The sequence below is a fragment of the Micromonospora sp. SCSIO 07396 genome, assembly GCF_053667945.1.
Genome location: NZ_CM132210.1, coordinates 4,283,696 through 4,399,038, shown reverse-complemented (window position 1 = coordinate 4,399,038; position 115,343 = coordinate 4,283,696). Strand labels below are relative to the sequence as shown.

General features: G+C 72.8%; 88 protein-coding genes, 1 tRNA gene and 1 CRISPR repeat array (2 of these 90 running past the window's edge). Of the genes, 47 read left to right on the top strand and 42 right to left on the bottom strand.

Features of this window, described 5'->3' with window-relative positions; genetic code table 11:
- Window positions 1–569: the 3' portion of a sporulation protein gene (locus ACWCHM_RS18720; RefSeq protein ID WP_454219194.1), read on the top strand. Its footprint begins 412 nt before the window's first position; 569 of the gene's 981 nt are visible here — the last part of the coding sequence; its start codon lies off the left edge, out of view; the stop codon is at window positions 567–569.
- A gap of 110 nt (window positions 570–679) precedes the next feature.
- On the opposite strand, the gene ACWCHM_RS18715 is transcribed toward ACWCHM_RS18720, so the two are convergent.
- Complete coding sequence (locus ACWCHM_RS18715) at window positions 680–964, bottom strand: hypothetical protein (protein ID WP_176739158.1); 285 nt, start codon at window positions 962–964, stop codon at window positions 680–682.
- 421 nt (window positions 965–1,385) lie between these two features.
- On the opposite strand from ACWCHM_RS18715, the gene ACWCHM_RS18710 reads away from it, so the two are divergent.
- On the top strand, window positions 1,386–1,793 hold the full coding sequence (locus tag ACWCHM_RS18710) for a hypothetical protein (RefSeq protein ID WP_204957167.1): 408 nt from the start codon (window positions 1,386–1,388) through the stop codon (window positions 1,791–1,793).
- 67 nt (window positions 1,794–1,860) lie between these two features.
- On the opposite strand, the gene ACWCHM_RS18705 is transcribed toward ACWCHM_RS18710, so the two are convergent.
- Window positions 1,861–4,122 carry a HelD family protein gene (locus ACWCHM_RS18705; protein WP_454223111.1) on the bottom strand — a complete coding sequence of 754 codons (2,262 nt, stop codon included), beginning with the start codon at window positions 4,120–4,122 and terminating at the stop codon, window positions 1,861–1,863.
- A gap of 257 nt (window positions 4,123–4,379) precedes the next feature.
- Window positions 4,380–5,519, bottom strand: coding sequence for a LolA family protein (locus ACWCHM_RS18700; RefSeq protein WP_454219193.1), 1,140 nt, complete (start codon window positions 5,517–5,519; stop codon window positions 4,380–4,382).
- Between the two features lie 95 nt (window positions 5,520–5,614).
- Between ACWCHM_RS18700 and ACWCHM_RS18695 the strand changes: the two genes are divergently transcribed.
- Together ACWCHM_RS18695 and ACWCHM_RS18690 are read left to right on the top strand one after the other, a co-directional pair.
- Window positions 5,615–6,271, top strand: a complete 657-nt coding sequence (locus ACWCHM_RS18695) for a response regulator transcription factor (RefSeq protein ID WP_204957345.1) — start codon at window positions 5,615–5,617, stop codon at window positions 6,269–6,271.
- A gap of 41 nt (window positions 6,272–6,312) precedes the next feature.
- Entirely contained in the window at window positions 6,313–7,842 is a 1,530-nt protein-coding gene (locus tag ACWCHM_RS18690) for a HAMP domain-containing sensor histidine kinase (protein WP_454223109.1), read from the top strand.
- 343 nt (window positions 7,843–8,185) lie between these two features.
- Here ACWCHM_RS18690 and ACWCHM_RS18685 read toward each other — a convergent pair whose 3' ends face one another.
- Together ACWCHM_RS18685 and ACWCHM_RS18680 are read right to left on the bottom strand one after the other, a co-directional pair.
- Entirely contained in the window at window positions 8,186–10,204 is a 2,019-nt protein-coding gene (locus ACWCHM_RS18685) for a tetratricopeptide repeat protein (protein ID WP_454219192.1), read from the bottom strand.
- 57 nt (window positions 10,205–10,261) lie between these two features.
- On the bottom strand, window positions 10,262–10,723 hold the full coding sequence (locus tag ACWCHM_RS18680) for a MarR family winged helix-turn-helix transcriptional regulator (protein ID WP_454223108.1): 462 nt from the start codon (window positions 10,721–10,723) through the stop codon (window positions 10,262–10,264).
- Between the two features lie 50 nt (window positions 10,724–10,773).
- Here ACWCHM_RS18680 and ACWCHM_RS18675 point away from each other — a divergent pair, with 50 nt between their 5' ends.
- Window positions 10,774–11,295 carry a VOC family protein gene (locus tag ACWCHM_RS18675; RefSeq protein ID WP_421488985.1) on the top strand — a complete coding sequence of 174 codons (522 nt, stop codon included), beginning with the start codon at window positions 10,774–10,776 and terminating at the stop codon, window positions 11,293–11,295.
- A gap of 24 nt (window positions 11,296–11,319) precedes the next feature.
- On the top strand, window positions 11,320–12,225 hold the full coding sequence (locus ACWCHM_RS18670; protein WP_454219190.1) for a hypothetical protein: 906 nt from the start codon (window positions 11,320–11,322) through the stop codon (window positions 12,223–12,225).
- Here ACWCHM_RS18670 and ACWCHM_RS18665 read toward each other — a convergent pair.
- From ACWCHM_RS18665 to ACWCHM_RS18650, 4 genes are all read right to left on the bottom strand, one after another.
- Window positions 12,185–12,715: a potassium channel family protein gene (locus ACWCHM_RS18665; RefSeq protein ID WP_454219189.1), complete on the bottom strand. Its 531-nt coding sequence runs from the start codon at window positions 12,713–12,715 to the stop codon at window positions 12,185–12,187. The two genes, ACWCHM_RS18670 and ACWCHM_RS18665, sit on opposite strands and share 41 nt — an antisense overlap.
- Window positions 12,716–12,842: 127 nt before the next feature.
- A complete protein-coding gene (locus ACWCHM_RS18660) occupies window positions 12,843–13,022 on the bottom strand; it encodes a DUF4236 domain-containing protein (protein ID WP_007075522.1) in 180 nt (59 codons plus the stop codon).
- Between the two features lie 116 nt (window positions 13,023–13,138).
- Window positions 13,139–13,594 carry an RrF2 family transcriptional regulator gene (locus ACWCHM_RS18655; protein ID WP_204957347.1) on the bottom strand — a complete coding sequence of 152 codons (456 nt, stop codon included), beginning with the start codon at window positions 13,592–13,594 and terminating at the stop codon, window positions 13,139–13,141.
- A 7-nt stretch (window positions 13,595–13,601) separates the two neighbouring features.
- Complete coding sequence (locus ACWCHM_RS18650; protein WP_454219188.1) at window positions 13,602–14,516, bottom strand: helix-turn-helix transcriptional regulator; 915 nt, start codon at window positions 14,514–14,516, stop codon at window positions 13,602–13,604.
- A gap of 167 nt (window positions 14,517–14,683) precedes the next feature.
- Between ACWCHM_RS18650 and ACWCHM_RS18645 the strand changes: the two genes are divergently transcribed.
- Window positions 14,684–15,460 (top strand): glucose 1-dehydrogenase, encoded by a 777-nt coding sequence (locus tag ACWCHM_RS18645; RefSeq protein ID WP_204957174.1) that lies wholly within the window; start codon window positions 14,684–14,686, stop codon window positions 15,458–15,460.
- A 73-nt stretch (window positions 15,461–15,533) separates the two neighbouring features.
- On the opposite strand, the gene ACWCHM_RS18640 is transcribed toward ACWCHM_RS18645, so the two are convergent.
- On the bottom strand, window positions 15,534–15,965 hold the full coding sequence (locus ACWCHM_RS18640; protein WP_053653619.1) for an SsgA family sporulation/cell division regulator: 432 nt from the start codon (window positions 15,963–15,965) through the stop codon (window positions 15,534–15,536).
- Window positions 15,966–16,258: 293 nt separating this feature from the next.
- On the opposite strand from ACWCHM_RS18640, the gene ACWCHM_RS18635 reads away from it, so the two are divergent.
- Together ACWCHM_RS18635 and ACWCHM_RS18630 are read left to right on the top strand one after the other, a co-directional pair.
- On the top strand, window positions 16,259–16,891 hold the full coding sequence (locus ACWCHM_RS18635) for a TIGR02611 family protein (RefSeq protein ID WP_204957175.1): 633 nt from the start codon (window positions 16,259–16,261) through the stop codon (window positions 16,889–16,891).
- Between the two features lie 56 nt (window positions 16,892–16,947).
- Window positions 16,948–17,019 (top strand) — tRNA-Val (locus tag ACWCHM_RS18630).
- A gap of 59 nt (window positions 17,020–17,078) precedes the next feature.
- Here ACWCHM_RS18630 and ACWCHM_RS18625 read toward each other — a convergent pair.
- The 11 genes from ACWCHM_RS18625 to ACWCHM_RS18575 all read right to left on the bottom strand — a co-directional run bounded on the left by ACWCHM_RS18625 (window position 17,079) and on the right by ACWCHM_RS18575 (window position 24,961).
- A complete protein-coding gene (locus tag ACWCHM_RS18625) occupies window positions 17,079–18,170 on the bottom strand; it encodes a tyrosine-type recombinase/integrase (protein WP_454219187.1) in 1,092 nt (363 codons plus the stop codon).
- The gene (locus tag ACWCHM_RS18620; RefSeq protein WP_454219186.1) at window positions 18,170–18,364 is read right to left on the bottom strand and encodes a helix-turn-helix domain-containing protein; all 195 of its coding nucleotides are present in this window, start codon (window positions 18,362–18,364) and stop codon (window positions 18,170–18,172) included. Before ACWCHM_RS18620 ends, ACWCHM_RS18625 begins: the two co-directional genes overlap by 1 nt.
- 85 nt (window positions 18,365–18,449) lie before the next feature.
- Window positions 18,450–20,180, bottom strand: a complete 1,731-nt coding sequence (locus tag ACWCHM_RS18615; RefSeq protein ID WP_454219185.1) for a replication initiator — start codon at window positions 20,178–20,180, stop codon at window positions 18,450–18,452.
- A gap of 77 nt (window positions 20,181–20,257) precedes the next feature.
- A complete protein-coding gene (locus ACWCHM_RS18610; RefSeq protein ID WP_454219184.1) occupies window positions 20,258–20,692 on the bottom strand; it encodes a hypothetical protein in 435 nt (144 codons plus the stop codon).
- The gene (locus ACWCHM_RS18605; protein WP_454219183.1) at window positions 20,689–21,300 is read right to left on the bottom strand and encodes a hypothetical protein; all 612 of its coding nucleotides are present in this window, start codon (window positions 21,298–21,300) and stop codon (window positions 20,689–20,691) included. Before ACWCHM_RS18605 ends, ACWCHM_RS18610 begins: the two co-directional genes overlap by 4 nt.
- Complete coding sequence (locus tag ACWCHM_RS18600) at window positions 21,285–21,824, bottom strand: hypothetical protein (protein WP_454219181.1); 540 nt, start codon at window positions 21,822–21,824, stop codon at window positions 21,285–21,287. Before ACWCHM_RS18600 ends, ACWCHM_RS18605 begins: the two co-directional genes overlap by 16 nt.
- Window positions 21,825–21,864: 40 nt before the next feature.
- Window positions 21,865–22,146, bottom strand: coding sequence for a hypothetical protein (locus ACWCHM_RS18595; protein WP_454219180.1), 282 nt, complete (start codon window positions 22,144–22,146; stop codon window positions 21,865–21,867).
- Window positions 22,143–22,331 (bottom strand): hypothetical protein, encoded by a 189-nt coding sequence (locus ACWCHM_RS18590; RefSeq protein ID WP_454219178.1) that lies wholly within the window; start codon window positions 22,329–22,331, stop codon window positions 22,143–22,145. The genes ACWCHM_RS18595 and ACWCHM_RS18590 overlap by 4 nt, the downstream gene beginning before the upstream one ends.
- A gap of 25 nt (window positions 22,332–22,356) precedes the next feature.
- On the bottom strand, window positions 22,357–22,665 hold the full coding sequence (locus ACWCHM_RS18585) for a spread protein (protein WP_454219176.1): 309 nt from the start codon (window positions 22,663–22,665) through the stop codon (window positions 22,357–22,359).
- The gene (locus ACWCHM_RS18580) at window positions 22,662–24,341 is read right to left on the bottom strand and encodes an FtsK/SpoIIIE domain-containing protein (protein WP_454219174.1); all 1,680 of its coding nucleotides are present in this window, start codon (window positions 24,339–24,341) and stop codon (window positions 22,662–22,664) included. Before ACWCHM_RS18580 ends, ACWCHM_RS18585 begins: the two co-directional genes overlap by 4 nt.
- A 221-nt stretch (window positions 24,342–24,562) precedes the next feature.
- Window positions 24,563–24,961: a transcriptional regulator gene (locus ACWCHM_RS18575; RefSeq protein ID WP_454219172.1), complete on the bottom strand. Its 399-nt coding sequence runs from the start codon at window positions 24,959–24,961 to the stop codon at window positions 24,563–24,565.
- Between the two features lie 200 nt (window positions 24,962–25,161).
- Here ACWCHM_RS18575 and ACWCHM_RS18570 point away from each other — a divergent pair, with 200 nt between their 5' ends.
- From ACWCHM_RS18570 to ACWCHM_RS18545, 6 genes are all read left to right on the top strand, one after another.
- Window positions 25,162–26,016 carry an AAA family ATPase gene (locus tag ACWCHM_RS18570; RefSeq protein WP_454219170.1) on the top strand — a complete coding sequence of 285 codons (855 nt, stop codon included), beginning with the start codon at window positions 25,162–25,164 and terminating at the stop codon, window positions 26,014–26,016.
- Window positions 26,016–26,567 (top strand): kinase, encoded by a 552-nt coding sequence (locus tag ACWCHM_RS18565; protein WP_454219168.1) that lies wholly within the window; start codon window positions 26,016–26,018, stop codon window positions 26,565–26,567. Before ACWCHM_RS18570 ends, ACWCHM_RS18565 begins: the two co-directional genes overlap by 1 nt.
- A 995-nt stretch (window positions 26,568–27,562) precedes the next feature.
- A CRISPR array of direct repeats spans window positions 27,563–29,298; the repeat unit is 28 nt; unit sequence CTGTTCCCCGCGCATGCGGGGGTGATCC.
- Window positions 29,299–30,344: 1,046 nt separating this feature from the next.
- Window positions 30,345–31,133, top strand: coding sequence for an SCO2525 family SAM-dependent methyltransferase (locus ACWCHM_RS18560; protein ID WP_421488982.1), 789 nt, complete (start codon window positions 30,345–30,347; stop codon window positions 31,131–31,133).
- 221 nt (window positions 31,134–31,354) lie between these two features.
- Window positions 31,355–33,196, top strand: a complete 1,842-nt coding sequence (locus tag ACWCHM_RS18555; protein WP_421488981.1) for an SCO2524 family protein — start codon at window positions 31,355–31,357, stop codon at window positions 33,194–33,196.
- The gene (locus ACWCHM_RS18550; RefSeq protein ID WP_454219166.1) at window positions 33,196–34,125 is read left to right on the top strand and encodes an SCO2523 family variant P-loop protein; all 930 of its coding nucleotides are present in this window, start codon (window positions 33,196–33,198) and stop codon (window positions 34,123–34,125) included. Before ACWCHM_RS18555 ends, ACWCHM_RS18550 begins: the two co-directional genes overlap by 1 nt.
- The gene (locus ACWCHM_RS18545; RefSeq protein WP_454219164.1) at window positions 34,122–35,087 is read left to right on the top strand and encodes an SCO2522 family protein; all 966 of its coding nucleotides are present in this window, start codon (window positions 34,122–34,124) and stop codon (window positions 35,085–35,087) included. Before ACWCHM_RS18550 ends, ACWCHM_RS18545 begins: the two co-directional genes overlap by 4 nt.
- Window positions 35,088–35,091: 4 nt before the next feature.
- Here ACWCHM_RS18545 and ACWCHM_RS18540 read toward each other — a convergent pair whose 3' ends face one another.
- Window positions 35,092–36,051: an SCO2521 family protein gene (locus ACWCHM_RS18540; RefSeq protein WP_204957180.1), complete on the bottom strand. Its 960-nt coding sequence runs from the start codon at window positions 36,049–36,051 to the stop codon at window positions 35,092–35,094.
- Between the two features lie 244 nt (window positions 36,052–36,295).
- On the opposite strand from ACWCHM_RS18540, the gene ACWCHM_RS18535 reads away from it, so the two are divergent.
- The 7 genes from ACWCHM_RS18535 (at window position 36,296) to ACWCHM_RS18505 (ending at window position 51,417) form a co-directional block, all read left to right on the top strand.
- Window positions 36,296–40,501 carry a HEAT repeat domain-containing protein gene (locus tag ACWCHM_RS18535; RefSeq protein WP_421488978.1) on the top strand — a complete coding sequence of 1,402 codons (4,206 nt, stop codon included), beginning with the start codon at window positions 36,296–36,298 and terminating at the stop codon, window positions 40,499–40,501.
- Window positions 40,502–40,563: 62 nt separating this feature from the next.
- The gene (locus ACWCHM_RS18530) at window positions 40,564–42,366 is read left to right on the top strand and encodes a RyR domain-containing protein (protein ID WP_421488977.1); all 1,803 of its coding nucleotides are present in this window, start codon (window positions 40,564–40,566) and stop codon (window positions 42,364–42,366) included.
- On the top strand, window positions 42,356–42,868 hold the full coding sequence (locus ACWCHM_RS18525; protein WP_204957183.1) for a hypothetical protein: 513 nt from the start codon (window positions 42,356–42,358) through the stop codon (window positions 42,866–42,868). The genes ACWCHM_RS18530 and ACWCHM_RS18525 overlap by 11 nt, the downstream gene beginning before the upstream one ends.
- A 50-nt stretch (window positions 42,869–42,918) precedes the next feature.
- On the top strand, window positions 42,919–43,350 hold the full coding sequence (locus ACWCHM_RS18520; protein WP_454219163.1) for a hypothetical protein: 432 nt from the start codon (window positions 42,919–42,921) through the stop codon (window positions 43,348–43,350).
- A 59-nt stretch (window positions 43,351–43,409) separates the two neighbouring features.
- Window positions 43,410–47,093 (top strand): hypothetical protein, encoded by a 3,684-nt coding sequence (locus ACWCHM_RS18515; protein WP_454219162.1) that lies wholly within the window; start codon window positions 43,410–43,412, stop codon window positions 47,091–47,093.
- Between the two features lie 86 nt (window positions 47,094–47,179).
- Window positions 47,180–50,389, top strand: coding sequence for an ATP-binding protein (locus ACWCHM_RS18510; protein ID WP_454219161.1), 3,210 nt, complete (start codon window positions 47,180–47,182; stop codon window positions 50,387–50,389).
- A 128-nt stretch (window positions 50,390–50,517) separates the two neighbouring features.
- A complete protein-coding gene (locus ACWCHM_RS18505; protein WP_454219160.1) occupies window positions 50,518–51,417 on the top strand; it encodes an NAD-dependent epimerase/dehydratase family protein in 900 nt (299 codons plus the stop codon).
- 24 nt (window positions 51,418–51,441) lie between these two features.
- Here ACWCHM_RS18505 and ACWCHM_RS18500 read toward each other — a convergent pair whose 3' ends face one another.
- Window positions 51,442–51,915, bottom strand: coding sequence for a MarR family winged helix-turn-helix transcriptional regulator (locus ACWCHM_RS18500; RefSeq protein ID WP_204957188.1), 474 nt, complete (start codon window positions 51,913–51,915; stop codon window positions 51,442–51,444).
- A 98-nt stretch (window positions 51,916–52,013) separates the two neighbouring features.
- Between ACWCHM_RS18500 and ACWCHM_RS18495 the strand changes: the two genes are divergently transcribed.
- Entirely contained in the window at window positions 52,014–52,859 is an 846-nt protein-coding gene (locus ACWCHM_RS18495) for an alpha/beta fold hydrolase (protein WP_454219158.1), read from the top strand.
- 51 nt (window positions 52,860–52,910) lie between these two features.
- Here the strand turns inward: ACWCHM_RS18495 and ACWCHM_RS18490 are convergent, their stop codons facing one another.
- The 7 genes from ACWCHM_RS18490 to ACWCHM_RS18460 form a co-directional block, all read right to left on the bottom strand.
- The gene (locus ACWCHM_RS18490; protein WP_454219157.1) at window positions 52,911–54,569 is read right to left on the bottom strand and encodes a glycoside hydrolase family 27 protein; all 1,659 of its coding nucleotides are present in this window, start codon (window positions 54,567–54,569) and stop codon (window positions 52,911–52,913) included.
- Window positions 54,570–54,739: 170 nt separating this feature from the next.
- Window positions 54,740–55,180, bottom strand: a complete 441-nt coding sequence (locus ACWCHM_RS18485; RefSeq protein WP_204957191.1) for an Rv0361 family membrane protein — start codon at window positions 55,178–55,180, stop codon at window positions 54,740–54,742.
- 96 nt (window positions 55,181–55,276) lie between these two features.
- Window positions 55,277–57,535, bottom strand: a complete 2,259-nt coding sequence (locus ACWCHM_RS18480; protein WP_454219155.1) for a catalase — start codon at window positions 57,533–57,535, stop codon at window positions 55,277–55,279.
- A gap of 90 nt (window positions 57,536–57,625) precedes the next feature.
- Window positions 57,626–58,072, bottom strand: coding sequence for a hypothetical protein (locus ACWCHM_RS18475; RefSeq protein WP_204957193.1), 447 nt, complete (start codon window positions 58,070–58,072; stop codon window positions 57,626–57,628).
- A 51-nt stretch (window positions 58,073–58,123) separates the two neighbouring features.
- Complete coding sequence (locus tag ACWCHM_RS18470; RefSeq protein WP_281899341.1) at window positions 58,124–58,600, bottom strand: iron chaperone; 477 nt, start codon at window positions 58,598–58,600, stop codon at window positions 58,124–58,126.
- Window positions 58,601–58,823: 223 nt separating this feature from the next.
- Window positions 58,824–59,585: a hypothetical protein gene (locus ACWCHM_RS18465; protein ID WP_454219154.1), complete on the bottom strand. Its 762-nt coding sequence runs from the start codon at window positions 59,583–59,585 to the stop codon at window positions 58,824–58,826.
- Window positions 59,582–60,127: an RNA polymerase sigma factor gene (locus tag ACWCHM_RS18460; RefSeq protein ID WP_454219153.1), complete on the bottom strand. Its 546-nt coding sequence runs from the start codon at window positions 60,125–60,127 to the stop codon at window positions 59,582–59,584. The genes ACWCHM_RS18465 and ACWCHM_RS18460 overlap by 4 nt, the downstream gene beginning before the upstream one ends.
- A gap of 153 nt (window positions 60,128–60,280) precedes the next feature.
- Between ACWCHM_RS18460 and ACWCHM_RS18455 the strand changes: the two genes are divergently transcribed.
- From ACWCHM_RS18455 to ACWCHM_RS18445, 3 genes are all read left to right on the top strand, one after another.
- On the top strand, window positions 60,281–61,564 hold the full coding sequence (locus ACWCHM_RS18455) for a cytochrome P450 (protein ID WP_454219152.1): 1,284 nt from the start codon (window positions 60,281–60,283) through the stop codon (window positions 61,562–61,564).
- A 168-nt stretch (window positions 61,565–61,732) separates the two neighbouring features.
- A complete protein-coding gene (locus tag ACWCHM_RS18450; protein ID WP_204928196.1) occupies window positions 61,733–61,993 on the top strand; it encodes an acyl carrier protein in 261 nt (86 codons plus the stop codon).
- Between the two features lie 70 nt (window positions 61,994–62,063).
- A complete protein-coding gene (locus ACWCHM_RS18445) occupies window positions 62,064–63,299 on the top strand; it encodes a beta-ketoacyl-[acyl-carrier-protein] synthase family protein (protein WP_454219150.1) in 1,236 nt (411 codons plus the stop codon).
- 45 nt (window positions 63,300–63,344) lie between these two features.
- On the opposite strand, the gene ACWCHM_RS18440 is transcribed toward ACWCHM_RS18445, so the two are convergent.
- The 3 genes from ACWCHM_RS18440 to ACWCHM_RS18430 all read right to left on the bottom strand — a co-directional run bounded on the left by ACWCHM_RS18440 (window position 63,345) and on the right by ACWCHM_RS18430 (window position 65,761).
- On the bottom strand, window positions 63,345–64,658 hold the full coding sequence (locus tag ACWCHM_RS18440; protein ID WP_454219148.1) for a glycosyltransferase family 2 protein: 1,314 nt from the start codon (window positions 64,656–64,658) through the stop codon (window positions 63,345–63,347).
- Window positions 64,659–64,702: 44 nt separating this feature from the next.
- Window positions 64,703–64,984, bottom strand: coding sequence for a phosphopantetheine-binding protein (locus tag ACWCHM_RS18435; protein WP_281899330.1), 282 nt, complete (start codon window positions 64,982–64,984; stop codon window positions 64,703–64,705).
- A 72-nt stretch (window positions 64,985–65,056) separates the two neighbouring features.
- The gene (locus ACWCHM_RS18430; protein WP_454219145.1) at window positions 65,057–65,761 is read right to left on the bottom strand and encodes a 4'-phosphopantetheinyl transferase family protein; all 705 of its coding nucleotides are present in this window, start codon (window positions 65,759–65,761) and stop codon (window positions 65,057–65,059) included.
- Between the two features lie 90 nt (window positions 65,762–65,851).
- On the opposite strand from ACWCHM_RS18430, the gene ACWCHM_RS18425 reads away from it, so the two are divergent.
- Window positions 65,852–67,249: a condensation domain-containing protein gene (locus tag ACWCHM_RS18425; protein WP_281899325.1), complete on the top strand. Its 1,398-nt coding sequence runs from the start codon at window positions 65,852–65,854 to the stop codon at window positions 67,247–67,249.
- Window positions 67,250–67,298: 49 nt separating this feature from the next.
- On the opposite strand, the gene ACWCHM_RS18420 is transcribed toward ACWCHM_RS18425, so the two are convergent.
- Together ACWCHM_RS18420 and ACWCHM_RS18415 are read right to left on the bottom strand one after the other, a co-directional pair.
- A complete protein-coding gene (locus ACWCHM_RS18420) occupies window positions 67,299–68,504 on the bottom strand; it encodes a cytochrome P450 (RefSeq protein ID WP_454219143.1) in 1,206 nt (401 codons plus the stop codon).
- Window positions 68,505–68,534: 30 nt separating this feature from the next.
- On the bottom strand, window positions 68,535–69,716 hold the full coding sequence (locus ACWCHM_RS18415) for a nucleotide disphospho-sugar-binding domain-containing protein (protein WP_454219142.1): 1,182 nt from the start codon (window positions 69,714–69,716) through the stop codon (window positions 68,535–68,537).
- A gap of 186 nt (window positions 69,717–69,902) precedes the next feature.
- On the opposite strand from ACWCHM_RS18415, the gene ACWCHM_RS18410 reads away from it, so the two are divergent.
- Window positions 69,903–71,072, top strand: a complete 1,170-nt coding sequence (locus ACWCHM_RS18410) for a cytochrome P450 (protein WP_239484660.1) — start codon at window positions 69,903–69,905, stop codon at window positions 71,070–71,072.
- Window positions 71,073–71,111: 39 nt separating this feature from the next.
- Here ACWCHM_RS18410 and ACWCHM_RS18405 read toward each other — a convergent pair whose 3' ends face one another.
- Entirely contained in the window at window positions 71,112–71,975 is an 864-nt protein-coding gene (locus ACWCHM_RS18405; RefSeq protein ID WP_454219141.1) for a TauD/TfdA dioxygenase family protein, read from the bottom strand.
- 167 nt (window positions 71,976–72,142) lie between these two features.
- Between ACWCHM_RS18405 and ACWCHM_RS18400 the strand changes: the two genes are divergently transcribed.
- The 6 genes from ACWCHM_RS18400 (at window position 72,143) to ACWCHM_RS18375 (ending at window position 79,446) form a co-directional block, all read left to right on the top strand.
- Window positions 72,143–73,168, top strand: coding sequence for a methyltransferase (locus ACWCHM_RS18400; RefSeq protein WP_421488963.1), 1,026 nt, complete (start codon window positions 72,143–72,145; stop codon window positions 73,166–73,168).
- Window positions 73,169–73,399: 231 nt separating this feature from the next.
- Window positions 73,400–74,419, top strand: coding sequence for a polyprenyl synthetase family protein (locus ACWCHM_RS18395; protein ID WP_454219140.1), 1,020 nt, complete (start codon window positions 73,400–73,402; stop codon window positions 74,417–74,419).
- Entirely contained in the window at window positions 74,416–75,453 is a 1,038-nt protein-coding gene (locus tag ACWCHM_RS18390; protein WP_454219139.1) for a UbiA family prenyltransferase, read from the top strand. The genes ACWCHM_RS18395 and ACWCHM_RS18390 overlap by 4 nt, the downstream gene beginning before the upstream one ends.
- On the top strand, window positions 75,450–77,150 hold the full coding sequence (locus ACWCHM_RS18385; protein ID WP_454219138.1) for a prenyltransferase/squalene oxidase repeat-containing protein: 1,701 nt from the start codon (window positions 75,450–75,452) through the stop codon (window positions 77,148–77,150). Before ACWCHM_RS18390 ends, ACWCHM_RS18385 begins: the two co-directional genes overlap by 4 nt.
- Window positions 77,147–78,430, top strand: coding sequence for an FAD-dependent oxidoreductase (locus ACWCHM_RS18380; protein WP_454219136.1), 1,284 nt, complete (start codon window positions 77,147–77,149; stop codon window positions 78,428–78,430). Before ACWCHM_RS18385 ends, ACWCHM_RS18380 begins: the two co-directional genes overlap by 4 nt.
- Window positions 78,427–79,446 carry an aminotransferase class I/II-fold pyridoxal phosphate-dependent enzyme gene (locus ACWCHM_RS18375; RefSeq protein WP_454219135.1) on the top strand — a complete coding sequence of 340 codons (1,020 nt, stop codon included), beginning with the start codon at window positions 78,427–78,429 and terminating at the stop codon, window positions 79,444–79,446. Before ACWCHM_RS18380 ends, ACWCHM_RS18375 begins: the two co-directional genes overlap by 4 nt.
- A gap of 37 nt (window positions 79,447–79,483) precedes the next feature.
- Here ACWCHM_RS18375 and ACWCHM_RS18370 read toward each other — a convergent pair whose 3' ends face one another.
- The 4 genes from ACWCHM_RS18370 to ACWCHM_RS18355 form a co-directional block, all read right to left on the bottom strand.
- The gene (locus tag ACWCHM_RS18370) at window positions 79,484–79,912 is read right to left on the bottom strand and encodes a hypothetical protein (RefSeq protein ID WP_454219134.1); all 429 of its coding nucleotides are present in this window, start codon (window positions 79,910–79,912) and stop codon (window positions 79,484–79,486) included.
- 205 nt (window positions 79,913–80,117) lie between these two features.
- Window positions 80,118–81,338: an AAA family ATPase gene (locus ACWCHM_RS18365; protein ID WP_454219133.1), complete on the bottom strand. Its 1,221-nt coding sequence runs from the start codon at window positions 81,336–81,338 to the stop codon at window positions 80,118–80,120.
- 28 nt (window positions 81,339–81,366) lie between these two features.
- On the bottom strand, window positions 81,367–82,308 hold the full coding sequence (locus ACWCHM_RS18360) for a 2-hydroxy-acid oxidase (protein ID WP_454219132.1): 942 nt from the start codon (window positions 82,306–82,308) through the stop codon (window positions 81,367–81,369).
- A 61-nt stretch (window positions 82,309–82,369) separates the two neighbouring features.
- Window positions 82,370–83,314, bottom strand: a complete 945-nt coding sequence (locus tag ACWCHM_RS18355) for a 3-oxoacyl-[acyl-carrier-protein] synthase III C-terminal domain-containing protein (RefSeq protein ID WP_281899304.1) — start codon at window positions 83,312–83,314, stop codon at window positions 82,370–82,372.
- Window positions 83,315–83,482: 168 nt separating this feature from the next.
- Here ACWCHM_RS18355 and ACWCHM_RS18350 point away from each other — a divergent pair, with 168 nt between their 5' ends.
- The 4 genes from ACWCHM_RS18350 (at window position 83,483) to ACWCHM_RS18335 (ending at window position 88,316) form a co-directional block, all read left to right on the top strand.
- Window positions 83,483–84,664 carry a glycosyltransferase gene (locus ACWCHM_RS18350; RefSeq protein ID WP_421488957.1) on the top strand — a complete coding sequence of 394 codons (1,182 nt, stop codon included), beginning with the start codon at window positions 83,483–83,485 and terminating at the stop codon, window positions 84,662–84,664.
- A 79-nt stretch (window positions 84,665–84,743) separates the two neighbouring features.
- Window positions 84,744–85,724, top strand: a complete 981-nt coding sequence (locus ACWCHM_RS18345; RefSeq protein ID WP_281899300.1) for an ATP-binding cassette domain-containing protein — start codon at window positions 84,744–84,746, stop codon at window positions 85,722–85,724.
- Window positions 85,725–85,749: 25 nt separating this feature from the next.
- Complete coding sequence (locus ACWCHM_RS18340; protein WP_204957214.1) at window positions 85,750–86,514, top strand: ABC transporter permease; 765 nt, start codon at window positions 85,750–85,752, stop codon at window positions 86,512–86,514.
- Window positions 86,515–86,702: 188 nt separating this feature from the next.
- Window positions 86,703–88,316, top strand: a complete 1,614-nt coding sequence (locus ACWCHM_RS18335; RefSeq protein ID WP_454223107.1) for a class I adenylate-forming enzyme family protein — start codon at window positions 86,703–86,705, stop codon at window positions 88,314–88,316.
- Window positions 88,317–88,506: 190 nt separating this feature from the next.
- Here the strand turns inward: ACWCHM_RS18335 and ACWCHM_RS18330 are convergent, their stop codons facing one another.
- Together ACWCHM_RS18330 and ACWCHM_RS18325 are read right to left on the bottom strand one after the other, a co-directional pair.
- The gene (locus tag ACWCHM_RS18330; protein WP_454219131.1) at window positions 88,507–93,972 is read right to left on the bottom strand and encodes an ATP-binding protein; all 5,466 of its coding nucleotides are present in this window, start codon (window positions 93,970–93,972) and stop codon (window positions 88,507–88,509) included.
- Window positions 93,973–94,176: 204 nt separating this feature from the next.
- Window positions 94,177–94,866, bottom strand: a complete 690-nt coding sequence (locus tag ACWCHM_RS18325) for a YoaK family protein (RefSeq protein WP_204957216.1) — start codon at window positions 94,864–94,866, stop codon at window positions 94,177–94,179.
- Window positions 94,867–94,984: 118 nt separating this feature from the next.
- On the opposite strand from ACWCHM_RS18325, the gene ACWCHM_RS18320 reads away from it, so the two are divergent.
- From ACWCHM_RS18320 to ACWCHM_RS18280, 9 genes are all read left to right on the top strand, one after another.
- On the top strand, window positions 94,985–95,176 hold the full coding sequence (locus ACWCHM_RS18320; RefSeq protein ID WP_454219130.1) for a hypothetical protein: 192 nt from the start codon (window positions 94,985–94,987) through the stop codon (window positions 95,174–95,176).
- Window positions 95,173–96,186 carry a cupin-like domain-containing protein gene (locus tag ACWCHM_RS18315; RefSeq protein ID WP_281899294.1) on the top strand — a complete coding sequence of 338 codons (1,014 nt, stop codon included), beginning with the start codon at window positions 95,173–95,175 and terminating at the stop codon, window positions 96,184–96,186. Before ACWCHM_RS18320 ends, ACWCHM_RS18315 begins: the two co-directional genes overlap by 4 nt.
- Before the next feature lie 98 nt (window positions 96,187–96,284).
- Complete coding sequence (locus ACWCHM_RS18310) at window positions 96,285–96,830, top strand: SRPBCC family protein (protein ID WP_204957219.1); 546 nt, start codon at window positions 96,285–96,287, stop codon at window positions 96,828–96,830.
- 243 nt (window positions 96,831–97,073) lie between these two features.
- Entirely contained in the window at window positions 97,074–98,177 is a 1,104-nt protein-coding gene (locus tag ACWCHM_RS18305; protein ID WP_454219129.1) for an NYN domain-containing protein, read from the top strand.
- A 75-nt stretch (window positions 98,178–98,252) separates the two neighbouring features.
- Window positions 98,253–98,471, top strand: a complete 219-nt coding sequence (locus ACWCHM_RS18300) for a hypothetical protein (RefSeq protein WP_088642133.1) — start codon at window positions 98,253–98,255, stop codon at window positions 98,469–98,471.
- 278 nt (window positions 98,472–98,749) lie between these two features.
- The gene (locus tag ACWCHM_RS18295) at window positions 98,750–100,015 is read left to right on the top strand and encodes a family 16 glycosylhydrolase (RefSeq protein WP_454219127.1); all 1,266 of its coding nucleotides are present in this window, start codon (window positions 98,750–98,752) and stop codon (window positions 100,013–100,015) included.
- 364 nt (window positions 100,016–100,379) lie between these two features.
- The gene (locus ACWCHM_RS18290; RefSeq protein ID WP_454223106.1) at window positions 100,380–105,749 is read left to right on the top strand and encodes an SDR family NAD(P)-dependent oxidoreductase; all 5,370 of its coding nucleotides are present in this window, start codon (window positions 100,380–100,382) and stop codon (window positions 105,747–105,749) included.
- Between the two features lie 47 nt (window positions 105,750–105,796).
- Entirely contained in the window at window positions 105,797–114,820 is a 9,024-nt protein-coding gene (locus tag ACWCHM_RS18285) for a type I polyketide synthase (RefSeq protein ID WP_454219125.1), read from the top strand.
- Window positions 114,821–114,857: 37 nt separating this feature from the next.
- Window positions 114,858–115,343 carry the 5' portion of a type I polyketide synthase gene (locus ACWCHM_RS18280; RefSeq protein ID WP_454223105.1) on the top strand. 4,278 nt of this gene lie beyond the right edge of the window, so the window shows 486 of its 4,764 coding nt (coding positions 1–486); it begins with the start codon at window positions 114,858–114,860; its stop codon lies beyond the right edge, outside the window.

Below are 115,343 nucleotides of genomic sequence, written 5' to 3'. Positions count from 1 at the left end.
ACGTGCACCCGCTGCCGGTGCACGAGCACATCCTCGGCGCGTTCCAGCAGCTCGGTTTCCGGTTCAAGCACGCCGACCTGGAGCGGGGCCACATCCGGGGCTCGCAGCAGACGCTGCCGTTCTACCAGGAGATCGAGTTCTTCGCCGCACCCCAGTACGCGCAGGCCATCTCCGAGCTGGAGCTGACCTTCGTGACCAGCCCGCACGGGGTCGAGGTGGTGCTGGAGTGCGACAAGCGGGGTGGCTTCCTCAGCTCCGGGCACGACGTGTTCGGCCGCTACACCGTCTCGCACGCCGACGTCGACCGGGTCGACTGGGTGCGGGTCGTCGACGGCTGGCTGCGCGAGACCACCGCCACGTACGGCAACCTGCGCGCCTCCTCCGGCTTCGGCGCCCCCACCCACGGCTACCCGATGCACGGCCACGGCCACCACGGCCGGGGGCCGGGAATGGGCGGCGTGGTGGCCGGCGCGGCGCTCGGTGTCGCCGGTGGCCTGGTCGCCGGTGAGCTGCTCGACGACGCCTTCGAGGGCGACGACGGTGGCGACTTCGGCGGCGACTTCGAGTGACAGCCGTGCCGGTCCGGCGCGGGCGCTGACCCACAGGCACGACGATGGCCCCCGGGAGGAATCCCGGGAGCCATCGTGCTCAGCAGCTCACGCTGCTGGGATCAGCCGGGTCAGCGACGACCCTTGCGCTCCGCGCCGGAACGCCGCGCCGAACCCGCCTTCGCCAGGCCCCGGCTCACCAGGTAGGCGCCGGTCAGGGCGGTCAGGAACCACCACGCCTGCGTCGGGTTGTTGATGTTCAGGCCGTTCGTCGCGGTGCCGCGCCAGAAGGCGGAGATCACCACGACCGCGACCGCGGCGGCGTAGACCCAGAACTCGGTGGTCAGGAACGACTGCTTGGTCTCCGTACCCGGAGACGGCATCGGTTCCCGGTGCCCGTCGTGCATCGCCGGCATCTGCCGGGTCTGCTCGTTCATCATGGCGTTGCGCTGGACGGTGTCCTGCATCGGCCGGTTCATGGGCCTGGTGGATGCAGCCTGCGTGCTCATCTGGTCCTCCTCAGGATTTGATGAGTACCTGCAACTCCCTCGCCCCGCTACCGCGGTCGGCCACGGCACGGTTCACCTGCTGTGGCGGGGGCACCCTGGGTCTACCCCCCGCCGGTGAGCAGGTAACACCGGCTCCGGCCGGAATTTCGTCGCCCGCCGGGTCCGCGTCGCGGTGCCCCGACCGTGGTACGCGCCGCCCCGACCGTGGTACGCGCCGCCCCCGGCCGGCCAAGGGCTGTGGTGTCCGGCCGGCCAAGGGCGGTGGTGTTTGGTGGTGCGGCCCCCGGGCACGCAGTGGGTTCCGTCGAGACCCTGTGAGGTGAGGAACGTGCGCGACGACGACAGGATGCGGGAGTCCACCCGTCAGGCCGAGGAACGGCTCACCGCCGGGGCGTACGGTCCCGGAGCCCTGGACGAGGTGACGGTGCCCCGGATCGACGTGACCCGGGCCCTTCAGGAGGACGACCCGGACGACGTGGCCCACGTGCCGGTCGACCCGGAGGTGCTGCGCGACGGCGGCCCCACCCGGGGCCAGGGCGCGCTGACCACCACCGGAGGCACGGCCGGTCCGGCCAGCGTCAGGCGGGTGGCCCGGCAACCCGAACGGCACCCGGGCACGGTGGCCCCGACCACCACCGGTGACGCCACCACCGGCGGGCTGAGCACCCCGACCGGCGGCCCGGTCAGCGACCAGTCCGCCAGCGCCGTCGAGATCGGCGACTTCTCCGACGACTGACGTCGGCCGCCGCCGACGCCCCGGCGGCCGGGTCGGAGGGGCCCGCCCCCCCGACCCGGCCGCACGGTCAGCCGGCGGGGCGCAGCACGCCCAGGCGGCGGGTGGCCCGGGTCAACGCGACGTACAGGTCGCTGCGTCCCCGGGGTGACTCGGCCACGATCCCGTCCGGGTCCACCACCAGCACCGAGTCGAACTCCAGCCCCTTGGCCTGGCCGACGGTCAGCAGCACCACCCGGCTCTCCAACTCGGGCTGCTCGCCGACGGCCGCCTCGGGCAACGCGGCCAGCAGCACACCCGCCAACCCGTCGGCCCGCCCGGCCGGCACGATCACCCCGAGCCGTCCCCCGCCGTCGCCGGGACGGCCGTCCGCGTCGCCCCCGGCCAGCTCGGCGGCCTCTGCACGGGCCGCCGCGACCAGTTCCGCGCCGAGCCGGTCCGCCGCGACCGTCCGGTCCCACGGCGGCACGCCGCTGTGGCGTACCGACCGGGGTGGGCGCAGCGCCGGGTCGATGCCGGCGAGCACCTCGGCGGCCACCGCCATGATCTCGGCAGGGGTGCGGTAGCTGACGGTCAGCTCCTCCAGCCGCCAGCGCCGCGCCACGTACGGCTCCAACGCATCGGCCCAGGACGGCGTGCCGGCCAGCGCGCCGGTCTGCGCCACGTCCCCCACGATCGTCATCGACCGGCTCGGGCACCGGCGCATCAGCAGCCGCCAGGCCATCGGCGTCAACTCCTGCGCCTCGTCGACGATGACGTGCCCGAACGCCCACCGCCGGTCGGCGGCGGCCCGCTGTGCGGTGGTCAACCGGTCGGTCTCCTCCTGCCGCTCCAGCAGCCGGTCGGCGTCGATCAGGTCGGTGACGCCGAGGATCTCACCACCGTCGGCCTCGTCCTCCACGTCGATCGAGCGGGAACCCCTGGCGATCTCCAGCACACCCTCGGCGTACTCGCGTTGGAAGGACCTGATGCGTTCCCGCCGGGCGGCGGCGGCCCGCTCGTCCTCGCCGAGCAGCTCCGCGGCCTCGTCCAGCAGCGGCACGTCGGCCGGCGTCCAACCACCGCCGGCCGGACGGTGCAGCAGGGCCCGCTCGTCGTCGGTGAGCATCGGCGCGGCGGTGGCGAGCCGCTGCGGCGAGGCGTACAGGTCGGCGAGCAGCCGTTGCGGGGTGAGCACCGGCCACAGCTCGTCCAGGACGGCGGTGATCTCCGGTTCCTCCCGCAGCTCCCGGCGGATCTCGGCCCGGTCCGCCTCCTCCAGCAGGTTGTCCCCGCCGAGCGGGTCGGCCCCGATCCGTTCGGCGACCTGGTCGGCGAGGGCGTGCACGATCTCGATGTCGAACAGGGCACGGGCCAGGTTGTGCGGGCGGTCGGTACGCCGGACCCGGTCGCGGGCCTGGCGTACCGTCTCCGGGTCCAGCCGGAGCACCTCCCGCTGGGGCAGTTCGATCTCGATCGGCTCGTCCGGCACCCACTGCCGGTCCCGGACGGCGGCGGCGAGCACCTCGGCCAGCACCGCCCGGCCCTTGAGGGCTGCGGTCCCGGCCGGTTCGGCACGCCTGGCGGTGACCCCGGGGAACAGGTCACCGGGGGTGCTGAGCAGCACCCCCGTCTCGGCCAGCGCCGGCAGCACCTGCGAGATGTACCGCAGGAACGTCGCGTTCGGGCCGACCAGCAGCACCCCCCGGGTGGAGAGCTGCTGCCGGTGGGTGTAGAGCAGGTACGCGGCGCGGTGCAGCGCGACCGCCGTCTTGCCGGTGCCGGGACCGCCCTGCACGACCAGCACCCCGGGCAGGTCGGCCCGGATGATCCGGTCCTGCTCGGCCTGGATGGTCTCCACGATGTCCCGCATCCGGCCGGTCCGGCCGGCGCCGAGCGCGGCGAGCAGCGACGCCTCACCTGTCAGTTCCTCGTGGCCGGTGGGGGAGGCGGTCGCGATGTCCAGCACCTCGTCGTTGAGGCCGGTGACCTTCCGCTCCCGGGTGCGCAGGTGCCGCCGCAACCGGATGCCCTGCGGGTTGGCGGCGGTGGCGAGATAGAACGGCCTGGCGGCGGGGGCACGCCAGTCCATCAGCAGCGGGTCGTAGTCGCCGTCGGTGTCGAAGATGCCGATCCGGCCGATGTAGTGCCGGCTGCCGTCGGCCCCGTCCAGGCGGCCGAAGGCCAGCCCCTGCTCGACCGCCGAGAACTGCTCGACCTGGTCGGCGTACATCTGGACGGCGCTGTCGCGTTGGGAGCGGTCCTGCTGGGTGCCGCCGCCACCGGCGCGCAGTTCGTCGGTGAGCCGCCGGCCGGCCTGCTCGCGCATGGCGTCCAGCCGGCCGTAGAGCATCGAGACGTACTCCTGCTCACGGCCGATCTCGTCGTCGTGTTGTCGCAGCTCGTCCGGGTGCGTTGACAAGCCGTCTCCTCGTCGCTTAGAATCATGCACGGAATGGCTCTTCAGCCATTCCTTTTTGCATTTCGGGAACTGTTCAAGATACCGCCTGCGGCGTCCCCCCACCAAGCCTCCGCCGTGCCGGACACGACGAACGGGGGCCCGCGCCGGCGCTAGCCGGCCCGGACCCCCGAGGGTCGTGACGTGCGGGATCAGCCCCGCGCGGCCTGGTACAGCCGCTCCGGCGTCACCAATCCGGCGAGCACCCGCCCGTCGTCGGTGAGCAGCACGCTGAACAGTTTCGCGGAGAACAACCGGCCGCTGCCCCAGTCCCCGCTGACCTTCGGCAACCCGTTGAGCAGGTCGAGGGCCTGCGCCGCGCCGGGGCCGTCGGCCGGGCCCGGCTTCGCCGCGTCACCGGCCGGCGTCCGCGCCAGGTCCGCCGCGCCGGTCCGCGTCACCAGCACGGTGGTCCAGCCCGTCCCCACCGTACGCAGACCCGCGTCCTCGGCCCCCGGGCGCTGCGCGCCCGGCTTGTCGTCCTTGCGGTGCGGGCCGGCCGTGGACCCCGGTCGTCCGGCGGTCTCCTCGGTCACCTTCACCCCGGGCGGCGGGTTGAAGGTGAACTGGTCGGCGTCGGGACGACGGTAGTCGACCTGCGTGAACGCCACCTCGAACGCCGGCTGGTCGGCCCCGTCGGCGAGCACCTCGAACCGCAACGGCACGTGCTCCGTCGCGTCGATGGCGATCCGCACCTGGTGCACCAGGGACGCCTCGTCACGCGGGGTGAGCACCAGCTCGTGCGCGTCCCGCCCGGCGACCGTGGCCGACCGGCCGGTGGTCACCAGCGTGCTCGGGTCGACGGCGGCCAACGCCCGCTCGGCGGCATCCTTCGGGGTGACCGGCAACGCGCCCTCCGCCGCCCGCCCGGTCGACTCCGGCAGCGTCCGGTGCGTCGCCGTGTTGGCCTTGCTGTCCCAGGTCCACACGTCCCGGCCGGAACGGATGACGTCCCGCTCGCCGAGGGTGTCGAGCAACGCGACCCGCTGCCGGTCCGGTCCCGAGTACCAGACCCGTAGGGTGTGCGTGCCGGTGAGCAGCGCGGCGTCCCCGCCGGCCAGCCCGGCCAGCGGCGGCAGCCCGAGGTCGGCCCGCTGCACCACGGTGCCGGAGAGCCCGTCCAGCCGGGCGGTCTGCAGGTCGACGAGGAGCTGGGCGGCGCTGCGCGGCGGCAGGGCCGGCTCGGCGTTCGCGGCGAACGTGCCGATCGCGGCACCCCCACCGACGACGGTGACCGCGGCGGCCAGCGGCACCAGCCACCGCAGGGTGGAACGGTTCTTCAGTACGGACATGAGCGCACCTCCTGCGACCATCCTGCCGGTTCACTGCTGTGAGCCCGCTGAGGACGACGTCGCGGCCCGTCGCGTCGAGGTGGCAGGCTGGAATGATGCGGGTGCTGGTGGTGGAGGACGAGGCCCGGCTGGCGGCGGCGTTGCAGCGTGGCCTCACAGCCGAGGGGTTCGTGGTGGACACGGCCGGCACCGGCCCGGCCGGGTTGGACGCCGCCCGGCACGGCGGATACGACGCGATGATCCTCGACGTGATGCTCCCCGGCCTGTCCGGTTACGAGGTGGTGCGCCGGCTGCGCGCCGACGAGCACTGGCTGCCGGTGCTGATGCTCTCCGCCAAGGATGGCGAGTACGACCAGGCCGACGGGCTCGACTGCGGGGCCGACGACTACCTGACCAAACCCTTCTCGTACGTGGTGCTGGTCGCCCGGCTACGGGCGCTGCTGCGCCGGGGCGCACCGCAGCGGCCCACCGTGCTCGCCGTGGGGGACCTGCGGCTGGACCCGGCCCGCCGCCGGGTCACCCGCGCCGACGCCGAGGTGGTGCTCACCGCCCGGGAGTTCGCGCTGCTGGAGTACCTGATCCGCCGCCCCGGCGAGGTGATCTCCAAGACCGAACTGCTCGACCACGTCTGGGACGCCAGCCTGCGGACCGCCCCGAACGCGGTCGAGGTGTACGTCGGCTACCTGCGCCGCAAGATCGGCCGGGACCGGTTGGAGACCGTCCGGGGCGCCGGCTACCGGCTGATCCCGTGAGCCGGCTGCGCTGGTCGGCGTTGGGCCTGCGGGCCCGGCTGATGGTGCTCGGGGTGGCCGGGCTCTCGGTCGGGCTGGCCCTGGGCGGGGTGGTGCTGCTGGTGGCGCTGGGGTGGACGCTGCAACGCACCGTCGACGAGGAGGCGTTCCGGACCGCCGACGCGGTCGCCCGGCTCGCCGGCGAGGACGCCCTGCCCGACCCGCTGCCGGTGGCCGGTGGGCAGCTACGGGTGCAGGTGGTCGACTCCGCCGGGCGGATCCGGGCCGCCTCCATCGACGCCGACCGGCTGGTGCCGATGGTCCGCCCCGACCAGCTCACCGGCACCGGCCGACAGCGCACGGTGGTGCCCGGCCAACGGCTCGGCTGGGAGGGGCCGGTACGCGTCGTGGCGGTACCCGCCCGGTCGGCGGGGGAGCCGGTGACCGTGCTGGTGGGCCGCTCCACGGCGGACGTCAGGCACGCCACCCAGGCCGCCCGTACGGTGCTGCTGGTCGCCTTCCCGCTGCTGGTGGGGCTGCTCGCGGTGGTCGCCTGGCGGGTGGTCGGGGCCACCCTGCGCCCGGTCGAGGCGCTGCGCAGCGGAGCCGCCGAGATCACCGGGCGGGACGCGGCCGGCCGGCTGCCCGTACCCGCCTCCCAGGACGAGATCCACCGGCTGGCGGTCACCCTCAACGACATGCTCGACCGGTTGGCGGCGGCCCGCGCCCGGCAACGGTCGTTCCTCGCCGACGCGGCACACGAACTGCGCAGCCCGTTGACGAACATGCGTACCGAACTGGAGGTGGCCCAGCGCCTCGGTGACCGCACCGACTGGCCTGCCGTCGCCGCCGACCTGCTCACCGACACCGAACGGCTGGGCCGGCTCGTCGACGACCTGCTCCTGCTCGCCCGACTCGACGAGCAACCGGCACAGCAGGTCGACCACCTCGGCGCGGCGGAGCCGGTGGAACTGGGCGCCCTGCTCACCGAGGTCGCCGCCCGCTGGCCCGGCCCCACCTCCGCCGCGGTTCCTGCTCTGCTGCCGGGTGGCAGCGTCGTCGCTGCGGCGGAACCTGCCGTGCCGCCGCAGGCCGCCCTCGCGGCGGATCCGCCATCGTCGCCGGAGTCCACCGCCGCCGGGGCGGGTTCTGCCGTGTCGCCTGGGGTTACCGCCGTCGGGTCGGAGCCGGCTGTGTCGCCACAGGTCACCGTCGTCACGGCGGCAGGTCCGGTGTGGACCGTCGGCGTCCCCGACGAACTGCGGCGGGTGCTGGGGAACCTGGTCGACAACGCCGTCCGGCATGCCCGTACCCGGGTGGTGCTGGCGGTCGAGCCGACGGTCGACGGGGCGTACCACCTGGTGACGGTGACCGACGACGGGCCGGGAATCCCGGTCGCGGACCGGGAGCGGGTGTTCCGCCGGTTCGCCCGGTTGGACGAAGGACGGGCCCGGGACGCGGGCGGCGCCGGACTCGGCCTGGCCATCGTGCGCGAACTGGTACGCCGGGGCGGTGGCACCGTGGCCCTCGACGACGCCCACCCCGGCCTGACCGTCCGCCTACACCTACCGCTCCTCCCCGACCCTGACTGACCGCCCCCCTCCCTCCACACACCCACGCGCTCGTGGCCCCCCGCCCCACCCGCTCATGTTGATCAAGAGGTTTGCGTCACTCCACGCCGCTCGGGCTGACGCAAACCTCTTGATCATCCGGCTGGGCGGGGTGAAGGGGGCGGTGATCAAGGGGTTTGCGTCACTCCCGCCGTTCCGGTTGACGTAAACCTCTTGATCACCCGGCTGGGCGGGGTGGATGGAGCGTGATCAAGAGGTTTGCGTCAGGAGTTTCGCTGGGGGTGACGTAAACCTCTTGATCAACATGAGCGGGTGGGGCGGGGTGGGGCTGGGCGGGGTGGGGATGTGGGCGGGTGGGGGTGGGTTAGCGGCGGGTGGTGCAGACGCGTTTGGCTCGTGCGACCACGTCGGTGGACCAGACGACGGCGACGGTGAAGCAGTAGTTGGTGGTGCGGTCCAGGCCGTGTACGACGAAATTGTCGGTACCGGGTGGGAGGGTCTGGAAGGGGCGCGGGTCTTGGCCGGCCTGGGCGGCGGAGAGCACCACGGGGCCCTCGCTGCCGGCCGGGTACGTCCAGGTCAGGGTGATGCCGTCGGGTCGGTCGCGTAGCGTCACCCGCCCGGGTGGGGTGCCCGGTGAGGCGGGTGGGCCGGCGTTCGGCGTGGTGGCGGTCGGGGCGGCTTCGGTCGGCGCGGCGGGCGGTGGTGCGTCGGAGCCGCCCACCTGGGACACCCCGGCGATCACCGCGACCGCGCCCAGCAACACCACCGCCACGCCGGCGGCCACCAGCGGTACGGCACCCGGGCGGCGTCGGGGCGGGGCGTGTCGGCGTGGCACCAGCACGGGCAGCAACCGCGACGGGTCCACCGGCGGCTCGGCCGGCGTGACCCGGCGGACCCCGGCCGCCTCCTCGTCCCGGCGGCTCTGCGACAGCGGCGGGGCATAGCGAGCGTCCCGCCAACCGTCGGGTGTGGACCCGTTCGCCCCTGCTGCGGCCTGCTCGGGCGGCCAGTGTCCGCCCTCGTCGATCCGCCCCGCCCCGGCCGGGTAGTCCGCCCCGGCCGGATAGCCCGGCCCACCGGGACGACCGGGCCCGCCGGGATGGCCGGACCCGCCGGGATGGCCGGACCCGCCGGATCGACCGGGCCCGCCGGACTGATCTGGCGCGCTGAAGTGATCGTGCCCCGTTGGGTAGCCGGATTCGGGCGGATAGCCGGGCCCAGGCGAATGTGCCGGTCCGACCGGACGACCCGCGCCGACCGGACGACCCGCGCCGGCCGGAGAGCCCGACTCGGCCGGGTGGCCCGATGCCGGGTAGTCGGAGCCCGGGTAGTCGGAGCCCGGGTGACCTGGGGTCGGGTAGCCGCTGCCGGCCGGGTAACCGGTATCGCCCCGGTAGCCGGCATCGCCCGGACCGTCGCCGGCCCGGTAGCCGGCTCCGCCGGGCTGACCGTCCCAGGGGCCGTATCCGCTGTCGGCGGGATAGCCGGGGCCGGGGCGGGCGGCGTCCGGTGGGTAGCCGGTGTCGTCGGTGGGCATCCGCTGGCCGGGCACCGTCGGCGGGTACGCATCGTCGGGTGACGACGGGCCGGCCGACCAGGGCGGCAGGTCGGGTGGACCCTCGGCGGGCGGTGGGGTACGGGCGGCCGGCACCACCGGCGTGCCGCGCTCGGGGGTGGGCTCCTCGTCGCAGACGTGGTCCGGGTCGGCGGCTGCCCGGGCCAGGGCCGCCACCTGCCGGGCGAGTGGGTCGTCGGCGGCGAGGTGTTGGCGGGCCAGCTCGCGGGCGAGGGCGAGGTTGTCGTGCGCCTCGTCGAACCGGCCGCAGTCGCGTTGCATGGCACCGAGCCGGGCGAGCATCTTGATGCCGCTGGCGTGGCCGTCGCCGTACACCTCGCGGTGCAGTTCCCAGGCGTCCTGGAGACGTTCGCGGGCCTCGGAGCACTGGCCCCGGGCGTACTCCACGGTGGCCAGGTCGGCGTGTGCGGCGAGGACCCGCAGCGACTCGGGACCGTCCCAGGCGGTCAGTTCCAGGATCACCTCGGAATAGAGGCGGGCGGCGCGGGCGTCGCTGCCGACCCGGTGCAGCACCGCCGCCAGGGTGGCCGCCGTGGAGATGGTCCGCTGGTCGGAGATGCCGTACAGCCGGCTCGACGCCGCGTACGCGAAGGCGGCCCAGCCGCGCGCGGAGTGCGGTTCGCCGAGGGTGACCAGCAGTCGGGCCTGGAGCCCGGCGGCCTCGGCCAGCTCGGGGGAGGCGTGGTCGGGGCGGGGGTCCGCGTCGGTCAGCGCGTCGGCCAGCAGCCGCTGGGCGCCGGCCAGGTCGCCGGCGGACACCAGGTGCTGCGCCTGGAGGGTCAGTTCACCGAAGCCGGAAGACACGCCCCATCGTGCTTGGCCGGCAACGGTTAGTACAACCCTTGCCGGTCGGCAACTTGGTCAAGAACCGGTCAGGTGGGCGACCAGCGTCTCGCTGATCCGGCGCAACTGGTCGACCTGGGCGGGGCTGAGCGCGTCGAACAGGTGCCGGCGTACCCCCTCGACGTGGCCGGGCGCGGCGGCGGCGAGGGTCGCGAAGCCGGCGTCGGTGAGCACGGCGACCTGCCCGCGCCGGTCGGTGGGGCAGTCCTCGCGGCGCACCCAGCCGGCCGTCTCCAGCCGGGCCACGGCGTGCGACAGCCGGCTGCGTGAGGATCCGGTGAGGTCGGCCAGGTCGCTCATCCGCAGCTGCCGGTCGGGCACCTCGGAGAGGCGGACCAGGATCTCGTAGTAGGCGTGCGGCATCCCGGCGTCGCGTTGCAGCTCGCGGTCGAGGGTGTCGCTCAGCGCCCGGGAGGCGGTCAGGAAGGCACGCCAGGTCTGCTGCTCGTCGGGGTCCAGCCAGCGGGTCATGACGACCATCATAGCCGAAATAGTTGAACGCTCAACAAAACCGCGCTAGCGTGGTGGACATGGGAATCCACCGCCTCAACCACGCCGTGCTCTACGTCTCCGACCTGCGTCGCAGCATCGACTTCTACCGCGACGTGCTGGGCTTCCGCCCGGTGCCGATGACCCCGGACGGGTTCCGGGGCGCGGCCTTCCTCCAGGCCCCCGACTCGACCAACGACCACGACCTCGGCCTGTTCGAGATCGGCGCGAACGCCGGCCGCTCGCAGGCCGGCCGGGCCACCGTCGGCCTCTACCACCTGGCCTGGGAGCTGGACACCCTCGACGAGCTGGGCGCCACCGCGCAGCGGCTGGCCGCCGCCGACGCCCTGGTCGGCACCTCCGACCACGGCACCACCAAGAGCCTGTACGGCCGCGACCCCGACGGGCTGGAGTTCGAGATCGTCTGGATCGTCCCGGCCGCCCTGCTCGACGAGGACGCCCTCGCCGCCCGCAAGCGGATCGGCCGGCTCGACCTCGACCGCGAACGGGCCCGCTACGGTGGCCAGACCCGGGGCGGGGTGGGGATCTCCGTCCCGGCCTGAACCGCCGTACGGTAGAACGACAGGATGTCGATCGACGCCGTCCCGGGCGGACTCCTCGTCCGTCAGCTCGACCACTGGCTGCCGGGGGCCCTGCACCGCTCCCGGCGGGCCACCCTCGCGCTGGCGTACGCCGGTGACCCCGGCACCGCCGAGGCGGCCCTGCGGGTGGTGGCCGGCTTCGCCGACCGGTTGCGGGGTCGCCGGCTCACCGTGCTGGTGCTCGCCGACGGCGGTCCCGAACTGCCCGCCCGGCTCGGCGTCGTCGAGGCCGGCCTGCCCGGCGACGTGGCCGTGCACGTGGTGCCGGGCGACCCGGCCCGGCTGCCGGTGGTGCTCAAGGCGGCCGGGGCGGCCGGCGCGCCACTGCTCACCCTGGTCGACGGTGCGGCACCGGAGCCGGCGCTGCTGGCCGCCACGGCGACCGGCCGACCGGCCGAGGTGCTGCTGAGCACCACCACCACCGCCACCCTGCGACCGGCCCTGACCGCCGCCGGGTTCCCCCTGGTCACCGAGGTCGAGCTGGTCCCCGCCGACGGGGCACCGGCCCGCCTGGTCGCGTTCGGCACCGGGCTGGACAAGAGCCTGGAGGCGTTCAAGGAGGCACTCTGGGCCACCGGGGCCGACGTCGCCGCAGCCGGTATCCGCTACCGGGACCCGGCCGGTGACCTGCTCGACGTGGGGGCGGACCCGCCGACCGGTCCGCTGCGTGACGCGCTGCTGGCCGAGCTGACCCGCCACGGCCCGCGTACGGTGACCGAGCTGCGTCGGCACACGCTGACCGCGACCGCCTACCGGGCAGGGGACGCCGGGCACGCGCTCGCCGACCTGCTGGACGGTGGCGCGGTCACCCGGGACCCGGAACACGGGCGGCTCGGCGGGGACGTACTGATCAGCGCCGGCCCCGCCCCGGCCGCGCGGTCAACCGTTTGACCACGATGGACGCCCCGGTGGCGATGACGCCGATGCTGAACAGCATCTGCACGCAGACGACCGCCTTGGCGAGCTGCCCCTGGGGGTGCACGTCGCCGTAGCCGATCGTGGTGAGGGTGGCCAGGGCGAAGTAGAGCGCGTCCAGCCGGGTACGCAACCCGGAGAACTGCGCGGGCCCGCTCGCGGCCACCACGTAGTCGGCCGCCGCGAACGCGAGCAGCCCGGCGACCAGGGCCACCACCAGCCGGCTCAACGACCGGACCTCGTCGTCACCGACCGGTTCGCCGACCCCGAGCTGGCGGCTCACCTGGCGGGTGACCAGGACGGTGACCACACCGATCAGCACCAGGGTGCCCGCCGCCCGCAGGGTCAGCCGCACGCCGTTCGGATCAGGCTCCAACGGGATCAGGAAGTAGCTGACCACCAGCAGGCAGCAGGCCGCCAGGGTGTGCCGTCGGATCCGCCGGTAACTCCCGTCGTCGCTGGCCATGCGGCGATTCTGCGCCGAGGCCGTCGCCGGGATCCGGCGAATGCCGAACCTGACCGGAGGCGGGCCCGATGCGCGGACGGCGAACGGGGCACCGGCGGACCGCCGGTGCCCCGTTCGCGGAAGGGCGTCACGCCCGGGACTTGTCCTGCTTCCAGGACAGCGGGCCCGGCAGGTCGACCCGGTGCGCCTTGGCCCGGGAGTTCCACGACCAACGACCGATCTTGATGCTCCACGACGAGAAACCGTTCTCGGTGAAGTTCAGGATGATCGGCCCGTACTTCTTGCGCTTACGGAACATCAGACCCATCGTGGCGCTCCCTTCGCGTTTTCTGTCCTCGCTGCCGTCTCGGCCCCATAAATGCCCGCATCCACGGAAACCGAAACCTGGTCAGGTCCAGGCTGGACGGATCGGCGTACCGACCGTCAGCGCGGCTCCCACGCGTCGGGCAGGGTGGTCAGTTTGCGGACGTGCGTCGGGAGTCGCCCGCTGACCACCTCGGCGAGGGTCACCTCGTCGAGCACCTGCCGGACGGCGGCACGCACGGCCACCCAGAGCCGGGGAAGGTTCTCCGCCGAGCCCTCGTACCTGGTCTCCTCGGGGCGCAGCCCGCGTACCCCGGCCAACGGGCCCTCGACGGCGCGCAGGATCGCCCCGACGGTGACCTCGCGCGGTGGCCGGGCCAGGGTGTAGCCGCCCTCGGCGCCGCGCTGCGCGCGGACCACACCGGCCCGACGCAGGTCGGCCAGGACCGCTTCGAGAAACTTGCGCGGCATGTCCTGCTCGTTGGCGATCGCTTGGGTGGAGAGCAGGGAGGGGTAGGCGGTGGCCAGGCTCAGGGCCGCTCGGACCGCATAGTCGCCGCGCGCGGAGATCTGCACCATGTCATCATGCCCGTCCGTCGGGTTCTGCGGGGTCAGCGGGTCGCCGTGGTCGGACGATACGCGTCGACGGGCGGTCCCGGGCGGCCCGGAACGCCCCCGGGCTCACCCCCACCTCGCGGGTGAAGAACCGGCCGAAGTTCGTCGGTTCGGGGAAGCCGAGCTGCCGACCGATCCGGGCCACCGGCTCGTCGGTGGCGGCGAGCAGCCGCCGGGCCTGGAGCGCGACCCGCTCGTCGACCACCTGCTTGGCGCTGCGGCCGGTCACCGCCAGACAGGCCCGGGTCAGGGTACGCACCGAGCAGCCCAGCCGGGCCGCGTAGTCCTCCACCCGCCTGGTGTACGGGTAACCCGCCTCGACCTCCCGGCAGAACCGGCGGAACGTGGCCGTCTCGGTCCGCTGCGGGTCGGAGTCGTCGGGCGTCCCGCCGGAGTTCCGGGTGTCGGCCAGTAGGGCGAGCCGGATCAGCAGCACCGCGAGCTGGTGCCGGAGCAGGGTGTGCGCGGCCGGATCGTCGCGGTGCCGGCGGTGGTCCACCACCAGTTGGGAGACCACGTTGACGACGGCGTCCTCGTCCGGGCCGGTGAGCTGGTGGTGCTGCGGCACGGCGTTCGTCTCGACGTCCAGGCCGCGCAGCGCGTCGGCGCGCCAGCGGAGAACGACCGCGTCGAGCCGTGCGGTGCAGCGCAGCACCTGGCCGGGGGTGGCCCGCAGCAGGGTGCCGGGGCGGCAGGGCAGCGCCCGGAAGTCCAGCTCGACGAGGCCGTGCCCGTCGGTGACCAGGACGAGCAGATCGTGGTCGAGCAGGACCGGCCGGGGCGCGCCCGGACCTGGGACGAGGTCGCCCAGATCGAGGATGTCGATCTCGGGGCGGGGCAGGCCGGGACGGGTTGCCGGGGTGAGCTGACCGGAAGGGACCATCGTCTTCGACCGTAACCGGGGACGGCTGAGGTCGCATCCCGGCGACGGGACTCTGTCGCGCCTGCGGCGGACGGACGCCTCGGTGGCTACCCCGGTGGGGTTGTCCGGCTGCCGGGACCGGGCTACGTTACCGATCGGTAAGGACCGCGACGTGCGATGGGGTGCCCATGACGGATCTGTTCTCGGTCGACGGCAAGACGGTCCTGGTCACCGGCGGCTCGCGGGGGATCGGCCTGATGATCGCCCGGGGCTTCGTCCGGGCCGGTGCCACGGTGGTCGTCTCGTCGCGCAAGGCCGACGTGTGCGAGGCGGTGGCCAGGGAGCTGTCCGCCGAGGGGCGGTGCGAGGCGATCCCCGCCGACCTTGGCGACGACGCGGGTGCCGACGCTCTCGCCGCCGCCGTCCACGAACGGTACGACCGGCTCGACGTGCTGGTCAACAACGCGGGGGCGACCTGGGGCGCACCGTTGGAGTCGTATCCGGGCAGCGCGTTCGACAAGCTCTGGGCGGTCAACGTGAAGGCGGTGTTCCGGCTCACCACCGCGCTGCTGCCGGCCCTGCGGGCGGCGGCCTCCGACGACGACCCGGCCCGCGTGATCAACATCGGCTCGATCGACGGGCTCCGGGTGCCGGCCATGGAGGTGTACGCGTACTCGGCCACCAAGGCCGCCGTGCACATGCTCACCCGTAATCTCGCCCACCAGCTCGCCGCCGAGCGGATCACGGTCAACGCGATCGCCCCCGGCCCGTTCGAGAGCAAGATGATGGCCTTCGCCCTGGACGACCCCGCGACCCGGGCGGCCATCACGCAGCAGGTGCCGCTCGGCCGGATCGGCCGCCCCGACGACATGGCGGGTGCGGCGATCTTCCTGGCGTCGCGGGCCGGGGCGTACCTGACCGGCGCGGTGATCCCGGTGGACGGGGGCATCACCACGCACGGCTGACCGGCGTACCCGGGCGGTGGACGGCCGGAGCCGCGCGGACTCGGCAGATCCGCGCGGCTCCGGGGCAGACTGGTCAGCGACCGGCGAGCAGCCGGGTCACCGCCGTGTCGACGTCCAGGTGCTCGGCCTCCCGGCCGCGCGGGACGACGACGTAGGTCCGGCGCAGGAAGCGCACCAGCACGCTGCGCGGGACCTCGAACAGGGCGTTGCCGTCGGGCGACGACAGGGCCAGCGCGACGAAGTCGCCGCGCGGGGTGGCCCAGGGCCAGACCCGCACGTCGCCGATGCCCGCCGGCTCGTCGAGGCCGGTAACCAGCAGTTCGCGGGCGAACGACCAGCTCACCGCCTCGCCGCCGGCCGATTCGGCGTGGAACAGGACATGGACCGCATACGGGTCAGCAGGGTCGTAACGCAGGCTGGCACGCACCGGCAAGGCGGTGGCGTCAGGCGCGACGAGCCTTAGCGACGTCTCGACCTCTACGGTCGTCGGTCGGATGACACTCATGGACGTTCTCCCCCCGGCACCGCTGCGGAACGCGCGTGTCCCGCTTTTCCCATACTCAGGCGCTACTGCTGGCTACGCTCCGCCATACGCTGACTTCACCCAGTGGTGGGAAGGGGGTCCGAATCGCCGCGAGAATGTGAGAATTCTTGTAGGATTTCCGGTTCTGCCCAGTCGGGAGCCCGTCCGAAGTCGGGTGGTTCAGTCGTCGACTTACTCCGGTAACGTCCAGTGGTCTGCGCAAGTGACGGGCCGGGACGACACTGGGGGGTGAAATGGCCGCGAAGCGTTCCTCAATGGATGCGGTGAGTAGGGCCGAGTCACCGAAAGTAGGGGCCCGGGCAGCCAAAAGGCGGGGTGACAGGGTGCCGATCAAGCCACCGGACCGAGACGGTCGGACGACCTCCGACGCCGGTCGTGCCGGCCGGGTCACCGGCGCACCCCGCAACTCCCGCGGCCGGGCCCGACCGGCCAACGGACGCGCCCGCGGTGGGGGAGGTCGATCCGGCCGGACCGCCCTCGCCGCCCGTCCCACCGGCTGGCGCTGGCGGGTACGCACCACCCTCGACCTGATCCGGGCCAACCCCACCGGCCGCGTCGCCCTCAAGATATTCATCGCGGTCGCCGGGGCGCTCGTGGTTACCGTCGGCATCGCCCTGATCCCGTTGCCCGGCCCCGGCTGGCTGATCGTCATCGCCGGCCTCGCCATCTGGGCCGTCGAGTTCCACTGGGCCCGCCGGCTGCTCGGCTTCACCCGCCGCCACGTGCACGCCTGGACCCGGTGGGCCGCCACCCGCTCCCTGGCCGTGCGGTTCCTGCTCGGCTCCGTCGGCCTGGTCTTCGTCGCGGTGGTGCTCTGGCTCTCGCTCAAGTACAGCCTCGGCATCGACCTCGTCGCCCAACTGCTGCGTTACCTCGCCACGACCTGACCGGCACCCCGGGTTTTTGGCTCCGCCGCACGATCGGGTAGAGTCAACGGCGCTGAGGGCGATTAGCTCAGTGGGAGAGCGCTTCGTTCACACCGAAGAGGTCGCTGGTTCGATACCAGCATCGCCCACCCTCGATATACAAAGCTCAGGGCCCCTCGATTGAGGGGCCCTGAGTCGTTTCTGTCGATCAATGCTGGCCGGGAGGCAGCGAGAAGGCAGCGAACGAAGCCAGCACCCGGCGGTCACGTTCGCCGGTGGAGTGCGTGTACCGGTTCAGCGTGGTGGATGTCTGCTCGTGTCCCATCACCTTGGCGACGTCGTTGATCGGGACGCCGTCGGAGACGAGCCACGTCGCGTACGAGTGGCGTAGGTCGTGGAACCGCAGCCCGATCGGAAGGCCGGCCCGCTGTAGCGATGGCTTCCACACCCGAGCGCGGAACGTGCCGCGCCGAATGGCCTCCCCGGTCCGAGTGACGAAGATCAGACCATCAGTACCTGGGTCGACCGTGCGGCGATGCTCGGTCAGCGCCTGGACGACGAACGGCGGCAGCGGAACCGTCCGGCGGCCAGCCCGTGACTTCGGATACGGCTTGAGGCTGACGTGCCCGGAGACCTCCTCGGCCACCCGGACGACGCGAACGACGGCGGCGTCCAGGTCGACGGCGTCCCAGCGAAGTCCGGCGCATTCTCCCCATCGGAGTCCGGTGCCGGCGGCGAAGGCGACCAGGGCGCGGTACCGATCGGGCATGGCAGGCAGCAGCTTGCCGAACAGTTCCGGGCGGGAAATGACCTGGTCGTCAGTGTCCAGCCGCCGACGCGGAGGCAGGCGGACACCCTCGCAGGGGTTGAACCCGATGAGCCGGTCACGAACGGCCGTGCGCAGGACACCGGAGGCCAGGCGGTAGCACTCTCGTACCGTGGCGGGGGAGAGCCGTTCCCCGAGGCCGGTAACCCAGCCCTGCACGGCCGAGTGCTCGACCTTCGCCAGCGGAACCGTGCCCCAACGCGGGATGACGTGGTTGCGCATGATCGAGGCGTCGCGGGCGGCGGTGGCCTTCTCGTCGTTTCGGTTGGCAAGCCACTTGTCGGCATACTCGGCGAAGTGGAGCCGGCCGGCGTCGGGCGCGACGTACGTTCCCCGATTCAGCGCGGATTCAACCTCGGCCAGAAAGGCGTTGGCTTCCTTCTTCGTGCGGAAGGTCTTCGACTTCTGCTTGCCAGCCGGATCACGCCAGCAGGCCCGTTGACGGCCAGCGGGAGTCTTACGAACGAAGCCCATCAGGCGCACCCCTCCGAATCCGTGCCGTCAAGCCAGGAGTGGAAACGGTTCTTCGGGATCACCCACCGGCCGCCGAGCTTGCGCGCAGGGATCTCGCCCTCACGCACCAGGGCGTAGGTGCTACCGAGCGACAACGAGAGCAACCGGGACACCTCCCGGACGGTGTAGACAGCACGACTGTCAGAGGCCCGCACCAGACGACCAGACACGGCGGAATCGCCGGCCACCGAGCGCGGGCGGGGAACGAGAGACAAGACGGGTTCCACGGTGTTCCTCCGGTCAGGGCGTGGGGACGGACAGGGGGGCCGCCGAAGGGCAAGCAGCGTCAGCGGCTCTGGCCTTGGCGGCGTTGAGGGCGGCTTTCCATTGGGCGCGTTGGGATAGGGCTTTGAGGAGGCGGTGTTGTAGGGGTGGGATGTCGGGGTCGTCGGGTCGGGCGAGTTCCCAGGCGTAGGCGGGTGGGTCGCCGGGTCCGGCGGTCGGGGCTTCCTCGGCGGGGGTGGTGACGCCGAGGAGGTTGCGGACCCAGGCCCGAGCATCGGCCCGGTGGTCAGCGAGGGTCTTTCCCGACCAGTCGCGGGAGACGAGGATGCGGCGCCCGCCGATGCCGAGGGTTGCTCGCTGGTGGACCTTGCCTTTGCAGCGTCCCGCTTGCAGCCGGCCGTGTGCCTTCTTCGGCTGGACGCCGTAGATGAGCCAGTTCGCGCAGCGTTCGTTGCAGGGGGTGACCCGGAGTTGCTGCCAGAGCCGGTCGTGGTGCTGCCGTTGCCGGTCGGTCGTCGCGGTGTGGCAGTCGGCGGCGGACTTGGTGATGTACTTCGTGATGTAGCCGATGGTGCGGTTGGCGTGGACGGTGCCGGGGGTGACGCCTTCGGCGCGGACCTGCACACCGAAGCGGGCAACGTGAACCGGGGTGGCGTCGGGGTCGGCGTCGACCTGGTCCAGGGCGTCGGTCCAGGACGGCAGCGGCGTGCGGGTGTCGGGGTCGACCCACGCGTTGTGGTCGTTGTCCCAGACGGGCAGCCGGTCGAGGGTGTACACGGGTTCGTCGGCGGGGGGCCACCACACCTGGTGGTAGGTGGCGGCGGCGACCTGCTTGAGCATGGCGCGGGGGATGGTGCCCCGGATGGCGAAGTGCGCGTGCGGGGCGAGTCGGCGTTGGGGTTCGACGCAGCCGGCGTATTGGATGTTCCAGCCGGCGCAGCGGCGCAGGTTTTGCCAGAACCGGTCGAGGAGTCGGGGGAAGTGCACGGCGTCCCAGGCGGCCCGCCGGTAGTCGTAGGTGTCGGGGTCGACGGGGGTGCCGTCGGGTAGGACGCGGCCGTAGCTGTCGAGGGTGAGGGTCAGCCACATCGACGGCCGATGCTCGGTGCCGTCGGGGGCGGTGTAGACGCGGCCGACGGTGCGGGGTTCGACCTTCTTGCGGGGTAGGTCGGGTGCGTCCTGGCGGCGGCGGGTGGAGCGCTTGCGGCGGGGACCGGTGTCGTCTTCGTTGTCGGGTTCGTGGGTGGGGGCTACCTGGCCGCGGAGTCCTTCGGCGGCGATGGCTTCTTCTACCTCACAGATCGCGTCGTCGACGTCGGCAACCTGGTCGTGCTGGGCGGCACGGGAGGCGTCGTCGCGGGCGAACTCCAGATGCGCCCGCAGCAGGATCAGTTCCCGCTGAGCATCGGTGGCCGGTGCGGGTGCGGGGGCGGGTTCGTCGGTACGGTGCCAGCCTTCCCGGATCTGGGTACGCCGCAGCCGCAGGGCGCGTTGCGCGCAGGGCGGGCATTTGTCGTCGCGGGTCGACCCGCAGGGCAGGTCCACCACTTCGGTCTGCCCGGTGTGCAGGTCGGTGCGGCGCAGGGTGACCGGGTGCAGGCACACGCCGTACTCAGCGGCCATTTCCTTGAGGACCTGACGCGACATCGGCAGCGCCATCCGCGCGGCACGGGTGCCGGACGCGGGCGGGGTGTCGGCGGGTACGGGAGTGTCGGGGGCGAGGCCGGGCAGGGTCGGAGCGGTCATCGGGTCACCTCCGGAATTCGGGCCGTGCCGGTGGCCCACCCGGGCGCAGGGGTGGGCCACCGGTGGTGGTTGGTGGGTCAGTGGCCGCAGCCGGGGCAGTGCAGGCCGGGGCAGCAGCGGCCCGACCGGCGCAGCAGCAGGACGAGGACCAGGGCGACGACGGCGGCACCGGCGATGAGCGGGAAGACGGCCCGGATGGCGTGGAGGAGCTGCACGGCGAGATAGCCGACCCCGGCCAGCACGGCGACGCCGGGAACGGTGGCGGCGGCGATGACGTGGCCGCGCCGGAGTCGGCGGATCGGGGCGGGGGCGGGGGTGGTGGTGTCGAGGAACCTGACGGTGACGGCGACCCGGCTACTGCCGGGGATCTGCTGGGGGTGGGTCATGGACAGCAGTCGTCCGGAGTCGCGGACCAGGGCGACGGTCGCGGCGACTTCCGCCGGGGTGCCGACGACGCGACGCACGAGGGCGGCCGGCCGGTTCGGGATGCGGGTGAGGCGGGTGTGGGTCATCGGATCACCTCGGAGGTGAAGACCTGCCCGTTGCGGGGGATCTGGACGACGGACGAGATCAGCGCCGAGCGGACCGGAGCCGGGTCCGGGGCCGGCGGGGTGGGCGGGACGTAGACAGGTGCCGGGGTGACGGGCAGGTCGACCGGGTCCAGGTCGACAACGTCCTCAGCCGGCGGGATCGGTGCCGGTTCCGGGGCGGGGGTGGGGGTGGGGGTGCCGCTGGTGAGGAGGAGTTTGGACAGGGCGAGGAACGCCAGCGCGGGCACCGACGACAGCAGTCGTGAGGAGAAGCTGTCGTTGGCGACGGCGATCTGTGCGGCCAGGGACAGGGCGACGGCGGCGAGGAGGATCGTCAGGGGGTAGACGACGGAGGCGTTCGGGTTGTGGCGTCGGCGTCGGCGGATGACGAGGAGTGCGGCGGCGGGGGTGAGTTCGGAGATGACGGCGTTGGACCAGCCGAACCACTGTCCGGTGCCGGTGGGGGCGTGGTGCATGGTCCAGTCCTTGACGTGGGTGAACGAGGCGGCACCGGCCATGCCCCCGACGGCCAGGAGGATGACGACCAGGGCGACGGCTTCCAGCCGCTCCGGGTTCAGGACGCGGCGCATCGGGTCACCTCTCCGGGGGAAGTGCGCGGGGCGGGGTTCAGTCCACGGGTCAGGTAGTAGGCGGCGAGGTCCGATGTCGTGCCGGGGGCGGGTTCGACGTTGGTGCGGCCTTCGTCGTCGATGACGAGCCAGGCGCAGGGCTCGCAGCGGGGAGCGCCGTCGTGCCAGTGGGTGGCGGGTCGGGGGCAGGCCGGGGTGAGGCAGCGCACCGGCCCGGTGTGCGGCGGGAGTGCGGCGGTCGGGGCAGGGACCGGGGCGGTGTCGGCACGGCCAGCCGCAGGAGCCGGGGTGGTCGGGGTGGTGGGGGTGGGGTGGAGCCAGGCGCGGAGGTTGCGGAGGTAGATCGCGCCGTAGACGAAGCAGGAGACGAGGAAGCCCCACTGTTCGGTGATGAGGGAGTAGGCGAGCCAGAGGGTTTGGCCGGCGAGTCCGACGGCCCAGCCGGTCCAGGAGCGGCGGCCGGCGAGGTAGAGGCCGGTCACGCCGACGGCCATGAGGAGCCAGGACCAGACCTGTGGGTTCATCGGGTGCCTCCTTGCGCGGGTCGGGGTCGGGGATCGGTGGTCACCACAGGGCCTGTTCGCGGTAGCCGTCGGGCAGGGCCATGCCGGGGCGTCGGGCAGGGCGTCGTGCCGGCGGGGTCGGGTCGGCTGGTGGGGTGCGGCGGACGTTGCGGATGTCGGTTTCGACCTCGGTGCCGTCGGGCAGGCGCAGTAGGACGCGGCTGGTGGTGGTCATCCGGGTGACTTCGCAGGCCGGACGCCGGTAGGCGGCGGTGGGGGCGGTCATCAGGGTGGGAACCAGCCACACTTCCTGGCCGGGTTGGTAGGCGTCGGCGGTGTTCATGCCGCCCACCCCCACGCTTCGGCGTCTTCGGCGGCGATCTCGGCGTGCTGCTGGAGCGCGGCGGCGACGAGGCCGTCAAGGATCGGGTCGGGGGCGCAGTAGGGGCAGGTCTGGTCGGGGTCGGTGTGGTGCAGGTCGAGGCAGGTCCGGCGGATCGGCCGGCGGGCCAGGCGACGAGTACGCATCGGGCGCTCCAAGGCGGGTGGAGGGTCAGCGGGTGGTGGGGGTGACGTGGACGCGAATCCACTCCGGCGGTTCACCGGTCGACGCGACCGCTTCGGACAGGCAGCGCCACAGCGCCCACGCCTCCGACGGGGTGAGGTACATGCGGCGGCGTCCGGCACCGACGGCGACGTACAGGTCAGCGTCGGGGGTGACCCGGACGGTGACCGGGACCGAGGTCTTGTCGACATGCGGGGCACGCAGCCGGTAGAAGCGGCGCGGTTCAGGGGTGTCGTCGGGCTGGTCGGCGTAAGGCATCGGGACCGGCGGCGAGTCGGGCACCTCGTGGTGGGTCATCGGGGATCACTCCCGTTCGCGGTGTCGAGGTCCAGGGCGTGAAGCAGCGACGGCGGCAGCAGCGGCGCGGCCTGCTTCGGTGGGGTCGGCCGGTAGGTGCTCCGCCCATTGCCGGTGGTGCGGGTGGGCTTGGGCTGCGGCGGGATCACCACGGGTTCCGGCTGCGTGTCGGCCGGGGCGGGGAACGTGGCGGCCAGGTCGCGGATGGCGTCGTCGGTGAGGAAGGAGAACCGGACCCGGGCGGGTTCGGGCTGACCGTCGAGGAGCACGTACGCGACGCCCTTAGCCGAGAGGGGGATTTGGTCGGCGAGGGCTCCCCGGTCGCGGGCACCGTCACCGAGCAGGAGATCGACGTGACCGCGCTCAGTCAGGCCGAGAGCGATGCGGGTGGGGAAGAAGTCCCGCACGGTCACGATCTCTTTGCGGGGGTCCTGGGTGGCAGCGACGACCAGGACACCGAGGCCGGCACCCTGCGTCAGCAGCAACCCCAGGGCCTGAGTAACGCGGTGGCGGATGTCGCTGTCGGGCAGGAACGCCAGCAACGCGGCCAACTCGTCGATGACGATCACAATCAGCGGCTCATCAACGGTCGGCGTGTGAACCCGAACCTTGCCCCGCAGCACCTGTTGCCGGGCGCGCATCCGGGCGACCGCATCGTCCAGGAGATCGGCCATGCGGGTCCAATCGTCATCGACGTACCGGGAGAACAACGGCCGACCGATGGACAGCTCCATGCCGCCCTTCGGGTCGATCGCCCACACCCGCACCAACCCCGACCGGATACCCGCAGCCAGCGCACGCAGCAGGGACCAGATCACCGAGCCCTTGCCCATCCGCGTCGCCCCGCCGATCAGGACGTGGGTGGCCAGGAGGCGTAGGGAGTAGACGGCGAGGTCTTCCCGCAGACCCATCGGCAGCGCGGCGAAGTCCGGGCGAGCCGGGACGGGCAGCGGCGCGACGATGCGGGTCAGGGGGTCGCGGCGGATGAACACCAACCACACCTGCCGAGGCCGGTCACGGAACCGGACCCGGTCGACCAGGCGCAGCAGCCAGGCCAGCCGCCCGGACCGGTGCGGAGGTGCCTGACGGCGGCCGGTGAACACCCGGCAATGACGGGTACCGAACGAGTAGGCCAGGTCGCGGGCAGCTTTGTGGTAGACCTCCGGGTTCTGGCCCCGAGGCATCCGCACCACCAGCTCATCCGTGGCATACGTGCAGCGCACCGACAGCAGACGGGGAAGCTTCTCCCCACCGTCGTACTTCTTCACCAGGCCACACAGGGACATGACCTCGTGCCACTGACGCCGATACACCCACAGCCGCCGCCAGCAGGACACGCCCCGCAGGACGATCAGGCGGTGGAACGAGTCCCGGCCACGCCACCACCACACACCGCCGGCAACGGCAACGACGATGAGGACCAGGAGGTGAGGCCACAAACCGTGGGAGCGGTAGACGTCGACAGCGACAAGGGCCAGGGCGACGGCAGGCCAGGCCCGCCAATGCCGCACCGACGCCACACCCAGCCGCACGACCAACACGGCGAGACGAGCCAGCAGGAACAGAGCGGTGACGGTCCAGACCAGGGGCCACGGGGCGGTGATCTGGAACCGGCGGAAGTTGACCAGCGGGGCGCGCATCACGCCACCGCCGCACGGGCACGCTGCGCGGTCCACGCCTCAGCGCACACCTTGTGCACCGGCTTACCCGCCGGGCTACGACAGATCGCAGGCTTACCGCAGATGACACACGGAGCGGACTCGCCGGCACCACCGGTGCGCGTCCAGTCCAGGAACATTGGCATGATGAACCTGCCCTTCCAGGCCGAGAGGGTTGGAGGGCAGCGGGGCGGTCAGGCTTCCTACGGCATTCAGACCGCCCCGCGCCACAACTGAGATCAGGCAGCCGCCTTGCGCGTCTCCGCGAGGGTCTTCGGCGCGACCAGCGCGGTCGCCCGGAACGAGTACGCCAGCCGGTTGTTGTTGCCCACGTACGGCGTCACCGTCAGGTTCTCGAACTCCACCGGCTGGAACGGACCCACCGGCGGCACCGGCTGGTGGTCGGCCAGGATCTTGATCGACACCTCACGCGACCGCGACCCCAACTCCGGGTCCATGTCCATCACCCGGCACTGCCACACCCGCTGACCCGTCACCTTGTCCTTCGACGGGGTCCGCTGCCGGGTCGCCTCGTTGAAGTCCTGTGCCTCCGCGATCGAGTCCGGCACGAACACACACCCGTGCGGAAAGACCGCCTCGAACGGGACCGTGAAGCGGGCCCCACCCCTGAGCGCCATGGTGTTCTCCTTCGCTGCTGCGACGTGACCGGCTACCCGGTCGCTGTGATGTAGATAACCTAACAACTGATATGACTCCACGTCAACTGTTAGGTTAGAAGTTCCTGCACAGCGTCACTGACCAGTCAGAATCCCTCTCATCTGTTAGGTGGCTGGTAGCCTGCAAGCGGCACCAGTCGCTCACCAGGCAGGGAGTACCGATGAGCTCTCCCCGGAACCGGGCCGACCGGCCGGAGTCGCTGCATCAGCAGGTCGCACGGAACATCCGCAACGAGGTCGAGGCGGGACGTCTGGTGCACGGCACCGCCCTGCCGTCGACCCGGAAGCTTGCGGAGGAGTGGGGCGTCAGCGTCTTCACGATCACCGAGGCGATGAAGGTGTTGGCCGATGAGGGATTGGTCATCAACGAGTCGCGTTCCAAGCGGGTGGTCCACGCGCCCGACCAGACACGGCGTAGTGAGGTTCGACCCCAGCGCCCGCGCGTCGTCCTGATCGGCGGTTACGCCGGCAGCGGCAAGACCGAGTTGGGGCGCATCCTCGCCCGCGAGACGGGTTGGCCGATGCTCGACAAGGACACGTTGACGCGGCCGGTGGTCGAGGCAGCGCTAGAGACGCTGGGCCAGTCGCCGCATGATCGTGAGTCCGACACCTACCTGAACGCGATCCGTCCTCGTGAGTACGAAGCCCTCCAGGACGCAGCGAACGAGAACGTCCAGTGCGGCAACAGCGTGATCGTGACCGCGCCCTTCATCCGGGAGTTCGGCGACCCCGCCTGGATGGCACGAACCCGGGCGTTCTACGAGGCCGCGAAGGCGGACACGGTCGTGGTCTGGGTGTACTGCGACGCCGACACGATGCTGACGTACGTCCGCCGTCGCGGTGCCGCGCGGGACACCTTCAAGCTTGCCAACTGGGCCGGCTACCTCGACGCCGTCAACCTCGACTTCCGCCCGACCGACGCGCACATCGTGGTGGATAACTGCGCGTCAAGCCGCCCATTGCAGGAGCAAGCGAAGGAACTGGTGAAGGGAATCCTCGCGGACGAGGCGCTGTGATGCACGGCGTGATCCTCTACGGGCCGCCGGCGGCAGGCAAGGACACCGTCACCGCAGCACTGCACGCCCTCGATACCCGGTACTCGCTGTTCCAGCGGCTGAAAGCGGGACCAGGGCGCACGACGGGCTATCGCATGACCAGCGAAGCGACCTTGGATGAGCTGGACCGGAACGGTGATGTCGTCTGGGAGAACGGCCGGTACGGCGCGCGGTACGTCGTTGACCGACCGTCGCTCATCGAAGGACTCTCGACAGGGGTGCCCGTCGTACATCTGGGCCAACGACCTGCTGTCGACGCCGTCACCGCAGCCGTGCCCGACGCCCGGTGGTGCGTGGTCTATCTCTGGTGTCCCCGAGAGGTGGCAGTTCAGCGGATCATCGCCAGGCGCACCGGAGACACCGAGGCCCGCATCCGCGCTTGGGACGGCACCGAGCCGCTAGCCGAGAGCGACCTCACCCTGAACACTGCCGACGTTCCACCACGCGTGGCCGCCGAGCTGATCCACCATCACGTCCTGGTCGACGACCAGTCGACAGTGTTCCGGGACTGACGGCTGATCCTGGCCGTCCTCGAAGAGAGGAGGGCGGGAGAAGCAGGGTGGGACCGGAGGCGCGGGGACAGCGTCAATCGACATCACGGGCGGCAGACCGGTTCGGGCTGACCAGGTCGACGTTCTAGGGCAGCTCACGCCGGACGGATGGACGCGAACGCGGGTCGGGTTGCGCAGTCGTTGCGGGTGGGAGACGCCGGGTGGTTGGTGTCGTCGTGCCCGTCCGGGTTGGCTCGGAGCTTGCGGTGATCTGTTGCCGAATTGGCCTGTACTAGATCAAGCGCGCTCCGCGCGGCGCGGGCCGGGCGCGGTAACCGGCTCCTGCGGAGCCGCCGCCCCGCCCGCCTTCGGCGGCGGGGCGGAAAGTCAGCCGGCCCGAAGCCCACGCCCGCCCCGCGCGTCACCCCCTGGTTCCGTGAAGGGAACCGGTGACGAGTCCCGAAGACCACCGGGACCAGGACGACAACCCCGATCCTCCCGGCGGTCTTCCACCACGTGACGTCTCACCTCGGACCGGTCGCCGGCCGGTCGGACGGAGTTGCCGAACGGAATCCGTCGGGCCGCTCACGAGTCCGGGGTGGGGAAGGGGTGGAGGTGGGAAAGGGTGCGGCGGGGTGGTGGCGGGGTTGGGGTCAGAGATTGTGCCTCCGGCGGGGGCCAGACGACTCCGGGATGGAGTTGCCGAACGTTGCGGTGGGTGGGTGGTGGGGGTGGGATGCCATCCCGCCAGCCACCGACCCAGGCAGAGCCGAGCAGATCAGGGCCAGGGCGACAAGGTCGTTCGTCCGGTAGGGCGCTCCACCTTGTCGCCCTGGCCCTGACCTGCTCCACGGTGTGTGGGTCGGCGGCAGACGGGATGGCATCGGGTGAGGGGTGCGCTGGTGCGGCGAGTCGGCGGTACCGTGTCAGCAGCAGGCGGCAAAGCGGGAAGGATCTTGGGTGGGGAAGTGAACGAAATCGGCGCTGTTGATCTTTAGTGGCCCAGGTCAAGAAGTCTGTTCCCCGCGCATGCGGGGGTGATCCGGGCATTCTGCCCCGCCCTGACGCGCTCAATGCCTGTTCCCCGCGCATGCGGGGGTGATCCCGACCTGATCGCCGCCGAGCAGTGGGCTGCCTTCTGTTCCCCGCGCATGCGGGGGTGATCCCGGGATGTCGTCGTTGTACGGGGAGCCCGTGGCCTGTTCCCCGCGCATGCGGGGGTGATCCCCCGTGCCAGCCCGAGCCCGCCGGTGACCGCCACTGTTCCCCGCGCATGCGGGGGTGATCCCGACTACCTCCTGGTCGAGGTGTGCCCGCCGGCCTGTTCCCCGCGCATGCGGGGGTGATCCGAAGCGGCTACAGCGGCGCGTCGGGGTTATTCCCTGTTCCCCGCGCATGCGGGGGTGATCCTCCCGGTCATCGAATCGGGACCGCTGGAACAGGCTGTTCCCCGCGCATGCGGGGGTGATCCCGGCATGCGGGCCGTCTCCCCGATGTACCCGAGCTGTTCCCCGCGCATGCGGGGGTGATCCCGGCGGCGACGGCTGGGCCTGGACGGGGATGACCTGTTCCCCGCGCATGCGGGGGTGATCCTGGGCGGAGCGCCCACCGGCCGGAATCCGGTGACTGTTCCCCGCGCATGCGGGGGTGATCCCTGGACCGCATCGCCGGGCAGTGGCCGACCACCCTGTTCCCCGCGCATGCGGGGGTGATCCAAGCCGAGGCTCATTCGTGCGGCCACGCTTCAACTGTTCCCCGCGCATGCGGGGGTGATCCCGTTCCCAGGTACGCCTGACTGCCCGGAGTGACCTGTTCCCCGCGCATGCGGGGGTGATCCGTACGGCATCCACGCCCCCCGCGCCGGAATCGTCTGTTCCCCGCGCATGCGGGGGTGATCCCGCCCGCGTCTTCACCGCCTTCACGTTCTCGTCCTGTTCCCCGCGCATGCGGGGGTGATCCCTCGGCCGCGCCGAAGGCGACAACCGGGCCATGCTGTTCCCCGCGCATGCGGGGGTGATCCGTACGTGACCGGCGGCGGGCAGGATGCCCACTACTGTTCCCCGCGCATGCGGGGGTGATCCCGGTGAGCAGCTGTCCGTCTGGCGCGGCCGGCTCTGTTCCCCGCGCATGCGGGGGTGATCCCCCCGGCCGTGACCCAGACAAGCAGCTTGCCGCCTGTTCCCCGCGCATGCGGGGGTGATCCCTCGAACAGCCAGCCGACGTCGGAGGGCTTGCGCTGTTCCCCGCGCATGCGGGGGTGATCCCGTGACCCTGACTCCCGTCAGCGCCACTGCACTCTGTTCCCCGCGCATGCGGGGGTGATCCGCCGCCCAGGTGCAGGCCGCCGCCCTGGCCGACCTGTTCCCCGCGCATGCGGGGGTGATCCCTTTCGGGGCTGGCTGGAACGGCAACGCGGCAACTGTTCCCCGCGCATGCGGGGGTGATCCCAACCATCCGACGTGCCAGGACTGGTCGAGGGCCTGTTCCCCGCGCATGCGGGGGTGATCCTGAGGCGTACCTCAAGCAAGCTGCCCGGTGGGCCTGTTCCCCGCGCATGCGGGGGTGATCCCGGCGGGCACGGGGTGCGGCTGTGGGACTCCACCTGTTCCCCGCGCATGCGGGGGTGATCCCAGCGAAGGGCAGACCACTGTGGCGGACAGCAACTGCTCCCCGCGCATGCGGGGGTGATCCGTTCGAGCCCCAACGGGCGGCGGAGATCACGCCCTGCTCCCCGCCCATGCGGGGGCGATCCGGGAGAGGACATCGTGTCCACTTTGAGCGCCGGGTTGTTCCGCACACGCGGGGGTGACCGAAGCAGCGCAGAGGCAGCAACACGGTCACCAACGGCTGACGGCGAATGACGCTGGCCGATCGTGTTAGCCACCCCAAGAGCACTGGAGAGCAACGAATGACAGGCGATGGTGCACCGTAGCGGCGTTCACACCGAAGAGGTCGCTGGTTCGATACCAGCATCGCCCACTCTCAGTTCCGCAGGTCATAGGCCGCTTCCCGGGTTCGGGAGGTGGCCTTTCTGCTCCCGGGGTGGGATTCCCGCGTTGCTCTACCGCCGGCCGTCGTGGTGGGCCGGCCGGGCGCAACGCGCAGCCCCACCGGGCTCGGACGCAGGCCGGGACCGCGCGGGCGGCACGGTTGCGCGGGATGTTCGGGCGGGACGGGGTGGGTGCGGCATGGTGGGTGCGCGTCCTTTCGATCTGATGACATCAGCGAATCAGGCACATCCCGTCCGGCGTGGTCGATTCGGTGGGCTGGGTGGATCGACCGCGCTTGCCGAATCGGCGGGCTGGTCGATTCGGTGGGCTGGGTGGATCGACCGCGCTCGCTGAATCGGCGGGCTGGTCGATTCGGTGGGCTGGGTGGATCGACCGCGCTCGCCGATTCGACGGACTGGTCGGATCGGCGGGTGTGGCCGGACCGGCGGGTGTGGGCATGCTCGATTCGGTAGGTGTGGCCGCCGCGCTCGGGCTCGGGCGGCCCTGACCGGGGGTGGGATCGCCCGGGTGTGGGCAGTTCCGCCGCCCAGTGCGGCTGGCAGTTGCGGAGGAAACCGCTGTCGGTGCGGTATCCGTGGGGGGCCGTCGTCAGCGATTCGTCAATGTCATCAGATCGAAAGGACGCGTAGGGGTATACCTGTCCGCCGGCCCGGGCCCGCCCGCCGCTGGTCGCAAACCCCGCGACTCTTGCGGGCCGGCAGCACTTTCCGATACACAAAGGGCGGTGCACCGAGCGCGTCCGGGACCTCACCGAAGGTCGTCCGCCGACATCGATGGAGGCGCAATCATGGCGTTGACCCCGGCGGCTGGTGGTGGCGACCCGTCGACGTCGCCGGTTCCGATTCAGGCACTGCGGCCGGCCAATGCCGAGGTCCAGTGGGACGGGTTCGATCCACAGACGTATGTCCGACACAACTACGGGGAACTGCGGGCCGATGATCGGGAATTTCTCCGCCGGACCAGGGACTTCTTCGCCGGAGCGAAGATTTCCGATGCGCGCTGCGTCGATGTGGGGTCGGGGGCGAATCTCTATCCGACGCTGTCGCTCCTGCCGTTCGCCCACACCGTCGATCTGTGTGAATGGTCGACATCGAATGTGTTTTGGCTGCGTCAGCAGGTCGACTCCTACGACCCGATGTGGGATCCGTACTGGCAGGTGTGTGCGGAGCACCCGGCGTACGCTGCGCTGACCGATCCGCGGCGGCGTCTGGCGCGGGTGGCCCGGGTGTCGCGGACCAGCGTGTTCAACCTGCCGACGCACGCCTGGGACGCCGGAACGATGTTCTTCGTGGCGTGTTCCATCTCGGCTCACCGGTCGGAGGCGGAACGGGCGATCGCCCGGTTCCTCGGTGCGCTGCGGCCCGGGTCGCCCTTTGCCCTGGCGGTCATGCTCGGCTCCGCCGGTTACCAGGTCGGTCGGCGGTCGTTTCCGGCCGTGTCACTGGCCCGCTCCGAGGTCGTGGCCGGTATCGCCGCGAGTGCGTACGACCTGGACGTGCACGAGGAACACGCCCGGCCCCCGTTGCGTGACGGCTACGTGAGTATGTTGCTGACCACGGGTCGTACCCGCGGATAGCGACGACACCGGCGTAAGTCGGTGCCTCGACGGTGGCTGCGGGCCTGGTCCACACCCGATCGTCGGCATGCCGACACCCCTGCGACAAAGCGCTTCGGACGGTGCTCGACCGGCCCGCTACCATGACGGTGCACGTCATTGTCGGCCACCGTGGATCTTCGCGCGTACGGCAGCAACAGCGGTGCAGAGTCGGTGACTACAACAACAGACGGCGGTGGATCATGCGGATACAGCCGCGCCAGGAGATCCTCGACATCTGGCGGGCCACGGTGCGCAGTTGTTGGGACAATGGTGAATGGCGCTGGGGCGGCCGGAGCGGTAGCAACTCGATCAGTGACGCGGAACAGTTGCTGACCCTGCTGCTCCCCGCCGCCAAGGTTTCCGAGCTGTCGCTCGACGACCCGAACCGGGTCGACGACGAGGTGATCGAGGCACTCGGATCGCTCGGCGACGCGATCAAGATTCCCCGTCAGCTGGTCGGCGTGATGGTCGACTATTTCCGCCGCTACACCGACGAGGCCGGCACGCCGATCTTCGCCGGTGGCAGCTACCTCACCCCGACGGAGGGTGGCCCGCCGCTCACCGAGGAGCAGCGCTCGCTGGACATCGTCGACTCGTTCGCGGTGTCCGTAACGCTCACGTTGGCGACGATCGGTTTCGTCAAGGTCTACCGCAAGGCCACCCAACGGCGTGATCTCCTCGCCCAGTTGGACGAGTTGGAGGCGATGGCCAACGTGCGGCTGACCGCGGCCATGGTCGGTCTGCTCCGCAGCTTCAGCACCTCCGTCTTCACCTCCTCCGAAGAGTACGGCGAGCGGCTGTGCAAGATGGTCAACCAGGACGACCTGCCGCGCCGGGCAGTCGTGGACGCGCTACGCGAACAGTTGCGGGACACGATGGCCAGCCTGCGCAGCGTGCTGCTCGGGTCGGGTCGGGTGACCGAGGATCTCGACAACAGCGAGATGCTCTTCGAGTGCGGCTGGTCGTGGGGCACCATCGCCGACGCCGAGGAGGTCCCGACCACCGAGCCGATCGGCCGGCAGCGCCCCGGGTCCGCGGAGAACGCCCCCTACCTCTACTTCACGGTCATCGCGATGGACGCCATCGATGACCTGAACTCCGAGCGCACCCGCCTGCTCGGCCTGCTCAACGAGGAACAGCAGCGACTGTCCCGGGCGCTGCAACTGCGGTGGGAGCTGACCCGGACCTACTGGGCGACGGTGGCGACCTTCGGCAACCGGCGACGCTGGCCCATCGAGGACATCCCGTGGCGGACGACCGACGGCGACCGCACCGACTACTACACCCTCCAGACGACCTCGCTCGCGGTGAAGGGCCTGCTCGCCGTGGGGCGCGGCGGCGACGAGGAACTCGGCCGGATCGCCTCGGTGCTGGTGGAGTTGGCGCAGCGGGCGCGGATCACCAGGCGCGCGTCACCCGGCGAGCCGGCGCTGCTGGTGCACGCGCCCGGCAAACAGGTGATCCTCAACGACCGTGACTCGAATGCGATCATGACGTGGAACGTCAACGAGTTCTCCACGGTGCTGCTCCAGCGGGCGATCACCGTCGCCGGCCTGCTGAACAACGCCCGGCGGCGCAGCGAACTGCTCGAACTGGCGGACGAGGTGTGGGACCACCTGCTGCTGCGGCGCATCCCGGACGGTCGGCACCGGGGGTTGTGGGACCATGCGGGCGGCGCGTTCCCGGAATTGGCGCCGATGCCCGAGGCACCCTCCTGGTACCTGACCGAGCGGGCGGTGCACGCAATGGTCAACGCCAGTCAGCTGCTCTCGGAGCGGCCGTTCCCCCGGGCCAGCGGGCTCGTGGCGTACGCCCAGGATCTCGTCGACGAGGCCGAGTACCTGTTCGACCGGGAGCTGATGCGCGGCACGTTCTCCGGTGTGGCGCTGCAACGCAGGATGCGCAGCATCCGGGCCAGCCTGCACCGGGCCCAACTGCTGGTGGACGAGCGTCCGGGCACGGCGGCGGCCCTGGCGAACACGGTGTTGCTGGAGATCAACGATGCCACCACCGGTCAGCAGAAGGGCAGCGAGGGGATCTGATGCTGGTCTTCGTCACGTCCCACAAGGGTGGTACCGGTCGGTCGGTGACCGCGGCGAACATCGCCTACCGCAGCGCCCTGTCCGGCCGGTCGACCTGCTACCTGGATTACGACTTCGGCTCGCCGACGGCGGGGATCACCTTCCAGATCCCGCAGGCCGTCAACGGCGTGGAGGGATCGGGCCCCAGCCGCGGCGGTCTGCACCGGTACCTACGCGGGGAGATCCCGTTGCCCGAGCGGTTGGACGTCTGGGGCACCTCCGAGCGGCCCAGCCTGCGCCAGCGGCCCGTCGGCTCGGGTTCCCTGGTGTTCCTGCCCGGTCAACGCAACGGCAGCGAGTTCAGCTTCACCAGTGACATCGCCAAGCGCTGCGCCGAACTCTTCCTCCGCCTGGAGGAGGAGTTCGACCTGACCCTGGTGGACCTCAGTGCCGGTCGTTCGTACGCCAGTCAGATCGCCCTGGCCGCGACCGCCACCCCCGCCCTGGGCAAGGTGACCGCCCGCTGGTTGGTCTTCCACCGGTGGACTCCGCAACACGTCACGGCGGCGGCGGACCTGGCCTTCGAGGCGGGCGGGATCCTGGCCATGGGCGAGAAGTGCGGCCACGACGCGGAGCGGCTGCGGGAGTCGCTGCGGTTCGTCCGCACCGCATTGATCGACTCCCGCGGGGACGAGGTGGTCCATCTCGACCTCGCCCAACAGGCGTTCCTGCGTAAGTGCGACGACGAGTTGTCGGAGCTGGCCCGACGTAAGGGGGTCGGCCGAACCACCAGGCTCGGCTCGGTGCCGCTGGACCCGCTGTTGCAGTGGCGGGAACAACTCATCTCGGACCACGACGTGCAGACCAAGATTGCGAATGTGAAGACGGTGGACGCCTTCGTGGACCTGGCCGCGAAGCTGTTCGACGAGACCGCGTGGGAAGCCGTGTGAACGACGTGGACGTCAGGTTCCGGGAGGCAGCTGCGGTGGGTCGTACGGAGAGTGTGGCGTACGCGCACCTGTCGGTGGAGTTGGGGCACTTCTACGCCGAGGACTTCGGCGCGGGATGTCAGGAACTGCGGGACAGGTTCGCCCGGATCGCCGAGTGGTCGGCGATGATCCCGGCGCTGGCGAACCGCGGGCTGACGGCGGGCCGCCAGCCCCGGATCAGCACCTGCTTCATGGTGGACGACTACTTCCACCGGTTCGGCACCCCGCGCGAGGTCATCGCGCAGGTGCAGGGCGCGGCGGCGGCGCAGGGGCTGGTGCTCGACTACGTCGCCAGGGAGTCCAGCTTCGCCCGCCACGACGGCGTCGAACTGGCCCGGATGGTCGTCGACAACCTGGTGGTGGAGCCGCCCCGGAACACCACAGGCAGCCGCCCTCCGTTGAGTGAGTCGGGCTGGCTGTCCAACGGCATGCGCTCACCCGGTCACGTCGACGCGCCGGCGATGACGCTGCCCCGGCCGTGGTCCCCGCCGGTGCAGTCAGGCGATCCCCGGCACTCCATCTTCGTCGACGTCGAGCTGTGGTCCGGCGAGTCGAACGCCCGGGTGTGGGCCTGCGCCCTGCTCGCCTCGGTCTGGCAGATGGCCAGGCTGGGCGTGTTGCGCCATCGGGGCGAGACGCTGGTGCAGCCGCACCTGCTCACCGGCGAGCTGCCCGACTCGTGGGACGCGCTACCGGCCGTCGTCCAGTTGAATCCGGCCGCCGCGCCGTTCTGCGCGTACCGCACGCTGACGCTGATGGATACCCAGTACCTGCCTGTGGAGTTGGCGGTGCGGACGATTCTCGGCCAGGTGGCGGTGCCTCCGGCGATCGCGCAGCAGATCATCAGTCGGGCGGGCGGCGAGGGCCTGCGACTGCCCGACGAGCTGGTCGACCGGTTGAGTTACGTGTTCATCGGCGGGTGAGCGGTCAGTGCCTGCTGCACGGCTGGCCGGTCGACATCCGGCCGGCCAGGTCACGTAGCAGGGTCAGGTTGGCCACGGTGATCTGGTCCCGGATCCAGTTGACCGACGAGTTCCACTGCCGGCTGAACCCCGGCACCTGTTCGAGTCGGTCCCAGACGGGTCGTAGCCGGGGGTTCACCCGGGCGCCGGGCAGCCACAGGTGCAGCAGGTGCTCCAGCACCGGCCGCAGCCGCTCGACGTGTTCCTGGCCGGAGGCCGAGCGGGCGACGGCGGCCTCGACGAGGGAGGAGAGCGTGGTCAGCAGCCAGTCGTGCAGCGCGAGGTCCTCGCAGAGGCCGGCCACGGCGTCCGGTACGTCCTGCGGATCCAGCACCAACTCGACCGTACGCAGCGTGGGGGAGTCCACGGTGACCACCGCCGAGACCTCCCGCTCCGGCCGCGGCGAGACCTGCGCGGCCCAGCGCAGCCGGGTACGCGCCGCGCGCAGCGGCGGACGCCGGTCCAGCAGGTCGGACATCTGCACACCGTCGAGCACCCGGCCGGTGATCGCCTCCAGGTTCAACACGTCCGCGTCGTCGCCGCGCAGGAATCCCGCGGTCAGATCCGCAGCGTCCAGTTTGCCCACCGTCTCCACGATGCCCGGGTTGGCCAGGTAGTGCGACCACGGCCGGCGTCGATCGCCGCCCGTAACCCGGATGACCGAGGACGCCTGCACGATCCGGCCGCCGGTGACGATCGCCCGGGTGACCACCGCACCGACCCCGCGTAACTGCCGGCGTCGGGCGCTGGGCAGCCAGCAGTCCACCCCGGTGCGGACGTCGGGCGAGACCGCGTAGAGCGACGGACGGCGGGAGGTCAGCACCGCCTCGCCCTCGACCAGGCGGAGCACCTCGGAACTCTGTTCCTGGGCCAGCGCGGTGCTGTGCTGCAGCAGGTTGGTGTGCACCTCACCGAGTGTGAGCATGACTTCCTCCGCATCACCGCATCCGTCCGCGCCGGCTCGCGGAATGCGTCCCGAAAGGAACTCTCGTGAAAACGAGACCGGCCCGCTCGGATCTGAATCCGTGCTGTCGACATCATAGGCCCGGCTTCCGCGGGAATCCCACGCGCAGCAACGCGCGTCGAGTGTCCGTCGAACATAAGCAGGTGACGACGGCTGGTACTTTCAAAGTAGCGGTCGCCAGTCTCCCTCCTGGAGTTTGCCGTTCATGAAGGTCTACATTTCGGCCACCCAAAAGGACCTGCTGGAATACCGCGTGGCCGTGCACGCCGTGGCCCGTCGGCTGAAGATCGAGGACGTCGCCATGGAGGCGTACGGCGCCGACGTCCAGAAGCCGCTGGAGCGCTGCCTGAACGACGTCCGGGACTGCGACCTCTACCTGGGACTCTTCGCCTGGCGGTACGGATTCCGGCCGCCCGGCCAGACGTCGTCCATCACCGAGTTGGAATACCGAGCCGCGCTCACGGCCGGAAAGCCGTGCCTGGTCTTCCTGCTCGCCGACGACGCGCGCTGGCCGGGTGACATGGTGGACCGGGGCGCCGACGGCGAACGGATCCTCGAACTGCGTCGGGAGCTCAAGGAGCACCACCTGTGTGACTTCTTCTCCAGCGTGGACGACCTGACCGCCAAGGTGATGGCGGCCCTGACCGACGTGCTCAACGGGCGGTCCCAGGTCCGCGGGCCGGCCGACCCGGGCACCCACCTGCCGGAGGAGATGCGGGCCCGCTACTACCGGAACCTGGCGCTGATGTACGAGGCGGTCCCGGTGAACGCGGTGTCACCCCAACCCACCATCGGCTACCTGACCGTCGGGCTGCCGAAGGTGTTCGTGGAGCCCCGCGTGCACGAGGAAGCCCGCCCGGAGATGCCGTTGGCCTGGTGGCGCCCGGCCGGGACCACGCCGGACGGTGACGACGCGGGGCTGCCCGGGGTGGTGAACCCGGAAGAGGTCGAGCGGCTGCGGGAGGAGTACGCGGCCAAGGACGCGCCGTTGCTGTTCGACGTGGTGGGCGATCCCGCCCGACGGATGATCGTGCTGCTCGGCGACCCCGGGTCCGGCAAGTCGGCGGTCGCCCGCTACCTGGCGCTGGTGCTGGCCGGGGTCTGCGCCGAGCCCCGGCTGGCGGCGCTGGACGGCTACCTGCCCGTGCTGATCGAACTGCGGTCGTACGCCACGCACCGGGGCGACGGGCGGTGCGACGGCCTGCTGGACTATGTCGGCCACAGCCAGCAGAAGGGCCTGACCGGACTCGACCAGAAGGCGCTGGAGTCGTACCTGCGCCGGGGTGGCCGGGCGCTGTTCCTGTTCGACGGCCTGGACGAGGTGTTCGACCCGGCCCAGCGGGAGGAGGTGGCCGCGCAGATCGCCACCTTCGCCAACGAGTACCCGGGGGTGCTGACGGTGGTCACCTCACGGGGGGCGGGATACCTGCGGCAGACCTTCGCCAACGCCGGATTCGACCATTTCACGATCGAGGATCTCGACGACGGGCAGATCGCCCGTTTCCTCGACAACTGGTACCGCTACGTGATGGCCAACGGGGCGCAGGCGGAACGGCAGCGGCGGCAGTTGCTCGACGTGGTGCGCAACTCCCGGGCGATCCACGAGATCGCCGGTAACCCGCTGCTGCTGATACTCATGGCCATCGTCGGCCGGGGCCACCCGCTGCCACGCAACCGACGACGGCTGTACGCACACGTCACCGACGTCCTGATCTCCGAGTGGGACGTCACCAAGCAATTGCGGGAGAGCCACGGCGAGGTGCCGGCGTTGAACCTTGATGCAAAGCGTCGGCTGCTGCGGCAGTTGGCATTCCGGATGCAGTTCCGGGAGTCGGGGCTCGCCGGTAACTGTATTGAAACCGATGAACTGGCGCTCATCTTCCGGGACCACCTCGTCACGTTCTACAGTTTCGGTAACGAGCGGGCGCTCGCCATGGCCCACTCGATGATCGACAGATTGCGCCAGCGGAGTTTCATCCTGGAACGGTACGGGCTGCGACTGTTCGGGTTCGTGCACCGCGCGTTCCTGGAGTTCTTCTGTGCCGAGGAGATCGTGGACGGGATCGAGCACGGTCGGGACTCCTGGGGCCCCGACCGGTTGCGTGCGCTGTTCCGCGACCACTGGGCCGATCCGTCCTGGCGGGAGGTGCTGCGGCTGGTGGGCGGCGCACTGCCCGCCCAGAAGGCCAACGACCTGATCGTCCGGCTCGCCACCGAGGGGACCCGACCCTGGCCGCCGCTGAACCTCACCGGCCCGCCCTGGAACCTGGTGCTCGCCGCGCAGTGCGTGGCAGAGGCAGCCCAACCCGCCGACCTGGTCGAGGCGGGCGAGGCCGTGCTGCGCCAGGTCGTGCTGCTGGTCGAACACGGCATCTCCCTCGACGATCCCAATCTGGTCGACCTCACCGAGCAGGAGTTGCTCTCCTCGATCCGGGCGCTGGGGCCGGACTGGCCCGGCCGGGCGACCTTCCTGCACTGGTACCGCCGCCGGGGGATACGCACCAGTTGGCGCACCGGCTCCGCGTTCGCCACCCGGATCGCCGTCGCGCTCTCCACCGCCGACGAACAGCTGGAGGAGTTGCTGCTGCTGGAGCTGGGGCAGGGCACCGAGCGGCACGCCCACCTCACCCTGGTCGCCGGGCTCGCCGAGGCCGCCACCCGGATGGCCCCCACCGGCCGCCGCCGGTGCCGTGACCTCCTGCTCGCCCAGGCCCGGAGCGAGGTTTCCACCGCGGTACGCCAGGCCGCGGCGCGGGCCCTGGTCACCCACTTCGGCGTCGACCCCGACCTGCCGGACGTGCTGCGGGAACTCGTCGACTCCGCCGACGTGGCGGTGCGCACGCTGGCCGTGCAGGCCCTCGGCGGTCGTACCGAACTGTCCACCGACGTCCGCCGGATGGTGGTCCGGGCCACCACCGACCCTGCCGCCACCGTGCGGAGGGCGGCCGTCGGGGTGCTCACCGCGCGCCCGACCGAGCTGCCGGACGCCCCGGGGACGCTGCGGCGACTGCTGGAGACCGACCCCGACCCGGGGGTGGCGCAGCGGGCGCTGGAGGGCCTGCTGGCCCTGCCCGAACAGGCCGGGACCGCCCGCGCCGTCGCGCTAAGTCGGGTGGACGGCGATTCCCCGGACGAGGTACGGCGTTGTCTGCTGACCACCCTGCTGCCGGGGCCACCGGGCCCGGAGAGCACGGAACTGCTGCTGAGGCTGGCCGGCTCGGACAGCTCCGCGCGGCTGCGCACGGCGGCGGTGCGGCTGTTGGCCTCCGGACCCGATCCGCAGGGACGGTGCCGGGCCCGGCTGGTCGACCTGATCACCCAGGACGAGGACGCCTCCGTACGGGCTGCCGCCGTGACCGCGCTGATCGACCGGGACCGTGCCGAGGAGACCGGCTGGACCGTGGTGACGAACGCGGCCCGGGAGGACGACGACGCGACGGTACGCCTCGCGGCGGTGCGTGCCCTGGTCGACGCGTACCCGGACCACCGCACCGGGGAACTGCTTGTGGAACGCGCCCGCCGTGACCCCACGGCCAGCGTCCGGCTCGCCGCCGTCGACCTGCTCACCGGGCGACCGCGGTTCGGTCAGGCCACCCGCGCCCTGCTGGTCGGCCGGGCTCTGGAGGAACGGGACGCGCTGGTCCGGTTGCGGGTCACCCGTAGCCTGGCCAGCCTCGCCGACCTGTCCGACCCGACGGTGCGGGAGTGCCTGGCCGAGCAGGTCAGCAGAGATCCCGATCCGACCGTGCTCCGCGCGGCGGCCGAGGCGCTCGCCCGGCACGACGGCTCCGCCGCCCTGCTGGAGACGCTGTGCCGGCGGGCCCGACGGGACAGCTACGGCGGCATCCGGCTGGCCGCGGTGCAGACGCTGTGCCGGTACGGCAGCGCCGACGTGGTGACCGACGTGCTGCTGGAGTGCATCGACCTGGACACCGACCCGGCCGTGTTCGACGCGGCGGTGGGCTGCCTGACCGGGCAGGGTCCGACGTCCATGGCGGTGACGTTGCGGCTCATGCGTCGGCTGGCCGACGAGGACCCGGCGATCCGCGCCCGGGTCGCCGCCGCGCTCGGCGAACACTTCGGCGTCGACCCCGAGGTGCAGGTGCTGCTCGTCGGTCTGGTCCGCGACGACGCGTCCCTGGAGGTCAGGCGTCGGGCCGTGGAACAGCTGGGGGCGAGTATGGCCGACCGGGCGGAGGTGCCGGACCTGCTGCTGGGTCTGGTGGACGACGACGACTGGGAGATCCGCCGCACCGCGCTGCTCGCGTTGACCAGGCATCACTGGCGGGACCCACGGACCGGTGGGTTGCTCGTGCGGCTCACCCACCGGGGCGAGGACGACAGCACCCGGCGGCTGGCCGGTCAGCTGCTTGCCACACTGCCCGGCACCAGGCCCGACGACTTCCCGTGACCGGCCCCGGACGGGCGCTTCGCGACGGCTTCTGATCGACCGCGTCAAATACCATGGGCCTCATGACGGACCCGGTCGTCGGCTCGCCCCGCCGGGCTGGCTGGTGGCTGCGGGGGCTGTTCGGGGCCGTCGGACTGGCGGCGCTGATTCTCGGTTACATCGGCTTCGGGAGCCTGCTCGCGACCCGGCCGGAGACCGTGCACGACCGGTTCGACGTGCTCTACTACGACCTGCAACTCTTCGTGTTCGGTGCCGAGCCGTTCCAGAACCCGGGCCCCTACCCGTGGCAGTTGCAGGTCGCCCGGTTCGCCGCCCCGTTGTTCACCCTGCTCGCCGTGGCCGAGGCCGGCCGGCTGCTGCTGGCCGCCGAGAGCCGCCGCCTGCGCGCCCGACGGGCCCGTGGCCACGTCCTCGTCTGCGGTGACTCCCGGTTCGCCCACATGCTCGCCGACCGGCTCTTCGCCGACGGAGAGCGGGTGGTCGTGGTGCGGTCCGTGCCGTTCGGCCCGTTGGAGTACCGCCGCCGCCGCTATCTCGGCGTCATCGGTGATCCGACCAGTGCCGAGGTGCTGCGCGGCGCGGGGCTGCCCCGGGCCCACACCATCTACGCCTGCGGTGAGGACGACGACCGCAACCACGCCATCGCCAACACCGCCAGCCGGCTCGTCCGGGACGGACGGCAGCCACCACGGGTCTACGTCCTGGTCAACGACTCCGAGATGTGCCTGTCGCTCCAGGCCCGGCGGCTCGGCGCGGCCGGCTCCAGCCGGCTGCGGCTGGACTACTTCCACGTCGACGACGTCGCCGCCCGCGCGCTGTACCGACACCATCCCCTGACCGGCAGGGCCGACCGGCCCACCCGGCTGCTCGTCGCCGGCACCGGCGGGTTCCGCCGTGCCCTGCTGACCGAGACCGCCCGGCACTGGCGGGCGTGCCGGGCCCAGGCGCCCGCCGGTGTGGTCGTTCCACCCCTGCGGGTGGACCTCGTCGCCCCGGACGCCAGCACCGAACTGGAGGAGGTGACGTCCCGCTACCCGTTCATGGGCACCGTCTGCGAACTGACCGCGTACGACGGAGACCTCGACGGTGTCACGCTCGGCCGGCTCGGCTCCGGCCGCTACGATCGGATCTACGTCTGTTCCCCGGAGGAGATCAGCGGCTTGCAATTCGTGCTGGACTCACCCGGTCTCTGGCAAGGTGTCGAGAGCTGCGTGTTCGTGCCGGTCTACCGGCAGGCGGCGTTGGCGGCGGCCTTCCACGGTGACTCACACCATGACCTGCTCGACGAGGTGCACGGCAAGCTCCGCCTCTATCCGGTGCTGACCCGCGCCTGCGATGCCCGGCTGATCGGCGACGACCTCACCGAGCGGCTGGCCCGCCTGATCCACGAGCGCTACCTCGATGCGCAGCAACGGGCGGGGCTGCGGCTCGGCGACGGCCCGGCGATGGTCGACTGGTCGCTGCTGCCCGAGTCGCTGCGGCGGGCCAACCGGGCCCACGTCCAGGACATCGCCGCGAAGCTGCTGAACCTCGGGTGCGTGGTCGCACCCCGGCGGGGTGGTAGCGGTGACGTCTCCGCCGGGGAGGCCATCGACGACCGGATCGAACTGCTCGCCCGGCTCGAACACGAACGGTGGTGCCGGGAACGGCGGGGGGAGGGCTGGGCGTACGGCGAGCCCCGCGACGACGTCGGGCAGCGGCACCCCTCCCTGCGGCCGTGGGACGAGCTGCCCGCCGAGGTCCAGGAACGCAACCGCGAGGAGATCCGGGCACTGCCCACGGTGCTGTCCGACAGCGGCTTCGAGCTGATCCGGCTGCTGCCCGGGGTGCCCGAGCCGCGGAGAGGACCGGCTGATGTCGACTGATGCCGGGCTGGAACGCGTCGGTGTGACCGGGCACATCCACCTGACCCGTGACACCGAGGTGCTCGTCGCCGACGCGCTCCGGGCCGAGTTGTGCCGGCTCGGCGACCGGCCGGTGCGCGGGGTCACCTGCCTGGCCGGCGGCACGGATCAGATCTTCGCGCGTACCGTCCTGGACCTGGGCGGCACGTACGAGGTGATCCTGCCGGCCCGGGACTACCGGGACGCGGTCATCGCCCCGGGGCAGCGGGCGGGCTTCGACGAGTTGCTCGACCGGGCGGTGACCGTCGTGCACACCGGCCACGACCGGTCGGGCACCGCCGCCTTCGTCGCCGCCAACCGGGAGCTGGTCCGTCGGGTGCAGCGGCTCGTGGCGGTCTGGGACGGCGAGCCGGGTTGTCACGCGGCGTCGACGGACCGGACCGTCGACCGGGCCCGGCGTCGGGGCATCCCGGTCTCGGTCCTCTGGCCCGCCGGTGCCCGTCGGCAGCCGCCCGGGGCGTAGTGAACCGTGGGTTCACTGTCTGTCCAGTGCGGCGACCTACCCTCGCGGGTATGACATCGAAGCGGTTCGAACCACGGCGGCTGCTGGCCTCGGCCGTCGCGGCGGTCGGCGCGGTCGCCCTGGTCGTCGCGCCGACCACACCCGCGGCGGCCTCCACCATCCGCGACGGGTGGGTGCAGCTCTGCCCCTGGGGCAACTACCGGGTGCACCTCGAATACGTCGACCTCTACGGCCGGACCGTGCAGCTGGGCCCCGTCCTGAGCCCGGGTGCCGACTGCTGGTGGGGGCCGATCCCGACGGGTAGCGAGAGCACCCTGATCTGGGTCATCGGCCACTTCAACACCAGCAGCGACACCTTCGAGGTGATCGGCCCCAACCGGAACTACGAGACGTTCTACAACGGCGTCGACGGGATCGGCATCGCCGCCGAGGGCACGACCGCCTCGGGTGGCCGCAAGGACGCGCACTACTACCGGTACTGAGCCCTTACCCGTACCGGGCCACCACCGGTACCGAGCCACCACGGAACTGGGGAGAGTCGATGGTCCGCGCTGCCCGCGTACTGCTGGGGTTGTTGCTCGTCGCGTCGGTGGCGGTGCCTGCGCCGACGGTGGCGCGGGCGGTGGCGGCACCGCCGCCGGCCGGGGCGGCGTCGCTTTCGGCGGGTGTCGCCGGGGACGCGGACCTGACCGCCGGCAACCGGATCGGCGGGGTCGCCGGGCTGCCCGACTGGTCCCGGGTCGGCTATCTCGGCGGCCAGTCGTTGCCGTCGGACGCGGACCTGGCGGGCGGGTCCTGCACGATCGACGCGGCACGGCTGGCCACCGAGTTCGGGGTCCGCGCCGACGACGCGGTGGACGACAGCGTCGGCCTCCAGTCGGCCATCGACCGGATCAAGGCGAACTGTTCGCCGTCGGGCAACCCGCACCGGCTCTCGCTGATCGGGTTGCCGGCCGGGCGGATCGACATCTCCCGGCAGATCTACGTTGACGCGAACTTCCTGGTGCTGCGGGGGCAGGGCGCCGGCAGCGGCGGCACCCGGGTGGTGTTCCGGCCGGACGTCAACACTCGGTACGACACGCTGACCGCCGACGGCAGCCGGTGGAACCAGGACACGATGACCTTCGGTTCGCCGCCGGACACCGGCACCGGGGGGTGGATCTGGCCCGGTCGCGCCCTGTTCAAGGTGCAGACCCGCGAGGTCGCCGACCGGTACGCCGACGAGTGGGCCGCCGCCCCCGCCAACCGCAAGGACCTGTTCGAGGGATCGATCAACCAGCACTGGGCCTCCGGCCAGAAACTGGGTTCCGCGTCGACCGACCCGGGGTTCTCGGCCCGTGCCGGGCAGACCGTGATCCGCCTGGACGCCAAGGCGAAGATGGACGGCTTCCGCGTCGGCGGCTACGTCTGGGTCGGGGTCGCCAACAGCCTGCGCTTCTACGAGCAGCAGGGGCTCGCGCCCGACGATCCCGGCACCCGCGAGAACCTGCACATGCGCCAGCAGATGTTCCGGGCGATCGCCGTGAACACGTCGGCGAAGACCGTCACGCTGGACCGCCCGCTGGAGTACGACGCGCCCGTCGACTCCACCTCGGACGGCTCCGCGCCGATCGCCGGCAACGTCTACACCAGCAAGATCACCCCGCTGCGGGCGGTGGAGGGGGTCGGCTTCGAGAACTTCGCCTTCTCTCAGGAGATGGAGGGGCTGCCGAAGCTGCTCGGCGGCGTCTACCACCCCAGCCCGACCGACGCCGTGCACAACTACGGCAACCTGGCCCCCGAGTACGCCATGCACGGCATCGCGTTCAAGTGGGCCGCGAACAGTTGGGCGCGCGGGCTGGCCGGGTCGATGACCGGCTCGCACCCGATCGTCACCGAGGTCGCCCGCAACCTCCAGATCGAGCACAACACGTTCGACGGGGCGTGGAACAAGGGCAAGGGCGGCAACGGCTACCTGCGCGGCAGCCGGGTGTGGGACTCGCTGTGGGCGTACAACACCAGCCGGAACCTGCGACACTTCACGTTCCAGTGGTCGGCCAGCGGCAATGTGGCGTTCGGCAACGACCTCGACTCCGACCTCAACCTGCACGGCGGTTGGGAACGCTACAACCTGTTCGAGGGCAACACGGTCCGCGTCCCGTACGAGCACCGGTCGGGCAGTTGCACCGCCAACTGCGGCGGCGAGGGCGGCGAACTGGAGGACGGCACCTGGTTCCCGATCTGGTGGGCGGCGGCGGCGAAGGCGATCAAGTGGTCCGGGGCGTCCGGTCCGCAGAACGTCTTCCACCGCAACACCATGATCAAACAGTCCGTCCCGGGTGGCCCCTACCTGCCCTACGAGCCGTACTCCAGCGACGGCGGCGACGCGGAGGCGATCTACCAGTTCGGCTCCGACGCGGCGAACCCGCGCGCGTTCACCCCGCTCAGCCAGGGCGGCGCGCCGATCAAGGACTGGTCCGGCCGGGAGACCGTGAACTACGCCGGCCAGGGTGTCGCGGTACGCACCGGCGAGCGGTGGCCGTCGCTGTTCCTGCGCGACGTCGGCCAGCTCGAACCGCGCGACGGCAACCGGCGGACGGTCGTCACCTGGAACATGCAGGGCGCGGGGTCCAGCGCGGGCGGCAGCTACGAGAACAAGTACGCGACAGTGCTGGGGTTCCTCAGCGCGGGAACGCTGGCGGTGGCCCTCCAGGAGGCCGGGTCGCCGCCCGCCGGCAGCGCGCACGAGATGGCGCGGCACGCCCAGCAGGTGTTCGCCAACAACGGCATCTTCCCCCCGGTGTACGAGTACTACCTGGGCACCCTGCTCGGTGAACCCACCCGGCACCTGTACTGGCTGAACACGGACACCTCGACCCAGGGCCCGAACCGGGTCAACCTCGCCATCGCCACCGCGCAGCGCGCCGACCAGGTCGCCGTGGTCGCCGGGCAGGCGGGCGCCCGGCCGGCGCTCGGCGTACGGATCGGCGAGACGTTCTTCTTCACCGTGCACGGCTGGGCGGGCAACGGCAACGACATGCCGACAACGTTGGCGAACATCCGCACGTACATCCAGAACAACCCCGGCCCGAACGGCACCTACGAGTGGGTCGTGCTCGGCGACTTCAACCGGGAGCCGCAGAACCTGCGCAACGCGCTGCCGGCCAACCAGTTCGCCGTGATGGCCCCGGACGCCCACACCCATCCGACGACGGGCCCGACGAACACCCTGGACTACGCGGTGACCGACTTCGGCAACGGCGCGCCGACGCTCTTCCGGGCGCACACCGAGAACACGATCACCAACTCCGACCACCACCCGGTGACCTACGGCTTCGACCTGCGCGCCGCCGCGGAGGTGCCGCCGCTGTCCACACCGACGATGCCCGGCCGGGCCCTGCTGCGCAACGCCGCCACCACCTCCGTCGCCGACGCCGAACCCAACGGGGGGCCGCTGGTCGTGGATACCGCGTACGACCCGTCGCGGGCGCAACAGTGGCGGCTGGACTGGGACAACGAGGTCTCCGGCTACCTGCGCCTGCAACGGGTACGGGAGGGCAACTCGACCGACGACCGCTACCTGGGGCTGGCCGACGCAGCTCCGGACGCCCGCGCCGCGCTGGGCTGGTCACCGTCGCTGGCCCAGCTGTGGCGGCCGGTGGCCAACGGCGACGGCACCTACACCCTGCTCAACTACCTGACCGGGCAGGCGCTGACGGTGCTGCCGGGCGACTTCGTGCTGGCCGCCCGGGACGCCACCGACTCGCCGTACCAGCGCTGGTTCCTCGCGTCCTCGACGGACCTCGAACTGCGGCGCGACATCCTGCCGGTCGTCGCGCCCGCCGGCACGGCGGCCGAACTGGGGGTGGCCGGCCCGGACGGCGTCGAGGGCCGGCCGGTGCAACTGCTCCCGGCCACCACCGGCAGCCGGGAGTGGCAGCCGGTGCCGGCCGGGCAGCGCGGTGCCGACAGGTGCTTCTACCTGCTGTACGGCGACGAGTACCTGACCTCCACCCCGGACGGGGGCCTGCCGCAACCCGGCGCGCACGTGGTGCTGGACGGCTACGACCCGCACAGCCAGGGGCAGGTCTGGTGCGTGCACCAGGACACCGCCTCGATGACCATCTACAACAACACCGTCGTGCAGGGCCAACTCGTCCAGACCTACCTGACCGACCACGGCCTGCACGCGCACCTGAGCGTGGAGTCCGTGCCGGACACCGGGCGGGAGGGCTGGCGCTGGTGAGGTGACGCGGGGTCGACGACCCCCGCGCCCCGGGGCATGCTGCGCACCGGTCGGCGACGTCCTGCGGCGTAAGCTGAACGGCGTCGATGTCGTCGACGGTCGGGGGTCACCGGGGCGTGGTGGGGCTGTCGTCGGGAGATGGCGTCGAGGGTGGGCACCGGACCCGGCCCCAGGGCGCGCTGCGACTTCAGATCCTCGGCCCGCTGCGCGTGCAGCGGGGCGGCGTCGAGCTGGACCCGGGCCCCCGCCAGCGCGCCTACCTGCTGGTCCTGTTGCTGGCCCGCGCCGGTGAACCGGTCAGCACCACCGAGCTGATCGACCTCGTCTGGGGCGACGACGCGCCCGCGACCGCGGTCAACGTCATCCACAAGTACGTCGGTGCGCTGCGCCGCCTGCTGGAACCCGGGTTGCCACCCCGGGCGGTCGGCTCCTACCTGCACCGGCACGCGACCGGCTACCGCCTCGCCGCCACGGCGGAGCTGCTCGACCTGATGGCGTTCCGGGGGCACGTCGGGACCGCCGCCGCCCACCTCGCCGCAGGCCGGGACACCGACGCCCTCGACGCGTACTCCCGGGCGCTCGCGCTGTGGCGGGGGCCGGCCGGCGACGGCTACCCGCACCGGCCGGGCGCGGTCGCCCTCTTCGCCGCCCTGGACGGGGAGTTCTTCACCGCCGCCGTCGCCGCCGCCGACCTGGCCGTCGCGGCCGGGCAGCCGCACCAGGTGCTCGCCCCCCTGCGGCTGGCGGCGGCGATGACGCCCCTGCACGAGCCGGTGGAGGCGGCGCTGGTCACCGCGTTGGCCGCCGCCGGCCAACAGGCGCAGGCGCTGGCCGTGTTCCGGGCCGTCCGGGCCGACCTCGCCGAGCAGTTGGGGGTGGACCCGGGCCCGGCGCTGAGCCAGGCGTACCACCACGCGCTCGGCCGGACGGCACCGCCGGGCCTTGCCGTGCCGGCCGCACCGCCGGGCCCGACCGGTGACGGCCTGGTCGGCCGGGCCGGCGAACTGGCGGCCCTGCGGGACGCGACCACGGCGGCCTTCGCGGGCGGCACCGCGCTGGTGCTGGTCCAGGGTGAGCCAGGGGTCGGCAAGACCCGGCTGCTGCGGGAGGCCACCGCCGAGGCGGCGCGGCGCGGCGCGCTCGTCGTCTGGGGGCAGTGCCTCGACGGCGGTGGGGCACCCTCGATGTGGCCGTGGGTCCAGGCCATCCGGACCCTGCTCGACGGGATGCCCGACGGACCCGGGGCCGTCCCGGTCGGCCGGGAGCTGGGCAGCCTGCTGGAGCCACGCCAGGACGTCCTCGCCGCGCCGGTGCTGCCCGACAACGGGTTCCCGTTCCGGCTCTTCGAACAGGTCGTCGCGATCGTCGCCGCGGCGTCGGCCCGGCGGCCGACGGTGCTCGCGCTCGACGACCTGCAGTGGGGCGACGACGCGTCCCTGCACCTGATCGGCCACCTGGCGGCCCGGCTGCCCGGCGGCACCACACTGGTCGGCGCGCTGCGCGACCACGCCCCCACCCCGGGCGTCGCGCTGTCCCGGATGCTCGCCGCGGTCAGCCGGCTCCCCGGCCACCAGCGGATCCGCCTGGGCAATCTCACCGAGTCCGAGGTGGCCGAACTCATCCGCCGGGAGACCGGCTCGACACCCACCCCGGAGTCGACCCGGAGCATCCTCGCCCGCACCGCCGGGAACCCGTTCTTCGTCCGGGAACTGTCCCGGCTGCTCACCGACCGGCCCCGCGGGTATGCCGGCGTGCCGGCCACCGTTCGGGACGTGGTCATCGACCGGATGTCCGGGCTGGCCGCCGGCAGCCGCGACCTGCTCCGGACCGCCGCGTTGATCGGCCGGGAGGTGGAACTCGGGCTGCTGGCCCGGGCGGCCGGGCTCGACCTCGACCGCTGCCTGGAACAGCTGGAACCGGTGCAGGCGCTCGGCATGCTCCGCAGCCGCCCGGACGACCCGTTCTCGCTGCGGTTCGCCCACGACCTGGTACGTGAGGCGGTGACCGCGACGACCCGGCCGGCACAGGCGGGACAGCTGCACCTGCGGATCGCGGACGCGCTGGAACAGGGCGGCGCGGACGCCGAGACGGTGGCCGAGCGCCTCGCCCACCACCTGTGGTCCGCCGGCCTGCTCGCCGAACCGGCCCGGACGGCGCAGGCGCTGATCCGCGCGGGCCGGCAGGCGGCGGGCAAGTCGGCGCTCGACGTCGCCGAGCGGTGGCTGCGCTCGGCGGTGCAGGTGGCCCGCGGTGCGGGTCTCGCCGCATGGGAGCTGTCCGCCCTGGCCCAGCTCACCGCCGTTCTCGGCATGCGGTCGATGTACGGCTCCTCGGTGACCGACCTGCTGGAACGGGCCGAGCACCTGGCCCGGGACCTCGGCCGGGAGCGGGAGGCGGCAGGTTTCCTCTACTCCCGCTGGGCCGCCCTGGTCCAGGCGGTCGAACTCGACCGCAGCGCCCCGCTGGCCCGCCGGCTGCTGGAGCGGGGGCGGGAGTCCGCCGACCCGTGGGTGCTCGCCTGTGGCCTGCACGCCTGGGGCCTGCAACAGTGGGACTACGGGGAGATCGGTGAGGCGGTCCGCTGGCTCGACAGGTCCCGGAACATGATCTTCGACGTCCCGCGCCGGGACGAGGACCCGGTGCGGCACGACCTCCAACTGCTGATGGCCGCGATGCTGGCCGAGGTCACCACGCTGCACGGCGCGGTGGCCGACGGCCGGGCCGTGCTCGACGGGCTGGAGGACCTGGCCGGCGACGACCCGTACATGGTCACGGTGTGGGCGTGCGCCGCCACCCGGATAGCGGTGATCGTCGGCGATCCGGTGCTGGCGTTGCGCGCGTCCGGCCGGGGGATCGCCGTCGACCCTGGGTTCTCGTTCGTCTTCCTCGGCACCTACCAGCGGCTGGCCCGCTGCTGGGCGCTGGCGGTGACCGGCCGGGACCCGCTCGGCAACGCGGACCGGGCCCGGCGGCTCATCGCCGCGCACCTGCTCGACCCGCCCCGCTCGGACGTCGCCGCCTGGCACGGTCTCCTCGGCGAGATGCTTCTCGCCGGTGGCGCGGTCGACGCCGCCGCGACCGCGCTCGACCAGGCCGACCACTATCTGGAGTCGTGCGGTCAGCGGCACCCGGAGGGGCTGCTGCTCCTGCTGCGGGCCCGGCTGCTGCGCGCGCGGGGCGAGCCGGTCGAGGTCGTCCGGGCCGCCGCCGAAAAGGCCCGGACGGTGTCGGCGGCGCGGGGCGCGTTCCTGCACACCCGCCGGGCCGAGCGGCTCCTCGCCGAGCTGACGACCTGACCCACCGCCGGTGGTGGCGGGACGTCGGTGCGGCGACCGGCACCGGGCGGCGTCGACCGCCGGCGGGGGAGCGTGGCTTGACAACCGGCCGGGTCCGCAGTGGACGATGAGACGTGAGAATCCTTGTGGTGGGCGGCAGTGGTCTGATCGGCGGGCACGTCGTCGAGGTGCTGCGCGGGCGGGGGCACACGGTGACCACGGTGGCCCGGACGGCCCGGCCCGGTGTCGACCATCTGCTCGACGTCGAGTCCGCCCCGACCGACGACCTGCGGTCGCTGCTCGCCGGGCACGACGGTGTCGTCCTCGCCACCCGGGCCGACGAGCAGCGGGTGCTGCCCCGGCCGATCCATCCGGTGCTGCGCCGCGAACTCGTCGACCCGGTGGTACGCCTGCTCACCGCCGCCCGCGCCGAGGGCCTCACCCGGGCGGTCCTGACCGGGTCTTACTACACCTTCTTCGACCGGCGGCATCCGCAGTGGCGGCTGGCGGACCGGCACGTCTACGTCAGGTGCCGGCGGGAACAGGCCGCCGAGGGCCGGGTCGCCGCCGGCCCGCAGCTCCCGGTCACCGTGCTGGAGTTGCCGTTCGTCTTCGGCCGGGCCGGCGACCGGCTGCCCAACTGGGCCGGTCCGCTCGACCGGTGGGCACGGTCCCGGGTGCCGCTGGCGGTACCCGTCGGCGGCACCGCCGCCGCCTCGGCGCGCAGCGTGGCCGAGGTCGCCGTCGAGGTGCTCGAACAGGCGCGCGGCGCGGACGTCCCGGTCGTCGACGAGAATCTCACCTGGGCGGCCATGATGACCCGGATCGCCGCCGCCGTCGGTCAGCCGCGTCGGGTCGGCCGCCTGCCCGCCCCCGCCGTACGGGCCGCGCTGGGCTGCGGTGGCCTGCTGCACGGTCTCGCGCGCCGGGAGGCGGGCCTCAACCCCACCCACCTCGCCGACCTGCTGCTGGCCGAGCTGTTCATGGAACCCACCACCGGCCGGTCGCTGGATCCGGCGCTGCGGGACACCTTCGCCCCGACCGGCTAGCCGCGCCGCCGGAAGCGAGCCCGTTCACCCGTCCGTCGGCTCGGTGCCGCCGCGCAGTCGGAGCAGCGCCTGCGGGGTGAGGCTGCGGGCGAGGGTTTCCAGGGCGGCGGTGAGCTCGGCGATCCGGGCCGGGTCGTCGGTGCCGAGGGCCGCGGCGAGCGCGCTGTCGACCGAGGCGGCCCTGATCTGGACGACCCGGTCGGAGAGCTGCTGCGCGGTGTGCAGCAGCAGCCGTCGCCGGTCGTCGGGGTCGGGGGTGGCCTCGATGGCGCCGGCCTCGCGCAGGCGGGCGGCGCAGACCGACACCTTGCTCTGCGGGAAGCCCGTCCGGTCGGCGATCTCGCTGACCGAGGTGCCCGGGTGGGCCCGGATGTCGCTCGCGACGATGAGCACGGAGCGGTGCAGCGCCGGGTGGGAGTCGATCCCCTCGGTGGGGATCGCCTCCTCGCCGAGCTTCATGAGGGTGCGCCCGAGGAGGAACAACTCGATGCCGTTCACCGGGTCAGGGTACATCAGAAAAGATTCATCATTTGAGATGCATCTGATATGATGCTTCTTGTCGGCGGGACCCGCCCGCCCGACGCAGGGAGACGCAGATGTCCGTCACCGCCACCCTCCGGACCGGCACGCTCGCCGTTCCCGGCGCCCGGCTCTACCACGAGGTGCGGGGCAGTGGCCCGCTCCTGCTGATCGGCCAGAGCGGGGAGGGCGACGCCCACCGGACCACCGACCTGGTGGAGCAGCTCGCCGACGCGTACACCGTGGTGACCTACGACCGGCGCGGGCTGTCCCGCAGCACGCCCACCGACCCGGAGCGGCCGGTGACCCTGGCCGACCACGCGGACGACGTCCACCATCTCCTGACCAGCCTCACCGACCGGCCGGCCGCGATGCTCGGGTGCAGCCTCGGCGCCTCGATCGGGCTGCGGCTGGCCGTCCGCCACCCCGGTCGGCTGCACACCCTCGTCGCCCACGAGCCGGTTTCACCCCGGCTGCTGCCCACCGCCGAGCGGACCCGCCACGAACGCGAACTGCTCGACGTCCAAAGGCGCTACGCGGCCCGGGGGCTGACCGAGGCGATGCGGGAGATCGCCCGGGTGCTCGGCATCGACCCGACCTGCCAGGAGGCCGAGCCCGACCTCACCCCGCAGCCGCTGACGCCGCAGCGCGTCGCCAACTTCGACACGTTCATCCGCCGGGACTTCACCGCGATCGTCGGCGACGACCTGCGCCCGGAGGACCTGCCCGGCTGCGGCACCCGGATCGTCCCGGCGGTCGGCGTCCGCACCGCGCCGGAGGTCTTCGACCGCCGGTGCGCGGACCGGCTGGCCGAGCTGCTCGGGACCACGCCGGTGGTCTTCCCCGGCGGGCACAACGGCAACACCACCCACCCCCGGGGGTACGCGGCCACGCTGCGCGAGGTCCTCGCCGCGCGGGACTGACCACGCGCCGCGCGCAGGCGGCGCGTCGTCGAGCGGTGCCCGGCCACCGGTTCAGCCGCGACTCCACCGCTGGCTGGTCGCCCCGTTGCAGTCCCAGATCTGGGTACGGGTGCCGTTGGCCGTGCCGTTGCCCACCAGGTCCAGGCACCGGCCCGAGCCGACCGCCGTGACGGTGCCGTCGGCGTTGAAACGCCACTTCTGGTTCGACTGGCCGTTGCAGTCCCAGATGATCACCGACGTGCCGTTGGCGGTGCCGGCGTTGTTGACGTCCAGGCACTTGCTGCCGTAGACCCGCAGTTCCTGGCTGCCGGTCGAGGTCCAGGACTGGTTCGCCTGGCCGTGACAGTCCCAGACGATGGTGGTCGCGCCGTTGGTCTGCGCCGCGCCGTTGACGTCCAGGCACCGGCCGGCGGAGACGCTGCGCACGGCGGACGTCGTGCCAGGTGGCGGCGTGGTCGGCGGAGGTGTCGTCGGTGGGGGAGTGGTCGGGGGCGGCGTGGTGGGCGGGGGAGTGCCGCCGCCGGTCACCAGGAACATCGCCGCGCCGTGCGCCGGCACCGAGGCGCTGAGCGTGCCGCCCGACGTCGAGCTGCTGTGCGCCCAGAGATCCCGCACCGCGTAGGACGAGGCGCTGCCGAGGCCCAGCGCGCTGGCCGTGGTGGTGACCGTGGCCGTGCCGCCACCCCGGTTGAGCAGCACCGTGGCCACCGCTCCGGTGGACATCGGCTTACGCCAGACCTCCAGGTCGCCGCTGTCACTGATCTTGTAACCCTGCCGGCCACCCCAGTCCTGGTTGACCGCGATGACCTCGGTGTTGGTCAGGATGGTCCGGGTGGCCGCCGACATGGAGCGCAGGTCGTTGCCGGCCAGCAGCGGCGCGTTCAGCAGCGCCCAGAGGCTGAAGTGGGCCCGTGACTCGGTGTCGGTGGGGCCGTTGCCGACCTCCAGCATGTCCGGGTCGTTCCACGCACCGGGCCGGGCGTACGAGTCCTTGCCGACCTGCTGGTCGAGGATGCCCATGATGGAGTTCCAGTTGCCGCCGATGTCACCGGTGTTGCGCCAGGAGTTGCCCACCGACGCGCCCCAGGTCCAGACGCTCTCCTGGCCCCAGTTGCACAGGCTGTAGAGGATGTTGCGGCCGGTGGCCGCCAGGGCGTCCCGCATCGCGGTGTAGCGCTGCTGCCCGCTGCGGCCGAGGTGGTCACCGCAGTTGTCGTACTTGAGGTAGTCGACGCCCCAGGACGCCCAGAGGTTGGCGTCGCGCTGCTCGTAGTTGATGCTGGCCGGGTAGCCGGCGCAGGTGGTCGTCCCGGCCGACGAGTAGATGCCCAGCTTGAGGCCCTTGCCGTGGACGTAGTCGGCGAGCGCCTTCATGCCGCTGGGGAACTTCGCCGGGTCGGCGACCAGGTCGCCGCTGGCGTTGCGCTGCTTGGTCGACCAGCAGTCGTCGATGTTGACGTACTCGTAGCCGGCGGCGGCCATGCCGCTTGCGACCAGTGTGTCGGCGGTCTGCCGGATGAGCGTCTCGTTGACGTTGCAGCCGAACGAGTTCCAGTCGTTCCAGCCCATCTGCGGGGTGCGGGCCAAGCCGTTCTCCAGCGCCTGCGCGGGCGGGGCGCTGCCGAGCACCGCCGCGCCGGTGACCACCGCCGTGCCCAGGGTCGCCGCCAGCAGTACGGGGGACAGCAGGGCGACTCGTCGTCGGAACATGCGCACGCTCCTTGCCGGGGTGCAGGCCACGGTTCGTAATACATCGACGTCCGCCAACGTAATTCGTCTGACATGTGACGTCAATATGCGCCAGTCGACCGCACCCGGGGCCGGTCTGCGCCGCCCTCGCCCGGGGCCGCACCGCCCGCCGTCCGCCGTCCGGGGGTCGGTCACCGGACGTCCGGGCTGCACACCTTCCAGTCGCCGTCCTGCCGCTCGACGTTCAACCCCACCGTCCGGGGTGCCTGGTCCGAATAGGTGACCTCGGCGGTCACCCACCGCCGGGTCGGTGTATCGCCCGAACGCTCGACCGTCACGTCGGTGATCCGGAACCCGGTCACCCCGTACCCGCCCGCAGGACGGTCCAGCCAGTCCGCCCGCGACTCGCGGCGTCGGTCGGCCGCACACAACATGTCGTACGCGCCGTTGTCGTCATGTCTGACCACGGCGGACAGGTAGGCGTCGGCGGCGGCGCGGATGCCGGGCTCCTCCCTCGCGTCCTTGCGGGACAGGTAGAAGCCGGCGGTCGGGGTGCCACAGCAGAGCAGCACGCCGACGCCGACGATGACGATGGCGAAACCCCGCCCGGACAGCTCCTTCTCGGCGGCCACCGCACCGACGGTACGGGCCGGCGGCAAGGTGCCCGCCGGCCCCGCCGCGACGGGTGTCCACCGTGCACCACGGCGGACACCCGTCGACAGCTCCCGTCAGGAGATCGAGGCGGGGAACCGGTCCCAGACCCGGTGGGCGGCCAGCAGGGCCTGCGCGCCGGCGAGCACACCGGTCGGCGAGTCACCGGTCACCACGCCCGCCGCGCCGGCCACCCCGGCCAGCTCCAGCACCCGCACGCCCGCGCCCCAGCCACCGATCACCTTGGCGTGCCGCCAGCACTCCTGCACCAGCAGCAGCACCCGGGGGTCGACGACAGTGGCGTCCGCCGCACCCGCCTTGGCGTCCCGGGCCGGCAGCGCGTCCGGTGCCGGAGCGGGGGCCCCGGCCAGCAGCAGCGCGTCCAGCTCGACCGAGCGGCCGGTGGCGAAGGTCCGCTGCACCGTCAGGTCGCCCACCGTGCCGCCGTGCGCGGCGATCACCAGCGGCACCATGCCCGCGGCGAACACCTCACGGCGTACCTGCTCGACGTCGTCGGTACCGGTGTCGGCGTCGACCACGATGCCGACCGTCCGGCCGTCGGCCGGCCAGGTGCGGCCGAGCTGGGACAGCGCCGGGCTGGGCGCGACGTCGGCCAGCGGCACGGTCGGCTCCGGCGTCGGCAGGCCCAGACCGGTGGCCACCTGCGCACAGAGCACCGGGTCGATGTTGGCCAGGCACTGCAGCTGCCGTTCCCGGATCGCCTGGTGGTAGCACTTGCCCAACTCGAAGGTGTACGCCCGGACGATGTGCTCCCGCTCCACCGGCGACATGCTCAGCCAGAACAGCCGGGCCTGGCTGAAGTGGTCGTCGAAGGACGCCGGGTTGGCCCGGACCTTCGGGGCCTCGGCCACGGTCACCGGCACGTCGACGAACGCGTGCTCGGTGTCCCCGGCCGGGAACGGGTTGCCCCCGTCGAGCGAGTTCGGCCGGTACGGCGCGACCCCGGCGTGCACGGCGTGCTGGTGGAACCCGTCGCGGAGCATGTCGTTGACCGGCGCGTGCGGCCGGTTGATCGGGATCTGCGCGAAGTTCGGCCCGCCCAGCCGGGTGAGCTGCGTGTCGACGTACGAGAAGAGCCGGCCCTGCAACAGCGGGTCGTTGGTGACGTCGATGCCCGGTACCAGGTGACCGAGGTGGAAGGCGACCTGCTCGGTCTCGGCGAAGAAGTTCGTCGGCGTCCGGTTGAGCACCAGCTTCCCGACCAGCTGCACCGGCGCCAGCTCCTCCGGCACGATCTTGGTGGGGTCGAGCAGGTCGATGCCGGCGAAGGTCTCCTCCGGGGTGTCCGGGAAGACCTGCAGGCCGAGTTCCCACTCCGGGTACGCGCCGGCCTCGATGGCGTCGTAGAGGTCGCGCCGGTGGAAGTCGGGGTCCATGCCGCTGAGCAGCTGCGCCTCCTCCCACTCCAGCGAGTGCACGCCAAGCTTCGGCTTCCAGTGGAACTTCGCCAGCACCGTCGCCCCGGCGGAGTTGACCAGCCGGAACGTGTGCACCCCGAAGCCCTCCATGGTCCGGTACGAGCGCGGAATGCCCCGGTCGGACATGTTCCACATCGTGTGGTGCTGCGCCTCGGTGTGCAGCGAGACGAAGTCCCAGAAGGTGTCGTGGGCGCTCTGCGCCTGCGGGATCTCCCGGTCCGGGTGCGGCTTGCCGGCGTGGATGATGTCCGGGAACTTGATCGCGTCCTGGATGAAGAAGACCGGCATGTTGTTGCCGACCAGGTCGAAGGTGCCCTCGTCGGTGTAGAACTTGGTGGCGAAGCCCCGGGTGTCGCGCACGGTGTCGGCCGATCCCCGGGACCCCAGGACGGTGGAGAACCGGACGAACACCGGCGTCTCCTTCCCCTTGCTCAGGAAGCCGGCCCGGGTCACCTCCTGCGCGCCGTACCCGGTGAAGACGCCGTGCGCGCCGGCGCCCCGGGCGTGCACCACCCGCTCGGGGATGCGTTCGTGGTCGAAGTGGGTGATCTTCTCGCGGAGGTGGTGGTCCTGGAGCAGCGTCGGGCCGCGCGGGCCGGCCTTCAGGGAGTGGTCGGTGTCGCGCAGCCGGGCACCCTGCGCGGTGGTGAGAAACGCACCCTGCTGGCCGTTGGCGACGGTCGGCGCGCCGGTGGCCGCGCCGGTCGGGGTACGGGTCTCCGGTGCGCCCTGCTCCTTCTTCGGTGGCAGTGGGTCATGCGGGGTGGTGGGTTCGTCGACGGTCGGCGGGGCGCTGCCCGGCGCTCCGGGGACCTCGGGGGTCATCAGCTGGGACACCTTCTCGGCGGCGGCGTCCACCACGTCCTTGACGACCTCGGTCGGTTTGCGGGATTCCATCTGGGCGGCACCTCTTCAGGGAGCGGGGAACGGGTGTTCCTCCCCTACCCGGGCATCCCGCCGCAAAACACGCCGGTCGGTCGTGGTGGCTCAGCGCAGTGCACGAAGGGTGACGGCGGTCACCGCGCCGTACGCCAGGTGCGGCACCAGGTCGGTCAGCCAGTCGGTGGCCGACCAGGTACGGGGGTCGGTCACCCGCAGCACGGTCAGCGGACCGTTGGAACCGATCATGGCCAGGCCGGTCAGCGCCAGGACGGACACGGCGGTGGGCAGCCGACGACCACCCGCCGCCGCGTAGCCGGCCGCTGCGGCCACCGAGGTGGCGTAGCCGAGCAGCGGCCCGAGCCCGGACCTGCGGTTCGCGGCCGTGCGCTGGTCACCGAGGTCGACGTGGGCCAGGTCGGCGAGCCGGCCGGCGCTGTCCTCGGCGGCGCTGCTGGCCGGCCGGGCCCGCAGCGCCATGTCCAGGTAGGTGACGGCGTTGAGGGCGGACGCGCCGGCCGCACCGGCGATCAGGGCTCTGCTGGTGGGCGTCATCCTCCCCGGCTACCCGCCTACGGGACGCTGACACCCACCGGGCGGTGACCGTCAGGAGACCGCCGTGGTCACCAGGTCCCGGACCCGCTTCTCCACCTCCGGGGTCCACGACCGCAGGGCGTACGACACCGGCCACAGGTCACCGTCGTCGAGGTGGGCCGACTCCTGGAAGCCGAGGGTGCAGTACCGGTAGTTGAACTTGCCGGCGTCCTGGAAGAACACGACGATCTTGCCGTCCTCGTTCGCGTACGCGGGCATGCCGTACCAGGTCTTGGGGGAGAGCTGCGGGGCCACCGTGGTGACCGTCAGGTGCACCCGCTCGGCCAGCGTCCGGTCCGCCGGGGCCATCTGGGCGATCCGGTCCAGCACCGCCTGCATGCCGTCGGCCTTCTTGGCGCCCTTGCGCCCCTCGGCCCGCAACTCGGCCGCACGTTCCCGCATGGCGGCCCGCTCCTCGGCGGTGAACCCGCCGCCGGCCTCCCCGCTGGTGTCGCCGTCGGTCGCGGTGGTCGCTTTCTTCGTGGACACGCGGGCTCCCTCGCTGGTCGGACGGGGCGCGGCACGCTGCCGGCCACCTGGGGTAAAGGCTATGACCCCGCCGGACCGACGGCTTCTCGATTCCTGACCGGCCGGGCCGACCCGCCCGGCGGCCGGGTCGCCCACCGGGCCGGGACCGCCCCGAGCGGCCCCGCCGGGCGGCGCTGCGGCGAGGCCCGCCACGCCGTGCGCCGGACCCCGGCGGGGCCGCCGGTCACAGGTCCTCGATCCGGTGCGTGGTGGAGCCGGTGGGACTGTGCACGACCACCGTGATGCTGCCGATCTCACCGCCCTCCGGCCCCGGCCACCACGCGGCCCACCATCCGCCCCCGGTGCTGGTCCGGATGGTCCGGCCGTCGGCGAGGACCAGGTCGACGCCGGTGACCGACGGGCCGACCAGACCCACGGCGTTGGAGTACTGGTCCCGGCCGGAGCCGACCGAACTGCGCGTCTCGAGGTTGACGGTGCCGGCGGCGGGAGGCGGCAGGGGGCCGTCCGCCAACGTCATCGCGGTCGGCTGGCCGTCGTCGACGCTCATGCACTCGATCACGCCCGCGCCACGCTGCTGGATGAGCAGGGTGGCCACCCCCCGGCGCTCGGCCAGGAGCACGTCGGCGGGGCCGACCGGTGCCGTCGGTTCGCTGCCCACCCCGCTCGCGGCGCACCGGCGGGCCTGCGGCATGACCTGCTCGCCGGTGAGCGCGCCGGGCACCGGGGTCCAGGCGGCGAAGGCCCGGTCCATCGGCCCCGGTAGCAGCGCGGGCACGGTGACCGCGCCCACCACCGCGACCGCCCCGGCGGCGACCAGGCCGACCACCCAACGCCTGGTCACCGGGCGGCGTGCCGGCCCGGGACGGACGGCTGCCCGGCCTGCGACGATCCCGTCGACGACTGCGGTGGCCCGGGCCCAGTCGGTCGGGGTCGGCTGCACCCCGCGTGCCGGGTCCAACACGGAGAGGCGCTGAAGATCCGTCATGACTGCTGCTCCTTGAAGACAGTGAGGGCGTGCGGACGGGGGGCGGCCGGTTCCAGCGCGGCCCGCAGGCGTTCCCGGGCCCGGCCCAGCCGCATGGCGAACGTCGACCGGCGGCAGCCCAGCACGGTGGCCGCCTGCTCGGCGGTCAACCCGTCGAACGCCACCAGCGCCAGCACCTCCCGGTCGGCGGGCCGCAGGCTGCGCCAGGCCCGGTCGAGGTCGATCCGGGCGGCGGCGTCGACCATGTCGTCGGCGTACGCCGGGCCGTCCGCCGCCACCAGCCGGATATCCAGGGCCTGCCGGCGCAGCCAGCCCCGGGTGTGGTTCGCCATCGTGCGGCGGGCCACCGCGAACAGCCACGGACGGGCGTCGGTGGGAAGGTCGTCGAAGCGTCGCCAGGCGGTGAGGAAGACGGTCGAGACGACGTCCTCCGCCTCGCTGGGTGGGACCCGCCGCTGGACGAACCGCAGCAGGTCCGGGTACGTCGCGGCGTGCAGGGAGCGGAACCGTTGCTCCCGTACGCCGTCATCAGCACTGCTCATGTGCACCTCTCGGTCGGCCGTTCCACCCCCTACCTGTCCGGCGGCGTCCCCACTGTCACACCCGGTTCGGCACCGAACCAGCCGTGGACAGCCTGCCGTCGATGCGTCTAAGGTCACGGCATCCTCCGCCCGTGCACCCCGACGAGGAGCGCCATGGGTTTCCCGGTATCCCTCGACGAGCTGCTCGGCGACGCGGTCCGACGCGATCCGTACCCGTACTACGCCCGGCTGCACGAGCTGGGGGAGGCGGTCGCCCTCGCCCCGACGGCACCGCACGCCGTGGTGGTCCACGGGTACGCCGCGGCCCAGCGGGTGCTGCGTGATCCGGTCTTCCGGGTGCTCGACGCGCGCTACCTGGACCACGCGGGCGTCCGCTGGCGCGACCACGCGGTGCTGCGGACCCTACAGGCCAGCATGTTCAACGCCCCGGCCGAGGACCACGCCCGGGTGCGTCACCTGTTCGGCCAGGCGCTGACCGCCCGCCGGGTCGCCGCCCTGGAACCGGCGATCGCGCGGATCACCGACGACCTGCTCGACGGGCTCGCCGAGGCGGGCGCGGACGGCCGCCCGGTGGACTTCATGGCGGCGTTCGCCCTGCCGCTGCCCAGCGCCGTCGTCGGCGAGCTGCTCGGGGTGCCGCCCGCCGACCGGGCCTGGTTCCCGTCCCGGGTGCGGGCGTTCGACGCGGTGCTGGAGATCGGGCCGCGCTCGTTCCGGGAGATCCGGGCCGCCAACCGCGCCGCCGAGGAACTGGCCGGGTACTTCACCACGCTGCTCGCCGCCCGCCGGGCCGAACCCCGCGACGACCTCGTCTCGGCGCTGGCCCGGCTGCGCGCCGAACGCCCCGACCAGCTCTCCGAGGCGGAGCTGCTGGCGAACCTGATCGTCACGTACAACGCGGGGTTCCGGACCACCGCCAACCTGTTCGGCAGCGGGCTGACCCTGCTGCTGGCGCGGCCCGCCGCGCTGGCCGCGTTGCGCGCCGACCCGTCCCTCGCCCCGGCGTACGTCGAGGAGATCCTGCGCTACGAGCCGCCTGTGCACTTCGCGGTGCGCTACGCCGCCGAGGACACCGAGGTCGCCGGGATCGACGTCCCCCGTGGGCGGACGGCGCTGGTGCTGACCGGTGCGGCCAACCGGGATCCGCGCCGGTTCCCCGATCCGGACACGTTCGATCCGTCCCGGGCGGACAACCGGCACCTGGCGTTCAGCGCCGGACCGCACTACTGCGTCGGCGCGGCGCTGGGCCGCACGGAGGGGCGGCTCGCGCTGCCCCGGCTGCTCGACCGGTTCCCGGCGCTGGCGCTCGCCGCGACCCCCGACGCGCCACGGCAACTCATGCTGCGGGGGTACGACCAGCTCGCGGTGCGGGTCGTCGCGCCGGCGACCGATCGGCCGGCCGGCACCGCCCGGGTGGACCTTGCGCAACCGGCTTGATTGAGTAAGGTCGATCAAAACGGAGCGGCTGCTCCGGTGACCAGCGCGGCGACGGTCCCACCGACGTCGCACCTGGTCCCGGCCGCGTCCCCGGCCACTGCCACGCCTCCCGCGTCCCACCGGCGGCCGGGTCCGCCGACGCCGACCTCCGGAAAGGAAACCCCGACCATGACCGACGAGATCCGCGCGTTCCTCTTCGCCGCGTTGACCGAGATGAAGTACGACATCGAGGGCGCCGACGACGACACGGTGTTCGGTCCGGCCGGTCTCGACGTCGACTCGCTCGGCCTCGCCGAACTGGCCGTCCGGGTGGAGGACCGGTTCGGGGTGACCTTCGACGACGACGAGGCCGAGGCGCTGGCGATGATGACCGTCGGCGAGTTCTGCCGCACGGTGGCCGCCCGCGTCGAGCCCGCCTCGGCACACTGACCGTGCCCGCCGCGCCGCCCCGGAGGCGGTCCGTGCAGCGTTCGGTGCAGCAGCACGAGAGGGGACGAGCATGCGTGCCGGCGTGACGGTGACCGGGATCGGGCTGGTCAGCCCGGTCGGCAGCACCGCCGCCGAGGTGTTCGACGCGGTCTGCGCGGGCCGGTCCGGCCTGACCCGGCCGCCCGAGGGGCACCCGGTGCACGGCGTCGTCGACGTCGCCGCGTTCAGCCCGGACATCGACCCTGCCAGCGTGCTGCCCGGCCCCGAGTCCCGGGTGGCCGACCGCGCGGTGGTGATGGCGCTGCGGGCGGCCGGTGACGCGGTGGCCGACGCCGGGGTCGAGGTGGGCCGGGACGTCGACCCGTACCGGGTGGCCGTGATCGTCTCCGGCGTCGGTGGCCTGTCGACCCTGGCGAGCCAGGTCCTCGCGCGGGCCGAGCGGGGCCGGTTCGGGGTCAGCCCGTACATGCTGCCCGGCACCCTGCCCAACATGGGCGCGGCGCGGATCGCCATCAGACACGGCATCCGGGGCTACACCTCGTCGATCGGCACCGCCTGCGCGTCCGGGGCCCAGTCGATCGGGGAGGCGCTGCGTATCCTGCGCGCCGACGAGGCCGACCTGGTGCTCTGCGGGTCCAGCGAGGCGCCGCTCTTCCCGACCTTCGCCGACGCGTTCGGCAACGCCCGCGCGCTCGCCCACGGCTGGTCGGACCCGACGGAGGCGAGCCGCCCGTTCGACAGGCGGCGCAACGGCCTCGTCCTCGGCGAGGGGGCCGGGGTGTTCGTCCTGGAACGCACCGCGCACGCGGTGGCGCGCGGTGCCCGGCGGTACGCCGACCCGCTCGGGTGGGGCGCGAACAACGACGCCTACCACCCGACCACCCCCCGCCCCGACGGGTCCGGTGCGGCGCACTGCATGCGCACGGCGCTGCGCGACGCCGGCCTGGGCCCCGACGACGTCGGCTACCTCAACGCCCACGGCACCAGCACCAGGGCCGGTGACGCGGCCGAGGTGGCCGCCCTGCGGGACGTTTTCGGCGCGGCCGGTCCGCCGGTCAGCTCCACCAAGGGGGTCACCGGGCACATGCTCGGCGTCTCCGGGGTGATCGAGGCGGCGATCGGGGTCGAGGCGCTGCGTCGCGGCCTGCTCCCGCCGACCCACAACCTCGACGACCCCGACCCGGGTGACGATCTCGACCACATCCGCAAGCAGCCGCGGGAGGCCGCCGTGACCACGGTGATGTCCAACTCGTTCGGCTTCGGCGGCCACAACGTCAGCCTGCTGTTCGGCCCGCCCGGGGCGTGACCCGCCGCCTCCCGGGACGATTCGGACTGCCGCGTCGGGGCGGTGTCAGCGGACGGTGAGCACCGACGCCCCGTCGTACCGGGCGACGGTGACGGCGAAGTGCTGGTCCAGCATGTCGGTCACGTAGTCGAGGTCGGCCACGAGCGGCACCGGCAGCATCGCCCGCTGGTCGACCGGGGCGTCGGTGCAGACCAGCTCGATCCGGTCGGCCTTGAGCAGCCCCCGGGTCAGGAACGCCGGCAGGTCCTCGGGCAGCAGGAACCGCCACAGGTCGACGTTGACGATCACGTCGAGCGCGCCGGCCTTGAACTGCTGGAGCACCGTGCCGAGCAGGTGCGCGTTGGTCGGCCCGGCCGGCGCGTCGTGGTCGAACGTCTGCGAGTCGGGGCCCAGTTCCAGGGTGGACACCCCGTTGCCGATCACCAACGCGGTGCGGCCGGCCAGTTCCGTGCGCAGCGTGTCGGGCAGCGCCTCCGGCCGTCCCAACCCCGCCCGCCGGTACGCCTCGATGGCCTGGCCGTAGAGCCGGATGCGGCCCAGGTGCCGGCCGAACGTGTTGATCGCGTACAGCACCTCGACGTCGTAGCGCAGGTGCTTGCGCAGCAGGTACTTCATGTTGTCCATCGAGGCGAGCCCGTTGGACGTCTTACGGAAGTGCGGCAGGTGGTACGACGTCGCCTCGACGTCCAGCTCGAACAGGTCGGGCCGGCCCCCGTGCAGGTGGAAGATCCGGTAGAAGAACTCCAGGTCCTCGAACCCCCACTTGACCATCGCCTCGTCGAAGCCGGCCACCCGCAGGAACGACTCCCGGTCGACCGAGGCGTTGTGGGTCAGGCCCAGCACCCAGGGCGCGCTGGGGAAGTCGCGGATGCGCTGCGGGTGGGCGATGTCCTCCAGCCGGGGGTCGCCCCGCTCGGCGTCCAGCAGCGCCGGGTCGACGGGTTCGCCCCGGCGCACCGCGTCCGCTCCGGCCCAGTCGAGGTCGTAGCGTTGGCCGAGCAGGACCCCGGGCCGGCCGCCACGGGCGGCGTGGTGGTCGCGGTGCCGGGCGAGCAGGGTGGGGTGGGCGACCGTGTCGGCGTCCAGGAACAGCAGGACGTCGGCCTGGGCGCGGGCCGCCGCCGCGTTGCGGTTGGCGCTGCGGCCCCGGTTGGTTTCGCTGCGCACGCAGGCGATCCGCAGCCGGTCGGCGTAGCGTTCGACGACCGGGGTCAGCGGGACGGCCGAACCGTCGTCGCCAACGATGACCTCGAACTCCTGCGTCGGGAGGGTCTGCCGGGTCAGTGACGCGACGGTCGTGTCGAGCGCGACGGCGTTGTTGTGGGCGGGGATCACCACGCTCAGGCGGGGCCGGTCCATGGAACTCCTTCGGAAGATACCGGCCGGGCCCCCGTCGCGGGGCGTCAGCGGGGGGTGCAGTGCTGGGTGATGTAGTCGGCCAGGTCGCCGACCGTGGTCATCCGGTCCTCGTCGAGATCCTCGACGTCGATCTGGATCTCCAGCTCGTCCTCGATCTCGAGCAGCAGCTCCAGCGCGAGGGAGGAGCTGAGGCCCAGCTCGTCCATCAGCTGCGTGCCGACGGTGACCGGTGCCTCCGGCCGGAGCATCCGGGTCAGCAGCGCGACCATCGTGTCGACGACCTGCCCACGCAGCTGCGGCGCGGTGGTCGTGTCGGGCTCTGTCACTGGACCCCACGCTCCAACATGGAGCCCATCAGAGCAAACGTGATCGGCGGGTGTCAACGGCTGTCGCGATCTTCAGCCGACCGGTCGCGGAACCGCTCCGGACGGCCCGTCGAGGCCGTGGAACGACGCCGTGTCGTAGGGCCCGTCGCCGGTCAGGGCCACCGCGACCCGGTAGCCGGCCGGGGTCGCGACGTCGGTGACCCGGTGTACGCCAGGAGGGTCGCCGCACGCCACCACGTCGCCCCGGTGCACCGGCAGCGCCAGGTGCGGCCAGAGCCGTTCCCCGGCCGCCTTGACCACCGCCTCCTTGCGGGCCCACAGCCGGGCGAACCGGTCGGCCCGGTCGGCGACGTCCGGCCCCGAGGCGACGTGCCGGGCCTCCCCGGCGGCGAAGAACCGGGCGGCCAGCGCCACCGGGTCCCGTTCCGGCGCAACGTGCTGGATGTCGACCCCCACCGGACGGTCACCGCCCACCGCCACCGCGACCAGCCCGGCGGAGTACGACAGGCTGGTCTGCGGCCCGCCCCGGGGCTCGGTCAACGTCGGCTTGCCGTACCGGCCCCGCCGCCAGGCGAGCCGTCCGGGTGCGACGCCCAGGGCCGCGCCCACCAGCAGCCGCAGCGCCCCGTGTGCCACGGTGAACCGCTCCCGGGCGGTGGCCGGGCCGAGCGCCGCCGCCCGGCGGCGTTCCTCGGCGGTGAGCACCGCGTCGTAGCGGGCCAGCTCGTCCGGGCCGGCCCGGGCCGACAGGATCCAGATCCGGACGGTGTCCCGCATGGGCCGTACCCTAACGCCGGCGTCACCGGCCGGCCGGCGACCCGACCGGCGACGTTGACACGTGCCGATCAACGTTGCTCTGATTGACCGATGTTCGCGCAGACCGCCGAGGCGCAGGTGCTCGTCCCGTTCGCCGGCCCGGGGGCCGGGACCGCGCCGCTGACCTGGGGTCAACTGGCGATCATGCAGGACATGCGGGAGACCGGGTGGACGCACAACGTCAGCGGCGCGCACCCGGTGCCGGCCGGGGTCACCGTGGAGCAGGTCGCGGCGCAGCTCGGTGACCTGATGAGCCGGCACCCGGCGCTGCGGATGCGGCTGGGCACCGACGAGCACGGCGAGCCCTGCCAGGTGGTCGCCGCCGACGGGGAGATCGCCCTGGACGTGCTGGACGTCCCCGACGACGCCGACCCGGCCGACGTGGCGAAGTTCGCCTACGAGTTGGGCCACGCCCGGCTGCTGGCCCCCTACGACCTCTACCGGGACTGGTCGGTGCGGATGGCGGTGATCCGGCACCGGGGGGCGCTGGTGCACCGGGTGCTGACCCTCGACCACCTGGTCGTCGACGGCACGGCGACCGCCCTGGTGATGGCCGACCTCGGACTGGTCGACCTGGCGGCCCGGCGCGTGCCCGACCCGCGTACGGTGCAACTGCTCGACCTCGGCCGGCGCGAGCGCACCCCGCAGCTGCGCCGGGTGAGCGACCGGGCGGTCCGCCACTGGGAGGCGCACCTGCGCGACCTGCCGCCCTCGACCTTCGGCGGGGTCACCAACCCGGCCGGCCGGCATGGCCGGCGGTTCTGGCACGGCCGGTTCAGCTCACCGGCGGCCTACCTGGCGGTGCAGGCCATCGCCCGCCGCACCCGGACGGACACCTCCCGGGTGCTGCTCGCGGTGATCGCCGTGGCGGTGGGCCGGGCTACCGGGGTCAGCCCGCTGACCGCCAAACTCATCGTCGGCAACCGGTTCCGGCCGGGGTTCGCCGAGGCGATCGCCCCGCTGAGCCAGAACGGGGTGCTCACCGTGGACGCCACCGACACCACCGTGGACGAGGTGGTGACCCGGGCCCGCCGCGCCTCCGTCGCCGCCGGCATGTACGCCTACTACGACCCGACGCAGCTCGCCGAGGCCGCCGCCCGGCTCGACGACGAGCGCGGCTACCCGGCCCGGGTGACCCTGCGGATCAACGACCGGCGGGTGGTGACCCGGCAGGCGGCGGACGACGCGGCCCGCGCCGTCGAGGTGACCCCGGAGCAGATCCGCCGCCGGGCGGGCGAGACGTTCCTGGTCTGGGACGGCACCCTCGACCACCTGCCCGAGCAGGCGTTCATCACGGTGGAGGACCAGCCGGACACGATCTTCCTCCAGGTGATCTTCGACCTGGGCTGTTTCACCGAGGCCCAGGCCGAGGCGCTGCTGCGTGGGGTGGAGGAGGTGGCCGTCGAGGCCGCGTTCGACCCGGCGGCACCGACCCGGGTCACCGGCTGACCGGCCGGTCACCGCCCGCCGGGCGACCCGGTGACCGCCGTGGCGACGCTCACCGCTCGACCCGGTCCCAGGTCACCGGCAGCGCCTCCAGGCTGCGTACCACCAGGCCGGGCTTGAACCGCAGCTCCTCCTCGGGTACGGCCAGCCGCAGGCCGGGCAGCCGGCGCAGCAGCGCACCGAGGGCCTCCTGCAACTCCATCCGGGCCAGCGCCGCGCCGAGGCAGTGGTGCGGGCCCGCCCCGAACGCCAGGTGCGGGTTGTCGGTCCGGGTCAGGTCGAGGGTGTCCGCCCCGGCGAACACCGAGCCGTCCCGGTTGGCCGAGGCGATCGCCGGCAGCACCGGGGTACCCGCCGGCAGGCACACCCCGCCCAGTTCCACCTCCTCGGTGGTGACCCGGGGCAGCAGCACTCCGTTGTCGCCGAGCTGGATGAACCGGGACAGCTCCTCCACCGCGCGGGCCACCGCGACCGGGTCGTCACCGCGCAGCCCGGCAAGCTGGTCGGGGTGCCGGGCCAGCACGAGCAGGAACAGGTTGAGCTGGTTGGTGGTGGTCTCGTGGCCGCCGACGAAGATGCCGGCGGTCACCGAGACGAGTTCCCGTTCGGTGAGGTCGTCGTGCTCGTCCCAGGCCTTGATCAGGGCGCTCATCAGGTCGTCGCCCGGCTCGCGGCGCCGTTCGACGATCATCTCGCCGAACGCGTCGAGGGCGGCCTGCGGGGCCGCCGGGTCGGCGTCCCAGTCGCCGACGAGCGCGTCGGACCACTCGCGTACCCGGTCCTGGTCCTGCTCCGCGATGCCGAACAGCTTGCTGATCACGTAGATCGGCAGCGGCGCGGACAGGTGGGGGATCAGGTCCGCCGGCGGGCCCGCCGCCACCAGGTCGTCGATCATCCGGTCGACGAGCGCGGCCACCGTCGGGCGCAGCGCCTCCACCCGGCGGACGGTGAACGCGTGCGACACCGCCCGGCGCATCGTGGTGTGCCGGGGCGGGTCCATCCCGATCAGCGAGTCCTCGGCCAGCGAACCCAGCTCCCGGGTCGGCCGGTCCGGCCCGGCCGCGGCGGCCCGGCTGAACCGCTGGTCGGTGAAGACCCGGCGGACGTCCGCGTGCCGGGTGGCCAGGTAGGCCTTCCCGCCGTCGGGCAGCGCGATCGGCGCCACCGGGCAGGTCTCCCGCAGCCGGGTGTAGTCAGGTGACGGGTGGTAGATCGTCGGAGCCGGAGCGAGCGGGTACGGGATGGGCTCTTGCGTCATCTGCGACTCCTCGGGTGGTCGAACGGTGGGTCAGCTCCGGTGACGTGCGGCGAGGTCCACCAACGCCGGCAGCACCTCGGCGGGGGCGGGCATCGCGTGGACCCGGTCGCGCATCAGCGCGGCGGCAGCCCGCCAGGGGCCGTCGGCGATCAGCTCGCCGACCAGCCCACGCAGCGTGTCGTCGTCGGCCCGGTCGCCGGCGAGCCAGGTGCCGGCCCCGGTGACGGCCAGCCGCTCGGCGTTGAAGTGCTGGTCGCTGACCTGTGGCAGGACGAGTTGCGGCACCCCGAGGCCGAGCGCCGTCATCGTGGTCCCGGCACCGCCCTGCTGCACCAGCGCGGCGCAGGTCGGCAGCACCAGCCGCAGGGCCAGCGGGCTGTCGACCAGCCGGACGTTGCCCGGCAGCGGGCGCAGCGCCGCCTGCTGGGCCGGCTCGACCAGCACGACGACCTCCACGTCCAGCCCGGCCACCGCTCGCACCACCCGGGGGAGGTCCAGCCGGTCGTCCAGCCCGGCCCCGGCCATCATGGTGCCGGCCGTGACGCACACCCGGGGTCGGTCCGCCGGGCCGTGCAGCCAGGTCGGCAGCACGGCCGGGCCGTTGTACGGCACGTACCGGACCGGTCGGGTCGGGCCGGTCGCCGGCACCTGCATCGGCGGCGGCACCGGGTCGAGGGTCAGCGCACCGGCGAGGTCCACGTCGGTGGCGGCCAGCCCGAACCGGCCGGCGAGCGGGCCGAGCACCGGCTCCGGGTCGAGCCGGAGGGTCACCGAGGAGTCCGGTCCCCACAGATGCCGTACCCCGGGCACGCCCAGCGCGGCGGCGGCCACCGCGGCGGCCAGGTTGAACGGCTCCCAGACCAGCAGGTCCGGTCGCCAGGAACGGCCGAAACCGACCAGCTCGTCGAGGAGAGCGTCGGCGAACCGGACCACGCCGCCGTCGGCGGTGATCGCCGGCTCGACCGTGTCGTCCGGCTCGTCCTCGGCCCGGTCCAGGGCGCCCACCGCGCCGATCCGGCCCGCGAACGCCGTGGCGAAGTCGACGTCCGCGCCCAGCGGCACCGCCGCCAACCCGGCCGAGGTGATCGCCGGCACCAGCGCCGGATGGCTGGCCACCCGCACCTCGTGGCCGGCGGCCTGCAGGGCCCAGCCGAGCGGCACCAGGCCGTAGAAATGCGACCGCCAGCCCCACGTCGACAACAGAATCCGCAAAGCCGCAGTCAAGTCCGACCCATCCGCGCGCAGCACCCGGCAGTCCTGGTGCACCGATGCTAGGCGATGGGTTCCGTACCCGGAAGATCGTCGCGGCGACCAATGGATATTGACGGCGGCCGTCCGGATGACCGAGTCTTACCGGTGCCCGATGTGGACCGCCGACCGACAGGTGGGTAGCTCGCCATGACCGTCGTCTCGGAGCTGCGGGACTACCCCTTCGCGCCGTTCACCGGCGACCTGCCCGCCGAACTGCTCGACATGGTCACCGAGCCGGTCGGCCGGGTGCGGCTGCCCGACGGCCGGCCCGCCTGGCTGGTGCTCGGCTACCAGGACTGCTGCACGGTGCTGGCCGACCCCCGGTTCTCCCGGCTGCCGCTCGGCGCGACCGGTACGCCCGATGGCGCGGGCCCCCGGGAGTTGAACATGGACGGTCCGGCGCACGCGGTCGTGCGGCGGGTGGCCAGCCGGGCGTTCACCGCCCGCCGGATCGACACCTTCCGCCCCCGGGTACGCCGGCTGGTCGACGCGCTGATCGACGACCTGCTGGCCGGTCCCCGCCCCGCCGACCTGGTCGCCGCGCTGGTGGCGCCGCTGCCGGTGCACGTGGTCTGCGACGTGCTGGGGGTGCCGGTGGCCGACCGGCCCCGGTTCTACGGCTGGATCGAGGGCCTCAACTCGGTCACCGCGTACGGGTCCGCCGACGCCGCCACCGCGCAGGCGGAGCTGCGGGCGTACCTGGCCGGGCAGTTGGCGGGCAAGCGGGCGGACCCCGGCGACGACCTGCTCTCGGCCTGGGTGCTGGGCCGCGACGCGCACGAACTCGACGACGCGGAACTGGTCGAGCTGGCGATGGGCGTGCTGCTCGGCGGGCTGGAGATCAACTCCACGAGCGCCGGGTTGCGTGCGCTGTTCCAGCACCCCGAGCAGTTGGCGAAGCTGCGGGCCGACCCGGGCAAGCTCTCCTCGGCCACCGACGAGATCCTCCGCTACACCTCGGTGAGCAGCATGTTCCGGGTCCAGGTGGTCCGCGAGGACCTCACCCTGGGCGGGGCGGCGATGCGCGCCGGGGACTGCGTGATGGCGATCCCGTGGGTCGGCAACCGCGACCCGCGCGTCTTCCCCGACCCCGACGTGTTCGACATCGACCGGGTGCCGACCGCACCGCACCTCACCTTCGGCTTCGGGCCGCACTTCTGCCTGGGCACCGCGCTGGGCCGGATGCAGGTGGAGCTGTCCATCGGCGAGCTGCTGCGGCGGCTGCCGGGGCTGGCCCCCGCCGTGCCGCTCGACGAGATCCCCTGGCGGCACGACCGGATGAACGGCGGCATCGCGTCGTTCCCGGTCACCTGGTGAGGACGCCCCGGTCACCGGCCGGTAGCAGCCGCCCGCGCGTCAGTAGCTCTCCACCGCGTTGACCCGGTCCGGCCAGTAACGCTGGCCGGGCGCGGCGACGTAGTGCTCCCACCGGGGCGCGTCGCCGGTCGGATGGTCGCCGAGCACGGTGATCCGCTGCCCGCGCCGCACGCCGGTGTAATCGTTGATCGCGTAGTGCTGGGTGACCCGGTTGTCCCAGATCGCGACGTCACCCACCCGCCAGCGGTACCGGCAGGTGAACTGGGGGCCCTCGGAGAACGCAAACAGGTACTCCAGCAGCGCGTCGCTCTCGTTGCGGCTCAACTGCGGGATGTGCGAGGTGAACAGCCGGTTGACGTACAGCGAGCGGCGGCGGGTCTCGGGGTGCACCCGGACCACCGGGTGTTCGGCCCGGCTGGTGAACTCGGTGCCGATCCGGATGACGTGGATGGCGGTCAACCCGTCGAGCAGGTCCCGCATGGGGGCGGAGAGCGCCTCGTACACCTTGCACTGGTTGGTCCACATGGTGTCGCCGCCGGTCTCGGGCAGCTGCACCAGGTGCAGGATGGAGGCGATCGGCGGGCTCTGGTGGAAGGTCATGTCGGTGTGCCAGACGTCCACCTTGCCGCCGTCCTCGGAGTCGATCAGGACGATCTCCGGGTGCCCCGCCAGCCGGGGCAGGTACGGGTGCAGCTCGACCTCGCCGAAGCGCCGGCCGAAGGCGATGTGCGCCTGCGGCGTCAGCGCGGTCTGCCCGGCCACGAAGACCACCTGGTGGGCGAGCAGCAGCCGGTGCAGGTGGGCGAAGCCCTCGTCGGTCAGGGTGTTCAGGTCGATGCCGTGGACCTCGGCGCCCAGGGCGCCCGCGACGAGCCGTACCTGCGGCACGAGGGACGTGGTCATCGGTGCTTCCTCCGGTCTGGGCGCCCGGGCCCGTCGGCGTATTGTTCCACGCCGGTGAATGGGATCTCCACCGTTGATATTGACGCCGTCGCGCCGTCCCTGGGAGCATTCGGGCCGGCGGAGGCCACGGCCATCGTGGACGCGCGGCGCGACGGGGGGCTGTCCCGGTGACGATCGAGACCTCGACCGATGACGATCCGGCGGCCCGGCTCGGCCGGCTGACCGACCTGGCCACCCCGTTCGCCGTACGCACGGCGGTCACCCTGCGGGTGCCGGAGCGGATCGCGGCCGGCGTGACCGGTCTGGACAAGCTGGCCGCCGCCTGCGACGCCGACCCGGAAGCGCTCGGCCGGCTGCTGCGCTACCTGGTCCACCGGGGTGTGTTCGTGGAGACCGCGCCTGACGTGTTCGCGCTGACCGACGTCGGCGAGCTGCTCTGTGAGCGCGACGGCGGCGGCCACGGCGGCTACCTCGACCTCGACGGTCTCGGGGCGCGGATGGACCTCGCCTACACCGGGCTGCCGCACGCGGTACGCACCGGCGGACCGGGCTACCAGGCGGTGCACGGGCGGGACTTCTGGGCCGACCTCGACGCGCACCCGGCCTACCGGGCCTACTTCGACGCGTTGATGCTCAGCCAGCAGCGGTTCACCGCGCCGCAGGTGGCGGCGCTCTACCCGTGGCGGCGGGTGGGCCACGTGACCGACGTCGCCGGGGGTGCCGGCGGGTTGCTGCGGGAGCTGCTGACGACCCACCCGCACCTGCGGGGCACCCTGGTCGACCGCGACGAGCCGGTGGCCACGGCGACCGCGACGTTCGCCGCGCACGGGCTGACCGACCGGGTCGACGCCGTGGTCGGGGACTTCTTCGCCGAGCTGCCGGCCGGGGCCGACGTGTATGTGGTGTCCCGGGCGTTGACCGACTGGAGCGACAGGCACGCGACGGCGATCCTGCGCCGGTGCGCCGAGGCGGCCGGGCGCACCGGGCGGGTGCTGGTGGTGGAGGTGCTGCCGACCGACCCGTACGTGCCGCACCGCTCGCCGTACGACCTACAGATGCTGGTGCTGGTGGGTGGCCGGGAGCGGGGGGTGCCCGAACACGTGGCACTCGCGGCGGCGGCGGGGTTGAAGCCGGTCGGGACCTACCGCGGGACCGGGGGACTGACCCTGTTGGAGTTCGCTGTGGACGCCTGATCGGCCCGACCGACGATCCGACGTTCGTACCTGTTTTCGCGGTGCCGTGTGACGCACGGTGAGCAGTTCAGCGGATTTCTCTGGCATCGACCGATTTGCCGGTGAATAGGTTTGTGATATTCGTGTTTCTCCATAGCCGGAGCACTTTTCCGAAGGTTGTTCATGGACGGACCGGCAGGTAACGTCTCGCGTGCCGGCTGGGCCGAGCCTTTGCGAAAGGGTCGACACGCTATGACGGTTACTGGTTTCACGCGCTATCCGCCCTTTATCGACGACCTTGCCCGCAGCGAATCGGGACGACTGCTGCACGCGGAACTCGAACGCCGGTGGCCGGAGTCGACCGACCAGTTGGTCGGCATCGCCCGCTACGCCCTCCTGCCGGCGGGCAAGCTGCTCCGTCCGATGATGACGCTGCACGCGGCGGAGGCGGTGGGCGGTTCACCTGCCGACGTCCTGCCGGCCGCGCTGGGGATGGAGTACCTGCACGTCGCGACGCTCGTGCACGACGACATCATCGACGCCGACACGCTGCGCCGGGGCCGGCCCGCGGTGCCCGTCGCCTTCGGCATCCCCAACGCCATCGTGGTGGGTGACCACCTCATCTTCACGGCTTTTCAGTCCATTGTGGAATCCGGGGTGACCGTGCCGGCCGGGCACGTCGCCGCCGCCGTGGCGGCCCTGGCCGAGGCCGGTCGGGACCTGTGCCGGGGGCAGCTGCTCGAAACGCAGCTCGTCGGCGACCTCGACGAGGGCGCCCGCTGCTACCCCGAGATGATCCGGCTCAAGACCGGCGCGCTGTTCCGCGCCGTGTGTCACGTCGGCGCGCTGCTCGGCGGCGCCGAACCGCAGGTCGCCGCCGCACTGGCCCGCTACGGCGAACACCTCGGCATCGCCTTCCAGATCCGCGACGACCTGCTGTCCTACGTGGCCACCCCGGAACAGACAGGAAAGCCGGCCACCAGCGACCTCAACAACGGCCGACCCACCCTGCCGCTGCTGCTCGCCTACGACGCCGCCACCGACGCCGCCCGGGTGGAACTGATGGCGGTGCTGCACCGGCGCGGAGCCGGCCCGGGGGATGTCGAGTGGGTCGCCGACCTGCTCGCCGAGGTCGACGCGGTGCGCAGCGCCCGCCGGCAGATGGCGGGGCACGCCGAGCGGGCACTGGCCGAGCTGGCCGGGCTCACCCCGTCCCCCAGCGCCACCGTGCTCGCCGGTATCGCCCACTGGATGACGAGCGAGACGGCGTGAGCGCGACCGGTTCGGTACGGGCGTTGCGGGCACACGTCGAGACCTGGCGGCCGTACACCCTGTGGTACGTCGGGCTGGTCGGCCTCGCCGGCGCGGCCCTGGCCGACGGGCCGCACCACCCGTGGCTGCTGCTGTCGGCCTGGGCCGCCCCGACCGCCGGCTGGCTCGGCGGCCACTACCTCGGCGACTACTTCGACCGGGAACTCGACGCCGGCAGCAAGCCGCACCGGCCGATCCCGTCCGGTCGGCTGGCCGCCCGTACGGCGCTGTGGTGCGGCTGCGCCTGCTTCGCCGTCCTCGCGCTGCTGGCGGTGCTCGGCGGCTGGGGCACCACCTCGGCGGCGGTGCTCGGCGCGTTCGGCATCGTCGCCTACAGCCGCTGGTTCAAGGCGCGCGGCATCGCCGGCAACCTGGTCCGGGGCGCGCTCGGCGCGATCGCGCTGCTCTACGGCACGCTGACCGTCGGGCTGTCCCCGCAGCAGCCGTCGGCGCTGCCGGTGCTGCTCGCCTCGATTGTCGCGTTCTGGTCGCACGACACGATGTCCAACCTGGTCGGCGCGCTGCGCGACATCGACGGTGACCGGGCCGGCGGCTACCGCACCCTGCCGGTACGCCGGGGCACCCCGTTCGCGGTCCGTACCGTGCTGGCCCTCTACGCCGGCACCGTCGTCGCCGCGCTGGCCGCCGGGCTGCTGGCCGGGCCGGCCCGGCGGGCCGGCTACCTGGCGACGCTCGCCGTCGTCGTGGCGCTGGGGGTCGCCGCCCTGGCCCCGCTCGTCGCGCACCGCGCCGACATGCCGGTGCTGGTGGCGTTGCGGGCGCACGCCGTCCTGGTGGTCGAGCGGGTGGTGCTGGCCTCGGCCCTGGTCGGGCTGGGGCTCGGGATCGGCGTGCAACTGCTGCTGGCGGTGCCGATGGTCGCCCTGACCTGGTGGGCGCAGCGGACGATGCGCGCCGGGCACGAACTCGGCACCGGACGACCCGCGCTGGCGCTGGCCACCCCCCGTCGAGCCGCCATGGAGGACGTGTCATGACCGCTGTGCCCACCGAGGCCCTCGACCGGGCCATCACCCGCGGCGCGGAGGCGCTGCTGCGCCGGCAGCGCCCCGACGGGGTGTTCGGCGACGACCCGCCGGCCTCGGTGCTGGGCACCGCGGGCACCGTGGCCGCCCTGCACGCCGCCGACCCGGTGGGCAGCGCCGACCTCGTCGACGCCGGCACCTCATGGCTGCGCCGGCAGCAGCACGACGACGGCGGCTGGGGCGGCGTGGTGGGGGCCGACAGCGAGGTCGTCGCCACCGCCGTCGCGGTCGCCGCGCTGGCCCTGACCGCACCCGAGGCCAGCGCCGAGGCGATCACCGCCGGCCGCGCCCGGCTGGCCGCGATGGGCGGCGTCGACACGGTCACCGACCCGGCCATCTCACTGCTCTGCCGGCAACTGCTCACCATGGCGGGGATGACCGCCGAGGCGGGCCCGCTGCGCCGGCTGCCGCTGGAGATCGTCCTGTTCGACCGGGTCCGCCGCCAGCGCCTGTCGTTCCGTACCGCGCCGTTCATCGGGCTGGCCCTGATGCAGGCCGATCTGCTGCCGACCGGCCGGCTGCGTCGGGCCACCCTGCGGCGGGCCCGACCGGCGGCGCTGCGGCTGCTGCGCGCGATCTACGACCACGAGGGCCGCACCGGCGCGTTGAGCGAGGACCCGTGGCCGGCCGCCCTGGTGCTGCTCGGCCTGGCCCGCTCCGGCGAAGCCCCGGACATCGCCACCGCCGTGGTGGGCTGGCTGCGCCGCGCGGTACGCCCCGACGGTGCCTGGGACGCGGTGACCAACCTCGACCTGACCCGCTCCGGGTACGCGGTGACCGGGCTGATCGCCGCCGGGTACGCCGCCGACCCCCGGCTGCGCCCCACCCGCGAGTTCTTCCACGCCACCCGCAAGCCGACCGCGTTCACGGTGCTGGACGTGCCGCCGGGCGGGTGGAGCTACTCCAACGTGGGCGGTTGGCCGGTGACGCTGGAGTCCGCCGAGATCCTGTCGGCGCTCGCCGGCTACCCCGACGCCGACACCGACCCGGTGCTGCGCGGCGGCCTGGACTGGCTCGTCGGCCGGCAGGACAGCCGGGGCTCGTGGAGCCTGTGGGTGCGTGACACCAAGCTCGCCAACGACGGCCCCTGCCCCGCCATCACCAGCCAGGCCGTGCACGCCCTGCACGACGCGGGGCACCCCGACGACCACCCGGCGATCGCCGCCGGGGCGGCCTGGCTGCTGACCGCCGCGCGCCCCGACGGCAGCTACGAGAACCTGTGGTACCGCGACCACACCTCCGGCACGGCGGTGGTGGTGGCCGCGCTGTGCCGGGTCGGACACGCCCGGCACGACGTGGTCCGGCGGGCGGTGCGCTGGCTGCGCGACACCCAACTGCCCGACGGGTCGTGGGGGCCGGGCGACGGCACCGCCGGGTCGGTCGAGGAGACCGGCTGGGCGGTTCAGGGGTTGCTGGCCACCGGCGACCCCGGGCACGCCGACGCTGTCGACCGGGGGGTCTCCTGGCTGCTCGCCGCCGCCGGGCCCGACGGCGGCTGGCCGGCCACCCGGGTCTGCAACTACATCCGCCACCACCTGCGCTACCCCAACGCGGTGATCACCCAGGCGGTCGCGCTGCGGGCACTCGGTGAGTACCGGCGTACCGTCGCCGGGCGGGCGGACGTCGCACCCGGCGCGGTCGCCCGATGAACGCCGACGTCGTCGTGGTCGGTGCCGGGGCCGGCGGCCTGGCCGCCGCCCGCGCGCTCGGCGCGCGCGGCCTGCGGGTGCTGGTGCTCGACCGGCAACGCACCCCCGCGTCGATCGCCAAGGGCGAGATCCTGCAACCCGAGACGGTACGCATCCTGGACGGCTGGGGCGTGCTCGACGCCCTGCGGGCCACCGGCGCGTGCCCGGTCGACCAACTGGCCATCCGCGACCCGCAGGGCGGCCCGCTGCTCGCCCTCGACTACGGCACCCTGCCCGGCCGGTACCGGCAGATCCTCTGCGCCGACTACGGCGACCTGCGTGCCGTGCTCGCCGACGGGCTGCCCGCCAGCGTCGAGATCCGGTGGGGGCAGCGGGTCACCGGCCCGCTGCGCGCCGCCGACGGCCGGGTCACCGGGGTCCGGGTCGCCGGCGGCGACGGCGAGCAGGAGATCCGGGCGGCGCTGGTGGTCGCCGCCGACGGGATGTCCTCACCGCTGCGCAAGGCCGTCGGCATCGACGTCGAGCGGCGGGAGTACCCGCACGGCCTGGTCGCCTTCGACGTGCCCGGGGTCCAGGTGGCCGACGAGGTGTCGGCCTACCGCACCGGGCGCGGGCTGTGCCTGGTCTACCCGCTGCCCGGCGGGCGGTGCCGGGTCTACGTGCAGGTGACCCCGGACGAGTTCCGCGGCCGCAGCGCCGCCGACCTGGCCGACTGGTGCGACCGGCTGCTCGCCGAGGTGCCCGCGATCCGGCCGCTGGGGACGGCGCTGCGGGCCCACCTGGACCGGCGGCAACTCCTCGCGGTCTACCGGCTGCGGGCGGCCCGGCTGACCGTGCCGGGGCTCGCCCTCCTCGGCGAGGCCGCCCACGCGGTGCACCCGATGGCGGCGCAGGGTGTCAACAGCTCACTCACCGACGCCGAGACCCTGGCGGCCACCCTCACCGCCGACGGGGGCCGCCCCGACGACGCCGGGGTGGACCGGGCACTGCGGGACTACGACGCCGCGCGCCGGCCCCACCTCGACCACGTCGCCACGGTCAGCCACAGCGCGGCCCGCATGCTCACCAGCGTCTCCGGGCTGCCCCGGCTGCTCGGGGGGCGGATGATGCGGCGTACCGCGGCCAACCCCCGGTTGCTCGCGCTCACCGCCGGCAACCTGTCCGGCACGACCGTCAGGCCGCTGTCCCCGGTCGACCGGATGTACCAGCTCGGGCTGCTCGTCGACCGGCACGCCCACCAACCCGTCCCGCCGGCCCCGCAACGAAGTGAGCGACGATGACCACTGCGACCACCGTCGGCACCCAGCCACCGGCCGACCTGTCGATGAACGAGACGCCGTACCCGCCGCTGCCGAGCATCAGGCGGATCGTCGAGGACGGTGCCGCCGCCCTCCAGCGGTACCCGGACCGGACCGCCGCCGCGCTGCGGGGGGCGCTTGCCGCGCGGCTGGGCGTGGGACCGGAGTCGATCCTCGTCGGGCCCGGTTCGGCCGGGCTGTGCCAGCACCTCGTCCAGGCGCTCGGGCCGCGCCCGGAGGTGGTGCACCCGGCGCTGTCCTTCGAGGGCTACCCGCTGATCATCGGCAATGTCGGGGCCCGGGGCGTACCGGTGCCGATGGACGGCTACCGCCACGACCTGCCGGCGATGGCCGCCGCCGTGACCGACCAGACCCGGTGCGTGCTGCTGTGCAACCCCAACAACCCGACCGGCGCGGTGCTGCACCGCGACGAGATCGAGGCGTTCCTGGCCCGGATCCCGGCCGACGTACCGGTGATCATCGACGAGGCGTACCGGGAGTTCGTCACCGACCCGCAGGTGCCCGACGGGATGGACCTGTTCCGCGCCCACGACAACGTCTGCGTCCTGCGGACCTTCTCCAAGGCGTACGGGCTGGCCGCGCTGCGGGTCGGCTACGCGGTGGTGCCACCCCGGGTGACGCCGCTGGCCGGCATGGTGGGCGCGGTGTTCTTCCCGAACAGCCTGGCCCAGGCGGCGGCGGTGGCGAGCCTCGACGAGGCGGTCACCCCCGAACTGACCCGACGCTGCGCCGAACTGGCGGCGTCGCGTACCCGGCTGATCGACGGTCTGCGTGGCCTCGGCCTCACCGTGGCCCCCAGCGAGGCGAACTTCGTCTGGCTGCCGTTGGGGGAGCGGGCGGTGCCGTTCGCCGAGCAGGCCCGCGACGCCGGCATCCTGGTGATGGCCCTGCCCGGCGCGGGGGTCCGGATCACCGTCGGCACCGACGAGGCGAACGCCCGGCTGTGCGCCTTTGTCCAGAGCACCTGGCCCACGTGACCGCGAGGTCGGAGCGTGGGCTTCGGGAAGACGCTTTCTACAGCTGCTTGACCTTGTCGAGAAACGTCTCCCAACTGGCGCTGCGGGCGAACCAGGGAGGCGTCAGCTGGCCGAGTGCCACGATTCTCTGGGCGATGGCGATGCTGTCGGCCTCCGTGTAGGTCTGGAACGACGGTCGTGCGCCCGGCGGTGTGACCGCCTTCTTGAGCTCTTCCTTCGCGTTGCGGATCCTGCCGACGTCCCGTCCGGCGAACTGGTCCGGTCGACGCCACGTGGGACGGACGGCGTGGACCGCGTCGGGGAACAGGAACCACCAGGTCTCGATCTCCCACGCGGGCACGATCGCGACCACCGGCCAGCGCAGCGACCGGTGGCTGTCCTCGATCTTCGCGATCAGCTTCTGGTGTGCCGGCTCCACTTCGTCGGCATCCTCGTGCATGAGGACCGCGCGGATCGGCGTCCGCACGTCGACGGCCCGCAGCAGAGCCGCGGCCTCGGCAGCCGCTGCGGGGGCACGTTGCGTACCAGCGACATCGGCTTGCGGAGCGGCCTGAGGGCTCCGCGGGGGATGTCCGGGCGCAACGCGGCCACCAGGATCTGAATCGTCCTGCGGTCGTTGTCGTCTTCACCGAGGATCACCACCACCGAGCGGTTATCACCTCGTCTCGCGGTCATTCTGGGCAGCCCCCGAGAGCGCCGGAGAACCACAGCTCACCCAGCCCGAGCTCGCCGTGTAGTTCCTGCTCCATGGCCTTGACAGCTTCGGGAGGAATCGCGGGGATCTTCGACGCGGCGTCCGCGCCCCGCTCACACACGATGAGTTCGTCCGGCGTCAGCCGGTTGACCAGCGGGGGGGAGTGGGTGGCGATCAGGAACTGCGTGCGTCCGGACGCCTCGCGCAACAGCTCTACCAGGCGGTCGAGGATGTGCGGGTGCAACCCGTGGTCTATCTCTTCGATGCAGGTCAGTCGTGGCGGCGACGGGTCGTAGAGCAGCGAGAGCAGCGCGAGGGCGCGGATGGACCCGTAGGAGGCCTCCTGCAGCGTGGTCGCCCCGGACAGGCCTTGCTCCACCAGGGTGAGGACCGTTCCTTCACCGGCACCGCCGATGGCGGTGAACTGAAGACGTTCGAGACCGGGAATGAACGCACGGGCGTCGCGTTGCAGCGCGTCGAACCGATCGGGGTGCCGGTCGGCGAGGAAGGCGAGGAAGGCCGCGAGGTTGCTCGCGTCATCGTGTAGACGCTCACTCGCACGTTCCTGTGATGGTTGCCGCGCGGCGGCGACGTCGACATCGAAGACGCGGAAGCTGGCGAACATGTCAGCCAGGGCCTCGACCTGCTCGCCGCCGTCCTCGGGGCTGAGCTTGGGCAGGGTGGACAGGCCGAGCGAACCTTCCCGCAGGCTGGCGGTGTCCTCACCGCCCTCCGGCTTGTGGAAGGTGATCAGGCCACCCTTGACCGTGATGCGTCGGCCCGGACCGGCTGTCCGCTTGAACGCGAAGCTCTCGGCTCGCCGTAGGTAGTACCGCTCCCTCTCGCTGCGACCCGACTTGAGCTTGTCGGATGAGAACTCCAGCGTGTAAGTGTCGGTCGCCTTCAAGGAACTGTTTCTGGTGACTGCGGCCTCTACCTCGATGCTGATCGTCTGCCGCGCCCCCCGCGCGTCCCGGAAGGCCACCCGATCGAATCCCGCGCGGCGGTCGAGCGCCGGTGCCAGGTCGGCCCGGGTGGCGTCGCCCAGGAACGCGATGACGTCGAGGAAGTTCGACTTGCCCGCGCCGTTGGGGCCGACGAGCACGTTCAGCGCCCCCAGACGCACCTCGACGTCGCGGAGGCTCCGGAAGTTGGTCACCTTCAGCCGGAGTAGGTAGGGGGGACGCCGGACAGCCACGCCCGCAGCGTACCCGGTGGATCTCCGTCTAGGCGGTCGGCGCGGCCCGGGTGATGGCCGCGTCGCCAACCGGGCGGGTGGGGGTGGTCTGCCAGCCGGTCAGGCAGAGGTAGCGCAGGTCGGGGTCGTAGTCGGCGGTCAGCACCGGCCGGGACCGGTCCGGGTCGGCGGCGAGGACGTCGAGCAGGGTCCACCACGGTCCGGTGACCGGCTGCCCCGGCGGGGCGACGGTCACCCCGTCGGTCGGGTGCGTCGGCCAGGCCGCCGCGAGGTCGGCACCGAGCACCAGCCGGGCGTCGGGCCGGCCCGCTGACAGCGCGGCCAGTTCGGACCCGGCCAGCGCGGCGACGTCGCCGGCCGCCACGTCGGCATGCTGGCGGAGCACCGTCATCCGGGCCGGGGCGTGCGCCACGTCGCCGGTGTGCTCCGGCACCGCCCCGGCCCCCGGGGCGGTGCGGCAGAGCATGCCGACCGCCTGCTGCCGGGTCGGGGCGGGCGTCGGCGTGCGGTACGGCAGCACGGCCTGGTCGACGGCGATCACCAGGGCCGTCGTGCCGCCGCCGGAGGAGGCATACGCGTGGGCGAGCCGGAGACCGCTGACGACCGCCGCCGGGCCCTGGTCGCAGACGGCGAAGGAGAGCGGCGTCCCCGGGCAGAGGTGGCTCAGGTAGGTGGCGGTGGCCCGGCCGGGCAGCACGTCGTGCCGGGCGAACGCCAGCACGAGCAGGTCAACCGGTTCCTCTGCCGGCACGAGCGCCCCGATCAGCGCCTCGGCCATCTCCGCGTGGGACCGGCCCGGCGCGTCCTGCCCCGGGCCGTCCGGCAGTTCCAGCCCGTACGGTCGGGCGAGGTCGGCCAGGTAGCGGGCGGACCGGGCCCGCTGGTCCGGGTCGGCCAGCAGCGTGGCCGGCCCGGTGAAGACCCGGCGGGCGGCCCGGATCAGGTGCAGGTCGGTCGACGGGACCGCCATCACGGTGCTCCTTCCTCGGTGTCCGGTTCCTCGACGCCCGGCAGTGGGCGGGGTCGCGGGGTCAGTGCGCGAAGACCATCGCGGCGAAGGTCGCGCCCTCGCCGGCGCCGACCGCCGCGACCAGGTAACGGTCACCGGGGCGCAGCAGGCCGCGGTCGCGGGCGGTCAGGTAGTTGGTGAACGCGTCCGCGCAGAAGACGTGGCCGGTCTCCCGGACGTTGTCCAGCAGCACCCGGTCACGCGGGAACCCGAGCAGCCGGCTGAGCCGCTGCCAGGTCACCACGTTGACGTTGTGGGGCAGGATCAGCCGGATGTCGTCGAGGTCCACCCCGGCGACCGCCAGTGCCCGTCCGATCACCTCGGCCAGCGCCGGCCGGTACTCGCGCTGGAACTGCGCGCCGGACGCGCCCCCGGCGACGTCGAACTCGCCCCGCTGCCGGCAGGCGTAGCCGAGCAGCCGGTCCCGGGGGCCGTCGAGGCTGACCAGGCACGCCGACGCCCCCTCGCTGAACACCGAGGTCTCCGGGATGAACTGGGCGTCCCGGGTGAACGCCTTCTCGGCGGTGAGCACCAGCGCAAGCGGTCCCTCGCCCGGCGGGTGCGGCCCCGGCTCGGCGGCCAGCAGCCGACCGGCCATCTCGACGGCGAGCAGCGCGCTGGCACAGGACTGCTGGGTCAGGGTGAAGGCGACCGCGTGGCCGAGCCCCAGCGCGCGGCACACGTCGTGCAGCGGGTTGACCGGGTACGGCACCACGACGGGGAACGCCCGCCCGTACAGGACGAACCGGACCCGGTGTTCCTGCCCGCGTAGGGCGGTGAGCCCGGTCGCGGCGTCGCGCAGCAGGTCGGTCAGGGACCGGTCGGGATCGCGGCGTACCTGGTCGAGGCCGTGGAACCGGCGGAACAGCCGGACCTGCATCTCGGTCAGCTCCAGCGGGCCGGCCAGGCTCTCGATCGGGACGCGGTGCGGCGGCAGGTGGACCGCGACCGCGTCGAGCGCCGTCATGCCGCCGGTGCCCGGGTCGACCGGGGGTGCCCGGCGACCGGTCCGCGCCCCGCCCGACCGGTGCGCAGCACAGTGGACGGTTGCACCCGGGAACGTTGCTCGTGGACCGCCACGGCGAGAATCCCATCAGCGGCGTCCGTCGCTGTCAACGCGTGCCAGAATATCGACGTGGCCCGCTTCCTGTTCGTCGTCCTGCCGGTGGCGTCGCATCTCAACGCCCCGCTCGCCATCGGTCAGGCGCTCCAGGCCGCCGGGCACGAGGTGGCGTGGTGCGGTCCCCGCAGCGACCTGCGTCCGCTGATCGGCCCCGACGCGACGCTCTACCCGACCGGCAAGCGGTACTTCCGCCTCGACGGTGAGACCGGCATGGCGTCGGTACGCAGCCTCTGGGAGGGCCACGTGCTGCCGGTCAACCGGTTCATCCGGGACACCGTCGACCGGGCGGTCGCCGACCACCGGCCGGACGTCGTCGTCGTCGACCAGTACGCGCTGGCCGGCGCGTTGGCCGCCCACCGGCACTCGGTGCCGTGGGCGACCTTCTGCGTGGGCACGCTGGAGCTCACCCCGCCTGACCTGCCCGGGTTCGCCGACCACGTACGCGCGCAACTGGCCCGGGTCTGGGCGATGACCGACCTGCCCGTGGACGAGTCGATCGACCTGCGGTTCTCGCCGTACCTGGTGATCGGGCTGACCGGGACGGCGCTGACCGGCGCGACGCCACTGCCGGCGCGGTGCGTGCTGACCGGCCCGGCCCTGGGCCACCGCCCCGACGCGCCGGCCTTCGACTGGGACGCCTGGGACCCGGCCCGCCGGCACGTGCTGGTCACCGTCGGGACGATGGCCGAGCACCTGGCCCGGGACTTCTACCAGCGGATGATGGCGGCGACGGCGGCGCTGGCCGACCGGGTGCAGGTGGTGGTGACCGCCTCGCCCGACGTGCTGCCCGACCCGCCCGTGCACGTGCTGGCCGCCCCCCGGGTGCCGGTGCTGGAGCTGATGCCCCGGCTCGACGCGCTGGTGTCGCACGGTGGGCTGGGTACGGTGACCGAGGCGTTGGCGCACGGTGTGCCGGTGGTGGTCGCGCCGATCCGGCACGACCATCCGACGGTGGCCCGTCAGGTGACCGAGGCGGGCGCCGGCATCGAGGTCGGGTTCGCCTCGGCCACCCCGGCGGACCTCACCGCCGCGCTCACCGCCGTGCTCGACGAGCCGGGCTACCGGGCGCAGGCCCGCCGGGTGGGCGAGTCGTTCGCCGCAGCCGGTGGCGCCGCCGCCGCAGCCCGGCACCTCGCCGCCCTGGCCGCGCGGCCCATCGACCATTGTCCTGCGGGTACGGCCACACTAGCCTGACCTGACGCACCCGCACGGGTGTCGCCGTCCACCGTCGACACCCCGGTGGCCCGGCGTCGTCCCCGTCCGAGGAGGCTCGATGATCGAGGCCACCGGCCTGCGCAAGTCCTACCGGGTCGGCCGTGGCCGTAACGCCACCACCGTCGAGGCGGTGCGCGGGGTCGACTTCGCCGTGCAGCGGGGCGAGATCGTCGGGTTCCTCGGCCCCAACGGCGCGGGCAAGTCCACCACCATGCGGATGCTGGCCACCCTCATCCGCCCGGACGGGGGCCGGGCGACGATCGCGGGTGTCGACCTGCTGCGCGCCCCGGCCCAGGTGCGCCGGCAGATCGGCTTCGTGGCCCAGGCCAGCGGCACCTACGACGACTCGACCGCCCGCCGGGATCTGGTGCTCCAGGCCCGGCTGTACGGCTTCGGCAAGGCCGAGGCGCAGCGCCGGGCCGAGGCGGCGATCGGGGCGTTCCAGCTCGACGACTTCGCCGACCGCCGGATCAGGACGTACTCCGGGGGGCAGCGGCGGCGGCTCGACGTGGCGCTCGGGGTGATCCACTCGCCGCAGGTCATCTTCCTCGACGAGCCGACCGCCGGGCTGGACCCGCCGAGCCGGGTACGGATGTGGCAGGAGGTCCGGCGGCTGCGGGCGGAGGGCATGACGGTCTTCCTCACCACCCACTACCTCGACGAGGCCGACACCCTGTGCGACCGGCTGTCCATCATCGACGGTGGTCGGATCGTCGCCGAGGGAACCCCGTCGGATCTCAAGCGGGAGATCTCCGGAGATGTGGTCGCGATCGACCTGACCCGCGCCGACGTGACGGACGGCCCGGTCGACGCCGACCTGCCGATCGCCACGAAACTGCTCACCGAGCAGCCGTACGTGCACTCGTCGGAGGCGGTCGACGGCACCCTGCGGCTCTATGTGGACAGTGCCGCGACGGCGATTCCGCAGATCATGCGCACCCTGCTCGGGCGGGGGATCGAGCCCGGGGCGATCGAGGCCCGTCGGCCCAGCCTCGACGACGTCTTCCTGGCCAAGACCGGCCGCCCGCTTCAGGAGTGACCCGGCCGGTACGAGAGGAGCCGCAGTGAAACTGGTCCGCGACACCTGGCTGATCTTCCAACAGGAGGTCGGCCTGATGGTGCGCAACCCGGTGATGGTGGCGTTCAGCCTGGCCCAGCCGGTCACCTACCTCATCCTGTTCGCCCCGTTCCTCAAGGTGGTGATGGTCGACCGGGGCGCCTCCTCGTACGCCGACGCCTACCGCATCTACGTGCCCGGCCTGTTCGTGGCGATGGGCCTGTTCGGTGGCCTGTTCGCCGGGTACGGGCTGCTCAGCGCGCTGCGCGCCGGCATCATCGACAGGTGCCGGGTGACCCCGGTGAGCCGGACCGGCCTGCTGCTGGGCCGGGCGCTGATGCACGTCTGCCTGAACGTGGTGCAGGCGGTGATCATCACGATCGTGGCGTTGCCGTTCGGGTTGCGGGTGCACCTGGGCAACCTGCTCATCTCATACGCGCTGCTGTCGGTGATGGTGCTGCTGAGCACGTCGATCTCGTACGACATCGCGCTGCTGGTGCGCAACGAGAACAGCCTCGGCGTGCTGGTGAACACCGTCGGCCAGCCGATCTCCCTGCTCGCCGGGGTGCTCATCCCGCTGGTGCTGGCCCCACTGTGGATCCAGCGGGTCGCGTTCTGGAACCCGTTCTCCTGGGCGACCAACGGCATGCGGGCGTTGTTCGACGGGCAGCTCGCCGAACCGGTGGTCTGGCAGGGCGCCCTCATCATGATCGTGCTGGCCGCGGTCAGCCTGGTCTGGTCGTCGCACCTGTTCAACCGCGAGGTCTCCTGAACCCGGCCGGCGTCGACCGGCCCGGTGCGACCAGGATTGATGTTGGCCATTGTCTGCAGGTGATCGGCGCTCTAGCCTGAGCGTGTCCCCGATCGGCCGCTGCGCCGGGGTGCGGCGACCGTGAGCGTGCCAGGTGAGGAGACAACGCGTTGGGTGCCGACAACTTCCGGGCGACGCTCGCGGCCGACATGGAGCTGGGGGCCGGCAACGTGCTGCTCCGGCTCGCCGAGCACGGTGCCGACCCGGACCTGCCCCGGGTGACCTTCGACGTCGACGTGGACGGCATCCCCGCCTGGACGCCGCTGTCGCTGGCCACCCTCACCGAGCGGGTCGCCGCCCGCGCCGACTGGTTCCGGCAGCGCGGCATCGGCCGGCGCGACCCGGTCGCGGTCTATGTGACGTCCGCGCCCGACGTGTTCCTCAACTTCTTCGCCCTCAACCGGCTCGGCGCGATCCCCGCCCTGATGAACGGCAACATGCCTATCGAGTTGGCGGCCGAGTTCATCAGGCGGCTGCGCGGCGTCGGGGTCGTCGTCGACGCCGACCACGCCGCGCTGCGCGAGCACGACCTCGGGGTGCCGATCCTCGGCGACGCCGCCGAGACCGGCACCGGTGACCCCGGCCAGGCCCCGCCGCACTACCGTCACCACCCCGAGGACCCGGTCGCCATCACCCACTCGTCGGGCACCACCCGGGTGCCGGCTGCGATCGTCCACTCGCACCACGGGCTGTTCGCCGCCATCCGGGCCGTGCGGCTCACCGAGTCCCGCCCGTACGGCGAGGTGCGCGAACTGTCCGTCCTACCGGCCGCGCACACCGCCGGCATCATCACCGTCAACCAGGCGCTCTGCAACGGTTACCAGCTGCTGTACCTGTCGGCGCAGGGCGGCCCGTTCGCGCGCAGCGCCGAGACGATCCTGGACGCCATCGAACGCTGGCGGCCGACAGGCGTCTTCGGCTTCGCGGTGACCTGGTCCGAACTGGCCCGGCACGACCTGAGCACCCGCGACCTGAGGTCGGTGCGCAACTGGTTCAACACCGGGGACTGCGCCCACGAGTCGCACATCCGGCGGCTGGTCGCCGTCGGCAGCCACCCGGCGTACACCCGGCAGGGCATGGTCGACGTGCCGGGGTCCAAGTTCGTCGACATGCTCGGCTCCACCGAGATGGGCCACGGCGCATTCCGGATCAGCCACCGCCTCGGCAGCGACCACTACGACCGCTGCGTCGGCAAGCCGTACCCGTTCGCGCAGATCGCCCTGCTCGACGTCACCACCGGCGAGGAGGTCCCCGAGGGGCAGGTGGGGCACGTCGGGCTCAAGTCGCCGACGCTGGCGCTCGGCTACTGGAACGACTCGGTCAACACCTTCCGCACCCGGCTGAACGGCTACTACCTGACCGGTGACCTGATGTACCGCGACCCGGACGGCAACTACCACCACGTCGACCGGGCCAGCGACGCGGTCGACCTGGGCGACGGCAACTGGCTCTACACGGCGCTGTCCGAGGAGCGCATCCTCAAGCACTGCCCCGACGTACGCGACTGCACGGTCATCGCGGTGCGGGAGGACGACGACCGCATCGTCACCGAGGTGCTGCTGCTGCTCGCCGACGACGCCGATCCGGCGCTGGACCGCGCCGACCGGGTCCGCGCCGCGCTCGGCCCGGTGGTCGGCGCGACGCTGCGGCGGGTGGTCACGGTGCCCGACGACGGTGTGGTGATGGGGCCGACGGGCAAGGTCCGCAAGTTCCTGATGCGCCAGCGGCTGCTGGCCGACGCCGGGGCACCCGCCACGCGCTGACGCCTGCACACCGGTGGCTCGTCGGCCGGCTGGCCCGTCCCGACGTCAGGATGCACTGAGAAGCGTTATGCCGCAGCGTCATGTTTATGACGCTGCGGCATAACGCTGTCCACGACAATCACTCCCCGGCCGGTCGGCTCCGGCAGCTAGGGCCGCAGCCGTCGACCGCCGGCAGACCCGCCGGCCGACGTCACCGCAGTCGGGACTCGATCGCCTCGATGATGCGGGGACGCAGCTCGGCGGCCCGGATCACCGCGTCGACCGAGCCGACCTCCACCGCCCGCCCGATGTTGTGCACCCGGTCGAACTCCGCCGCCACCTCGCCGAGCTTCTCCGCGCGGACCGCCGCGCGGGTCTCGTCGAGTTCGGCGGTGAGCGCCGCCCGCTCGGTGCCGGTGGCCGCCGCGACCCGCGACTCCAGGTCGCGCACCCGCAGGTCGGCTGCGGTACGGGCGTTGACGTCGCCGGAGAACACCACCGCCGCTGCCGGGGCGCCGCCGAGCACCGAGGCGAACGAGCCCTCCAGCGCCAGCACCGTCATGTTGGGGTTCAGCGCCTTGGAGAAGACCACGAACGCCCCACCGTGGTAGCGGGAGATCACGCAGAACACGATCGGCCCACGGAAGTTGACGATCGCCCGGCCGATCTCGGCCCCGTACTCCAGTTGCAGCTTGCGCATCGACTCGGGCGAGCCGTCGAAGCCCGACAGGTTGGCCAGCACCACCAGCGGCCGGTTGCCGCTGGCCGCGTTGATCGCCCGCGCGGCCTTCTTGGACGAGCGCGGGAACAGGGTGCCCGCGGTGTAGGTGTCCGGGCCGTCGGTGGGCGGGAAACCCCGCCGGGGCACCGACCGCGACTCGATGCCGAGCAGGCAGACCGGGATGCCGCCCAGGTGCACGTCCTGCACCACCGCGGTCTCCGCGTCGGCCATGCCCGCCCACCGCTCCAGCACCGGGTGGTCCTGGTCGGACAGCGCCCGCATCACCGTACGGATGTCGAACGGCTTCTTGCGGTCCGGGTTGGCGGCGGCGGAGAAGATCTCGCCGACGGTGGTGAAGTCGCTGCCCGCCACGGTGTGCGGGAAAATGGAGACGTCCCGGTCGACGGGGTCGGCGGTGGTCGCCCGGCGCGGGGCGTCCTCCCCGGGCGCGACGTACGTGTGGTCGTAGTACGACATCAGCACGTCCCGGGCGGCCGTCAGGTTCGGCGCCCAGTACTGCGCCTGCCCGTTCGGGCCCATCACCCGGTCGTAGCCGCCGATGCCGAAGTTGTCCTCGGCGGACACCCCACCGGAGAAGTCCAGCGACTGCTTGCCGGTGAGCACCATCGCGGCCTCCGGCGTCATCACCAGGATGCCCCGGGTGTGCATGAGCATCGTCGCCTCGGCGTTCCAGTACGGCTGGGCACCCACGTTGATCCCGGCGACCACGATGTTGATCTCGCCGCCGTCCTGGGTGAACTCGACGATCCGCTTGAGCGCCGCCGCCACCCAGTCCATGTTCTCGGTGCCCGACGTCATCGAGATCCGCGCGCCGGCCGACAGGGCGTACCACTCCAGCGGCACCCGCAGCCGTTCGGCCAGGTCCAGGGCGGCGATCACCCGCCGGCACTCGGCCTCGGAGAGCGCGCCGAGCGACTTGGTCGGGTCGCCCAGCAGCACCACCCGGGTCACCCCCTGCGGGTGCCTCGGCGTCGGCGTGGTGACCACACCCGCGACGATCGCCGCCGTGTTGCGCCCCCGGGGCCGGTCCACCGGCACCAGCGCGTGGTCGTCGTCGAGGTCGTGTTCGACGAACTGGCCGAGCATCCCGGTCAGCTCGTACGGGTAGACCGTGTTGCGGCTGCTGGCCCGCAGCACCTTGAGCCGGTAGTCGTCGAGCGGCTCCACCGGGTCGACAGGCGGCTCACCCATGGTCAGCTCGGCCCCGCCGGTGGCGTCGAACGCGATCCGCACCGCGATCTTGTTCAGTTCGCCGGTGCGGCGGTCGCGCTGGCGCGCGATGAACAGGATCTCCTCCAGCCCCGCGCCGACGGTCGTCGGGCGGACCCGCTCGGCGATCATCTCCATCTCCTCGCGGGTCAGGTCGCTCGGCGGCCAGACGTAGATGACGATCCGGTTGGTGTTGAAGCGGGTCTTGGACGGGCGGCGGGTCTGCGCCCGGCGGATCGAGTCCAGGCAGGTGGCGACGATGTCCTCGGCCGTGGGCAGGGCCACCAGCCGCCCGTCGTGCTCGCGCAGCGCGGTGAGGTCGCGTACCTGGGCGAACGCGACGAGCCGCTCGTCGGACGGGTTCTCCCGCGCGACGGCCTGGAAGAGGTAGACCTCCTCGTCCGACGACGGCAGCCGGGTCAGGTCGAACTTACGCAGCCGCTCCAACTGCATCCGCTGCGCGATGTACGGGTGCAGGCCACGGATCAGCCGCTCCTCGCTCATCCCCGTGCTCGACGGACGGAACGTGAAGTGGTGGTGCATCACCGCGCCGCCGCGCCCCGCGACGGTGGTGGTGAGCCGGCGGACCTGGGCCGGCAGCGGGTGCGCGTTGACGACCTCCAGCAGCGCGGCGGCCATCGCGTCGAAGTCCTCCGGCTGGTTCTCCCAGCCGAGATAGATGTCGGCGTCGACGGCCGAGCCGTCCCCGGCCAGTTCGGCGAGCCCGCGCAGCGCGTCGCCCAGCGCGTCGAAGCGGACTGCGGCGGAGAGCAGGCTGGAGTCGGCCCGTTCGGCCACCACGAACGTGCAGTCCGCCACCCGGCGGGTCCGCACGTCGGCCAGGCCCTTGTTGCCGTAGTACCGCCGGGTCAGCACCTCCAGCATCACCGCGTTGTCCAGGTGGTCCCGCACGAGCCGCTGGCCGAGCACCCGGACCAGGGGTTCGGTGCTGCGGACCATCTCCGCGACCCGCTCGGTACGGTCCGCCGCGTCCGGGTGCGCGTCGAGGTGACGCAGGTGCCGGCGGACCGAGGCGTACAGCCGGGCCCGGTTGCGCAGCAGCAGCGGCTGGGCGAACCAGGCGAAGACCACCCCGCGCGCCAGGTCGGCGACGACCGGGAAACGCACCTGCGTCGCCGCCACCAGCCGCTCCAACGCGAGGCCGGCGGGCTCGCGCAGCACCGCGTCCGGCGGCGGCTCACGCAGCCAGGCGCGCAGCAACGTCGCGATGACCGTCGCGTCGGTGGCCGCCCGCTGCTGGGCCAGGAAGATCCGGAACACGGCGGCTTCGAGGGCGGGGGAGCGGTCCAGCTCGGTGACGCCGTAGTGGCCGAGCGCCTTGGCCAGCTTGGCCTGGAAGTGCGCCGGCAGACCGGCCCGCTCGACGTCGAGGCTCTGCAGGTAGGTGTGGAAGTACTCGCGGGCGCTGGGGACGTGGTTGTCGCCACTGACGTCCTCCCCGGTCAGCCGGTTGCGGCTGAGTTCGGCGAGGTCGGCGAAGACGTCGACGAGATCGATCTCCTCGGCCAGTGGGCGGTGGCCGTCCTCGATGGCGGCCCGCCGTGCGGCGAGGTACTCGTCGAGCACCCGGCCGTCGTCGTGCGGGTCCACGTCGAAGCCCAGCAGCAGCCCACGGAGGTCCTCCTGGCCGCGTCGGGACCGCTCGATCGCCGGGGCCTGGTCGGGCGCGGTGGGCAGGTCCAGGGCGACGGGCGGGGCGGCCTCGGCACCCGCGGCGTCGTCGGCGTCGTCGCCGAGCGGCTCCAGCCGCAGCAGCGCCGCGCCGGCCTCCACCTGGCTGCCGACGGAGACGTCGCACTCCTTGAGGCGGGCCCGGAACGGTGCCCGCAGCACCGTCTCCATCTTCATCGCCTCCAGCACCAGCACCGGCGCGCCCGCCTCGACCTCGGCGCCCACCTCCACCGGGGTGGCGACGACCAGCGCGGGCATCGGCGAGCGGACCACGCCGCCCTCGTCACGGCCGACCCGGTGGGTCACGCCGTCCACCTCGACCAGGTGGATCGCGCCGTGGGTGCCGGTGAGCAGCCGGTACCGGGCGCCGTTGACGGCGATCTGCCCGGTGTGCCGGTCGAACCGGTCCAGCTCGACGTCGGCGGTGTGCACGTCGCCGCCGGCCTCGATGCCGACCCGGAACCGGTGCGCGCCGACCCGGGCCACCCGCATCCGGTAGCCGACGCCGCGCAGCTTGAGGTCCAGCGGCCGGCCGCTGACGTGCTGCACCTGCGGGCGGCCACCGAACGCCGTCGACAGCAGCCGCTGCTGTTCGGCCTGCTCCTGCTCCTCGTACGCCTCGATCGCGGCGGCGGCGAGCGCGACGGCGGAGTGCCGGTGCGACACGAGCCGGCCCTCGGCGCGTACCCGGTCGATCCAGCCGGTGTCGGCGCTGGCATCGATCACCTCGGGCTGGTCGAGCAGGTCGAGCACGAAGCTCTTGTTGGTCGCACCGCCCTCGATGATCACCGTGGTCTCGGCCATCGCCCGGCGCAGCCGGCCGAGCGCCTCGTCCCGGTCCCGCCCGTACGCGATGATCTTCGCGATCATCGAGTCGAAGTCGGCCGGGATGGTGTCGCCCTCGCTGACCCCGGTGTCGACCCGGATGCCGGGACCCGCGGGCAGGTCCAGCCGGGCGATCCGGCCCGGGGCGGGGGCGAAGTCGCGGTCCGGGTCCTCGGCGTTGAGCCGGGCCTCGATGGCGTGCCCACGCTCCACCGGCGGCACGCCGTCGAGCCGGCCGCCCGCCGCGACGTGCAACTGCGCCTTGACCAGGTCGAAGCCGGTGGTCAGCTCGGTGATCGGGTGCTCCACCTGGAGCCGGGTGTTGACCTCCAGGAAGGCGAACAGCCGGTCACCGGGGTGGTAGAGGAACTCGACGGTGGCGGCACCCCGGTAGCCGACCGCGACGGCCAGCCGTTCGGCCGAGGACTTGAGTTCCGCCGTCTGCTCCGGACCGAGCACCGGCGAGGCCGACTCCTCGATGACCTTCTGGTTGCGTCGCTGCACCGAGCAGTCCCGTACGCCGAGCGCCCAGGCGGTGCCCTGACCGTCCGCGATGACCTGTACCTCGACGTGCCGGGCACCGGTGACCAGGCGCTCCAGGAACACGATGCCGCTGCCGAAGGCGCGCGCCGCCTCCTGGCTGGTGCGCTGGTAGGCGTCGGCCAGTTCGGCGTCGCTGGTGACCACGCGGATGCCCCGGCCGCCGCCGCCGGCGGTCGCCTTGAGCATCAGCGGGTAGCCGATCTCGGCGGCGGCGGCGATCGCGGCCTCCAGGGTCTCCACCGCGCCCCGGCTCCACGGCGCGACCGGCACGCCGACCTCCTCGGCGATCAGCTTCGCGCCGATCTTGTCGCCGAGCTTGCGCATCGCGTCCGGGCTGGGCCCGACGAAGGTGATGCCGATCTTCTCGCACAGCTCCGCGAAGGCCGGGTCCTCGGCGACGAAACCCCACCCGACCCACGCCGCGTCGGCCCCGGTCTCGACCAGGGCGTGCTCCAGCCGCTTCAGGTCGAGGTACGGCCGGGAGGACGCCGGACCCAGGTCGTAGGCGATGTCGGCCTCGCGGACGAAGGTCGCGGTGCGATCGACGTCGGTATAGAGGGCTACTGTTTCGATCGGAGTGTCGGTCTGCGCGGCCAGCTCTCGGACCGCGTGAATGAGGCGCATCGCGGCCTCACCCCGGTTGACGATGGCGACACGGCTGAACACCCGACCGACTCCTCCGGTAGATCCACGAGTACGCGCCGCAAGGCATCGACCCCCGACAGCGATCACCCTTCCGCGTGCCGGCCGGTAGCGCCATGTCGTAATCACCGAACCCTGAGCGGTGACCGTTGTAGGAAACCCACAAAAGTTTTTGGTCTTTCCCCGCCCGGACGAGGTTGTTGCGGCACCCGCCGCAGGTCGGCGGGGTCAGGCGTCCGCCGACGCGGTCGCGGCGACCTCGCGGCGGCGGACCACCGCGATCAGTGTCGTGCCGACGGCCAGCAGCGCCCCGGCCACGACCAGCGCCACCGCCCCGTTCACCCGCAACGTCAGCACCGCGGAGACGAACGCGCCCAGGCCCATCGTGGTGATCGCACCGAACCGGCGGAGCCAGGCCGTGCCGGGGCCACCGGCGGCCCGGCTGTCGGCGGAGAGGTTCACCATGGTCATGGTCACCACCACCGTCGAGAGATCCCGGATGCCGATGTGCTTGACCGCCGCCGCCTGCGCACCGAGCACCAGGGCGAGTAGGCCGGTGACGGCCAGCATCACCCCGTGCGCCGGTGGGCCGGTGGCGAGCCAGAAACCGGCCAGGGCGAGGGTCAGCACACTGCCGCCGACCAGGATGGCCAGCCCGGCGGCGGGCAGCGCCGCCGGCCCCGACGCGCCCCGGGTCAGCCGGGCGGCGAGCACCGCGCCGAGCATGAACGTCAGCAACGCCACCAGGTTGTTGAGCACCGGCAGGCCGGACACCCCGGCCAGCCCGAAACCGATGAAGAGCACGTTGCCTGTCATGTTGCCGGTGAAGACCCGGTCCAGGGCGAGATAGCTGACCCCGTCGACCGCCCCGGTCGCCGCGGTCAACACCAGCAGCGGCAGCTCGTAACGCTTTGTCATGGGGCCCTTCCGATGATCGTTTCCGGCCGGGAGTCTACCGATGACCTGCGGGAACGTCCCGGGCGGCCGGGACACCGACCCCTGGTGGCCGGGACGCCGGGGCCCGTTGACTGGCCCCATGACCGAGCTGCCGGACCACTTCCCCGCCCACGTCAAGGGTTCCTACGTCAACTGCGACCAGTACGACCGCGAGGCGCGGCTCACCCCGCCGCCGGAGCACATCCCGGCCCACGTGAAGAACTCGTACCCGACCTGCCAGGAGGCGGTCCGCCCGCCCCGGCTCACCCTCGTGCCGGCGGCCGGGGCATGACCACGGTCGTCCCGTCCCGGCTCGACCCCGCGTGGCGGGAGTGGCTGGTCGAGAACCTCGCCATGGGCGCGTCGGTGCCGCAGGCGCGGGCCGCCGCCGTCGCCGGGTCCGCCGACCCCGACGCCGTCGACGCCGAGCTGCGGGAACTGGCCGACCATCCGTACTTCGCGGTGTGCCGCCGGCTCGCGCTGCGCTACGACTGGCTGGAGTCGGTCCTCGACACGTACCGGACGCTGCGCGACAGCGACGGCGGGCGGACGCTGGAGCACCGTGCGGACCTCGACCCCGGGGAGTTCTTCTCCCGCTACTACTTCGGCAACCGGCCGGTCGTGCTGGACGGCCTGATGGCCGACTGGCCCGCCCTCGGCTGGACGCTGTCCGGCCTGGCGGCGGCCTGCGGCGACGCCGAGGTCGAGGTGATGACCGGCCGGGACGCCAACCCCGACCACGCCTGGCAGTACGACAGGCACCGCACCAGCATGCCGTTCCGCGAGTACCTGGCGCTGCTCGCCTCGGGCCGGCACACCAACGACTACTACATGGTGCCGCGCAACGAGAACTGGTCAGGCGCGCTGCGCCCGCTCGCCGCCGACATCCGTGCCCCGGAGGGGATCGTCGACCCGTCCGGGCTCGGTCACCTGCTGCTCGGGCCGGCCGGCACGGTGACGCCGCTGCACGTGGACAACAGTTCGGTGCTGCTCGGCCAGGTGCTCGGCCGTAAGCACGTCCGGCTGGTCCCGTCGTACGAGCGGCACCTGGTCTATCCGCGCGGCGGCACGTTCAGCGCGGTCGACGCGGCCGACCCGGACCTCACCCGGCACCCCCGGTACGCCGAGGCGACGGTGCTCGACGTCGTGCTGGAACCGGGGCAGCTGCTGTTCGTCCCGGTGGGCTGGTGGCACTGGGTGCAGGCGTTGGAGGTCAGCGCCACGGTCAGCTTCCACCATTTCCGCATTCCGGGGCAGAACCACAAGATGGCCACGCCCCCCGCGGCCGGAGCGGACCGGTGAGCACCCGGCGGCCCTACGGCCCCTCGACGACATGCATTATCGTCGATCGCATTGTGGGGTGATCCGGCGCGCGTCGGATCCGATCGAAGGTGGCGATTTTGCGTTATGCCGATGGGCCGGGCGTGACCTACGAGGTCTACGTCGAGGCAGTTCCGTCCCGGGTCTGGGAACTGGTGACCGACATTCACCTGCCGGCCCGGCTGAGTCCCGAGCTGCAACGGGTCGAGTGGTTCGAGGGTGCCGACGAACTGGTCAAGGGGGCCAGTTTCCTCGGGTACAACAGCCACCCGCGTATCGGGCAGTGGCGCACCGCCTCCTACGTCACCGAACTGGACCAGGAACGGGTCTTCGGGTGGGTCGTCACGGACGTGGACGGCATGTTCGCCGGCCAGGACGGTGCCGGCCGGGCCGACGTGTCGTCGCCGGCGGCCACCTGGCGGTTCGAGCTGGAACCGGAGGGGGCCGGCACCCGGCTGCGGCAGACGGTCCGGGTCGGTCCGGGCCGTTCCGGGCTCAGCCTCGTGATCGACCAGGCCCCCGAGCACGAGGAGCAGATCGTCGAGTCGAGGCTCGGCCAGCTCCGCTCCCACATCGAGTCGGTGCTCGACGGCATCAAGGCCCTGGCCGAGAACCGCACCCCCTGACCCTGCGCCCCGCGCTCCCCGCGCTCCCCCGCGCTCCCCGCCGGCCAGCCCCGGTGATCAAGAGAAATACGTCATGAACCGGCCGCTGGCTGACGTTTACCTCTTGATCGCCGGGGCTTCGGTGGGGTGATCGCCGGCTTCGGCGGGGTGGCTGGGGGGCTTCGGTGGGGTTCGGGGGGGTTTTGGTGGGGTGGTGCGACGTGGCGGGGTGGTGGGGCAGGGGCGCGGGATTAGGGTGTTGCGGTGGATCACGAGGATCGAATCGCGCTCTTTCTCGACTACGAGAACCTTGCCCTGGGCGCCCGGGAACACCACGGCGGGCGGGCGTTCGACTTCCGTCCGATCGCCGACGCCCTCGCCGAGCGGGGGCGGGTGGTCGTCCGTCGGGCGTACGCGGACTGGTCATACTTCGACGAGGACCGTCGGATGCTCACCCGCTCGCACGTCGAGCTGATCGAGATCCCGCAGCGGATGGGGGCGTCCCGCAAGAACGCCGCCGACATCAAGATGGCCGTCGACGCGGTGGAACTGGCCTTTGAGCGCGGCTACATCTCCACCTTCGTCATCTGCACCGGGGACAGCGACTTCACCCCGCTGGTGCACAAGCTGCGCGAACTCAACAAGCGGGTGATCGGGGTCGGGGTGGAGAAGTCCACCTCGGCGCTGCTCCCGCCCGCCTGCGACGAGTTCCTCTACTACGACCGGCTGGAGGGCGTCGACCTCCCACCCGTACGCGGCCGGCGGGGTCGCGCGTCGCGCCCGGCCGAGCCGCAGCAGCCGGAGCCGACGGCGGTGGAGCCGACACCGGAGCAGCCGGAGCAGCCGGATTCGTCGCCGGCCCCCGAGGAGCCGGTACGCGACGCCGAGACGCTCGCCGTGCTGGTCGCCCAGACCGTCGCCGGCCTCCAGGGCAGTTCGGAGGGGGAGGTGACCGCCTCCCGGCTCAAGCGCACCCTGCTGCGCAAGGACCCCACGTTCAGCGAGTCCGACTACGGGTTCCGCACCTTCGGTGAGCTGCTGCGCCACCTCGCCGGGCACAACGTCGTCGAGCTGGCCGAGGGGCCGGCCAAGGGCGACCCGGAGGTGTCCCTGCCCGAGCACGGCGACCAGGAGGTCGCCTTCGCGTTGCTGCGTACGGTGGTGGCGGAGCTGGCCGCGGCCGGTGGCCCGGTGGCGCTGTCCGGGCTCAAGAACCAGCTCCGCCGGGCCCGCCCCGAATTCAGCGAGAAGAAGCTCGGCTACCGCAGTTTCCTCCAGTTCGGTAAGGCCGCCGCCACGGCCGGTGAGGTCACGTTGGCCTGGAGCGCGGAGGCCGACGACTACCTGCTAACGCCCCGGCAGGGATGACCGGGCGGGGCCGGCGGCGGGCCTCGACGAATTCGTGACTCACGTTCCGCGGCCAGTTTGCTATACGGTCGGTGAATGATGGTCGAGGAGCACTGGTGGAACGGTGACCCGAGCCCACGCGGGCGGCGGGACGTCTACATCCGTACCGACGGGGAGGCCTGGGAGGTCCAGGCGCAGATCGGCGGGGCGTCGGGTCGCTCCCGCGTGCAGCAGTGCCCGAGCCGGGCGGCGGCGGTCATCCTGGCCGACGCCTGGCGTGGCAGCAATCCTTCCTGGCGCGGGCTGCACCGCTGAGCGGTCCCGGCGGTCGGCGGGCGGTCCGCACCGCGTCCCGCCCGCCCCGCCTTCCGGCCACCGGTCGGGCTTCGCGCGGGACACCTCCGAGGTCACCGGCGCGCAACGACTCTGATCACGCAGAGTAGTTTTCTTTTCACTGACCGGTCGGCGGGCTCCTGATTGGGGCAAGCTAACTGGAAACATTCTTGACAGAAGTGCCGGATATCGACATCCTTCGTGGAGAGCGCTCTCCCCTGGCGTGCTCCCCGCCCCCGATGTCGCCCAAGGAGCCTCCCGTGCCCGGAGCCCGAGCCGTCCCCCGGCCCCGATCCCTCGCCCGCGCGGCGGTCGCCCTCGTCACCCTCGCCGCCGCCCTCGTCCTGCCCGCCCAGGCCGAGCCCGCCTCGGCCGCCATCGGCGGCATCACCTGGCAGGACGAGTTCAACGCCGCCGCCGGCACCCCCGTCGACCAGAACCGGTGGCGCTTCGACATCGGCGGTGGCGGTTGGGGCAACAACGAACGGCAGTACTACACCAACAGCACCAGCAACGCCGTCCACGACGGACAGGGCAACCTGGTCATCACCGCCCGCAAGGAGAACCCGGCCAACTACCAGTGCCACTACGGCAGGTGCGAGTACACCTCGGCGCGGCTGCTGACCGCCGCCACCTTCACCCAGGCGTACGGCCGGTTCGAGGCCCGGATCAAGATCCCCCGCGGCCAGGGCATCTGGCCGGCGTTCTGGATGCTCGGCAACGACATGGGCAGCGCCGGCTGGCCCGCCGCCGGTGAGATCGACATCATGGAGAACATCGGCCGGGAACCCAACACCGTCTACGGCACCGTGCACGGCCCCGGCTACTCCGGCGGGGGAGGCATCACCGGCAGCCGTACCATCGGCCAGCCGCTGGCCGACACCTTCCACACCTACCGGGTGGACTGGGAGCCGAACCTGATCGTCTGGTACCTCGACGGCGTCGAGTACCACCGCGTCGACCCGTCCCGGCTCGGCGGCAACCGCTGGGTCTACGACCACCCGTTCTTCATGATCCTCAACGTGGCGGTGGGCGGTAACTGGCCCGGCTACCCCGACGGGTCCACCCAGTTCCCCCAGCAGATGCTCGTCGACTACGTCCGGGTCTCCAGCTACGTGCCCGGCGGCGGCAACCCGCAGCCCGGCACCACCCGGCTGCGGGGCACGCAGAGCGGCCGGTGCATCGACATCCCGAGTTCCAACCCGGTGGACGGGGCCAAGCTCCAGATCTGGGACTGCAACACCACCGCCGCCCAGGCGTGGACCTTCGCCACCGACGGCACCGTCCGCGCGATGGGCAAGTGCATGGACCCGGCCTGGGCCGGCACCGCCAACGGCACCGAGGTCAACCTGGTCACCTGCAACGGCAACCCGGCCCAACGGTTCACCCTCAACGGCGCCGGGGACCTGGTCAACCTCAGTGCCAACAGATGCGTCGACGTCCGGGACCAGAACCCCAACAACGGCGGCAAACTGCACCTGTGGGACTGCCTCGGCGTCGCCAGTCAGAAGTGGTCCCGCTTCTGACCACGGCCCGGCGGTAGCACCGCGACGGACGGCCCCCCGGCACACGCCGGGGGGCCGTCCGTCGTTGTGCGACGGTCAGCCGGTCGGCCGCAACCCCAGCCCCCGCCGGGGTGACCCGGCCAGTGACACCCGACGGTCGAGGTAGCGGCGTCGAGGGCTAGGGGGCGCTCTGGGGGCGGTAGGGGGTTAGTGCTGCGCCGGGCCGCCGTAGGGTCATCGCGAACAACCAACAATCCCCGAAGAAGCTCTCTGTTTCGACAATTGCCGCCGCGCTGACCCGTGAGTCGATATTGACCCGGGTCTGCCCGGCTGGGGCTAGTGGCGGGAGACGTAGATGGAGAACGAGGAGAAGCTTCTCGGGTACCTGAAGCGGGCCACCACCGATCTGCGTGAGGCCCGCCGGCAGTTGCGTCAGGCCGAGCGTCGGGAATACGACCCGATCGCGATCGTCGGTATGAGCTGCCGCTTCCCGGGTGGTGTGGACGGTCCGGCCGCCCTGTGGCAGCTTCTGGTCGACGGCACCGACGCGGTCGGCTACTTTCCCGACGACCGGGGCTGGAACGTCGAGGACATCTACGACCCCGACGATTCCAAGACCGGTAAGACGTACGCGAAGACCGGCGGTTTCCTTTCCGACGCCGCGCTATTCGACCCCGAATTCTTCGGCATTTCCCCACGCGAGGCGATCGCGATGGACCCGCAGCAGCGGCTGCTGCTGGAGGCGTCCTGGGAGGCGTTCGAATCGGCCGGCATCGACCCGACCTCGGTCCGTGGCAGCCGTACCGGCGTGTTCGCCGGACTGATGTACCACGACTACTCCAGCCGACTGCCACAGGTGCCCGCCGAGCTGGAGGGTTTCATCGGCAACGGCAACACCGGCAGCATCCTGTCCGGCCGGGTCGCCTACGTGCTGGGCCTGGAGGGCCCCGCCCTCACCGTGGACACCGCCTGCTCGTCGTCGCTGGTCGCGCTGCACCTGGCCATCCAGTCGCTGCGCCGCGAGGAGTGCACCCTGGCACTGGCCGGTGGGGTGACGGTGATGGCCACCCCGGAGACGTTCGTGGACTTCAGCCGCCAGCGGGGACTGGCCGCCGACGGCCGGTGCAAGCCGTTCGCCGCCGCCGCCGACGGCACCGGCTGGGCCGAGGGCGTCGGGATGCTGCTGGTCGAGCGGCTCTCCGATGCCCAGCGGCACGGGCACCGGGTGCTGGCCGTCGTCCGGGGCACCGCGGTCAACCAGGACGGCGCGAGCAGCGGCCTCACCGCCCCCAACGGCCCCTCGCAGCGGCGGGTCATCGCCGACGCCCTCGCCAACGCCCGGCTCACCGCCGACCAGGTCGACGCCGTCGAGGCGCACGGCACCGGCACCCGGCTCGGTGACCCGATCGAGGCGCAGGCGCTGCTCGCCACGTACGGGCGGGACCGGGAACAGCCGCTCTGGCTCGGCTCGGTGAAGTCGAACCTGGGGCACACCCAGGCCGCCGCCGGTGTCGCCGGTGTGATCAAGATGGTGTTGGCGATGCGGCACGGTGTACTGCCCCGCACCCTGCACGTCGACCGGCCCACCCCGCACGTCGACTGGACGGCGGGCGACGTCCGGCTGCTCACCGAGCCGGTCGACTGGCCGGCCACCGGGCGACCCCGACGGGCGGCCGTGTCGTCGTTCGGGCTCAGCGGCACCAACGCGCACGTGGTGCTGGAGCAGGCAGTCGAGGCCGCCGACCCGGACGACATCGCCGCACCGACGCCGGCCGCCGAGCCGCCGGTGCTGCTCTGGCCGCTGTCCGGCCGGTCGGCGGCGGCGCTGGCCGGGCAGGCCGCCCGGCTGCGCGGTTTCCTCACCGACGAGCGTCCGGTGGACGTCGGGTTCTCGTTGGGTGCGGGTCGGGCCGGGTTGGAGTTCCGGGGGGTGGCGGTGGGCCGTGGGGCCGCCGAGCTGTCCGCCGGTCTCGAGGCCCTGGCCGCTGGCGGTGGTGTGTCGGGTCGGGTCACTGCGGGTCGTACGGCGGTGTTGTTCACCGGGCAGGGTGCGCAGCGGGTGGGGATGGGTCGTGAGTTGGCGGCGGCGTTCCCGGTGTTCGCGGCTGCGTTGGACGAGGTGTGTGCGGCGTTCGGGTCGCTGTTGGACGGTGATCTGCGGGAGGTGATGTTCGCCGATCCGGATGGTGTGTTGGATCAGACGGGGTGGACGCAGCCGGCGTTGTTCGCGGTCGAGGTGGCCCTGTTCCGGCTGGCGGAGTCGTGGGGGTTGAAGCCGGACTTTGTCGCCGGTCATTCGATCGGTGAGTTGGCTGCGGCGCATGTGGCCGGGGTGTGGTCGTTGGAGGACGCCTGTCGGGTGGTGGCGGCCCGTGGTGGTCTGATGCAGGCCCTTCCGCAGGGCGGCGCGATGCTGGCCATTGCCGCACCGCTTGCCGAGCTGAACCTCGGTGACATCGACGTCGCGGCCGTGAACGGTCCCCGCGCGGTGGTCGTGTCGGGCACGGAGGAGCAGATCGCGGCGTTGGAGGCTCGTCTTGAGGTGAAGACGCGTCGGTTGCGGGTGTCGCATGCGTTCCATTCGCACCTGATGGACCCGATGCTCGCGCAGTACGGGCAGGTCGTCGACGGGGTGACCGCGAATCCGGCGGGTATCCCGTTGGTGTCGACCGCGACTGGTGATCTCGCCACCGATGCCGAGTTGGGTTCGGTCGGGTATTGGCAGGGTCAGGTGCGGGGGACGGTGCGGTTCGCCGACGCCGTCGCCGCCCTCGCCGCGCGTGGGGTGACCCGGTTCATCGAGATCGGGCCGGACAGTGTGCTCACCGCCATGGTCGCCGACTGCGTCGAGGACGCCACCGCCATCGCGCTCCAGCGCCGCAGGCGTGGGCAGGACGAGAACGCGCCCGACGACGGCCAGGTGCAGGCGTACGCGGTCGGCATGGCCCAGGCGTGGGCCAGCGGGACCGCCCTGGACTGGGCGGCGGTGAACCCGGGCGGCCGGCAGGTCGACCTGCCCACCTACGCCTTCCAGCACCAGCGGTACTGGCTCGACGTGCCGCCCGGCAGCGGCGACACCACCGGACTCGGCCAGCTCCCCGCCGACCACCCGCTGCTCGGCGCGGTCGTCGACCTGCCCGACACCGGTGGCGTGGTGCTCACCGGCCGGCTCTCCCGCAGCACCCAGCCGTGGCTCGCCGACCACGCCGTGTTCGACACCGTCCTCGTCCCCGGCACCGGGCTGGTCGAACTCGCCCTGCGCGCCGGTGACCAGGTCGGCTGCCCGGTCCTCGACGAACTGACCATCAACGCGCCGCTGGTGCTGCCCGCCGACGGTGGCCTGGCCCTGCGGGTCACCGTCGACGCCGCCGACGACAGCGGCGCGCGTACCGTCGGGATCTGGACCCGGGCCGACGACGCGGCCGACGACACCGGCTGGACCCGGCACGCCGAAGGGGTCCTGGTCCGGCAGGCCGGGGCCGACCCGGCCGCCGCCGACCTCACCGAGTGGCCGCCCGCCGGCGCCGAACCCGTCGACCTCGACGGCCTCTACGACCGGCTGCGCGACCACGGCTACGGCTACGGGCCGGTGTTCCAGGGGCTGCGCGCGGTGTGGCGGCGCGGCGACGGCGACGCCGCCGAGGTGTGGGCCGAAGCGGCCCTGCCCGAGGTGGCCGCCGCCGACGCGTCCCGGTTCCTGCTGCACCCGGCGCTGCTCGACGCCGCCCTGCACGCCAACCTGGTCGACGAGGGCGCGGGCGACACCCCGCTGCCGTTCTCCTGGCGCGGCGTCACCCTGCACGCCGCGCACGCCGCCACCCTGCGCATCCGGATCTCCCCGGCCACCGGCGACAAGCTGGCCGTCACCGTCGCCGACGGGCACGGCAACCCGGTCGCCACCATCGACCAGGTGGTGGCCCGGCCGGTCGCCGCCGACGCGCTCGGCGTCGCCGGCAACCGGCACCTGTACGAGGTGGCCTGGCAGCCCGTCCCCACCCCGGCCGCCGCCACCGGCACCTGGACCGCGCTCGACGTCGACGCGGAACTGCCCGAACCCGCCCCCGACACCGTCGTGGTCACCCTCGACCCGTCCGGCACCCCGCCGGCCGCCGTACACGGGGCCACCGAACGCCTGCTGGGGCTGCTGCGCCGCTGGCTCGGCCACCCGGCGTACGCCGACAGCACGCTGGTGCTGCTCACCCGGGACGCGGTCGGGGCCGGTGACACCCCGGTCGACCCCGCCGCGGCGGCCCTGTGGGGGCTGGTCCGGGCGGCCGAGGCCGAACACCCGGGCCGGTTCGTCCTGGTCGACACCGACGACAGCGGCACCGACCACCTGGCGGCGGCCCTGGCCACCGGCGAACCCGAGGTGGCCGTCCGCGACGGCGGGCTGCTGGTACCCCGGCTGACCCGGGTCGGCACCGACGCGCCCGCCGACGGTGCCTGGGCCACCGACCGCACCGTCCTGATCACCGGCGGGCTCGGCGGGCTGGGCAGCCTCGTCGCCCGGCACCTGGTCACCCGGCACGGCGTACGCCGGCTGCTGCTGACCGGGCGCAGCGGCGCGGCCACGCCCGGCGCGGCCGACCTGGTCGCGGACCTCACCGCCGCCGGTGCGGACGTGACCGTCGCCGCCTGCGACGTCGCCGACCGGGACGCGGTCGCCGCCCTGCTCGCCGACCACCCGGTCGGCGCGGTGGTGCACGCCGCCGGCACCGCCGAGAACGCGCTGGTCGACGCCCTCACCCCCGAGCAACTGCACCGGGTGCTGCGGCCCAAGGTGGACGCCGCCTGGCACCTGCACGACCTCACCCGCGACCACGACCTGACCGCCTTCGTGTTGTTCTCCTCGTCGGCGGGCTGGGTGGCCGGGGCCGGGCAGGGCAACTACGCCGCCGCGAACCTCTTCCTCGACGCCCTCGCCCAACGCCGCCGCGCCGACGGGCTGCCCGCCACCTCCCTGGCCTACGGCCTGTGGGCCACCGGCACCGGGATGGGCGGCCACCTCGACGACGCCGACCTGCACCGGATGCGCCGGCTCGGGATGCCCGCGATGAGCACCGACGAGGGGCTGGCGTTGTTCGACGCGGCCGTCGCCGCCGGGCGGGCCACGACCGTACCGGTGCGCCTGGACCTGGACGCGTTGCGGCGACGCACCGACGCGCTGCCCGCCGTGCTGCGCGGCCTGGTCCGTACCCCCGCCCGGCCGACCGCCGCCGGAGCGGGTGCGGCGGCCGACGGTCCGCCGCTGGCGCAGCGCCTCGCCGGCCTCTCCGACGCCGACCGGGACACCCTGCTGCTCGACCTGGTCCGCACGCACGCCGCCGCCGTGCTGGGCTTCCCCGGCCCGGCGTCGGTGGAACCCGGCCGCGCGTTCAAGGACCTCGGCTTCGACTCCCTCGCCGCCGTCGAGTTCCGCAACGTGCTCAGCACCGTCACCGGGCTGCGGCTGCCCGCCACGCTGGTCTTCGACCACCCCGAACCCACCGCCCTGGCCCGCGCGCTCAAGGCCGACCTGGTGGTGCCCGACGCCGACCCGGCCGGTGCGGTGCTCGCCGACCTCGACCGGCTGGAGAAGGCCCTGACCGAGGTGCCCGGCGCGGAACACGCCCGGCTCACCGCCCGGCTGGAGGCGGTGCTGCGCGGCTGGCAGGACCGCACCGGTCGCCCCGACGACGACACCCCGCACGACTACGAGTCCGCCACCGACGAGGAACTGTTCGACGTGCTGGAGAACGAACTCGGCCTCTCCTGACGGCAGCCTCCGACGAACCTCCGGCGCGGGAAAGATTGGTGTGAACGATGGCGAACGACGACAAGCTCCGGACCTTCCTCAAGCGCGCCACCGCCGAACTGCAACAGGCCAACCGGCGGCTGCGTGAGGTGGAGGGCCGGGACCAGGAGCCGATCGCGATCGTCGGCATGGGCTGCCGCTACCCCGGCGGGGTCCGGTCGCCGGAGGACCTGTGGCGGCTCGTCGCCGACGGCACCGACGCCATCTCCGGCTTCCCCACCGACCGGGGCTGGGACGTCGACGGCGTCTACGACCCGGAACCCGGCAAGCCCGGCAAGAGCTACACCCGGCACGGTGGTTTCCTCTACGACGCCGCCGACTTCGACCCCGGGTTCTTCGGGATGAGCCCCCGCGAGGCGGTCGAGACGGACCCGCAGCAGCGCCTGCTGCTGGAGGCGTCCTGGGAGGCGTTCGAGCACGGCGGCATCGACCCGGTCGCCCTCAAGGGCAGCGCCACCGGCGTCTTCGTCGGCGTGATGCACCACGACTACGTCGACAGCACCACCTCCGGCAGCCTCGTCTCCGGCCGGGTCGCCTACAACCTGGGCCTGGAGGGGCCGGCGATCACCGTCGACACCGCCTGCTCGTCGTCGTCGGTGGCGATGCACCTGGCCTGCCAGTCGCTGCGCAAGGAGGAGTGCGGGCTGGCCCTGGCCGGCGGGGTCGCCGTGATGGCCACCCCGCAACTCTTCGTCGAGTTCAGCAGGCAGCGCGCGCTGTCCCCGGACGGCCGGTGCCGGTCCTTCGGCGACGGCGCGGACGGGGCGGCCTGGTCCGAGGGCGTCGGGGTGCTGGTGCTGGAGCGGCTCTCCGACGCGCAGCGCAACGGGCACCGGATCTACGGGCTGATCCGGGGTTCGGCAGTCAACCAGGACGGTGCGAGCAACGGGTTGACCGCGCCGAACGGGCCGGCCCAGCAGCGGGTGATCCGGGCGGCGCTGGCCAACGCCCGGCTCTCCGTCGCCGACGTGGACGTGGTCGAGGCGCACGGCACCGGCACCACCCTCGGTGACCCGATCGAGGCGCAGGCGGTGCTCGCCACCTACGGCCGGGACCGGGAGACGCCACTGTTCCTCGGCTCGATCAAGTCGAACATCGGGCACGCCCAGGCCGCCGCCGGGGTCGCCGGTGTGATCAAGATGGTGATGGCGATGCGGCACGGCACCCTGCCGCGCACGCTGCACGCCGAGACGCCGTCCCGGCAGGTCGACTGGGACGCCGGGGACGTGCGGCTGCTCACCGAACCGGTCGACTGGCCGGCGCTGGACCGGCCGCGCCGGGCGGGCGTGTCGTCGTTCGGCATCAGCGGCACCAACGTGCACCTCATCGTCGAGCAGGCCCCGCCCGTCGAGGCCGGCACGCCGGGGCCGACCCCGCCGGTCGTCCTCTGGCCGGTGTCGGGGCGTTCCCCCGAGGGGATGGCCCGCCAGGCCGCCCGGATCGCCGCCTTCGCCGCCGACTCCGACGAGCGTCCGGTGGACGTCGGGTTCTCGTTGGGTGCGGGTCGGGCCGGGTTGGAGTTCCGGGGGGTGGCGGTGGGCCGTGGGGCCGCCGAGCTGTCCGCCGGTCTCGACGCCCTATCCGCCGGCGGCGGTGTGTCGGGTCGGATCACCACGGGTCGTACGGCGGTGGTGTTCACCGGTCAGGGTGCGCAGCGGGTCGGGATGGGTCGTGACCTGGCGGCGGCGTTCCCGGTGTTCGCGGCTGCTCTGGATGAGGTGTGTGCGGCGTTCGGGCCGCTGCTCGACGGTGACTTGCGGGAGGTGATGTTCACCGACCCCGATGGTGTCCTCGATCAGACCGGGTGGACGCAGCCGGCCCTGTTCGCGGTCGAGGTGGCCCTGTTCCGCCTCGCCGAGTCGTGGGGGTTGAAGCCGGACTTCGTGGCGGGTCACTCGATCGGTGAGTTGGCCGCCGCGCACGTCGCGGGTGTCTGGTCCCTGGAGGACGCGTGCCGGGTCGTCGCGGCGCGGGGTGGTCTGATGCAGGCCCTTCCCGCCGGTGGCGCGATGTTGGCGATCGCCGCGCCGCTTGCCGAGTTGGACCTCGGCGACATCGACGTGGCGGCGGTGAACGGTCCGCGCGCGGTCGTCGTCTCCGGCACCGAGGAGCAGATCGCCGCCCTGGAAGCGTCGCTGGAGGTGAAGACGCGTCGGTTGCGGGTGTCGCACGCGTTCCACTCGCACCTGATGGACCCGATGCTCGCGCAGTACGGGCAGGTCGTCGACGGGGTGACCGCGAACCCGGCGGGCGTCCCGCTGGTGTCCACCGCGACCGGTGACCTCGCCACCGACGAGGAACTCGGCTCGGTCGAATACTGGCAGGGTCAGGTGCGGGGGACCGTCCGGTTCGCCGACGCCGTCGCCGCCCTCGCGGCCCGTGGGGTGACCCGGTTCATCGAGATCGGGCCGGACAGTGTGCTCACCGCCATGGTCGCCGACTGCGTCGACGACGTTGCGGCGATCGCGGTGCAGCGGCGGGACCGGGAGCAGGTCACCGCGTACGCCGCCGGGATGGCGCAGGCGTGGACCACCGGCGTCGACCTCGACTGGACGGCCGTGCAACCGGGGGCGCGGCAGGTCGACCTGCCCGGCTACGCCTTCGCCCGGCAGCGGTACTGGCTGGCCGCCCCCACCGCCGCCCCGGCCACCGTCACCGACGACTGGCGCTACCGGGTCGTGTGGCGGGCCGCCGACCTGCCCACCGGGCCGGAACTCAGCGGCGACTGGTGGCTCGTCACCCCGGAGACGCTCACCGACGACCCCCGGGTCACCGCCCTGGCCGACGCGCTCGCCGCCCGGGGTGCCACCGTCACCCGGCTCACCGGCACCGACCCGCTCACCGGCCGGAGCACCCCGGGTGGGATCGTCTCGCTGCTCGGCCTCGACGACACCCCGGACCCGTACGACGCCGGGCTGTCCGCCGGCGTCACCGGCACCGTACGACTCGTGCACGCCCTCGCCGCCGCCGAGTTCACCGGCCGGCTCTGGTGCCTGACCACCGGCGGCGTCGCCGTCGACAGGTACGAGGACCTGCCGCACGCCGCACAGGCCGGCCTCTGGGGGCTCGGCACGGTGCTCTCCCTCGACTACCCCGGCTGGTGGGGCGGCCTGGTCGACCTGCCCGCCGACTGGACGCCCGACACCCTCGACCGGCTCGTCGACGTGCTCGCCGACGGCGGCGAGGACCAGGTGGCCCTGCGTACCGCCGGGGTGTTGGCCCGGCGGATGGTGCGCTGGCCCGTCGCCGGCAGCCCCGAACGGCGCTACACGCCCACCGGCACGGTGCTGGTCACCGGCGGCACCGGCGGGATCGGCGCGCACCTCACCGAATGGCTCCTCGACCGGGGGGCCGAGCGGGTGGTGCTGGCCAGCCGACGCGGCCCCGCCGCCCCCGGGACCGCCGATCTGGCCGCCCGCCTGCCCGGCGTCGAGGTAGTCGCCTGCGACGTGGCCGACCGGGACGCGGTCGCCGCGCTGCTCGACGGGATCGGCGACGACCTGACCGCCGTCTTCCACGCCGCCGGGGTGCTCTACGACCCGGCCCCGCTCGGCGACACCAGCCTCGACGACTTCGCCGCCGTGTGCCGGGCCAAGGTGCTCGGCGCGACCCACCTCGACGCGCTGCTCGGCGACCGGCCGCTCGACGCGTTCGTGCTGTTCGCCTCCGGCGCGGCCGTCTGGGGCAGCGCCGGGCAGGCCGCCTACGGCACCGGCAACGCCTGGCTCGACGCGCTGGCCCACCAGCGCCGCCGCCGGGGCCTGACCGCCACCTCGGTGGCCTGGGGCACCTGGGGCGGCGGTGGCATGGTCGACGAGCAGGCCACCGAGCAGCTTCTGCGGCAGGGCACCCCGCCGATGGAGCCACGTCTGGCCCTCGGCGCGTTGCAGCAGGTCCTCGACCACGACGAGAGCCACCTCGTGGTCACCGACATCGACTGGGCCCGGTTCACCCCGATCTACACCCTGGCCCGGCCCCGCCCGCTGCTCGCCGCGCTCCCCGACGCCCAACCGGGCCCGACCGCCGTTCCGGCCGCGTCCACCGACACCTCCGTGCTGGCCGGGCTGCCCGAGGCCGAGCGGCTGCCGTACCTGCTGGACACCGTCCGCGCCCAGGTCGCCGCCGTCCTCGGGTACGACGCGACGACCAGCGTGGACGTCCAGCGGCCGTTCCGGGAACTCGGGTTCGACTCGCTGACCGCCGTGGAACTGCGCAACGCCCTCGGCGCGGCCGTCGGGCTGCGGCTGCCGGCGACCATGGTCTACGACCACCCGACCCCCGCCGTGCTGGCCCGCCACCTGTACGACGAACTCGTCGGCACCGCCGCCCCGACCACCGTCACGTCCGGCGTCGGCGGGTCCGACCCCGACGAGCCGATCGCCATCATCGGGATGAGCTGCCGCTACCCCGGCGGCGTCCGGTCCCCGGAGGACCTGTGGCGGCTGGTCGACAGCGGCACCGACGCGATCAGCGCGTTCCCCGTCGACCGGGGCTGGGACTCCGACGCCCTCTTCGACGCCGACCCGGACCAGCCCGGGACCAGCTACGTCCGCTCCGGCGGCTTCGTCTACGAGGCGGGCGCGTTCGACGCCGAGTTCTTCGGCATCTCGCCCCGCGAGGCGATCGCCATGGACCCGCAGCAGCGACTGATGCTGGAGGTCACCTGGGAGGCGGTCGAGCGGGCCGGGATGGACCCGGAGGCGCTGCGCGGCAGCCCCGTCGGGGTGTTCGTCGGCTCCGGCGCCCAGGACTACGGCGACCTGCTCGGCCTCGCCCCTGCCGAGTCGGAGGCGTACCTGAGCACCGGCAGTTCCGCGTCGGTGATCTCCGGCCGGGTGTCGTACGCGTTCGGGTTCGAGGGGCCGTCGATGACCGTCGACACGGCGTGTTCGTCGTCGCTCGTCGCGCTGCACCTCGCCAGCCAGGCGCTGCGGGCCGGTGAGTGCACCACCGCCGTCGCCGGTGGGGTGCTGGTGATGTCGAACCCCACCCCGTTCGTGGCGTTCAGCCGGCAGCGGGGGCTCGCCCCGGACGGCCGGTGCAAGTCGTTCTCCGACGACGCCGACGGCACCGGCTGGGCCGAGGGCGTCGGGGTGCTGATGCTGGAACGGCTCTCCGACGCGCAGCGCAACGGGCACCGCGTCTACGGGCTGATCCGGGGTTCGGCCGTCAACCAGGACGGCGCGTCGAACGGGCTGACCGCGCCGAACGGGCCGGCCCAGCAGCGGGTGATCCGGGCGGCGCTGGCCAACGCCCGGATCACCCCCGACGCGGTCGACGCGGTCGAGGCGCACGGCACCGGCACCACCCTCGGCGACCCGATCGAGGCGCAGGCGCTGCTCGCGACGTACGGCCGGGACCGGGACCGCCCGCTGTGGCTCGGCTCGATCAAGTCCAACATGGGTCACGCCCAGGCCGCCGCCGGCATGGCCGGGGTGATCAAGATGGTGATGGCGATGCGGCACGGGACGCTGCCGCGCACGTTGCACGCCGAAACCCCGTCCCGGCAGGTCGACTGGGCGGCCGGGGACGTGCGGCTGCTCACCGAGCCGGTCGACTGGCCGGCCGGGGACCGCCCGCGCCGGGCCGGGGTGTCGTCGTTCGGTATCAGCGGCACCAACGCCCACGTGATCGTGGAGGAGGCCCCGCCTGCCGAGCCGGCCACGCCGGCCGCGACCCCCGAGCCGCCGGTGGCGCTCTGGCCGCTGTCCGCCCGGTCGGCCGGTGCGCTGGCCGAGCAGGCCGACCGCCTGCGGGACTTCCTCACCGATGAGCGTCCGGTCGACGTCGGGTATTCGCTGGCCGTCGGTCGGGCGGCGCTGGATCACCGGGCGGTGGCCGTCGGTGGCACGGCCGCCGACCTGGCCGCCGGCCTCGAAGCCCTGGCCGCGGGCACCGGCCCGTCGGGTCGGGTCACCGGGGGTCGTACGGCGGTGGTGTTCACCGGGCAGGGTGCGCAGCGGGTGGGGATGGGTCGTGAGTTGGCCGAAGCGTTCCCGGTGTTCGCGGCTGCGTTGGACGAGGTGTGTGCGGCGTTCGGGCCGTTGTTGGATGGTGATCTGCGGGAGGTGATGTTCGCCGATCCGGATGGTGTGTTGGATCAGACGGGGTGGACGCAGCCGGCGTTGTTCGCGGTCGAGGTGGCCCTGTTCCGTCTCGCGGAGTCGTGGGGATTGAAGCCCGATTTCGTGGCCGGTCATTCGATCGGTGAGTTGGCTGCCGCGCATGTGGCCGGGGTGTGGTCGTTGGAGGACGCCTGTCGGGTGGTGGCGGCCCGTGGTGGTCTGATGCAGGCCCTCCCGGCGGGTGGGGCGATGCTGGCGATCGCCGCGCCGCTGGATGAGCTGGACCTGGGCGATGTCGACGTGGCGGCCGTCAACGGCCCCCGGGCGGTGGTGGTGTCGGGCACGGAGGAGCAGATCGCGGCGCTGGAGGCGTCGCTGGAGGTGAAGACGCGTCGGTTGCGGGTGTCGCATGCGTTCCACTCGCACCTGATGGACCCGATGCTCGCGCAGTACGGGCTGGTGGTCGACGGGGTGACCGCGAATGCGGCGACCATTCCGCTGGTGTCGACCGCGACCGGTGACCTGGCCACCGATGCCGAGTTGGGTGGCGTCGGGTACTGGCAGGGGCAGGTGCGGGGCACCGTCCGGTTCGCCGACGCGGTAACCGCTCTCGCCGCACGCGGAGTCACCCGGTTCATCGAGATCGGGCCGGACAGTGTGCTCACCGCCATGATCGCCGACTGCGTGCAGGACGCTGCGGCGATTCCGTTGCAACGCCGCGACCGGGAACAGGTCGAGGCGTACGCCACCGGGATGGCGCAGGCGTGGACCACCGGCGTCGACCTCGACTGGGCGGCGGTCAACCCCGGCGGCCGGACCGTCGACCTGCCCACCTACGCCTTCCAGCACCAGCGGTACTGGATCGAGCCCGAGGCCACCACCGGCACCGGCACCGACGAGGCCGACGGCGGATTCTGGGACGCCGTCGACCGGGGCGACACCGAGGTGCTCGCCGACGGTCTCGGCGTCGCCCCGGGCGTCGTCACCGAGGTGCTGCCCGGCCTCGCCGCCTGGCGGGCCCGGCAACGGGACACCGCCACCGTGGACGACTGGCGGTACCGGGTGGTGTGGCGCTCCACCGAGCTGCCCGACGGCGGCGACCTCACCGGCACCTGGTGGCTCGTCGTACCGGCCGCGTCGACAGGTGACGCCCGGGTGTCCGCCCTCGCCGCCGGACTGGCCGCCCGGGGCGTCGACGTCGTCACCGTCACCGGCACCGAGCTGCCCGCCGGGGACACCCCCGCCGGGGTGCTGTCCCTGCTCGCCCTCGACGACACCCCGGACGCCGTCGACGCCGGACTGTCCGTCGGCGTCACCGACACCGTCGCGTTGATCCAGGCGCTCACCGCCACCGACTTCGCCGGCCGGATCTGGTGCCTCACCGCGGGCGGCATCGCCGTCGACCGGTTCGAGGAACTGCCGCACCCCGCGCAGGGCGCGCTGTGGGGCCTCGGCACCGTGCTGTCCCTGGAATACCCGCACTCCTGGGGTGGCCTGGTCGACCTGCCCACCGACTGGACCGACGAGCACGTCGCACGGCTCGCCGACGTGCTCGCCGCCGGCGCGGAGGACCAGGTGGCCGTCCGTACCGCCGGGGTGCTGGCCCGGCGGCTGGTCCGCTGGCCGGCCGCCGGCAACCCCGAACGGCGCTACACGCCCACCGGCACGGTGCTGGTCACCGGCGGCACCGGTGGCATCGGCGGGCACCTGACCGAATGGCTGATCGACCAGGGTGCCCGGCGGGTGGTGCTGGCGAGCCGGCGGGGCGCGGCGGCCCCGGGCGCGGCGGAGCTGACGGCCCGGCATCCGGGTGTCGAGGTGGTGGCGTGTGACGTGGCGGACCGGGAGTCGGTCGCCGCGCTCCTGGCCGACCTCGGTGACGAGCTGACCGCCGTGTTCCACGCCGCCGGGGTGCTGCACCAGGAGAGGTCGCTCCCGGAGACCAGCGTGGCCGAGTTCGCCGAGGTGTGCCGGGCGAAGGTGCTCGGTGCGGTGCACCTGGACGAGTTGACCGCCGACCGGCCGTTGGACGCGTTCGTGGTGTTCTCCTCCGGTGCGGCGGTCTGGGGCAGTGCCGGTCAGGCGGGGTACGCGACGGCCAACGCGTACCTGGACGCGCTGGCGCACCGGCGGCGCAGTCGGGGGGCGGTCGCCACCTCGGTGGCCTGGGGGAGCTGGGCCGGCGGCGGGATGGCCGACGGGGAGGCCACCGCGCACCTGCGCCGGCAGGGCACCCCGCCGATGGAACCCCGGCTCGCCGTCCGGGCGCTGCGGGAGGCCCTCGACCACGACGAGAGCCACCTCGTCGTCGCCGACATCGACTGGACCCGGTTCACCCCGATCTACACCCTGGCCCGGCCCCGGCCGCTGCTGGCCGCGCTGCCCGACGCCCAACCCGAGGCCGAACCGGCCACCCCGGTCACCGTGACCGCCGACCTCGCCGGCCGGCTCGCCGCGATGCCGTCACCGGACCGCCTGGACACCGTCCTTGCGCTGGTCCGCGACCAGGTCGCCGCCGTCCTCGGGTACGCCTCCGGCGCGGACGTCGACCCGGAGCGGGCGTTCAAGGAGGCCGGCTTCGACTCGCTGACCGCCGTCGAGCTGCGTAACCGGCTCACCACCGAGACCGCGCTGCGGCTGCCCGCCACGCTGGTCTTCGACTATCCGACCCCGACCGAGCTGGCCCAGCAACTGCTCACCGAACTGGTGCCCGCCGACGCCGGGGGCGTCACCCTGCTCGACGACCTCGACCGACTCCAGGCCGCGCTGTCCACCCTGGACGCCGACGCGGTCGCCGCGCTCGACGAGAGCACCCGGGCCGGGGTGGGGGAGCGGCTGCGCACCATGCTCGCCGCGTGGACCGCCGGTCAACGCCCGGCCGAGGTCGCCAGCGTCACCGAGGATCTCGACACCGCCTCCGACGACGACCTCTTCGACTTCATCGACAGCAAGTTCGGCACCTCATGATCCGTCCGCTCCGTCGGCGCCGTCCGGGAATGGGTTCCTGATGTCCAACGAACAGAAGCTTCGTGACTACCTGCGGCGGGTCACGGCCGACCTGCACGAGAGCAGCGAGCGGCTCCGCGACATCGAGGAACGCGCCGCCGAACCGATCGCCATCGTCGGCATGGGCTGCCGCTACCCCGGCGGCGTCGACTCGCCCGAGGCCCTGTGGGACCTCGTCGCGGCCGGCACCGACGCGATCTCCGGCATGCCCACCGACCGGGGCTGGGACCTCGACCGGCTCTACGACCCGGACCCGGACCACCCCGGCACCAGCTACACCCGCGACGGCGGCTTCCTCTACGACGCCCCCGCCTTCGACCCCACCTTCTTCGGCATCTCGCCCCGCGAGGCCGCCGAGATGGACCCGCAGCAGCGGCTGTTCCTGGAGACGTCCTGGGAGGCGTTGGAGCGGGCCGGCATCGACCCGTTGTCGCTCAAGGGCAGCCCCACCGCCGTGTTCACCGGCGTCGTCTACCACGACTAC

Bases quoted from the DNA above. Each gene is read 5' to 3' on its own strand.
- ACWCHM_RS18640 (WP_053653619.1), bottom strand. From the start codon at position 15,965: ATGAGTGTCATCCGACCGACGACCGTAGAGGTCGAGACGTCGCTAAGG.
- ACWCHM_RS18600 (WP_454219181.1), bottom strand. From the start codon at position 21,824: ATGAACCCACAGGTCTGGTCCTGGCTCCTCATGGCCGTCGGCGTGACC.
- ACWCHM_RS18690 (WP_454223109.1), top strand. From the start codon at position 6,313: ATGGTGCTCGGGGTGGCCGGGCTCTCGGTCGGGCTGGCCCTGGGCGGG.
- ACWCHM_RS18515 (WP_454219162.1), top strand. From the start codon at position 43,410: ATGGTCCGCGCTGCCCGCGTACTGCTGGGGTTGTTGCTCGTCGCGTCG.
- ACWCHM_RS18670 (WP_454219190.1), top strand. From the start codon at position 11,320: ATGTCGATCGACGCCGTCCCGGGCGGACTCCTCGTCCGTCAGCTCGAC.
- ACWCHM_RS18300 (WP_088642133.1), top strand. From the start codon at position 98,253: ATGATGGTCGAGGAGCACTGGTGGAACGGTGACCCGAGCCCACGCGGG.
- ACWCHM_RS18430 (WP_454219145.1), bottom strand. From the start codon at position 65,761: ATGCGGGACACCGTCCGGATCTGGATCCTGTCGGCCCGGGCCGGCCCG.
- ACWCHM_RS18695 (WP_204957345.1), top strand. From the start codon at position 5,615: ATGCGGGTGCTGGTGGTGGAGGACGAGGCCCGGCTGGCGGCGGCGTTG.
- ACWCHM_RS18530 (WP_421488977.1), top strand. From the start codon at position 40,564: ATGACGGACCCGGTCGTCGGCTCGCCCCGCCGGGCTGGCTGGTGGCTG.
- ACWCHM_RS18510 (WP_454219161.1), top strand. From the start codon at position 47,180: ATGTCGTCGACGGTCGGGGGTCACCGGGGCGTGGTGGGGCTGTCGTCG.
- ACWCHM_RS18495 (WP_454219158.1), top strand. From the start codon at position 52,014: ATGTCCGTCACCGCCACCCTCCGGACCGGCACGCTCGCCGTTCCCGGC.
- ACWCHM_RS18570 (WP_454219170.1), top strand. From the start codon at position 25,162: ATGAGCTCTCCCCGGAACCGGGCCGACCGGCCGGAGTCGCTGCATCAG.
- ACWCHM_RS18590 (WP_454219178.1), bottom strand. From the start codon at position 22,331: ATGCGTACTCGTCGCCTGGCCCGCCGGCCGATCCGCCGGACCTGCCTC.
- ACWCHM_RS18455 (WP_454219152.1), top strand. From the start codon at position 60,281: ATGGGTTTCCCGGTATCCCTCGACGAGCTGCTCGGCGACGCGGTCCGA.
- ACWCHM_RS18425 (WP_281899325.1), top strand. From the start codon at position 65,852: ATGTTCGCGCAGACCGCCGAGGCGCAGGTGCTCGTCCCGTTCGCCGGC.
- ACWCHM_RS18410 (WP_239484660.1), top strand. From the start codon at position 69,903: ATGACCGTCGTCTCGGAGCTGCGGGACTACCCCTTCGCGCCGTTCACC.
- ACWCHM_RS18645 (WP_204957174.1), top strand. From the start codon at position 14,684: ATGACGGATCTGTTCTCGGTCGACGGCAAGACGGTCCTGGTCACCGGC.
- ACWCHM_RS18380 (WP_454219136.1), top strand. From the start codon at position 77,147: ATGAACGCCGACGTCGTCGTGGTCGGTGCCGGGGCCGGCGGCCTGGCC.
- ACWCHM_RS18445 (WP_454219150.1), top strand. From the start codon at position 62,064: ATGCGTGCCGGCGTGACGGTGACCGGGATCGGGCTGGTCAGCCCGGTC.
- ACWCHM_RS18405 (WP_454219141.1), bottom strand. From the start codon at position 71,975: ATGACCACGTCCCTCGTGCCGCAGGTACGGCTCGTCGCGGGCGCCCTG.
- ACWCHM_RS18335 (WP_454223107.1), top strand. From the start codon at position 86,703: ATGGAGCTGGGGGCCGGCAACGTGCTGCTCCGGCTCGCCGAGCACGGT.
- ACWCHM_RS18355 (WP_281899304.1), bottom strand. From the start codon at position 83,314: ATGACGGCGCTCGACGCGGTCGCGGTCCACCTGCCGCCGCACCGCGTC.
- ACWCHM_RS18345 (WP_281899300.1), top strand. From the start codon at position 84,744: ATGATCGAGGCCACCGGCCTGCGCAAGTCCTACCGGGTCGGCCGTGGC.
- ACWCHM_RS18715 (WP_176739158.1), bottom strand. From the start codon at position 964: ATGCCGGCGATGCACGACGGGCACCGGGAACCGATGCCGTCTCCGGGT.
- ACWCHM_RS18665 (WP_454219189.1), bottom strand. From the start codon at position 12,715: ATGGCCAGCGACGACGGGAGTTACCGGCGGATCCGACGGCACACCCTG.
- ACWCHM_RS18555 (WP_421488981.1), top strand. From the start codon at position 31,355: ATGCGGATACAGCCGCGCCAGGAGATCCTCGACATCTGGCGGGCCACG.
- ACWCHM_RS18440 (WP_454219148.1), bottom strand. From the start codon at position 64,658: ATGGACCGGCCCCGCCTGAGCGTGGTGATCCCCGCCCACAACAACGCC.
- ACWCHM_RS18560 (WP_421488982.1), top strand. From the start codon at position 30,345: ATGGCGTTGACCCCGGCGGCTGGTGGTGGCGACCCGTCGACGTCGCCG.
- ACWCHM_RS18660 (WP_007075522.1), bottom strand. From the start codon at position 13,022: ATGGGTCTGATGTTCCGTAAGCGCAAGAAGTACGGGCCGATCATCCTG.
- ACWCHM_RS18550 (WP_454219166.1), top strand. From the start codon at position 33,196: ATGCTGGTCTTCGTCACGTCCCACAAGGGTGGTACCGGTCGGTCGGTG.
- ACWCHM_RS18680 (WP_454223108.1), bottom strand. From the start codon at position 10,723: ATGGTCGTCATGACCCGCTGGCTGGACCCCGACGAGCAGCAGACCTGG.
- ACWCHM_RS18285 (WP_454219125.1), top strand. From the start codon at position 105,797: ATGGCGAACGACGACAAGCTCCGGACCTTCCTCAAGCGCGCCACCGCC.
- ACWCHM_RS18450 (WP_204928196.1), top strand. From the start codon at position 61,733: ATGACCGACGAGATCCGCGCGTTCCTCTTCGCCGCGTTGACCGAGATG.
- ACWCHM_RS18595 (WP_454219180.1), bottom strand. From the start codon at position 22,146: ATGAACACCGCCGACGCCTACCAACCCGGCCAGGAAGTGTGGCTGGTT.
- ACWCHM_RS18475 (WP_204957193.1), bottom strand. From the start codon at position 58,072: ATGACGCCCACCAGCAGAGCCCTGATCGCCGGTGCGGCCGGCGCGTCC.
- ACWCHM_RS18480 (WP_454219155.1), bottom strand. From the start codon at position 57,535: ATGGAATCCCGCAAACCGACCGAGGTCGTCAAGGACGTGGTGGACGCC.
- ACWCHM_RS18460 (WP_454219153.1), bottom strand. From the start codon at position 60,127: ATGAGCAGTGCTGATGACGGCGTACGGGAGCAACGGTTCCGCTCCCTG.
- ACWCHM_RS18465 (WP_454219154.1), bottom strand. From the start codon at position 59,585: ATGACGGATCTTCAGCGCCTCTCCGTGTTGGACCCGGCACGCGGGGTG.
- ACWCHM_RS18675 (WP_421488985.1), top strand. From the start codon at position 10,774: ATGGGAATCCACCGCCTCAACCACGCCGTGCTCTACGTCTCCGACCTG.
- ACWCHM_RS18605 (WP_454219183.1), bottom strand. From the start codon at position 21,300: ATGCGCCGCGTCCTGAACCCGGAGCGGCTGGAAGCCGTCGCCCTGGTC.
- ACWCHM_RS18375 (WP_454219135.1), top strand. From the start codon at position 78,427: ATGACCACTGCGACCACCGTCGGCACCCAGCCACCGGCCGACCTGTCG.
- ACWCHM_RS18320 (WP_454219130.1), top strand. From the start codon at position 94,985: ATGACCGAGCTGCCGGACCACTTCCCCGCCCACGTCAAGGGTTCCTAC.
- ACWCHM_RS18395 (WP_454219140.1), top strand. From the start codon at position 73,400: ATGACGGTTACTGGTTTCACGCGCTATCCGCCCTTTATCGACGACCTT.
- ACWCHM_RS18490 (WP_454219157.1), bottom strand. From the start codon at position 54,569: ATGTTCCGACGACGAGTCGCCCTGCTGTCCCCCGTACTGCTGGCGGCG.
- ACWCHM_RS18575 (WP_454219172.1), bottom strand. From the start codon at position 24,961: ATGGCGCTCAGGGGTGGGGCCCGCTTCACGGTCCCGTTCGAGGCGGTC.
- ACWCHM_RS18705 (WP_454223111.1), bottom strand. From the start codon at position 4,122: ATGCTCTACGGCCGGCTGGACGCCATGCGCGAGCAGGCCGGCCGGCGG.
- ACWCHM_RS18535 (WP_421488978.1), top strand. From the start codon at position 36,296: ATGAAGGTCTACATTTCGGCCACCCAAAAGGACCTGCTGGAATACCGC.
- ACWCHM_RS18610 (WP_454219184.1), bottom strand. From the start codon at position 20,692: ATGACCCACACCCGCCTCACCCGCATCCCGAACCGGCCGGCCGCCCTC.
- ACWCHM_RS18615 (WP_454219185.1), bottom strand. From the start codon at position 20,180: ATGACCGCTCCGACCCTGCCCGGCCTCGCCCCCGACACTCCCGTACCC.
- ACWCHM_RS18420 (WP_454219143.1), bottom strand. From the start codon at position 68,504: ATGACGCAAGAGCCCATCCCGTACCCGCTCGCTCCGGCTCCGACGATC.
- ACWCHM_RS18565 (WP_454219168.1), top strand. From the start codon at position 26,016: ATGCACGGCGTGATCCTCTACGGGCCGCCGGCGGCAGGCAAGGACACC.
- ACWCHM_RS18540 (WP_204957180.1), bottom strand. From the start codon at position 36,051: ATGCTCACACTCGGTGAGGTGCACACCAACCTGCTGCAGCACAGCACC.
- ACWCHM_RS18385 (WP_454219138.1), top strand. From the start codon at position 75,450: ATGACCGCTGTGCCCACCGAGGCCCTCGACCGGGCCATCACCCGCGGC.
- ACWCHM_RS18325 (WP_204957216.1), bottom strand. From the start codon at position 94,866: ATGACAAAGCGTTACGAGCTGCCGCTGCTGGTGTTGACCGCGGCGACC.
- ACWCHM_RS18525 (WP_204957183.1), top strand. From the start codon at position 42,356: ATGTCGACTGATGCCGGGCTGGAACGCGTCGGTGTGACCGGGCACATC.
- ACWCHM_RS18700 (WP_454219193.1), bottom strand. From the start codon at position 5,519: ATGTCCGTACTGAAGAACCGTTCCACCCTGCGGTGGCTGGTGCCGCTG.
- ACWCHM_RS18625 (WP_454219187.1), bottom strand. From the start codon at position 18,170: ATGGGCTTCGTTCGTAAGACTCCCGCTGGCCGTCAACGGGCCTGCTGG.
- ACWCHM_RS18315 (WP_281899294.1), top strand. From the start codon at position 95,173: ATGACCACGGTCGTCCCGTCCCGGCTCGACCCCGCGTGGCGGGAGTGG.
- ACWCHM_RS18520 (WP_454219163.1), top strand. From the start codon at position 42,919: ATGACATCGAAGCGGTTCGAACCACGGCGGCTGCTGGCCTCGGCCGTC.
- ACWCHM_RS18635 (WP_204957175.1), top strand. From the start codon at position 16,259: ATGGATGCGGTGAGTAGGGCCGAGTCACCGAAAGTAGGGGCCCGGGCA.
- ACWCHM_RS18360 (WP_454219132.1), bottom strand. From the start codon at position 82,308: ATGGCGGTCCCGTCGACCGACCTGCACCTGATCCGGGCCGCCCGCCGG.
- ACWCHM_RS18650 (WP_454219188.1), bottom strand. From the start codon at position 14,516: ATGGTCCCTTCCGGTCAGCTCACCCCGGCAACCCGTCCCGGCCTGCCC.
- ACWCHM_RS18585 (WP_454219176.1), bottom strand. From the start codon at position 22,665: ATGACCCACCACGAGGTGCCCGACTCGCCGCCGGTCCCGATGCCTTAC.